The organism is Geodermatophilus poikilotrophus (assembly GCF_900111455.1).
Taxonomy (GTDB): Bacteria; Actinomycetota; Actinomycetes; order Mycobacteriales; family Geodermatophilaceae; genus Geodermatophilus; species Geodermatophilus poikilotrophus.
The window spans coordinates 287,715-401,941 of the sequence record NZ_FOIE01000001.1 but is presented as its reverse complement, the minus strand read 5'-3'; the positions used below and the strand labels follow the sequence as shown (position 1 = coordinate 401,941).

At 74.2% G+C, this 114,227-nt stretch carries 108 protein-coding genes and 1 tRNA gene (2 of these 109 cut by a window edge); 70 read left to right on the top strand and 39 right to left on the bottom strand.

The genetic code is table 11. The features are described 5' to 3' along the window. Positions 1–1,088, top strand: the 3' portion of a protein-coding gene (locus BMW27_RS01810; protein ID WP_091438177.1) for a hypothetical protein. 1,237 nt of this gene lie to the left of the window's left edge; 1,088 of the gene's 2,325 nt are visible here — the last part of the coding sequence; its start codon lies off the left edge, out of view; it ends in the stop codon at positions 1,086–1,088. A gap of 46 nt (positions 1,089–1,134) precedes the next feature. On the opposite strand, the gene BMW27_RS01805 is transcribed toward BMW27_RS01810, so the two are convergent. After that, the gene (locus tag BMW27_RS01805) at positions 1,135–2,991 is read right to left on the bottom strand and encodes an eCIS core domain-containing protein (protein WP_175486283.1); all 1,857 of its coding nucleotides are present in this window, start codon (positions 2,989–2,991) and stop codon (positions 1,135–1,137) included. Between the two features lie 645 nt (positions 2,992–3,636). Between BMW27_RS01805 and serA the strand changes: the two genes are divergently transcribed. Next, positions 3,637–4,872: a phosphoglycerate dehydrogenase gene (serA, locus tag BMW27_RS01800; RefSeq protein ID WP_091438170.1), complete on the top strand. Its 1,236-nt coding sequence runs from the start codon at positions 3,637–3,639 to the stop codon at positions 4,870–4,872. Between the two features lie 46 nt (positions 4,873–4,918). Here serA and BMW27_RS23610 read toward each other — a convergent pair whose 3' ends face one another. Further along, on the bottom strand, positions 4,919–5,074 hold the full coding sequence (locus BMW27_RS23610) for a hypothetical protein (RefSeq protein WP_217638009.1): 156 nt from the start codon (positions 5,072–5,074) through the stop codon (positions 4,919–4,921). A 24-nt stretch (positions 5,075–5,098) separates the two neighbouring features. Further along, positions 5,099–5,743, bottom strand: a complete 645-nt coding sequence (locus BMW27_RS01795) for a zinc-binding dehydrogenase (RefSeq protein WP_217638008.1) — start codon at positions 5,741–5,743, stop codon at positions 5,099–5,101. A 523-nt stretch (positions 5,744–6,266) separates the two neighbouring features. Here BMW27_RS01795 and BMW27_RS01790 point away from each other — a divergent pair. Next, a complete protein-coding gene (locus tag BMW27_RS01790; protein WP_245743252.1) occupies positions 6,267–7,991 on the top strand; it encodes a flavin-containing monooxygenase in 1,725 nt (574 codons plus the stop codon). Here BMW27_RS01790 and BMW27_RS01785 read toward each other — a convergent pair. Next, complete coding sequence (locus BMW27_RS01785; protein WP_091438163.1) at positions 7,958–9,442, bottom strand: amidase; 1,485 nt, start codon at positions 9,440–9,442, stop codon at positions 7,958–7,960. The genes BMW27_RS01790 and BMW27_RS01785 overlap by 34 nt on opposite strands. 261 nt (positions 9,443–9,703) lie before the next feature. On the opposite strand from BMW27_RS01785, the gene BMW27_RS01780 reads away from it, so the two are divergent. From BMW27_RS01780 to BMW27_RS01765, 4 genes are all read left to right on the top strand, one after another. Then, positions 9,704–10,555 carry a mycofactocin-coupled SDR family oxidoreductase gene (locus BMW27_RS01780; protein ID WP_091439720.1) on the top strand — a complete coding sequence of 284 codons (852 nt, stop codon included), beginning with the start codon at positions 9,704–9,706 and terminating at the stop codon, positions 10,553–10,555. Positions 10,556–10,565: 10 nt separating this feature from the next. Then, positions 10,566–11,663, top strand: a complete 1,098-nt coding sequence (locus BMW27_RS01775) for an AAA family ATPase (protein WP_342707419.1) — start codon at positions 10,566–10,568, stop codon at positions 11,661–11,663. A 108-nt stretch (positions 11,664–11,771) separates the two neighbouring features. Continuing rightward, positions 11,772–12,659: a vWA domain-containing protein gene (locus tag BMW27_RS01770; protein ID WP_245743251.1), complete on the top strand. Its 888-nt coding sequence runs from the start codon at positions 11,772–11,774 to the stop codon at positions 12,657–12,659. A 212-nt stretch (positions 12,660–12,871) separates the two neighbouring features. Next, positions 12,872–13,714, top strand: a complete 843-nt coding sequence (locus tag BMW27_RS01765) for an SDR family NAD(P)-dependent oxidoreductase (protein ID WP_091438155.1) — start codon at positions 12,872–12,874, stop codon at positions 13,712–13,714. Positions 13,715–13,789: 75 nt separating this feature from the next. On the opposite strand, the gene BMW27_RS01760 is transcribed toward BMW27_RS01765, so the two are convergent. Further along, on the bottom strand, positions 13,790–14,695 hold the full coding sequence (locus BMW27_RS01760; protein WP_091438151.1) for an SCO6745 family protein: 906 nt from the start codon (positions 14,693–14,695) through the stop codon (positions 13,790–13,792). Between the two features lie 154 nt (positions 14,696–14,849). Then, a complete protein-coding gene (locus BMW27_RS01755; protein ID WP_091438148.1) occupies positions 14,850–15,170 on the bottom strand; it encodes a putative quinol monooxygenase in 321 nt (106 codons plus the stop codon). Between the two features lie 142 nt (positions 15,171–15,312). Here BMW27_RS01755 and BMW27_RS01750 point away from each other — a divergent pair, with 142 nt between their 5' ends. Together BMW27_RS01750 and BMW27_RS01745 are read left to right on the top strand one after the other, a co-directional pair. Continuing rightward, on the top strand, positions 15,313–16,479 hold the full coding sequence (locus tag BMW27_RS01750; RefSeq protein ID WP_217638006.1) for a DUF3500 domain-containing protein: 1,167 nt from the start codon (positions 15,313–15,315) through the stop codon (positions 16,477–16,479). A 373-nt stretch (positions 16,480–16,852) separates the two neighbouring features. Then, entirely contained in the window at positions 16,853–17,557 is a 705-nt protein-coding gene (locus tag BMW27_RS01745; RefSeq protein ID WP_091438145.1) for an RraA family protein, read from the top strand. A 229-nt stretch (positions 17,558–17,786) separates the two neighbouring features. Here the strand turns inward: BMW27_RS01745 and BMW27_RS01740 are convergent, their stop codons facing one another. The 4 genes from BMW27_RS01740 to BMW27_RS01725 all read right to left on the bottom strand — a co-directional run bounded on the left by BMW27_RS01740 (position 17,787) and on the right by BMW27_RS01725 (position 22,194). Further along, entirely contained in the window at positions 17,787–19,139 is a 1,353-nt protein-coding gene (locus BMW27_RS01740; protein ID WP_091438142.1) for a Dyp-type peroxidase, read from the bottom strand. 53 nt (positions 19,140–19,192) lie between these two features. Then, a complete protein-coding gene (locus BMW27_RS01735) occupies positions 19,193–19,681 on the bottom strand; it encodes a hypothetical protein (protein WP_175486281.1) in 489 nt (162 codons plus the stop codon). A gap of 663 nt (positions 19,682–20,344) precedes the next feature. Further along, positions 20,345–21,268 (bottom strand): RNA polymerase sigma-70 factor, encoded by a 924-nt coding sequence (locus tag BMW27_RS01730; protein ID WP_091438135.1) that lies wholly within the window; start codon positions 21,266–21,268, stop codon positions 20,345–20,347. After that, positions 21,265–22,194, bottom strand: coding sequence for an NAD-dependent epimerase/dehydratase family protein (locus BMW27_RS01725; protein WP_091439715.1), 930 nt, complete (start codon positions 22,192–22,194; stop codon positions 21,265–21,267). Before BMW27_RS01725 ends, BMW27_RS01730 begins: the two co-directional genes overlap by 4 nt. 297 nt (positions 22,195–22,491) lie before the next feature. On the opposite strand from BMW27_RS01725, the gene BMW27_RS01720 reads away from it, so the two are divergent. Both BMW27_RS01720 and BMW27_RS01715 read left to right on the top strand, forming a co-directional pair. Beyond that, entirely contained in the window at positions 22,492–23,715 is a 1,224-nt protein-coding gene (locus tag BMW27_RS01720; RefSeq protein WP_091438131.1) for a PucR family transcriptional regulator, read from the top strand. 135 nt (positions 23,716–23,850) lie between these two features. Then, complete coding sequence (locus BMW27_RS01715; protein WP_091438127.1) at positions 23,851–24,219, top strand: hypothetical protein; 369 nt, start codon at positions 23,851–23,853, stop codon at positions 24,217–24,219. Positions 24,220–24,316: 97 nt separating this feature from the next. Here BMW27_RS01715 and BMW27_RS01710 read toward each other — a convergent pair whose 3' ends face one another. Next, the gene (locus BMW27_RS01710) at positions 24,317–24,571 is read right to left on the bottom strand and encodes a hypothetical protein (protein ID WP_091438123.1); all 255 of its coding nucleotides are present in this window, start codon (positions 24,569–24,571) and stop codon (positions 24,317–24,319) included. Between the two features lie 291 nt (positions 24,572–24,862). Between BMW27_RS01710 and BMW27_RS01705 the strand changes: the two genes are divergently transcribed. The 3 genes from BMW27_RS01705 to BMW27_RS01695 all read left to right on the top strand — a co-directional run bounded on the left by BMW27_RS01705 (position 24,863) and on the right by BMW27_RS01695 (position 29,048). Beyond that, positions 24,863–27,163 carry a winged helix-turn-helix domain-containing protein gene (locus BMW27_RS01705; RefSeq protein WP_139206806.1) on the top strand — a complete coding sequence of 767 codons (2,301 nt, stop codon included), beginning with the start codon at positions 24,863–24,865 and terminating at the stop codon, positions 27,161–27,163. Between the two features lie 92 nt (positions 27,164–27,255). After that, positions 27,256–28,200 (top strand): alpha/beta fold hydrolase, encoded by a 945-nt coding sequence (locus BMW27_RS01700; protein ID WP_091438118.1) that lies wholly within the window; start codon positions 27,256–27,258, stop codon positions 28,198–28,200. Then, entirely contained in the window at positions 28,197–29,048 is an 852-nt protein-coding gene (locus tag BMW27_RS01695) for a CPBP family intramembrane glutamic endopeptidase (protein ID WP_175486279.1), read from the top strand. The genes BMW27_RS01700 and BMW27_RS01695 overlap by 4 nt, the downstream gene beginning before the upstream one ends. Here the strand turns inward: BMW27_RS01695 and BMW27_RS01690 are convergent. Then, a complete protein-coding gene (locus tag BMW27_RS01690) occupies positions 28,940–29,407 on the bottom strand; it encodes an STAS domain-containing protein (protein WP_245743250.1) in 468 nt (155 codons plus the stop codon). The genes BMW27_RS01695 and BMW27_RS01690 overlap by 109 nt on opposite strands. A gap of 122 nt (positions 29,408–29,529) precedes the next feature. Continuing rightward, entirely contained in the window at positions 29,530–29,850 is a 321-nt protein-coding gene (locus tag BMW27_RS01685; protein WP_091438113.1) for a TraR/DksA family transcriptional regulator, read from the bottom strand. 552 nt (positions 29,851–30,402) lie between these two features. Here BMW27_RS01685 and BMW27_RS01680 point away from each other — a divergent pair. Next, the gene (locus BMW27_RS01680) at positions 30,403–31,056 is read left to right on the top strand and encodes a trimeric intracellular cation channel family protein (RefSeq protein ID WP_091438110.1); all 654 of its coding nucleotides are present in this window, start codon (positions 30,403–30,405) and stop codon (positions 31,054–31,056) included. A 179-nt stretch (positions 31,057–31,235) separates the two neighbouring features. Here BMW27_RS01680 and BMW27_RS01675 read toward each other — a convergent pair whose 3' ends face one another. After that, positions 31,236–31,940, bottom strand: coding sequence for a MerR family transcriptional regulator (locus BMW27_RS01675; protein WP_245743249.1), 705 nt, complete (start codon positions 31,938–31,940; stop codon positions 31,236–31,238). A 170-nt stretch (positions 31,941–32,110) separates the two neighbouring features. On the opposite strand from BMW27_RS01675, the gene BMW27_RS01670 reads away from it, so the two are divergent. Continuing rightward, positions 32,111–32,464, top strand: coding sequence for a nuclear transport factor 2 family protein (locus BMW27_RS01670; RefSeq protein ID WP_091438107.1), 354 nt, complete (start codon positions 32,111–32,113; stop codon positions 32,462–32,464). 17 nt (positions 32,465–32,481) lie between these two features. On the opposite strand, the gene BMW27_RS01665 is transcribed toward BMW27_RS01670, so the two are convergent. Then, positions 32,482–33,132 carry a GntR family transcriptional regulator gene (locus BMW27_RS01665; RefSeq protein ID WP_091438105.1) on the bottom strand — a complete coding sequence of 217 codons (651 nt, stop codon included), beginning with the start codon at positions 33,130–33,132 and terminating at the stop codon, positions 32,482–32,484. 181 nt (positions 33,133–33,313) lie between these two features. Between BMW27_RS01665 and BMW27_RS01660 the strand changes: the two genes are divergently transcribed. Then, the gene (locus BMW27_RS01660; protein WP_091438102.1) at positions 33,314–34,063 is read left to right on the top strand and encodes an alpha/beta fold hydrolase; all 750 of its coding nucleotides are present in this window, start codon (positions 33,314–33,316) and stop codon (positions 34,061–34,063) included. A gap of 305 nt (positions 34,064–34,368) precedes the next feature. On the opposite strand, the gene BMW27_RS01655 is transcribed toward BMW27_RS01660, so the two are convergent. The 3 genes from BMW27_RS01655 to dacB form a co-directional block, all read right to left on the bottom strand. Then, the gene (locus BMW27_RS01655; RefSeq protein WP_091438099.1) at positions 34,369–35,550 is read right to left on the bottom strand and encodes a serine hydrolase domain-containing protein; all 1,182 of its coding nucleotides are present in this window, start codon (positions 35,548–35,550) and stop codon (positions 34,369–34,371) included. A 91-nt stretch (positions 35,551–35,641) separates the two neighbouring features. Continuing rightward, positions 35,642–36,892, bottom strand: coding sequence for a serine hydrolase domain-containing protein (locus BMW27_RS01650; RefSeq protein ID WP_091438096.1), 1,251 nt, complete (start codon positions 36,890–36,892; stop codon positions 35,642–35,644). A 100-nt stretch (positions 36,893–36,992) separates the two neighbouring features. Beyond that, the gene (gene dacB / locus BMW27_RS01645) at positions 36,993–38,597 is read right to left on the bottom strand and encodes a D-alanyl-D-alanine carboxypeptidase/D-alanyl-D-alanine endopeptidase (RefSeq protein ID WP_245743248.1); all 1,605 of its coding nucleotides are present in this window, start codon (positions 38,595–38,597) and stop codon (positions 36,993–36,995) included. 160 nt (positions 38,598–38,757) lie between these two features. Between dacB and BMW27_RS01640 the strand changes: the two genes are divergently transcribed. Together BMW27_RS01640 and BMW27_RS01635 are read left to right on the top strand one after the other, a co-directional pair. Beyond that, positions 38,758–40,497 carry a sensor histidine kinase gene (locus BMW27_RS01640; RefSeq protein ID WP_245743247.1) on the top strand — a complete coding sequence of 580 codons (1,740 nt, stop codon included), beginning with the start codon at positions 38,758–38,760 and terminating at the stop codon, positions 40,495–40,497. Further along, positions 40,485–41,132: a response regulator transcription factor gene (locus tag BMW27_RS01635; protein WP_091438091.1), complete on the top strand. Its 648-nt coding sequence runs from the start codon at positions 40,485–40,487 to the stop codon at positions 41,130–41,132. The genes BMW27_RS01640 and BMW27_RS01635 overlap by 13 nt, the downstream gene beginning before the upstream one ends. 347 nt (positions 41,133–41,479) lie before the next feature. On the opposite strand, the gene BMW27_RS01625 is transcribed toward BMW27_RS01635, so the two are convergent. Continuing rightward, the gene (locus BMW27_RS01625; RefSeq protein ID WP_139206805.1) at positions 41,480–42,247 is read right to left on the bottom strand and encodes a ParA family protein; all 768 of its coding nucleotides are present in this window, start codon (positions 42,245–42,247) and stop codon (positions 41,480–41,482) included. A gap of 350 nt (positions 42,248–42,597) precedes the next feature. Between BMW27_RS01625 and BMW27_RS01620 the strand changes: the two genes are divergently transcribed. Next, complete coding sequence (locus BMW27_RS01620; RefSeq protein ID WP_175486277.1) at positions 42,598–43,374, top strand: glycerophosphodiester phosphodiesterase; 777 nt, start codon at positions 42,598–42,600, stop codon at positions 43,372–43,374. Between the two features lie 235 nt (positions 43,375–43,609). Here the strand turns inward: BMW27_RS01620 and BMW27_RS01615 are convergent, their stop codons facing one another. Then, complete coding sequence (locus BMW27_RS01615) at positions 43,610–46,321, bottom strand: helix-turn-helix transcriptional regulator (RefSeq protein ID WP_091438082.1); 2,712 nt, start codon at positions 46,319–46,321, stop codon at positions 43,610–43,612. A 172-nt stretch (positions 46,322–46,493) separates the two neighbouring features. Here BMW27_RS01615 and BMW27_RS01610 point away from each other — a divergent pair, with 172 nt between their 5' ends. From BMW27_RS01610 to BMW27_RS01580, 7 genes are all read left to right on the top strand, one after another. Beyond that, positions 46,494–46,676 (top strand): hypothetical protein, encoded by a 183-nt coding sequence (locus BMW27_RS01610; RefSeq protein WP_091438080.1) that lies wholly within the window; start codon positions 46,494–46,496, stop codon positions 46,674–46,676. A 1-nt stretch (position 46,677) separates the two neighbouring features. Beyond that, a complete protein-coding gene (locus tag BMW27_RS01605; protein WP_139206804.1) occupies positions 46,678–47,091 on the top strand; it encodes a DUF3291 domain-containing protein in 414 nt (137 codons plus the stop codon). Continuing rightward, positions 47,088–47,597 carry a hypothetical protein gene (locus BMW27_RS01600; RefSeq protein WP_175486275.1) on the top strand — a complete coding sequence of 170 codons (510 nt, stop codon included), beginning with the start codon at positions 47,088–47,090 and terminating at the stop codon, positions 47,595–47,597. Before BMW27_RS01605 ends, BMW27_RS01600 begins: the two co-directional genes overlap by 4 nt. Before the next feature lie 12 nt (positions 47,598–47,609). Then, positions 47,610–48,143, top strand: coding sequence for a DoxX family protein (locus BMW27_RS01595; protein WP_091438071.1), 534 nt, complete (start codon positions 47,610–47,612; stop codon positions 48,141–48,143). Positions 48,144–48,561: 418 nt separating this feature from the next. Further along, positions 48,562–49,362, top strand: coding sequence for an alpha/beta fold hydrolase (locus tag BMW27_RS01590; protein WP_091438069.1), 801 nt, complete (start codon positions 48,562–48,564; stop codon positions 49,360–49,362). 438 nt (positions 49,363–49,800) lie between these two features. Beyond that, complete coding sequence (locus tag BMW27_RS01585; RefSeq protein WP_091439707.1) at positions 49,801–50,709, top strand: NAD-dependent epimerase/dehydratase family protein; 909 nt, start codon at positions 49,801–49,803, stop codon at positions 50,707–50,709. Between the two features lie 691 nt (positions 50,710–51,400). Beyond that, positions 51,401–53,458, top strand: coding sequence for a DEAD/DEAH box helicase (locus BMW27_RS01580; protein ID WP_245743246.1), 2,058 nt, complete (start codon positions 51,401–51,403; stop codon positions 53,456–53,458). Positions 53,459–54,024: 566 nt separating this feature from the next. Here BMW27_RS01580 and BMW27_RS01575 read toward each other — a convergent pair. After that, a complete protein-coding gene (locus BMW27_RS01575) occupies positions 54,025–55,983 on the bottom strand; it encodes a primary-amine oxidase (RefSeq protein WP_217638004.1) in 1,959 nt (652 codons plus the stop codon). Positions 55,984–56,088: 105 nt separating this feature from the next. On the opposite strand from BMW27_RS01575, the gene BMW27_RS01570 reads away from it, so the two are divergent. The 6 genes from BMW27_RS01570 to BMW27_RS01545 all read left to right on the top strand — a co-directional run bounded on the left by BMW27_RS01570 (position 56,089) and on the right by BMW27_RS01545 (position 61,874). Next, positions 56,089–56,736: a TetR/AcrR family transcriptional regulator gene (locus BMW27_RS01570; protein WP_217638003.1), complete on the top strand. Its 648-nt coding sequence runs from the start codon at positions 56,089–56,091 to the stop codon at positions 56,734–56,736. Between the two features lie 120 nt (positions 56,737–56,856). Beyond that, on the top strand, positions 56,857–58,167 hold the full coding sequence (locus BMW27_RS01565; protein ID WP_245743295.1) for a flavin-containing monooxygenase: 1,311 nt from the start codon (positions 56,857–56,859) through the stop codon (positions 58,165–58,167). Next, positions 58,164–58,604 carry a RidA family protein gene (locus BMW27_RS01560; RefSeq protein WP_091438059.1) on the top strand — a complete coding sequence of 147 codons (441 nt, stop codon included), beginning with the start codon at positions 58,164–58,166 and terminating at the stop codon, positions 58,602–58,604. Before BMW27_RS01565 ends, BMW27_RS01560 begins: the two co-directional genes overlap by 4 nt. Continuing rightward, positions 58,601–59,269 carry a DUF1028 domain-containing protein gene (locus tag BMW27_RS01555; RefSeq protein ID WP_091438056.1) on the top strand — a complete coding sequence of 223 codons (669 nt, stop codon included), beginning with the start codon at positions 58,601–58,603 and terminating at the stop codon, positions 59,267–59,269. The genes BMW27_RS01560 and BMW27_RS01555 overlap by 4 nt, the downstream gene beginning before the upstream one ends. A 14-nt stretch (positions 59,270–59,283) precedes the next feature. Then, a complete protein-coding gene (locus tag BMW27_RS01550; protein ID WP_091439703.1) occupies positions 59,284–60,414 on the top strand; it encodes a M20 family metallopeptidase in 1,131 nt (376 codons plus the stop codon). Next, positions 60,411–61,874, top strand: a complete 1,464-nt coding sequence (locus BMW27_RS01545; protein WP_091438053.1) for an aspartate ammonia-lyase — start codon at positions 60,411–60,413, stop codon at positions 61,872–61,874. The genes BMW27_RS01550 and BMW27_RS01545 overlap by 4 nt, the downstream gene beginning before the upstream one ends. A 28-nt stretch (positions 61,875–61,902) precedes the next feature. Here BMW27_RS01545 and BMW27_RS01540 read toward each other — a convergent pair whose 3' ends face one another. Then, positions 61,903–62,820, bottom strand: a complete 918-nt coding sequence (locus BMW27_RS01540; RefSeq protein ID WP_091438051.1) for a LysR substrate-binding domain-containing protein — start codon at positions 62,818–62,820, stop codon at positions 61,903–61,905. A 199-nt stretch (positions 62,821–63,019) separates the two neighbouring features. On the opposite strand from BMW27_RS01540, the gene BMW27_RS01535 reads away from it, so the two are divergent. The 3 genes from BMW27_RS01535 (at position 63,020) to BMW27_RS01525 (ending at position 66,731) form a co-directional block, all read left to right on the top strand. Beyond that, positions 63,020–64,552: an APC family permease gene (locus BMW27_RS01535; protein ID WP_091438048.1), complete on the top strand. Its 1,533-nt coding sequence runs from the start codon at positions 63,020–63,022 to the stop codon at positions 64,550–64,552. Positions 64,553–64,723: 171 nt separating this feature from the next. After that, positions 64,724–66,235 carry an aldehyde dehydrogenase gene (locus BMW27_RS01530; protein ID WP_091438046.1) on the top strand — a complete coding sequence of 504 codons (1,512 nt, stop codon included), beginning with the start codon at positions 64,724–64,726 and terminating at the stop codon, positions 66,233–66,235. A gap of 70 nt (positions 66,236–66,305) precedes the next feature. Then, positions 66,306–66,731, top strand: coding sequence for a hypothetical protein (locus tag BMW27_RS01525; protein ID WP_091438044.1), 426 nt, complete (start codon positions 66,306–66,308; stop codon positions 66,729–66,731). A 45-nt stretch (positions 66,732–66,776) separates the two neighbouring features. Here BMW27_RS01525 and BMW27_RS23145 read toward each other — a convergent pair whose 3' ends face one another. Then, positions 66,777–66,923 carry a hypothetical protein gene (locus BMW27_RS23145; RefSeq protein WP_175486274.1) on the bottom strand — a complete coding sequence of 49 codons (147 nt, stop codon included), beginning with the start codon at positions 66,921–66,923 and terminating at the stop codon, positions 66,777–66,779. Between the two features lie 229 nt (positions 66,924–67,152). Then, a complete protein-coding gene (locus BMW27_RS01520) occupies positions 67,153–68,433 on the bottom strand; it encodes a hypothetical protein (RefSeq protein WP_091438041.1) in 1,281 nt (426 codons plus the stop codon). A gap of 168 nt (positions 68,434–68,601) precedes the next feature. Here BMW27_RS01520 and BMW27_RS01515 point away from each other — a divergent pair, with 168 nt between their 5' ends. Further along, positions 68,602–68,904 (top strand): site-specific integrase, encoded by a 303-nt coding sequence (locus BMW27_RS01515; protein ID WP_091438039.1) that lies wholly within the window; start codon positions 68,602–68,604, stop codon positions 68,902–68,904. Positions 68,905–69,079: 175 nt separating this feature from the next. On the opposite strand, the gene BMW27_RS01510 is transcribed toward BMW27_RS01515, so the two are convergent. Then, a complete protein-coding gene (locus BMW27_RS01510; RefSeq protein WP_091438036.1) occupies positions 69,080–69,523 on the bottom strand; it encodes a winged helix-turn-helix transcriptional regulator in 444 nt (147 codons plus the stop codon). Positions 69,524–69,693: 170 nt separating this feature from the next. Between BMW27_RS01510 and BMW27_RS01505 the strand changes: the two genes are divergently transcribed. From BMW27_RS01505 to BMW27_RS24235, 4 genes are all read left to right on the top strand, one after another. Beyond that, the gene (locus BMW27_RS01505; protein WP_175486272.1) at positions 69,694–71,088 is read left to right on the top strand and encodes an MFS transporter; all 1,395 of its coding nucleotides are present in this window, start codon (positions 69,694–69,696) and stop codon (positions 71,086–71,088) included. Beyond that, complete coding sequence (locus BMW27_RS01500; protein ID WP_091438032.1) at positions 71,085–71,618, top strand: PaaI family thioesterase; 534 nt, start codon at positions 71,085–71,087, stop codon at positions 71,616–71,618. Before BMW27_RS01505 ends, BMW27_RS01500 begins: the two co-directional genes overlap by 4 nt. 187 nt (positions 71,619–71,805) lie before the next feature. Next, the gene (locus BMW27_RS01495) at positions 71,806–72,060 is read left to right on the top strand and encodes a hypothetical protein (protein ID WP_139206803.1); all 255 of its coding nucleotides are present in this window, start codon (positions 71,806–71,808) and stop codon (positions 72,058–72,060) included. Beyond that, positions 72,057–72,182 (top strand): integrase, encoded by a 126-nt coding sequence (locus BMW27_RS24235; RefSeq protein ID WP_139206802.1) that lies wholly within the window; start codon positions 72,057–72,059, stop codon positions 72,180–72,182. Before BMW27_RS01495 ends, BMW27_RS24235 begins: the two co-directional genes overlap by 4 nt. Positions 72,183–72,282: 100 nt before the next feature. On the opposite strand, the gene BMW27_RS01490 is transcribed toward BMW27_RS24235, so the two are convergent. Continuing rightward, positions 72,283–72,367, bottom strand: a tRNA-Leu gene (locus BMW27_RS01490). An 85-nt stretch (positions 72,368–72,452) separates the two neighbouring features. On the opposite strand from BMW27_RS01490, the gene BMW27_RS01485 reads away from it, so the two are divergent. Further along, entirely contained in the window at positions 72,453–73,781 is a 1,329-nt protein-coding gene (locus tag BMW27_RS01485) for a M20/M25/M40 family metallo-hydrolase (protein WP_091438027.1), read from the top strand. 6 nt (positions 73,782–73,787) lie between these two features. Here the strand turns inward: BMW27_RS01485 and BMW27_RS01480 are convergent, their stop codons facing one another. Further along, the gene (locus BMW27_RS01480) at positions 73,788–74,660 is read right to left on the bottom strand and encodes a LysR family transcriptional regulator (protein ID WP_091438025.1); all 873 of its coding nucleotides are present in this window, start codon (positions 74,658–74,660) and stop codon (positions 73,788–73,790) included. Between the two features lie 83 nt (positions 74,661–74,743). Between BMW27_RS01480 and BMW27_RS01475 the strand changes: the two genes are divergently transcribed. Together BMW27_RS01475 and BMW27_RS01470 are read left to right on the top strand one after the other, a co-directional pair. Then, positions 74,744–75,442: an aspartate/glutamate racemase family protein gene (locus BMW27_RS01475; RefSeq protein WP_091438022.1), complete on the top strand. Its 699-nt coding sequence runs from the start codon at positions 74,744–74,746 to the stop codon at positions 75,440–75,442. A 7-nt stretch (positions 75,443–75,449) separates the two neighbouring features. Then, positions 75,450–76,253 (top strand): SDR family oxidoreductase, encoded by an 804-nt coding sequence (locus tag BMW27_RS01470; RefSeq protein ID WP_091438021.1) that lies wholly within the window; start codon positions 75,450–75,452, stop codon positions 76,251–76,253. 4 nt (positions 76,254–76,257) lie between these two features. On the opposite strand, the gene BMW27_RS01465 is transcribed toward BMW27_RS01470, so the two are convergent. Together BMW27_RS01465 and BMW27_RS01460 are read right to left on the bottom strand one after the other, a co-directional pair. Further along, a complete protein-coding gene (locus tag BMW27_RS01465) occupies positions 76,258–76,827 on the bottom strand; it encodes a class I SAM-dependent methyltransferase (RefSeq protein ID WP_091438019.1) in 570 nt (189 codons plus the stop codon). A 93-nt stretch (positions 76,828–76,920) separates the two neighbouring features. Continuing rightward, on the bottom strand, positions 76,921–77,163 hold the full coding sequence (locus BMW27_RS01460) for a DUF5703 family protein (RefSeq protein ID WP_091438016.1): 243 nt from the start codon (positions 77,161–77,163) through the stop codon (positions 76,921–76,923). Between the two features lie 83 nt (positions 77,164–77,246). On the opposite strand from BMW27_RS01460, the gene BMW27_RS01455 reads away from it, so the two are divergent. After that, entirely contained in the window at positions 77,247–77,513 is a 267-nt protein-coding gene (locus BMW27_RS01455; protein WP_091438014.1) for a hypothetical protein, read from the top strand. A gap of 17 nt (positions 77,514–77,530) precedes the next feature. On the opposite strand, the gene BMW27_RS01450 is transcribed toward BMW27_RS01455, so the two are convergent. Continuing rightward, positions 77,531–79,099, bottom strand: coding sequence for an alpha/beta hydrolase (locus BMW27_RS01450; RefSeq protein WP_175486270.1), 1,569 nt, complete (start codon positions 79,097–79,099; stop codon positions 77,531–77,533). Between the two features lie 245 nt (positions 79,100–79,344). On the opposite strand from BMW27_RS01450, the gene BMW27_RS01445 reads away from it, so the two are divergent. Then, a complete protein-coding gene (locus BMW27_RS01445) occupies positions 79,345–80,100 on the top strand; it encodes a DUF2470 domain-containing protein (RefSeq protein WP_091438009.1) in 756 nt (251 codons plus the stop codon). A gap of 63 nt (positions 80,101–80,163) precedes the next feature. On the opposite strand, the gene BMW27_RS01440 is transcribed toward BMW27_RS01445, so the two are convergent. Beyond that, entirely contained in the window at positions 80,164–82,116 is a 1,953-nt protein-coding gene (locus tag BMW27_RS01440; protein ID WP_091438006.1) for an AAA family ATPase, read from the bottom strand. Beyond that, positions 82,113–83,093: an aldo/keto reductase gene (locus BMW27_RS01435; protein WP_091438003.1), complete on the bottom strand. Its 981-nt coding sequence runs from the start codon at positions 83,091–83,093 to the stop codon at positions 82,113–82,115. Before BMW27_RS01435 ends, BMW27_RS01440 begins: the two co-directional genes overlap by 4 nt. 167 nt (positions 83,094–83,260) lie before the next feature. Here BMW27_RS01435 and BMW27_RS01430 point away from each other — a divergent pair, with 167 nt between their 5' ends. Beyond that, the gene (locus tag BMW27_RS01430) at positions 83,261–84,094 is read left to right on the top strand and encodes an undecaprenyl-diphosphate phosphatase (protein WP_091438001.1); all 834 of its coding nucleotides are present in this window, start codon (positions 83,261–83,263) and stop codon (positions 84,092–84,094) included. A 110-nt stretch (positions 84,095–84,204) separates the two neighbouring features. On the opposite strand, the gene BMW27_RS01425 is transcribed toward BMW27_RS01430, so the two are convergent. Then, positions 84,205–85,053 (bottom strand): alpha/beta fold hydrolase, encoded by an 849-nt coding sequence (locus BMW27_RS01425; RefSeq protein WP_091437998.1) that lies wholly within the window; start codon positions 85,051–85,053, stop codon positions 84,205–84,207. Positions 85,054–85,103: 50 nt separating this feature from the next. Here BMW27_RS01425 and BMW27_RS01420 point away from each other — a divergent pair, with 50 nt between their 5' ends. The 5 genes from BMW27_RS01420 (at position 85,104) to BMW27_RS01400 (ending at position 88,221) form a co-directional block, all read left to right on the top strand. Next, entirely contained in the window at positions 85,104–85,562 is a 459-nt protein-coding gene (locus BMW27_RS01420) for a MarR family transcriptional regulator (protein ID WP_091437996.1), read from the top strand. A gap of 130 nt (positions 85,563–85,692) precedes the next feature. Then, on the top strand, positions 85,693–86,394 hold the full coding sequence (locus BMW27_RS01415; RefSeq protein WP_091437993.1) for a histidine phosphatase family protein: 702 nt from the start codon (positions 85,693–85,695) through the stop codon (positions 86,392–86,394). A gap of 46 nt (positions 86,395–86,440) precedes the next feature. After that, a complete protein-coding gene (locus BMW27_RS01410; RefSeq protein ID WP_091437991.1) occupies positions 86,441–86,992 on the top strand; it encodes a DUF3090 family protein in 552 nt (183 codons plus the stop codon). A 19-nt stretch (positions 86,993–87,011) separates the two neighbouring features. Further along, complete coding sequence (locus BMW27_RS01405; protein WP_091437990.1) at positions 87,012–87,767, top strand: SCO1664 family protein; 756 nt, start codon at positions 87,012–87,014, stop codon at positions 87,765–87,767. A 67-nt stretch (positions 87,768–87,834) separates the two neighbouring features. Continuing rightward, on the top strand, positions 87,835–88,221 hold the full coding sequence (locus tag BMW27_RS01400) for a VOC family protein (protein WP_091437987.1): 387 nt from the start codon (positions 87,835–87,837) through the stop codon (positions 88,219–88,221). 62 nt (positions 88,222–88,283) lie between these two features. On the opposite strand, the gene BMW27_RS01395 is transcribed toward BMW27_RS01400, so the two are convergent. After that, positions 88,284–89,000 (bottom strand): maleylpyruvate isomerase family mycothiol-dependent enzyme, encoded by a 717-nt coding sequence (locus tag BMW27_RS01395; RefSeq protein ID WP_091437984.1) that lies wholly within the window; start codon positions 88,998–89,000, stop codon positions 88,284–88,286. A gap of 152 nt (positions 89,001–89,152) precedes the next feature. Between BMW27_RS01395 and mshC the strand changes: the two genes are divergently transcribed. Then, positions 89,153–90,421 (top strand): cysteine--1-D-myo-inosityl 2-amino-2-deoxy-alpha-D-glucopyranoside ligase, encoded by a 1,269-nt coding sequence (mshC, locus tag BMW27_RS01390; RefSeq protein WP_091437981.1) that lies wholly within the window; start codon positions 89,153–89,155, stop codon positions 90,419–90,421. Continuing rightward, positions 90,421–91,449, top strand: a complete 1,029-nt coding sequence (locus BMW27_RS01385) for an HD domain-containing protein (RefSeq protein WP_091437978.1) — start codon at positions 90,421–90,423, stop codon at positions 91,447–91,449. Before mshC ends, BMW27_RS01385 begins: the two co-directional genes overlap by 1 nt. Before the next feature lie 245 nt (positions 91,450–91,694). Here BMW27_RS01385 and BMW27_RS01380 read toward each other — a convergent pair whose 3' ends face one another. Continuing rightward, positions 91,695–92,558, bottom strand: coding sequence for a PAC2 family protein (locus BMW27_RS01380; protein WP_091437975.1), 864 nt, complete (start codon positions 92,556–92,558; stop codon positions 91,695–91,697). Positions 92,559–92,672: 114 nt separating this feature from the next. On the opposite strand from BMW27_RS01380, the gene metH reads away from it, so the two are divergent. Together metH and BMW27_RS01370 are read left to right on the top strand one after the other, a co-directional pair. After that, positions 92,673–96,482: a methionine synthase gene (metH, locus tag BMW27_RS01375; protein WP_091437972.1), complete on the top strand. Its 3,810-nt coding sequence runs from the start codon at positions 92,673–92,675 to the stop codon at positions 96,480–96,482. A 148-nt stretch (positions 96,483–96,630) separates the two neighbouring features. Then, the gene (locus BMW27_RS01370) at positions 96,631–97,362 is read left to right on the top strand and encodes an HAD family hydrolase (RefSeq protein ID WP_091437969.1); all 732 of its coding nucleotides are present in this window, start codon (positions 96,631–96,633) and stop codon (positions 97,360–97,362) included. Here BMW27_RS01370 and BMW27_RS01365 read toward each other — a convergent pair. The 3 genes from BMW27_RS01365 to BMW27_RS01355 are packed head-to-tail and all read right to left on the bottom strand — an operon-like array spanning position 97,359 to position 100,015. After that, positions 97,359–98,543, bottom strand: a complete 1,185-nt coding sequence (locus BMW27_RS01365) for an amidohydrolase family protein (RefSeq protein WP_091437965.1) — start codon at positions 98,541–98,543, stop codon at positions 97,359–97,361. The genes BMW27_RS01370 and BMW27_RS01365 overlap by 4 nt on opposite strands. Before the next feature lie 40 nt (positions 98,544–98,583). Continuing rightward, positions 98,584–99,012 (bottom strand): GNAT family N-acetyltransferase, encoded by a 429-nt coding sequence (locus BMW27_RS01360; protein WP_175486269.1) that lies wholly within the window; start codon positions 99,010–99,012, stop codon positions 98,584–98,586. A gap of 58 nt (positions 99,013–99,070) precedes the next feature. Further along, on the bottom strand, positions 99,071–100,015 hold the full coding sequence (locus BMW27_RS01355; RefSeq protein ID WP_091439700.1) for a RecB family exonuclease: 945 nt from the start codon (positions 100,013–100,015) through the stop codon (positions 99,071–99,073). Between the two features lie 81 nt (positions 100,016–100,096). Here BMW27_RS01355 and BMW27_RS01350 point away from each other — a divergent pair, with 81 nt between their 5' ends. The 8 genes from BMW27_RS01350 (at position 100,097) to pafA (ending at position 109,093) form a co-directional block, all read left to right on the top strand. Further along, positions 100,097–100,984, top strand: a complete 888-nt coding sequence (locus tag BMW27_RS01350; protein WP_091437958.1) for a tRNA (adenine-N1)-methyltransferase — start codon at positions 100,097–100,099, stop codon at positions 100,982–100,984. A gap of 249 nt (positions 100,985–101,233) precedes the next feature. Further along, positions 101,234–102,958 (top strand): proteasome ATPase, encoded by a 1,725-nt coding sequence (gene arc / locus BMW27_RS01345; RefSeq protein ID WP_245743245.1) that lies wholly within the window; start codon positions 101,234–101,236, stop codon positions 102,956–102,958. 302 nt (positions 102,959–103,260) lie between these two features. Next, positions 103,261–104,766 carry a depupylase/deamidase Dop gene (dop, locus tag BMW27_RS01340; RefSeq protein WP_091437951.1) on the top strand — a complete coding sequence of 502 codons (1,506 nt, stop codon included), beginning with the start codon at positions 103,261–103,263 and terminating at the stop codon, positions 104,764–104,766. Between the two features lie 85 nt (positions 104,767–104,851). Further along, a complete protein-coding gene (locus BMW27_RS01335) occupies positions 104,852–105,061 on the top strand; it encodes a ubiquitin-like protein Pup (protein WP_012948748.1) in 210 nt (69 codons plus the stop codon). 275 nt (positions 105,062–105,336) lie between these two features. After that, complete coding sequence (locus BMW27_RS24530; RefSeq protein WP_425431641.1) at positions 105,337–105,756, top strand: endonuclease domain-containing protein; 420 nt, start codon at positions 105,337–105,339, stop codon at positions 105,754–105,756. A 141-nt stretch (positions 105,757–105,897) separates the two neighbouring features. After that, entirely contained in the window at positions 105,898–106,740 is an 843-nt protein-coding gene (gene prcB / locus BMW27_RS01330) for a proteasome subunit beta (RefSeq protein WP_091437948.1), read from the top strand. Positions 106,741–106,744: 4 nt separating this feature from the next. Further along, complete coding sequence (gene prcA / locus BMW27_RS01325) at positions 106,745–107,608, top strand: proteasome subunit alpha (protein WP_091437945.1); 864 nt, start codon at positions 106,745–106,747, stop codon at positions 107,606–107,608. Positions 107,609–107,734: 126 nt separating this feature from the next. Beyond that, complete coding sequence (gene pafA / locus BMW27_RS01320; RefSeq protein WP_012948751.1) at positions 107,735–109,093, top strand: Pup--protein ligase; 1,359 nt, start codon at positions 107,735–107,737, stop codon at positions 109,091–109,093. Between the two features lie 82 nt (positions 109,094–109,175). Here pafA and BMW27_RS01315 read toward each other — a convergent pair whose 3' ends face one another. Then, positions 109,176–110,288 carry a DUF3866 family protein gene (locus BMW27_RS01315; RefSeq protein WP_091437941.1) on the bottom strand — a complete coding sequence of 371 codons (1,113 nt, stop codon included), beginning with the start codon at positions 110,286–110,288 and terminating at the stop codon, positions 109,176–109,178. Between the two features lie 136 nt (positions 110,289–110,424). Here BMW27_RS01315 and BMW27_RS01310 point away from each other — a divergent pair, with 136 nt between their 5' ends. From BMW27_RS01310 to BMW27_RS01285, 6 genes are all read left to right on the top strand, one after another. Continuing rightward, positions 110,425–111,408 (top strand): helix-turn-helix transcriptional regulator, encoded by a 984-nt coding sequence (locus BMW27_RS01310; RefSeq protein WP_091437939.1) that lies wholly within the window; start codon positions 110,425–110,427, stop codon positions 111,406–111,408. Further along, positions 111,408–112,403: a helix-turn-helix transcriptional regulator gene (locus BMW27_RS01305; protein ID WP_091437933.1), complete on the top strand. Its 996-nt coding sequence runs from the start codon at positions 111,408–111,410 to the stop codon at positions 112,401–112,403. Before BMW27_RS01310 ends, BMW27_RS01305 begins: the two co-directional genes overlap by 1 nt. Positions 112,404–112,413: 10 nt before the next feature. Beyond that, the gene (locus BMW27_RS01300; RefSeq protein ID WP_091437930.1) at positions 112,414–112,608 is read left to right on the top strand and encodes a hypothetical protein; all 195 of its coding nucleotides are present in this window, start codon (positions 112,414–112,416) and stop codon (positions 112,606–112,608) included. 90 nt (positions 112,609–112,698) lie between these two features. Then, on the top strand, positions 112,699–113,025 hold the full coding sequence (gene tatA, locus BMW27_RS01295; protein ID WP_091437928.1) for a Sec-independent protein translocase subunit TatA: 327 nt from the start codon (positions 112,699–112,701) through the stop codon (positions 113,023–113,025). Positions 113,026–113,045: 20 nt separating this feature from the next. Next, on the top strand, positions 113,046–114,017 hold the full coding sequence (gene tatC / locus BMW27_RS01290) for a twin-arginine translocase subunit TatC (protein WP_245743244.1): 972 nt from the start codon (positions 113,046–113,048) through the stop codon (positions 114,015–114,017). Between the two features lie 147 nt (positions 114,018–114,164). Then, a protein-coding gene (locus BMW27_RS01285; protein ID WP_091437925.1) for a DEAD/DEAH box helicase crosses the window boundary here: on the top strand, positions 114,165–114,227 show its beginning. 2,784 nt of this gene lie beyond the right edge of the window; only the first 63 of its 2,847 coding nucleotides appear in the window; it begins with the start codon at positions 114,165–114,167; its stop codon lies off the right edge, out of view.

The window sequence follows — 114,227 nt, the reverse complement described above, 5'->3', positions numbered from 1 at the left end:
CGCGCGTCCGGTCCGGGGCGGGGCCGACCATCGCGGGTGCGGTGCGGGCGCTGCAGCAGTCCGACCGTCCGCCCCTCCACCTCGTCGTCGAGCTCATCGACAGCGGCCTCTACGTGCAACCGGTCAAGATCGAGGTGCCCGAGGGCCACACCCTCGAACTGCGCGCCGCCGAGGGGTGCCGGCCCACCGTGCTCCTCCCCGAACTACGGGAGGACATCGACGACATGACCATCCGCTGCGGACGGGGGAGCCGCGTCGTCCTCGACGGCCTCATGGTGGCCGCGCACCCGGTCCGCTTCTCGGGTGATCCCGCCGAGGTCGTGGTGCGGCACTGCACCCTCGTGCCCGGATGGGAGCTCAACACGCGCTGCGAGCCGCGCCACGGGACCGAGCCGAGCCTGATCGTCACGGACCTGCCGCGCAGGAGGCGCGGCCCGGAAGGTCTCCCTGCCGACCGCCCCCCGGAGGCACTGCGGCCCCCCTGCGTCGAGGTCGACAGGAGCATCGTCGGGTCCATCCTGGTCCAGCGCGACGAGGTGGGGCCCGAGCCGATCCGCCTGCACGTCCTGACCAGCGTCGTCGACGCCACGACCACCGGCAGGGACGCCATCGCCGCGCCGAACGGACGGCGGGCGCACGCCGTGGCCACCGTCGTCGACAGCACGGTCATCGGCCGCACCCACCTGCACGCCGTCGAACTCGGCGAGAACTCGATCTTCACCTCGAGGATGGACGTCGCCCGCCGGCAGGTCGGGTGCCTGCGGTACTGCTACGTCCCCTGGGCCTCGCGCACACCGCGGCGGTACGCCTGCCAGCCGGACCTGGCCATGCTGGCGGCGGGCGAGGAGAAGCCCGGCGCGGAGGCCGCGAGGGTCGAGCCGCGGTTCACCACGCTGCGCTACGGCCGGCCGGACTACTGCCGCCTCGCCGACGGCGGCCCCGGGGAGATCCGCACCGGTGCCGACGACGACTCGGAGATGGGCGTCTACCACGACCTCTTCGAGGCTCGGCGGACCGCGAACCTCCGGGCAGCCCTCGAGGAGCACCTGCCCCTCGGCTGGCAGCTCGACATCCAGTTCCGGTCATGAAGCGGGTCACGCCCGACTCAACTCGGGCGTTCGGGACGCTACCCGCTCAGGCCTTGGGAAGCACCCGTACGTGTTCGGGGCGCACCCATCGTGCCCTTGAGAAGTTCGGGTAGATGCCGAGCTGGTTCAGGTTGTCCTTGGTGGCGCGTGCGGTACCGAACAGGTCCTGGGTGGCGTCGTCGGCCGGAAAGACGCAGGCGGCCCGCACGTTCGCGAACGGGACCCACGGGTCTAGATCGACGACGGGGATCGAGCCCCCTGCGGCAGCGGGCACCGTCCGGATCGGGATGTCCACCTTCACAGGGACGGACCCGTTGAAGAAGGTCAGGGTTCGGGGGACCTGCAGGACCAGGAACCGCGGCCGCAGTCCCTCCGGCACGTCCAACGGGGAGCTGCCCTCGTCGTCGAAACCGGTCACCCCGCCCCACTCGACGTCCTGCAGCTGCGCTGTGCCCTCGCGGAAGGTGGCGAGCGCAGCCCTGGGCCACGGTGCCCGGATGGACCGGACGCTCGGGGTCACCGAGGGGGGGAGCCAGACCTCCTGCTTGAACTCACGGACGTTGAGGGGCAGCGCTTCCCGGATCGCCGGCGTGGACCGCCAGTCCTCAAACGCCTCGTCCCGGGTACGGCCAGTGCCGGTGTCGATGAAACGGAACTCCGGACCCGGTTGGATGGCGCTCTCCGGCGGTCCCTGAACCTGCCGAAAGTGGATGATGACGAGGATCCCGAGTTCCGGGTTGCGCTGCCGTCTCCGACGAATATCGGGCTCCAGCTGGCCGAGGGCCTGCTGTACTCGCTCCCGTTGGATGTCGTCGTTGATCACGTTCAGGACGAAGTTCACCCCGGAGAGCGCCAGAGCCGCTCCCTGCAGAGCGGCCGTACCCCGCGGGGACGGTCCGCTCACCGTGGTGCCGCGCATGTCCGGCGTCCCGACCTCGGCGCGGACCCCGGCGCCTGACTGGGGCGGACTCGTCCTGGCGGGTGCCGGTGGACCAGGACGCGACTGGGTGCGGCCGGGTGCCGGTGGTGCCTGACCGGTGCCGGGCGCTGTAGAGGACGGGCGGAGATCGGCCGAGCCGGTCGGGTGTACTGCCGCGTAAGAGGCAACCTCGACGCCTCGGAACGTGCCTGCCACCTGGAAGGTGGCGTTGGTGCAGCTGGAGCACGCCGGGATCGGCTCCAGGACGGTGCCGTTCAGCCGACTGCGCATGGTGAGAAAGCTGATTCGGCCACGGGCGTTCGGCGGCATGTGACGGGAGATCTCCTCGAAGAGCTTGATCTCTGCGTCGTTGATGTGCGAGAAGGGGAACTCGCGCCGGACGGACGCGCCACCGATGCTGCGCGCGGCAGACAGTGTGCGGTCGGTGGGCGTCTGCGCATGGGGGACGGCGGCCCCGTGGCCCAGGTCGTCCGTCTGGGAGGAACTGACCGCGCGCAACTCCCGCGGACCGGCGTACCCCTCCACCTCCACGATGGCGGCACCGATGACGCGAGTGCCCCCCGGGAGAGGGCCTCCAGTTCGGATGATCTGCTCGAGCCTCGAACGGGTCGCTTCGCTCGCTCCCAACGGGGAGGGAGGTCCAGTAGCCGACCCCGGCGAACCGGCCTGCCTGTCGTCAGGGTGGCGCATGACCATGGGGACGCCACCGGCGCGCTGCTGCACGACGTGCGCCAGCTCGTGTCCCAGCACGCGGCTGCCACCGGACGTGCCAAGGGATAGATCACCGGTGACGACGTCCTCTCCGACAGAGAAGGCAAGCGCCCGCACCGCATCCAGGGATCGGCGGGCCGATTCGCCGACATGCAGTCGGACGGTGGAGAAATCCGCACCGAACCGTGTCTCCCAGGCTTCCCGGTGCTGCGGGTCCAGCTGTTGCGACGATGAGCGGAGGGCTTCCTCCACGACAGGGGGAGCCTCCGCGGACGGGATGGGCGCCGGGATCGAACTCCATGTGCCACCCGAGGCCAAGAGCGTGGCCTGAGCGTCTTGCGGGCCGTCCGCAGCGATGTGCAAGCTGCTGGTCGGCACATCCTGCACTGCAACGCAGCGGTGGGGCGGCGCGGGGGCCTGCATGGGTCCGGCGCCTGCTGCTGGGCGCCCAGATCCCTGGACCGGACCGGATGGAGCTGGAGCCCGAGCACCGGACAGCGGTGATGGCTCGGCTCTACAGGAACCCATCCTCGACCACCTCGAACGCAGCCCTATGTGAGCAGTATCGCACCTCAGCCGCCCGCTGCGACGGCGAGCGGTGACCGTGTCCGCGGAGTGGCAGGTGCATGCGTTGGTCCCCCGCCGGACCGCGGGGTCGCCTCCGGTCGGTGCAGGACCACCGGACGGGGCGCGAGACGTGACGGCGATGTGCTCCGCATGAGCCTCGTACCGGAGCGGCTGACCGGGCCGGGATCGCGCACGCCCTCGGGCACGGCCACGGCCGGCGGTGAGTTCCTCGTGCCTGTATCTCGGCGCGGGTCAATGCGTCTGAACGGGTGGAGGTGCCGGCCGAGGCGTACCCGGCCGCAGTCGCACCGAGGCAAGGAGGCCTCTCGCATGCCCATCCCGGTGTCCTCGCGTCCGTCACGGGCCCTGTTGGTCGAGGGTGTCCACCCGATCGCGGCCGGCCTGCTCGCCTCGTGCGGCATCGCCGTCGAACAGGTCGATCGGGCCCTGGGCCCCGAGGAGCTGGTGCGACGGCTGCACGGTGTGCAGGTGCTGGGACTGCGCTCGGGCACGCAGGTGACCGCCGACGTCCTCGCGCAGGCCCCGGACTTGCTGGCTGTGGGGGCGTTCTGCATCGGGACCAACCAGATCGACCTGCAGGCGGCCACGGCGCACGGGGTGGCGGTGTTCAACGCCCCGTTCTCGAACACCCGCAGCGTGGTCGAGCTCGCGGTGGCCGAGATCATCGCGCTCACCCGCCGGCTGACCGTGCACGACGACGCCATGCACACCGGGATCTGGCGCAAGTCGGCGAAGGGCAGCCACGAGGTGCGCGGACGGCGGCTGGGCATCGTCGGGTACGGCAAGATCGGCAGCCAGCTCTCGGTGCTCGCCGAGGCGCTCGGCATGCGGGTGTTGTTCTTCGACACCGCAGACCGGCTCGCGCTCGGCAACGCCCGCCGGTGCGCGACGCTCGAGGAGCTGCTCGCCGACTCCGACGTGGTGTCGCTCCACGTCGACGGCCGGCCGGGCAACAGCGGCATGTTCGGCGAGGAGCAGTTCGCGGCCATGGTGCCCGGTGCGCTGTTCCTCAACCTATCCCGGGGATTCGTCGTCGACCACGCCGCCCTGCGCCGGCACATCGACAGCGGCCACCTGGCCGGCGCGGCGGTCGACGTGTTCCCGGACGAGCCTGCCGCGGCGGGCGACCCGTTCGAGTCCGACCTGCGCGGGCTGCCCAACGTCATCCTCACGCCGCACGTCGGCGGCTCCACCGAGGAGGCGCAGCAGGACATCGGCGAGTTCGTCGCCACCAAGCTGACCGGGTACCTGGAGCACGGCGCCACCGGGCTGAGCGTCAACCTGCCGGAGGTCCAGCCGGCCCGTCCGGCCGGGACCACGCGTCTGGCGCTCCTGCACCGCAACCAGCCGGGCACGCTGGCCCACGTGAACGACCTGCTCGCCGACGGCGACCTAGACGTCGGGCAGCAGGTCTTCGCCACCTCCGGCTCGGTCGGCTACGTGGTCACCGACGTGCGCGGCCCCCTCGCGCCAGCCGTGCTCGACCGGGTGCGCGGCATGCCCGGGACCATCCGGGTCCGCGTGTTGTCCGCCTGGGTGTCGTGAGCCGCCGGGACCACCGTGCCCGGCAGCAGCGGCGGCCGAACCGCCGTCAGGTCATGTCGACCGCGATCTTCAACTGCCCCGGCCGGGGGGCGAGCGCGGCGCTGAAGGCGGCCTCCACGTCGACGACGGGGTGGACGTCGGTGACGTAGGCGTCCCGCAGGGCGGGGTGCTCCGCGAGGTACGTGCCGGCGTCGGCCAGCACTCGGCGCCGCTCGAGGGTGATGCCTCAGCGCAAGGTCAGGTTCTTGCGCAGGAAGGTCATCATGTCGAACGGGTAGACCGGGTCGTCCGGGACGCCGAAGTAGAGGACCTGACCGCAGGGCGCCACGGCGTCCAGTGCCGGCTGCAGCGTCGAGACCTGGTGGCCCACCGCCTCCACAACCACCGACGGCCGGTCGGGATCGGACAGCGAGCCCGCCCACCGCTCGGCCCGGGCGGTGACGACCTCGTCGACGCCGAAGACGGACGCGACGTCGCTGCGGTCCACCGGGTCCACGCCGGTGACCCGGGCCGCGCCGCGGGCCTTGAGGACGGAGCTGAACAGCAGGCCGATCGGGCCCTGCCCGATCACCCCGACCGCCTGCCCCGAGACGTCGCCGAGCTGTTCGGCGGCGTAGAGGACGCAGGCCAGGGGCTGCAGCATGACCGCGGTGGTGGCCGGCAGGCCGGTGTCGTAGGGCGCGAGGCCGTCGCCGTCGGTGACCACGAGTTCGGCGATGCCGTCGAACCTGGACGCCCAGCCGACGACGAGGTCGCCGGGGGAGTGGTCGGGGTGCTGGCTGGCGACGACCTCCCCGACGATCTCGTGCATCGGGAAGCCCGGCGCCCGCGTGGCCCCCCAGCCGTCCTCGGCGGCCGGGTGCGGCCACACGTCACCACGGAAGTTGGCAGGTCGCTGCCGCAGATGGCGCCGGCGCAGGTGGCCAGCAGCACGTGCCGGGGCGGGAGGGTGGCGAGGTCCGGGGCCGCAACCTCCACCTGCTCGAAGCGGAAGGGACCGCGCAGCGTCTGTGCCCACATGGGTGTCCTCCGTCCCGCGCGGCGGGCCGGCCCCTCGGGTCCCGCACCGCCGGACTGTCCGCTCAGCCTGCAGGATGGCCGCGGTCGAGCACCCCGGCCAGCGCGGTGGTCCGTCCGTGCCTCCGTCGCTGGTCGCCGTCTCCGACGGTGCGCGGTCCGCGACCCAGAGCGGAAGCAGGTGGCCGCCCCCGGGTCACTCCAGGCCGGAGCGGGGGGCTGGGGTCGACGGTCACCGGGCCCCAGAGCAGTAGGGCTCTGGATCGGCCCGGGTCCCGCTTGGCAGCATGGTGCCCCCTCACACAGGCGTTCAGGGACCCGCCGTCCTCGCCCGGCCGGTGGCCGCTGAGCTGCGCCGCTCCCAACGAGGAGCCCCCGTGTCACGGTCGCTCGCTTCCCCCGCCCGTACCGAGCCGCGCGAGGTCGACGTCGTGGTCGTCGGCGCCGGCTTCGCAGGCATGTACGCGCTCCACCGACTCCGCCAGCAGGGCTGCACGGTCCAGGTCTTCGAGACGGCGGAGGACGTCGGCGGCACCTGGTACTGGAACCGCTACCCCGGTGCCCGCTGCGACTTCCCGAGCATGGACTACTCGTACTCCTTCGACCCGGACCTCGAGCAGGAGTGGGAGTGGACGGAGAAGTACCCGACCCAACCGGAGATCCTCCGCTACGCCCAGCACGTGGCCGACCGCTTCGACCTGCGCCGGGACATCCGGTTCCGGACCACGGTGAACGCCACGGTCTGGAACGAAGACCGGGCGCGGTGGTCGGTGCGCACCGACCAGGGCGACGAGGTCTCCGCCAGGTTCGTGGTCCACGCCTCGGGCCCGCTGTCGACCTGGAAGACCCCAGAGGTCCCGGGTCTGGAGAGCTTCCGCGGCGCCTGGTACCACACTGCGCGCTGGCCGCACGAGGGCGTCGACTTCAGCGGGCGACGGGTCGGCGTCATCGGGACCGGCTCCTCGGCCATCCAGGCCATCCCGATCATCGCCCAGCAGGCCGCCGACCTCACCGTCTTCCAGCGGACGCCGAACTTCGCCATCCCGGCACACAACCACCCCTTCGCGGCAGGGTTCCAGGACGGCGTCAAGGCGCGCTACCGCGAGCTGCGCGAGCAGGCGCGGGTCTCGATGTTCGGCATCGCGGTCCCCGTGCCCGAGCGGTCCGCTCTCGAGGTGGACCCGGAGGAGCGGCGCCGCGTGTACGACCGCGCGTGGAACGACCCCGACAACGGACTCGGCGACGTGTACGCGGCCTTCACCGACGTCCTGGTGGACCAGGCCGCAAACGACACCGCCGCCGAGTACGTCCGGGACCGGATCAGGGAGATCGTCGAGGACCCCGACACCGCCGAGACGCTCTGCCCGAAGGACTATCCGATCCTCACCAAGCGGTTGTGCGTCGCCACGGACTACTACGAGACCTACAACCGGGACGACGTCCATCTGGTCGACCTGCGCAGGAGTCCGCTGGTCGAGATCACCCCGGCCGGCGTCCGCACCACCGAGCGTGAGTACCACCTCGACGACCTCGTCCTCGCGACCGGGTTCGATGCGCTCACCGGCGCGCTGACCTCGATTGACATCCGCGGCCGCGGCGGGCAGCGGCTGAAGGACAAGTGGGCGGCGGGCCCGCGTAGCTATCTCGGGCTCGCTGTCGCGGGCTTCCCGAACACGTTCATCATCGGCGGCCCGCAGACGCCCACCGTGCTGTCGAACGTCATCGTGTCGATCGAACAACACGTCGAATGGATCTCCGATGCGATCCGCCACGTGGCGGAGCACGACCTGAGCACCATCGAGGCGCATCCGGGATCAGAGGACGCGTGGGTCGCGCACACCCGTGAGGTGGCCGGCACGACGCTCTTCCCGAGGTCCAACTCCTGGTACCTGGGCTCCAACGTCGAAGGGAAGGCGCGCGAGTTCATGGTCTACCTCGGTGGGGTCGGCCCCTACCGGGCGAAGTGCGAGGAAGTCGCCGCGAAGGGCTACGAGGGCTTCGTCCTCGGCCGCTCACCGGCAACCGCCGGCGCCGCGCGGCAGCATGCCGGAGTGCCGAGGCCTGCAGATCACACGAGCGGACGGTCGGCGCACCGGGCGTAGGCGTCGTGCCAGGGGCGGAGCCGTTCGAACGCCGCGCTGGCGGCCAGCACGTCCGCGTCGGCGTAGCGGCGGCCGATCAGCTGCATGCCGACCGGCAACCCGTCGACGTCCCCGGCCGGGACCGAGGCGGCCGGGTGCCCGGAGAAGTTGACGACGTAGGTGAGGCACCACCCGATGAGCGGGTCGACGTCGACGCCCTCGATGGTGCTCGGGCCGACGGTGTTGCCGTCGTCGGCGTTGTCGACGGGCAACGCCGCGAGGGTCGGGGTGACCAGCAGGTCGTGGGAGCGCAGCACCTGCTGGATCCGGTCGTAGACGTGGGTGCGCATGCGCTGGTCGCGGAGCACGTCCTGGGCGCTGAGCCGGTAGCCCTCGTCGATCCAGCGCAGGTACTCCGGGGGGAAGTCGTCCCGGTGCTCGCCGAGCAGGTCGAGGCTCTGCGTGCTGAGTCCCTCGAGGCCCTCGATGTTGAGCGGCATGATCAGCCGGCACCACAGGTCGCTCAGCTCGCGCTGGTCGTGGTCGAACGCGAGGTCGACCTCCTCGACGGTGGCGCCCGCCTCCTCGAACGCCCGCACCGCTCGTTCCACGACGGCGGCGACGCGGCGGTCGACCGGGATGTTCCCGACGGTGGCGCTGAAGGCGATGCGCCAGCCGCTGATCGACCGGCGCGTGGCTCCCGCGAAGGAGACGGGGTCGTCGAGGGCGAAGGGATCCCGGTCGTCGTAACCGGCGAGCACGTCGAGGGCGAGGGCCGCGTCGTCCACGGTGCGGGTCAACGCCCCCTCGAACAGGAACGGGTTGACCGAGCCGAAGGCGTTCGGCCGCGCCGTGTAGGGCACCCGCCCGAACGAGGCCTTGTAGCCGTACAGACCGCACCACGAGGCGGGGATGCGGATGGAGCCACCGCCGTCGGTGCCCTCGGCCAGGGGCAGCAACCCGTCCGCGACGGCGGCGGCGCTGCCGCCGGAGGAGCCGCCGGTGTTCTTCGTCGTGTCGAAGGGGTTGCGGGAGGGGCCGAACAGGTAGTTGTCGCACGTGCCACGGAAGCCCATGACGGGGCTGTTGGTCTTGCCGACCAGAACGGCGCCGGCGGCCTCCATCCGCTCCGCGTACGTGCAGTAGGTGGGGACGCTGAAGTCCTTCAACGCACGGATCCCCCCGAACGTCGCCGGCCATCCGGGCTTGAAGTCGAACAGGTCCTTGATCGCGGTCGGCACCCCGTGCAGCGGGCCGAGCGCCTCGCCGGACGTCACCGCCCGCTCGGCCTCCCGCGCCTGCTCGCGAGCCTCGTCGAACGCGGTGAAGACGAGCGCGTTCAGGCTGGGGTTCCGTGCCTCGATGCGGGCGATGACGGCGTCGACGACCTCGACCGGGGAGAGATCGCGGCGTCGGATGCGGGCGGCCAGCTCGGTCGCGGTGGCGTAGGCCTGGTCGTCGGACATCGTCATCCGCCTCTCGACTGGGCACGTTGAGGGGCCGGAGTCTGCCGAGCCTCGCCGGCCGCGACAAGGTCGGGGAGCCGCCTGCTCGACACGACAGGAGCGGTGGGCCCACGACGAGGGCCGGAAACGGCTGCCAGGCGTTCTCTCGTGGGTCGTGACGCGCCCGCGTCGGGAGCGGCACGGCGCAGGCACGCCACGAGGTGTGATCCACGCCATACATTGGCGCGACCGGATCCCCGGTGCCTCGACCGAGCGGAGGAGATGGCCGTGGGGCGTGTCCAGGGAAAGGTCGCCTTCATCACCGGAGCAGCGCGGGGGCAGGGTCGCTCCCACGCCGTCCGCCTGGCGCAGGAGGGCGCCGAGATCATCGCCGTGGACGTGTGCCGAGGCTTCGACACCGTGCCCTACGACGGCGCCACCGAGGCCGATCTGGAGCAGACGGTGAAGGAGGTCGAGGCGCTCGACCGGCGCATCGTGGCCCGGCAGGCGGATGTGCGCGACCTGCCTTCCCTGCAGTCGGCGGTCGACGAGGGGTTGTCCCAGTTCGGGCACATCGACATCGTCTGCGCCAACGCCGGGATCGCCAGCTTCGCCCCGGCCCTCGAGCTGACCGAGGAGACGTGGCAGGACGTCGTCGACATCAACCTGACCGGGGTCTGGAAGACGGTGAAGGCGACGGCGCCGTCGATGGTCGAGCGCGGCCAGGGCGGCTCCATCATCCTGACCAGCTCCATCGCCGGCCTGATCGCGTTCCCCCACCTCGCGCACTACACCGCGGCCAAGCACGGCGTCACCGGCCTGATGCGCACGCTGGCCGTCGAACTGGCCCCGCACCACATCCGGGTGAACTCAATCCACCCCACGACCGTGGACACCCCGATGGTCGCCAACGAGGCGATCTGGGGCCTGTTCCTGGGCGGGGCCCAGGGAGCCACCCGCGAGCAGGCGGCCGAGGGCATGAAGGCGCTCAACGCCATGCCGGTCCCCTGGGTGGAGTCGGTGGACATCAGCAACGCCGTCCTCCACCTGGCCTCCGACGAGTCCCGCTACGTCACCGGGACGACGACGGTCATCGACGCCGGCGCCATGCAACCGTTCAAGGTCCCGCACTCGGCGTGACGCTCGGGGAATCCTCCGGCGGCCTCCGTCGACCGGGTCGACGGGCGGCCCCCGGGCGGGGGAGTGGTCGACGTCCCGGACCCGTCGGGTCTCCGGGGAGGAGACGCTGAACACCGACTCTGCACGCAGCGAGGACACGTCCGACCCCGTCCTCACCAGTGGCCGCGTCACCCGGGACGACGGTGCTGCGGTCCAGGAAGCACGGCGTCGGATCGCCGGCCACCTGGTCGGCCGGGACCGGGAGCTGGACCTCCTGCTGGCGGCGGTCGCTGCCGGGCGCGACGTGCTGCTGGAGGGACCGCCGGGGACGTCGAAGTCCACGCTGCTGCGCGCGATCACGGCCGAGTGGGGGATCCCGCTGCTCTTCGTCGAGGGCAACGCCGACCTCACGCCCTCCCGCCTGGTGGGCCACCACAACCCGGCGCGGGTGCTGCGCGAGGACTACTCGGAGGAGAACTTCGTGCCGGGACCGCTCGTGGAGGCGATGCGCACCGGGGGGTTCCTCTACGTGGAGGAGTTCAACCGGGCCCCGGAGGACACCCTGAACACGATGCTGACCGCGATGGCCGAGCGGCGGATCGCCGTGCCGCGGGTGGGGACGGTCGACGCCGCGCCCACGTTCCGGGTGATCGCGTCGATGAACCCGTACGACAACATCGGCACGACCCGGCTGTCGACGTCGGTGCACGACCGGCTGTGCCGGCTGGCCGTCACCTACCAGGACGCGGCCGCCGAACGCGGGATCGTCGTCCGGCGCACCGGCATCGACTCGCCGCGGCTGGTCGCCGACGCCGTCGGGCTCGCTCGCGCCACGCGCGACCGGGAGGACGTGCAGCAGGGCAGCAGTGTGCGAGGCGCCATCGACCTGGTCCTGGTCGCCGCCCAGCTGGCCGCCATCCGCGGGGTCGGTGTGCCGGACGAGCCCGCCGTCGAGCCCCCGCGCGGGCTGCCGGAGGCCTACACGGCCCTGGTGCTGGACGCCGCGCTGATGGCGCTGTCCGGCCGGATCCACCTCGACGAGACGATCGAGGAGTCCCCCGAGGACGTGGTCCGGCAGGTGTGGGAGGACCACTTCCTGCTCGGCCCTGCGACCGCGGAGCCCGGTTGAAGGGCGGTCGCGGCCGCGTCGCCGCTGCAGCGACGGGGGTCCGGACGGCGCCCGGGAGGCCTCCGGCCGTTGCGGCGCAAGCCCAAGCAGCTCAGCACGGACCCCTCCGTGTTCGCGCCGGCGCCCGGGGGCGGCGGCGCCCTGGTGCTCACCGCCGGTGACCGGAGCCGGCGCGGGCCGGGGCCGCGGCCCGGCGGGAGCACGGCGGCGGGGGAGTCCGGTGAGCCCGCCGCGGTGATCCCGCTGGCCGACCTGGACCCGGCCTCGGCGGACGAGCGGTCGGTGCGGCAGCGGGCCAGGGAGATCGCCGCCCGTCTGGCCGTGCCGCGGCCCCGACGGGACACCCGGGCCCGCCGTGGGCTCGGCGAGCTGGAGAGCGTGCCCTACCGGGCGGGCTCCGACGACATCGACCTGGACCGGACGCTCGACGTGCTGGCCGGCACGCCGCTGCCGGCCGACGAGGACGTCGTCGTCCGGGAGCGGGAGCGGACCCGGCGCTCGGTGGTCTTGGTCGTCGACGTGTCCGGGTCGATGAGGGGGGAGCGGGTGCGGACGGCGGCGGCGGCGGTGGGCGCGCTCGCCGGCGAGCTGCACCGCGACCGGCTCGCCGTCGTCGCCTTCTGGTCCGACGCCGCGGTGCTCGTCCGCCTGGGCGAACCGGTGCCGCCGCAGCGGGTGCTGGACCTGCTGCTGCGCCTCCCGGCCCGGGGGCTGACGAACGTGGCGTTCGCCCTGCAGGTCGCCGGCCGGCAACTGGCCGGGGTCCACCCGCGGGACGCCCGGGTGCTCCTGCTGTCGGACTGCGTGCACAACGCCGGCCCGGATCCCCGCCTCACGGCTGCCGGGTTGCCGCGGCTCGACGTCCTGCTCGACGTCTCCGGCGAGGACGACGTCGAGCTCGGTCGCGACCTCGCACGCCTCGGGCGCGGTCGGTTCCGGCTGGTGCGCGACCACCGGGACGTGGCACCGGCCCTGACCTCGGTCTTCTCCGTATGATCCCGTGCCGACGCCGACCTGCTTCGCGCCCCGGAGCCGCGCGGTGCAAGTCGGTGTCGGAGGGGCGACGCGACACCTGCGCACGCTGATGCCGATGACCTGACCAGCACGTCGGTACGGTGTCCGCCCGGTGACACAGGCGTCGGCTGCAGGAGGAACCTCGTGCCCATCGGCTGCCCCGACCGACCGCGACCAGAGCGGATCGGGCACCGGTGACCGCGGCGGCTCGAGCAGCGCTGGTCACCGGCGGCGCCAGCGGGATCGGCCGCGCGACCGTCGCCCGGCTGGTCGCCGAGGGGTGGCAGGTGGTCCTGGCCGATCTCAACGCGGAGAACGGCGAGCGGACGGCGGCAGAGCTCGGCGCGGACGTGCGGTTCGTCCGGGCCGACGTGTCCGAGGAGGCCGACGTGGCCGGAGCGGTGGGGGCCTGCGTGGCGGAGTTCGGCCGCATCGACTGCGTGGTGAACAACGCCGGCGTGGGCGGTGCCTTCGGCGCGCTCACCGACATCGCCGTGGCGGACTGGGACTACACGTTCGCCGTGCTGGTGCGCAGCGTGTTCCTCGGCATCAAGCACGGAGCCCGGGCCATGCAGGCCGCCGGTCGGGGCGGGTCGATCGTGAACACGGCCTCGGTGGCGGCGTTCAGCGGTGGCGCCGGCCCGCAGGCGTACTCGGCTGCCAAGGCTGCGGTGCTCAACCTCGGTCGGGTCGCTGCCGCCGAGCTGGCCGGCGACCGGATCCGGGTGAACACCGTGTGCCCGGGGCTGATCGTCACGCCGTTGATCGGTCCGGACCTGGAGACGGCGCGGGCGGTGATGCGGCAGGCGCAGCCGTGGCCGGACCTGGGGACCCCCGAGGACGTCGCCGAGGTCATCGCCTTCCTGGCCGGCGACGCGGCCCGGTTCGTGACCGGCGAGGAGATCACCGTCGATGGTGGGCTGCGCGCCGCCGGGCCGCGCATGCACGCCGCCTACGGCGGTGAGCCGCGGGCACGGGGGCTGGCGGGCGTGAACCGGGGCAGCACCGGCCAACCACCGACGGTCCGCCGCGCGTGAGTCCTCGGCGCGCATCCGGGCGTGGTCACCGCCGTGGGCGACGTGGTACCGGTGGCACGCCGGGTGCCACGCGGATCAGCCGCTGATCCGCTTGTAGACGTCGGGCGGGGCCGCGCCGCCGGTGACGATCGCCGCCGACCACTCGTCGAGCTGCCGGGTGAGCGCGGGCAGCTCGGGGCCGATCGCGTCCAGCACCGGCGCGAGGGCGGCCTCGGTCTGCTCCTCGATGCCGTCGCGCAGCCGCCGGCCCTGCTCGGTGAGCGCCCCGTCGGCGACCAGCCCGCGCCGCACCAGGTCGGCGTCCGCCTCGGCCATCGCCTCCGCCGACCAACCGCGGGTGCCGGCGTACTCGGTGTGCGGCCAGCCGACCCAGTACTCGGTCACCAGGTTCATCTGCACGCCGGTGAGGTCCGCGGCGACGTTGGCGGCCAGGTGGACGTCGCCCCGGTACTCGCGCAGCATCACCGCGGCGTGCCAGAGCTGGCCGAGGGGGTCGTGGGGCCAGGGCAGCGACACGAGGCCGGCGAAGAGCGGGCGGCCGACCAGGTGCTGCGCGGCGACGTCGGTGCCGCGGCGCAGCGCGGCGACCGCGTCGGTCACGTCGGCGTCCGGGAGCAGTGCGCGCAGCGACTCCACCGCCCCCTGTTCCCGTGCGGCGAGCACGTCGTCGCGGGTGGCCGTGCTGCGCGCCTGCTCGTAGAGCCCGGTGATGAGCCCCGGCTCGAAGACCCCGGAGGCCGCGACGACCACCGGAGCGGCCGGCTCGCCCATCGGCGCCGCTCGCGCCCAGACGTAGCCGGTGAGGAAGTCCAGCCCCAGGGCGGACAGCCGCTCGTTGAGCTGCCGGCCCCAGATGCTGATGGTGGCGATCGGCTCCGCGGCGTCGCGCAGCCTGCGGGCAGGGGTGTCGGGCACCCCGGCAGCAGGGCGGTCGGCGTCGGGGAGAGTGAGGAAGACCTGCTGCGCCTGGGCGAAGTCCACGCCCGGATGGTGCCCCGTCGAGCCGGGCGCGACCATCCGTGCAGCGCCGCGCTCGCCGCCTGGCTGGAGGACGCGGCGCCGACCACGGCGGTGGCCCGACCGACCTCCGCGGACCAGCCCTCGGAGGTCGGCTCGTCGTGAGCCCGGGCGCCCCTCAGGCGATGCGGCGCACGCGGTTGACCGACAGCCCGCTGTCGTCGAGCAGTTCGGGGATCCGGGCGGCGAAGTCGCGCAGGTGCGGCGCGTCGAGGTGGGCGTCCAGGTCGGCGTCGGACTCCCAGTTCTCGTAGAAGAAGAACTGGTCGGGGTCCCCGATGCCCTGGTGCAGGTCGTAGTTGACGTACCCCTTCTCCCCGCTGGTGGGCTCGACCAGCGCCTCGAGCGCCGCGCGCAGCTCGTCCCGCTTGCCGGGGGCCGCACGCATGTAGGCGATGACGGTGAGCAGGTCGCGCCGATCGTCGGTGGGAGTGGGCACGGGACACCTCCGGAGGGAGCCGGCAGCCGCCGGCGGGGCGGGAGGTGGACGACGCTAGGGCCGGGACGCCGACGCCGCAGGCCGGGACGGAGCGGCACTGCTCTCGCGGCGGGCCGGCGGACTGCGGGGCTACATTCCGGCCGTGACCGCTGCCGGGACCGGAACCGACGACGTCCCCGCTCGCGACGTGGCCGCCCGGATGGCCGAGGCGGCGGGCGCCTGGGTGGACGGCCTGGACGCCGAGCAGCGACGGATCGCCGTCGGAGCGGCCCCGGGGGACGACCCCTCCGACGCCGAGCGCCGGCGCTGGTTCTACACCCCCACCGACCACGGCGGCCTGACCTTCCACGCGCAACGGCCGGCCCAGCAGCGGGCGGCGATGCGGCTCGTCGCCACCGGGCTGTCCACGCCCGGCTACGTCACGGTGGCGACGGTCGTCGGCCTGGAGAACGTGCTCGACCAGGTCGAGGGCTTCGTCACCCGGTTCGACCGGGAGCGCGGCCGCGATCCCGGCCTGTACTACCTGCGCGTCTTCGGCGAGCCGGGTGCCGGCGGCATGTGGGGGTGGCGGTTCGGCGGGCACCACGTGTCGCTGAACAACCTGGTCGTGGACGGCGCGCTCGTGTCGACGACGCCGTGCTTCCTCGGGGCCGACCCCGCCACGTCGCCGTTGCTCGGCGGTGCGGTCAACCGGCCGCTGGCCCGCGTCGAGGACCTAGCGCGGGACCTGGTCCGCTCGTTGCCACCGGAGCTCGCGGCCCGTGCCGTGCTGCTGCCCAAGGCGCCGTCGGACCTGGTCACCGCCAACCGCACCGTCGTGTCCCCGGGGGACCGGGTGATCCCGCTCGCCGGCATCTGGCGGGACGAGCGGTTCCCGGACGCCGGCGAGCAGGCCAGGCTGCAGGCCCTGAGCGATGCGATCGACGATGCCGCCGGCTACGAGGACGACGACCACGCGGCCGTCGAGTACACCGCCGAGCCGCGGGGCGTGCCGGCGTCCGAGCTGGACGCCGAGCAGCGCGGGATGCTGCGGGCGCTCCTGGGGACCTACCTCGACCGCGTGCCGCCCGAGGTGTCCCCGGTGCGTCGCTACGACGACGAGGCCGCGCTCGACGCCGTCCACGTCGCCTGGGCCGGCCCGACGACCCCCGGGGAACCGCACTACTACCGCCTGCAGGGTCCACGCCTGCTGGCCGAGTGGGACAACACGCAGCGCGGCGCCAACCACGCGCACTCCGTGTGGCGCGATCCCGGCTCCGACTTCGGCCTCGACGTGCTCGCCCGGCACCGCGCGGCGCACCACGGCTGACCCGACCTGCGCGTGGCGCGCCCCGGCTCGGCGGCGCTCCGCTGCCGTCGGCGCGGACCCGTCGGTGAGCCCGGGCCGGTGTCTCTGGTGGACCCCGGCCGGGGGTGGTAGTCCTGCGCGACGGCGGACCGGTGGCGCGTCAGCCGAGCGCAGGACCCGACGAGGGGGGTGCACCGACGATGACGACCACCGCCACGGGGCCGACCGTCCCGGGGAGTCCGCCGACACCGGGAACCACGTGCGCACCCCTGGTGGCGCGGCGACAGCCGCGCGGAGCGGTGAGCGTCGCCGGTCCCAGTGGCGCGGAGGTCCCCGGTGCTCCCGTCCTCCGGTCGCCCCCCGACCGCGACACCGCGCAGCCGGAGGTCGAGGCATGAGCAAGTCGCACGCCCAGCAGTGGGTGGTCGTCGAGTCGATCGAGCGCCCCCCGGCTGCGGCGGTCACGGCCCTGGCGGGGTTCGCCACCACCCAGATCGCCGACTGCGGCGGGCCGGTGGGGGTGGTCGGACCCGGGCTCGGCCGGATCGCCGGGGGAGCGGAGTTCTGCGGCCCCGCGGTCACGGTCTGGACCAAGCCGGGAGACATCCTCTTCGTGCTCAAGATGCCGGACGTGACCCAGTCCGGGGACGTGGTCGCCGTCGACGGCGGTGGCAGGGCGGACGCCGCCGTCCTCGGCGACATCATCGCGGGTGCCCTCGTCAGGCGGGGCGTCGTGGGCGTCGTCGTCGACGGGGCGGTGCGCGACGTCGCGGGGATCGACGAGGTCGGCCTCCCGACGTTCGCCCGCGGCACCCATCCCGCCACCGGGTCCAACGAGGGGCCGGGGGCCATCAACGTCCCGGTGCAGGTCGGTGGGGTCGTGGTCCATCCCGGTGACGTGGTCCGCGGGGACGCCAGCGGCGTCGTCGTCGTCCCGCGGGAACACCTCGACGCCGTGATCGCCATGACCCGAGAGGTCGACGAGCGGGAGGGCACGTGGCGGCAGGCCGTGGCGGACGGCGTCAGCATCGCAGCGGCGACCGGCGCGGACGCCGTCATCGATCAGCGTGGCGACGCAGCCGCGGCTCCACTTCCCTGAGCACGGACCGCGTCCACGCCCACCGTCCACCAGCACGTGCACCCCGCGTGGGGGGCTGCGGCGCCGCTCCACGAGGGCTGTCAGGACTACGTACGACACGGGTGCACGAGGGCCCCAGAGCAGACGGCCGGATGGGCCGCCACCTCGTCCCCTTCGGCGCGCAGCTGCCGCGTGCTCCAGGGTCGGGGGCGGTGGCGCCTTGCGCGCATCGCCCCATCCCGCCCTTTGGTCAGGGCTGGACTGCGACCTCGTGCAGGGTCCTCTTGCTGGGGTAGAGCAGGAGAGCCGTGCCTTTGGTGTGCACGAAGTCGGGCAGCTCCCTGATGGTCGTGGTGCCGCTCTCGCCGGGGAGGATGAAGGTCGGCTCGGTGCCGGGTGCGGCCCGGTTGCCCATGAGCGGGTCCTGGACGCGGCGGTTGCTGTCGTAGACCGGGCTGAAGTCGTTCTGCTTCATCCAGTCGGTCAGCGTGTAGACCTGGCGGCGCAGATCGCTGCACAGGAACAACCCGATGATGCCCCGGTCCGCGCCGTCGTCCTGGGCGGATTCCAGCGGGGGACCGTAGGGCATCCCGCGGCGGATGACGCTGGGCACCCCCTCGACGACGACGGAGTCGAGTTGCTGGTCGCGTGGGTTGACCACCCTGATGTGGGCAGAGAACGGGCAGCGGTAGCCGTGGGGGTCCTGCTGCCCGTAGCCGAAGTCGTTCGCGGCGGCCAGGGTCGGGTCCGGGCGGTCGGGGGAGAGCACGAGCGGGGTTCCGTCGCGCCAGCGACCCATCAGCTTGGCCGCCAGCAGTTCTTCGGCGTCGACCTGCGGGAGCTGCGGGAAGAGTTCGGGGCCGTGGGTGTGCAGGAACTCGTTGAAGGTGGCGACGTCCTGGTGGACCCAGCGGAATGCGCCGTAGCTGCTGTCGCGCACCAGATCGGCAGCGGGTCCCGGCGGCGGTGCGGAGCTGATGGGGGTCGTGGGGTAACCGAGCAGGAAGTGCCGGAAGTCCTGCTGCCCGGGCGTGGCCGAGGCGTCGTCCCAGCTGATGTCGGGGTGGGAGATGCCATCGGTGTAGCCGAAGTGCAGCTTGCGTCCACCCAGCGAGTGGGCGTCCAGCACCGTGCCGTCCTCCCTGGGGATCAGCTCGGTGACACCGGCGCTCCGGGCCAGGTCGCGGATCTCGGTCGAGGGCAGCTGCAGCGCGTCCTTCGAGCGGGTGTGGAGGTGGACGATGCAGTGCACGTCCTGGGTGGTGAACTGCCCCTCCCACCAGTGGGCGGGGTCGCTGCGACTGCCGGGCACGTCTCCCAGCGGACCTGGGTCCGGGCCCTTCCGGTAGACCGCGTCGAGTGTGGCCAGCACGGACTCCGGCACCCCCAGAGCGCGCAACCCCGCAGCGGTGATCCCGAGATTGAGCAACGGGTCCGGCGCAGAGTCGGGGGAACGGTCGGCCATGGTGATCCGGGGGAGGAGCCGGCGCACGAACGTGCGTGCGCCGGCTTCGCCACCGAAACGGAGGAGCAGGTGCCGGGCGGCCGGGCGCCGGTAGAGGTGGACGACCACGCCCTGGACGTTGTCGAACTGGATCCTCATCGCGACTGCACCATCCTCCGCTCTGGTTCCGGCACGGCTCGAGCCGGGACCGGTCAGGTCGAGGGGGCCAGCGAGCTGTCCGGGGCCGGGCTGCTCTCGCGCAGCGCCGCCTGGAGCTCGCGGACCGTCCGGTCGCCCACGGCCGAGAACAGGTATCCGCGCCCGTCGTTGCCGACGGTCGAGGAGCCGAGCGAGTGGAGGTTCAGGTTGGCGGTGTACTCGTAGAAGGAGTTCGGGTTGTTCAGGTCCTCCCAGGCAGGAGCCCCCTCGGCCAGAGCGAAGATCGCCTGGAACACCGGTCCCAGCTCCTCGCGGAAGAATTCGGTGTAGTCCATGCCATCGCCGTCGAACTCGGTGATGACCTGCAGGTACTTGTGGTCGATCACCAGGACGCGGGCGAAGTGGACGATCTGGGAGCGGGAGAGGGCAGCGTCGACTGCCGGCTGGATGCTCTCGGCGAAGGAGTCGATCAGGTGCGCGAGGCGCTCCTGCGACTGCGGGTCCTGCTTGAGCGGAACGGTGAAGTTGAGGGCGGTGGCCACGATGTGTCTCCTGAGGGGTAGGGGTTCCTGCGGAAGCGTCGACTGCGGGAGCCGGACCGGGAGGGAGGACCGACGCGGTACTGGGAGACGCGAGGGGCCCGTCGAGATACACCGTCCGGCGCGTCGGCACCGGTGCACGGACCTGTCGCTGTGTGGTCACGGTGCCCGATCGGCCGCTGGCCTTCGGCTGGGCATGGACACCGGTCGGAGCCTCCGAGGTCCAAGGACCACCACGGCAGCGCCGGTCGGCCCGGACCGGTCACGTGGGGCCGTCTGTCGGATCGCGGGCTGCGCCGCGTCCTCAGCGACGGAGACGAGGGACTCGGACAGGAACGGCCAGGCACCTCGGACGAGCGCTGCCCACAGGAGGCCCGGGCAGGTGTCACGGAGATGGCGGTGAACCGCTCGCCGTCTCGGCCGCGCCAGGTGAGGCCGAGCCGCAGCTCTCCGGCGCGGTAGGGATCGGCAGGATCGCGCACGGGTGCCACGCGGCGAGTCGGACCAGGACTGCGTGGGCCATCACGCGGGTCGCGCCGGCGCGACCCCGTGCGTTCGGCCGCCCGTCCTGTCCGTACGTCCGAAGCGATACAGCGGCCGCCACGGCGAGGGATGTGCAGAGGGGGATGAGAGGACGTCGCGACGCGCGGGCTGTTCGGGCTCGAGTCAATCGGCGCGCCGGCGAGCCTGGTTCACCTCGCGGGTGACGGCCCAGGCGTCCGCCACCGGACCCAGGTGCCCGAGCTTGTCGGGGTTGATCAGCGAGTGGATCGTCTGGATCCGCCCGTCGAGGACCTCGAGCGTCCACGTGAAGAGGACCTTGTCGTCCCGATCGCGGAAGATCGCGCCCGGCTGGCCGTTCATCTCGTGCGGCTCGAACGTCACGTCGATCCGGACCATCGGAGGCGCGATCGCGGCGAGCAGCCGGGCCACCTTCGCGGCGCCGACGACGGCCCTGGCCAGCTGCGGGGCCTTCCCGCCGCCGTCCCCGACCAGCTGGACGTCGGCGGCGAGCAGCTCCCGCAGACCGTCGACGTCCCCTTCGGTGAAGGCGTCGAAGAACCGCTTGGCGAGTTCCTCGCGCTCCCTCCGGTCGGCCTCGAACCGGGGGCGCCCGGCGTCCATGTGGCGGCGCGCCCGCACCGCGAGCTGCCGGCACGCCGCCTCCGACCTCCCCACCGCCGACGCGACCTCGGGGAAGCCGAACCCGAACACCTCCCGCAGCACGAAGACCGCGCGCTCCAGGGGGCTGAGCCGCTCGAGCAGCAGCAGGGCCGCCATCGACACCGAGTCGGCCAACTCCGCCGAGCGCGCCGGATCCCCATAGGGGTCGTCGAGCAGCGGCTCGGGGAGCCACTGCCCGACGTACTCCTCCCGCCGCGCGCGTGCCGAGCGCAGCACGTCGATGGAGATCCGGGTCACGACGGCCGAGAGGAAGGCCTTGGTCGACGTGGGTCGTGTCGGGGAGGACTCGAAGCGCAGCCAGGTCTCCTGGACCGCGTCCTCGGCCTCGCTCACACTGCCGAGGATCCGGTAGGCGATCGCGAACAGCAGCGACCGGAGCTCCTCGAACTCCTCGGCACGGGTCACGCCAACCCTTCCCTGAAGCCCTGCCGCCACGACGGATAGCGCAGCTCCCAGCCGAGCTCCCGCTTGGCCTTGGCGTTGGAGAAGCCGCGCCCCTCGGTCATCATCGTCACCGCCACGTCCCCGGCCAACAGCCTGGCGAGCCACGTGGGGACCCGCATCGGCCGCCTCGCGCCCGTGCACGCAGCCAGGTGGGGCAGCCACTCGCTGGCCGGCGCCGGTTCGTCGTCGACGATGTTGAACACGCCGGTCGCCTTCTGCTCCACGGCCAGGACGGTCGCGCTCGCCGCGTCGTCGAGGTGCACCCACGAGCTGTAGCCGGTGCCGCCCCCGACGAGCGGGAACTGCCGCCGGCGCACGAGCTCGACCACGTCGTCGGTGGCGCCCGGCCCGTAGAAGCCGCCGTATCGCAGGACTGCACCGCCGGCCCCGACGACGACGTCCTCGACGTGGCGCATCGCCGCCATCCCCCTGCGCATGCTCGGCGGGCCCGGGTCCAGCGGGTCCTCCTCGGTCTTGACCCATCCGCCCTCGCGGATCCCGTTCCAACTGGCGTGGCCCTGGGCGACGACGTGAGAGACGCCGGTCGCCTCGGCCGCGGCCAGCAGGTGGTCGGTCCCCTCGGTGCGCAGCCGGTTCGTGGTGGCGAAGAACCGATCCATGTGCTTCATGTCGGGCTTGCCGGCGTGAGCCGGGCTGATCGCGGTCATCTGGTGCACCACCACGTCCGGCCGGGCGGCCGCCACCGCTTCACCGACCGACACCGCTCGCAGCCCGTCCATCACGACACCGGCGGCGCCGAGCTGTTCCAGCAGACCCACCTTGCCCGGGTCCGTCGTCGTCGCCGTCACCTGGTGGCCCCGGGCCACCAGCTGCGGCACCAGCCGCCGTCCCATCACCCCGGTGCCACCGGCCACGAACACCCGCATGACCATCACCTCCCTGATCCCAGGACTGGCTCTCGGTCCGGTGACGAGACAGCCCCGCCATCTGTGACATCGAGGGCCAGGCGCACGGCGCCGAGCAGGATCAGCAGGATCGCGCTCCACGTGCCCGCCACCACCGCGACCGGCGGGTCGTCCCCGCGGCAGCCGTCGCTGCTGGTCCTCACCGTGCCCGGCGCGACGTGCGCCCACCAGGGACGGCACCAGTCATCGGGTGCATGCTGGACCTGCCGGCCGTCGGCAACGGCGGTGCGGACGAGACGGGCAGGGAGGGGGAGGGCGATGACCGGCAACCGGCAACTCGAGGAACCCGGGGGCTCCGGCAGGCCGGTGCCGCGGGACGACTGGCTGGGAACGGTCGCGACGTCGGCGGCGTCCGCCGGTCAGGCGCCGGTCGAGCTGCTCGGCGGGTACCTGCCGATGCTGGCCGACGCCGCCATCAACGGGCGACGTCCCGACTCGTGGGAACTCGACGCGGTCCGCGAGCTGGGGCGCCGGGCGGCCGCGCAGGGAGTCGGCGCCCGCGGCGCGGTCGACCTCTACCTGTCCGCGTCGTGGCGGCTGTGGCGGCAGCTGCCGGTCGTGGCGCGCTCCAGTGATCCGGAGAAGGTGCGCCGTGCCGCCGAGGCGGTGCTGCGGGTGCTCGACGACGCCATCGGCGTGCTCGTCGACGGCCACCAGTCCGAGCGGCGGGAGATGATCCGCCACGAGGAGGCGCTGCGGGCGGAGTTCGTCGACGACCTGCTCCGTGGGGACGCCGATGTCGCCCGGATGGTCGAGCGCGCCGAGCCGTTCGGCCTCGACCTCGGCAAGTCCCACCACGTGGCCCTCGCCGCCCCCCGTGACGCCGACGCCAACGTCGAACGGGCCGCCACCGCGCTGGAGCGGGTCGTCGTCGACCGGTTCGGCGACCGCGACGTGCTGGTCGCCACGAAGGACGGCCGCGTGGTCGTCGTCGTGCCCGCCGCGACGGCGGCCCCGACCGCGCGCACCGAGGACCTCGGCTCGGTCATCCACGCCGAGCTCGGCCGGATCGACGGCGGCCGGCGCTGGCGGGTGGCGCCGGGGCGCGCCTTCCCCGGCGCCTACGGCGTCGCCCGCTCCTACGAGGAGGCGCGCGAGGCGCTGGTCTTCGCCGACCGGCTCGACCTCGGCGCCGACGTGGTGCACGCTCGCGACCTGCTGGTGCACCGGGTGCTGGGCCGGGACCAGGCAGCCATCGCCGACCTGGTGCACGACGTGCTGGGCCCGCTGCAGCACAGCCGCAGTGGCGCCGAGGTGCTGCTGGAGACCCTGCTGGCGTACTTCGCCGTCGGTGACGTCGCGACCGAGGCCGCCCGGCGCCTGCACGTCTCCGTCCGCACCGTGACCTACCGGCTGGCCCGGGTCTCCCAGCTGACCGGGTACAGCGTCGCCCGGCCCGACCAGCGGTTCTCGCTGCACGCGGCCGTGCTCGGCGCCCGACTCCTTGACTGGCCGGCGCGGCCACTGCCCGTCGACCCCTGACCGCCGGCCGCGGTTGCCGACGCCCGGCAACGACGGAGCGCCGAGCCTGGCCGGTGGAGCCCCTCGTGCACCTGCCCGGTCCCGGGCAGGCTGGAGCCGGCAGCAGGTGGACGGTGCTCCCGCAGGAGGTGGACGGTGCTCGGTCCTGACGAACAGCGAACCTGGGACGAGATCCGGCTTCGCTTCGCGGAGGAGGTCGAGGAGCCCGCTCGGCCGGTCCTCGACCCGAGGGCCCGGCGGCCACGCTCGCCGGCGCCGGCGAGCCTCCTCGCCACGGTGGTCGCCGGCGGCTGTCTCGCCGTCCTGCTGGTCTTCTGCGGAGCTCCGCTCGCCGGCCTCGCCGTCGCCGTCGCCACGGCGCCCCGGTGGCTGCTGTGGCGCTACTGGCCGCTGCTGGACGGGCTCGTTCCGCAGCCGCCACCGACGGCGTCCCGGGACGCCCACCTCGGCGGTGCGGGGCACCCGTCGTCGGGGTCGGGCCAGCGGACTCCGCGGACGGTGTGACGGGGCTCCGGCGGCGCGCCGACGTCGGCGACCCACCGGGACGCCGACGGCTCCGGTCGAGCAGATCCCGCGAGCCCGCGTACCACTCGCGGATCGGCTACCGGGCCAGGCGCAGCGCCGGTGGGGCCGGGACGGGGCCGTCGGCCGGTGCGGAGCCTCCGGGGAGGATGACGAGCGCCGGACGGGCACCGGCCGCGCGCGGTCCACCGAGCCCGGCGTGGAGCAACGTGTTCGCGTAACCGGCGGGCAGCCGGTGGCACTCGTCGTGGGCGGGCGTCGACGCCACGGGAGTGGCGGGGTGCTGCGCCAGGTGGACGTAGACGACGTGGTCCGCGGGGTCGTACGTCCTCATCTCGTCCTCGCCTCCTCCCTGACCCGCCGGTGCGGTGGCCACGTCTGCGATGGCGACACCGGCGGTGCGATCCGGACAGGCACAGCATGGTCGGGGGGTACGACAGGAAGCGGACCCGGACGTGCAGTGGTGCAGCCCGGGTGCGGGTGCTCGCAGGCCCGTTCCGGTGGGGACCGGGCCGGCCGCGGTGGGGCTCGTCCGGACGACGAGGTGCACAGCATGGACGGCGGGGGCCCGCGCCGGTACACCTCCTGCGGAGGGCGGCACACGCCGGCCCGGGGAGGAGCGGTCGTGTCGGGGCCGAGAGGCGCAGGCGGTCCGCTGCTGGCCGGGAAGCTCACCGTGCCGCCGGTACCCCCGGCGCTCGTTCCCCGCCCCCGCCTGCAGCACCGGCTCGACGCCGTCCGCACCACCCCGGTGACCGTGGTCGCGGCGGGTGCCGGGTACGGCAAGTCGACGTTGCTCGCCGCCTGGGCCCGGCACGCCGGGATGCCGGTCGCGTGGGTCACCCTCGAGAGCGGCGAGGACGATCCGGCGCGGTTCTGGACGTACGTGGCCACCGCCCTGGCCGGCTCCGTCCCGGACGTGGCCGGCCCGGTTCTCCGCGCGCTGACCGTGCCCTCGGTCGACCCACTCGACGTCGCCGTCCCCGAGCTCCTCAACGGCTTCGCAGCCCGTGACGAACTCACCGTGCTGGTCCTCGACGACCTGCACGAGGTCACGGAGGCCCGGGTCACCGAGGGGCTGGAGTTCTTCCTGGACCACCTGCCCCCCGCCCTGCGCGTGGTCCTCGCCAGCCGCACGGAGCCCCCGGTCGGCCTCGCCCGGCTGCGGGCCCGCGGCCGGCTGACCGAGCTGGTCGCCGACGACCTGCGCTTCACCGCGCAGGAAGCCCGCGCCCTGCTGACCTCGGTGGTCCACGGCGGTCCCGAGGACCCCGGGTCCGAGCCGGCAGCGCTGGCCGGGCTCCTCGCCCGCACCGAGGGCTGGGCGGCCGGGCTCGTCCTCGGCGCCCTCACGCTGCGCGACCGTGCCCGCGGCCGGGCGGTGCCGCACGGTCCACCCGGTCTGCGTCACGCCGTGGACTACCTGCTCGCCGAGGTGCTCGCGGGCCAGACGGCGGACCGGCGCGAGCTGCTGCTGCGCAGCGCCCCGCTCGACCGGCTGTCCGGCCCGCTCTGCGATGCGGTGCTCGACCGTGCCGACTCCGGCGCGATCCTGGCCGGTCTGGAGCGGGACGGCGTCTTCGTCACGGCGGTGGACGGCGACGGGCGCTGGTACCGCGTGCACCCGCTGTTCCGGGCGGCGCTGCGACGTGAGCTGGACGACCCCACGGGCGCCGCCGGAGTACGGCACCGGGCTGCGGCGTGGTTCTGGCAGCAGGGCCTGGTCGAGGAGGCGATCCGCGCCCGGATCGACGCCGGCGACTCCGCCGGGGCCGCCGACTGGCTGGTGCAGAGCGCCGGGACGTTCATCGACACGGCGCGCGTCGGCGTCTTCGCCGAGCTCGGCAACCGGCTCGACCCGGCCGTGGTCGCGGACTCGGTCCCGCTGCTGCTGTCGCTCGCCTGGGCCGCCGGCGTCACCGGCCGGCTGGACCGGGTGCCCGAGCTGCTCGACCGGGCCGCCGAGCGGGTCCGGACAGACCGGCCCGGCCCCGGCTTCCCCGGCTTCGCCGACCCCGCCGGGGCGATCGCTGCGCTGCGCGCGGTCTACGGGACGGCGGCCGAGGACTCCCCGGAGGTCGCGCTGGCCGCCGCGCGCGAGGCGGTGGCGGCCGAGACCGATCCCGGGCTCCCCGGCTGGGTCGTCGCCCGGGTGGCCCTCGGCGGCGCGCTGCTCGCCGCAGGCCGGGAGGCGGAGGCGCTGACGCAGCTCGACGCCGCGTGGCGGGCCCCGGCGGCGCCGGCGCTGCCGGTCTTCTCCCGCCTGGAGGTGGCCGGGCTCCTGGCCTGGTGCCTGGTGCAGCCCGGCGACGACGACCCCGATGCCGAGCGGGACGCCCGCGCCGAGCGGCTGCTCCGGTCGACCCGGGACGACGCCGCCGCTCTGGAGGGACAGCTGGGGGACGCCGCCGCGGCCGCGCTGGTACTGCTGCACGCCGCCTCCGGTGTGCTCGACCGGCGCGCCGGCCGGCTCGGGTCCGCACGCGCGCACTCGGACCGTGCCGCCGTCCTGGTCGAGGTCCAGGCGCACCCCGCGGTCGCCGTGCTCGTGCTGGTGAGCGCGGCGGAGACCGCCCTGGCAGCCGGCGATCCGACGGCTGCGCTGGGGTTCCTCGACCGGGCCCGCGAGGCCCAGCTGAGCGCGCCGCCCTCCCCGGTCCTCGACCGGCAGATCGCCGCCGTGGAGGCGCGGGCCGGCCGGCGCGCCGCCACGCGGGTGCGGCCGGCGCTGATGGAACCGCTGACCGAACGGGAGGTCTCGGTGCTCCGGGCGCTGCGCGGCCCGCTCAGCCAGCGGGAGGTGGGCGCGGCGCTGCACCTGTCGATCAACACGGTGAAGAGCTACACCCGGAGCCTGTACCGCAAGCTGGACGTCGGATCCCGGCGCGAGGCCGTCGAGCGAGGACGCGCCCTGGGGCTCTGCTGAGCCCCCACCCGGGGTGGTCCGGCGAGCGGAGTGGTGCGTGACCACCCCGGGGACGGGGAGCGTTCCGGGCCCCCGATCCCGAGGAGCCTCCCGTGTCCCAGCCGCCCGCCCTCACCAGCCCCGGGACCCCGGTGGCGTGGCCACCCGGCGCCGTCTCCGCGACCACCGACCTCGACGGTCCCGTCCGTCACCTCGACCTGGGCGGTCCGGCCGGCGCGCCGGTCGTGCTCTGCGTGCACGGCCTGGGCGGCTCGGCCCTCAACTGGTGGCTGCTCGCCCCGTTCCTCTCGGGCAGCCACCGGGTCCTCGCCGTCGACCTGTTCGGCCACGGCGGCAGCGGGGTGCCCACCGGCTCCCGCCCCGATGCGGTGACCGCGGACCGCCGGCTCCTCGACCGGTTCGTCCGCGAGGTCGTCCGGGAGCCGGTGGTCCTGCTCGGGCACTCCATGGGCGGCGTCCTGGCGGTCCTGCAGGCGGCCGCAGCACCGGAGACGATCCGCCGGCTGGTGCTGCTCAGCCCACCGGTGCCGGGCACGGCCGGCCGGCTGGACCCGGCCATCGCGGCGAAGCTGGCATTCCTCCGGTTGCCCGGCGTGGCCGGCGCGGTCGCCCGGCAGCTGGCCGCGCTGCCGCCGGAGCAGGTGGTCGACCGGCAGCTGCGCCAGGCGACCCCGCACCTGCACCGGATCCCCGCCGACGGCATCGCGGCCGCCGTCGCCGAGACCCGCGACCGGGCCGCCCGCCCCGACGCCGCCGCCGGTCGGGCCGAGCAGTGGGCGGCGCTGCTGGGCACCATGGCCCTCCTCGCCCGGCCGCGGGCCTGGCGGCGCACGCTCGCCGCCGTTCCCGTCCCGACGCTGTGGCTGCACGGAGCCGACGACCCGCTGGCGGCGGCCGACCGGGCCCGCGAGCTCGCCGCGACCCGACCGGACTGGAGCTTCGAGGTGCGGCCGGGCGTCGGGCACCTGCTCGCCGTCGAGGACCCGGCCTGGACCGCCGATCGGATCCTCGCCGGCGACGGGCCGGGCTCCCGGTGACCGGGACCCGCACCCCGGTCGCCCGGTCCGCACGCGAACGGGCAGCGCTCACCGGCTTCCTGCTGCTGGCCTTCGCGATCACCTGGGCGGTGTGGGTGCCGCGTGCGCTGGAGTCGACGGGGGTGCTGGACACCCGGTGGGCATCCGGGCTGGGCGCGGGGTGGACGTACGGCCCGGCGATCGCCGCCGTCCTGACCGCGGCGTGGACCGGTCGTCCGGCGCTCCTGGAGCTGGGCGCCCGGCTGACCCGGTGGCGGGTCGGCGTCCGCTGGTGGGCCGTGGTGCTCGCCGGACCCGCCGTCCTGTGGGCGGCCACCGCGTGGCTGCACGTGCTCCTCGGGGGCGACGCCGCCGCGGTCCGGCCGCAGGCGGTCGAGGCCGGGCCGGCGGGGCTGGTCCTCCTGTTCCTCGGGCTGGCCCTGACCGACGGTCTCGGCGAGGAGCTGGGCTGGCGCGGGTTCGCGCTGCCCCGCCTGCTGCGGCGCAGAGGGCCGGTCGTGGCCAGCCTGCTGCTGGGTGTCGTGTGGGCGGTCTGGCACGCCCCGCTGTACTGGACCAGCGGGGCGGTGCTCCAGGGGACGCCGGTGTGGCTGCTGCTGGTCCAGCTGCCGGCGTGCGCCGTCAGCTACACCTGGGTGTTCCTGCACACCGGCGGCTCGGTGCTGCCCGCGGTCGCCCTGCACAGCGCGCTCGGTCTGTTCGGCATCTCCCTGCCCCAGACGGACGGCGACTGGCGCCCCTACCTGCTGTTCGTCGGACTCCAGGTCGCCGTCGCGGCCGGACTGGTGGTCACCGGCGGACTCCGGTTGCCGCCGTCGGACGGCGGTACCGGCTCTCCGCCGGACTGAGGGTGTGCGGACGACCCCGGCGCCCCGGTGAGCTGCAGCGCGCGGAGCAACCGGCGCCGCCCGCCCGTGTGGACCACCAGCCGCGCGCCGCGCACCCCGCACCGGCGGTGCGCCCGGGCCAGCACGGTGACGCCGGCGGCACCGAGGGAGGTCACCCGGCTCAGGTCGACGACGACCTCGCGCACGCCGCGCTGTCTCGCCTGCGAGTCCAGGCAGACGTCCAGCAGCGGAGCGGTGTAGGCATCGACCTCGCCGATGACCTCGACGACCACGGAACCGGGGCGGGGGCCGGGCAGTGCGCTGACCGACAGCAGCCGGTCGGGGTCGGGAGCGGCTGGGGAGGCGGGCGGGTGCAGCACGGGGGGCTCCGAGCGGGGAGGAGAGCGGAGGGGGTCAGCGCAACGGGTCGAACGGGGCCAGCTCCGGTGGCTGCTCGGGGGGTGGACGGCCGGGTGGGACGCGCGGCCGCGGCGTGGTCCGCTCAGCGGGTCTGCTGGCAGGAGACGCAGGCGGCCGCGAAGGGCCGGAACTCCAGCCGCTCGGCGGGGACGGCGCTCCCGCAGTGCACGCACGTGCCGTAGGTGCCGGCGGCGATGCGCTCCAGCGCCGCGTCGATCTCCCCGATGGTGCGCAGCAGGCTCGCCGCGCGGTTGACCGTGACCGGGTCCGGCATCGACGTGGCGGTCTCGGCCAGGGCGAGCTCGCGCTGCCGGGCGCAGTCGGCCCGCTGGGTCTCCAGCAGCACCCGGGACGGGGCCCGGTCCGGGGACGCGGTGGTGGGAGCAGGGCTGAGGGTGGTCATGGCGTTCTCCTGGGTGGAACGAGGACGCGTCCCACCGGAGCGGAACGCGCGGAGCGAGGGCGGAGGACCCGGGAGGGTCAGGCGCTCGCCGGTGGTGCGCGGTCCTGGCTGCGTCGCAGCACGTCCAGGCCGCGCAGGCCCCGGCCCGCAGGCCCAGCGCCAGGGCCAGCAGCCCGCCACCGGTCACCGGCGACGGACGGTGCGCGGGGGACCCGGCGGGCACGGCAAGACCGGAGGTCGGCACCGTGTGTGCGTCCACCCGGGTCACCCCTCCTCCTCGTGCGTCCGGCCGGCCGGCGACGCTGGCGGCCGGCCGGATCGGGCGGCACCACGGCAGCCGGTCGCATCGGGCACCCGGTTCACGGGCACGTCGCGGCCGACTGCCTGGGTCCCGGGGAGCGGGGGTGTGCTCCGCCCTCCGCGGACCTGAGCCCACCATGCCCGCCGGTCATCGGTCCCGGACACGGCAGTGGCCGGTCAACTCAGGCCGCCCGAGTCTGCCGGCGACCGGCAAGGGACGGCCCCGGTCACCGCCGCTGGTAGAACCGCCGGATGACGACGGAGTCCCCGGTGGTGCTCGCCCTGGACCTCCTGGGCACGTTCGCCTTCGCCCTCAACGGCGCGCTGACCGCGTTGCGCGTGGCTCGGCTCGACATCGTCGGCGTCGTCACCCTGGGCATGATCACCGCGCTCGGCGGCGGCATCATCCGCGACGTCCTGCTCGACGTCCCGCCGGCCACCTTCAACGACTGGCGCTATCTGGCCGTCGCGGCCGGTGGCGGCCTGATCGCCTTCGTCTCCGGCCGCCACCTCGAGCGGCTGAACACACCCATCACCGTGCTGGACGCCGCGGGCCTGAGCCTGTTCGCCGTCACCGGGGCCGGCAAGGCGCTCCAGTTGGGCCTGGGCCCGGTCCAGGCGGTCCTCCTCGGCGCGCTCACCGGGGTGGGCGGCGGGACGTTGCGAGACGTCATGGTCCGGCAGGTCCCGTCGGTGCTGAGCAGCGGGCTCTACGCCATCCCCGCCCTGATCGGCGCCACGGCCACCGTCGTCCTGACCCTGCTCGACGTCCACGGCCCGGCCACCGCGGTCGGTGCGGCGGTGCTGTGCTTCGGCATCCGCATGGTCGGTGTCCACTACGACCTGGACGCACCGATGCCCCCGCGGGCCTTCGACCCGCGGTCCGATGACGACGGACCGCGCTGACCGGCGTCGCCACGCGGCCGGCCAGGCCGGCGCGGGAGGGCGACACGGTGCACGGGCAGACGGCTCCGGCCCGTCGACCGACTGCCTCCTGATGCCCGAGCCCTGGGAGTCCACTCGGCCGGCAGCCGGTGGTCAGGTGTCGGGGGACACCTGGTACCGGCTACGGCCGTCCGCCTCGCTCAACGCGGGGCCACCCGGAAGACGGGCCAGCCGATCTCGGTGCGCCACGCACGTGGTTCGGCCGTGTCCCTCGGGCCCACGAGGTAGTGCTCCCGCACCGGCCCGGCAACGGCCAGCGCGTTCGCCACGACCCAGGCGCCGAGCTCGCCGTAGGTGACGTCGATGTCGTCGTGCTCGCCGACGTGGGTGGTGACGGCCAGCTCGACCGCCGGCAGGGTCACCGGGTGCACGCGGCCGCTGCGCGGCGGATCGGCCGTCGGCCGGTACACGAGCAGGTGGCCGCGGCCGTCCTCGAACAGCGCGTTGTCGTACAGCCCTCCGGGGACGCCGGTCGTTCCGCCGACGACCGCGTCCAGCTCGGCCATGGCTCCGGCGTACCAGGGGAGGACCTGGTCGTGCGACACGTCGTCCTCGACCGCGGCCACCGTCGTCGCCGGGACCGCGCGCAGCTCGACGTCCAGCCGGGTCGGCTCCGGTCGCAGCAGCCGGCGCAGCGAGGCCACCGCGGCGCGGGTGCGGTCCAGCTCCGACTCGAGCCGGTGCAGGTGGTCGGCGACCAGGCCGGCACGAGCACGCGGGTCCGGGGAGCGGAGGATGCGCTGGACGTCGGGCAGCGGCACGTCGAGCTGGCGCAGGCGGTGGATGACCTGGGCGGTCGGGATCTGGTCTGCGCTGTAGTAGCGGTAGCCGGTCGCGTCGTCCACGGTCGCCGGCTCGAGCAGCCCGCGTCGTGGTAGCGGCGGAGGGTGCGCACGCTCAGGTGGGTCAGCCGGGAGAACTCACCGATCGCCAGCACGCCGCCACGGTGGACCCTCCCCCCGGGGGAGGGTCCAGCGCTCGACCCTCCCGCTCGGAGAGGCAGCACGGTGGGGGCATGACCTCTCCGACCAGCACCCGGCCCGACCAGCTCCCCGCTCCGGTCCTCGGGTACCTCACCGCGCACGTCGCCCACGACGCGGACGCCGCGCTGCGTGGCTTCGCCCCCACCGCCGTGGTCGTCGACGACGGCACGACCTACCGCGGGACCGATGAGATCCGCCGCTTCCTGTCCAGGGCCGGCGCCGAGTTCAGCTACACCACCGACCTCGTCGGTGCGCAGCGCATCGACGGCGCGCACTGGGTCGTCACCAACCGCCTGGAGGGCGACTTCCCCGGAGGCGTCGTCGACCTCCGCTACCGCTTCGCGGTGGACGGGGACCTCATCGCGGAGCTCGTCATCGCGCCGTGACGGCCGGTTCCCGGTGCTCATCCCTCGGCGCTCGGCAGGCTGTGCCAGGTGTCGTAGGCGACGGCGGCCGCACCCTCGGCGTCCCCGCCGGCGCAGAGCCGGATCAGCTCGTCGTGCTGGCGGACCGAGTCCCGGCCTCGCAGGGAGGCGAACCGCAGCCGCTCGGCACGGCGCACCGTGGGCGTGAACTGCTCGAGCACCGTGGCGAGCGCGCGGTTGCCGGCGATGCGCACGAGCACGCCGTGCAGCTCGTCGTCGGCCCGCAGGGCCGCCTCGACGTCCCCGGACCCGAGGGCGGCGGTGAACCGGTGGTTGGCCTCGCGCATGGCCTCCAGGTCGCCGTCGAGGAGGGCGGGGACCGCCTCGCGGACCGCCAGCTCGTGCATGGCCGCGACGACGTCGCGGGCGTCGCGGATGTCGCGCGCGTCGAGCGTGCTCACGACCGTCGACCGGCCCGGCCGGGCGAGGACGAGCCCGCCCTGTGCGAGGCGCAGCAGCGCCTCGCGGACCGGGGTCCGGCTCACCCCGAGCCACGCCGCGAGCTCCAGGTCCTTGAGCTGCTCCCCGGGGGCGAACGTGCCGTCCACGATCGCGTCCCGCAGGCGGCGGTAGACGTCGTCGCGCAGCAGGCCGCGGTCCAGGCCGGGGTCCGTCGGGGGGATCGGCACGGGTGGACCTCCTGACCTGTCGGGCGCTGGCAACGCGGAACGGGGAAGCGCGAAGAGGACCCTTCCCCGTCCGCCCATTGGTATGCAATATATCGCATGCCGGACACGTTGGCGGGGGCGTGCACCCGGGTGCACAACCGGAGGGGCGGCACCGGTCGCCCGAAGACCGAGAGGGGGAGCGATGACCAGCAGCACGATCGAGACCCGCACCGGCACGACCAAGCCCACGGTGGTGCTCGTGCACGGGGCCTTCGCCGACTCGTCCAGCTGGAACGGCGTGATCACCCGGCTCCGGCGGGACGGCTGTCCGGTGATCGGGGTGGCCAACCCGCTCCGGGCACTGCACAGCGACGCGGAGTTCCTGCGCGACGTCCTGGACAGCGTGGACGGGCCGATCGTCCTCGCCGGCCACTCCTACGGCGGCAGCGTCATGAGCGAGGCCGCCGACGGGCACCCGCAGGTGAAGGCGCTGGTGTACGTCGCCAGCTTCCTGCTGGACGAGGGGGAGAGCACCGGCGAGCTGGCCGGCAGGTTCCCGGGCAACGAACTGGGGGCCGCCCTGCGCCCGGTGCCCGTCCGCGGACCCGACGAGCGGACCGTCGACGACCTCTACATCGAGCAGGAGGCGTTCCAGCCGGTCTTCGCCGGCGACGTGCCGTCGGACGTCGCCGAGCTGATGGCCGTGACGCAGCGGCCCATCACCGGTGACGCCCTGGGGGAGAAGGCGACGAAGGCGGCCTGGAAGACCATCCCGTCCTGGACCCTCGTCACGCGCCAGGACCTGGCCGTCCCGGCCGAGGCGCAGCGGTTCATGGCCGAGCGCGCGACGTCGCACGCGGTCGAGGTGGACGCCTCCCATGCCGTCACCGTCTCCCGGCCCGACGTCGTCGCGCAGTTGATCGACGAGGCCGCCCGCGCGACGGCCGCCTGATCCCGGGGGCCCGGGCGTAGGAGGGAGCCCCGCGGTCGGCGATCACGGGCCCTCCCCGGGGTGCAGGATCCGGCCGGCGACGTATAGGAGATCTCGGCCGACCCGCTCGTCCCCAGGGGTCGCCCGCGACCCGGGGGAGTGCAGGGCCCGGTACCGGCTGCGGGACGACCGCGACGGCGGCGTGTCCGAGGTGATCGGCCGGGTGGCCCTCCGCGTCGGATGCGCTGGCGGGTGCGCCGCGGCGCTCGTGCCGGGCCGGGCCCGCGGGTGCCGCGTGCCCGGGGTGGACCGCAGTGACCTGACGGTCACCAGGTCGGCAGGCTGTCGGGGTACAGCAGCCTGACGATCCCACCCCAGAGGTCCATCGCGGGGACGGCCTCGCCGTCGGCGGCATTGACCATCACCACGACGCTCGCCTCCTCCTCCGGCAGGTGGGAGACCACGTCGCTGTAGCCGAAGATCGACCCGTTGTGGCCGACCCAGTTCCCGATCTGGAGGACGCCGAGGCCGTATTGCACCCGGACGCCGGTCGAGGTGAACGGCGTCCACCCCTGGCGCAGCCGGGCCGTCTCCGGGGCGAGGCCCACCCCGGTCGCCAGCTGCTCGGCGTAGCGGGTCATGTCCGGCACGGTGGAGATGACCGCACCGGCGGTGTACGGGACCTCGGGATTGCTGAGCGTGACGTCCCGTGGCTCCTCCGCAGCGGGGTCGGCCGGTGCCAGCTCGCTGTCGGTGTTCCTGTAGCCGTGGGAGAACGGCTCCGGCAGGGCCGCGGTCGTGGGGTACGACGTCTCCGGGAGGCCGAGGTCCTCGATCACCGAGGTGGTGTACTGCTGTGCCGAGCGGCCGGTGACCCGCTCGATGACCAGCCCGAGCAGTACGTACTCGGAGTTGGAGTACACGGTCGCCTGGTCGGGCGGGCGGGCCTCGGGGGCGTGCGCGCGGATGATCTCGAGGACGTCGTAGGGGGACCACCCCGGCAGGAGCGGATCGGCGACGTACCGCGCCATGAACTCCTCGTCCGCGACGAAGTCGTACACGCCGCCGCGCATGCCCAGGAGGTGGTGGACGGTGATCTCGTCCCCGTGAGGGATGTCGGGGACGTACTCGTCCAGGGAGTCGTCGAGGGACAGCCTCCCCTGGTCGGCGAGGCGCAGCACCGCCTGGGCGGTGAAGGTCTTCGTCACGCTGGCGATGCGGTAGTGCACGTCGGTGGTCATCGGGGTCCCTGCGGTGTCCGCGGTCCCGTAGGCCTGGAGGTGGCTCCCCCGGACCGGGTCGCAGATGCCGACCACCGCGCCGGTGACGCCGTTGGTCAGTGCGGCCCGGGCCAGATCGTCGACCTGTGCGGCGAGGTCCGGGTCGAGGGTCGCGGCCGGGGGAGGAGCGGACCCGGCCGGGTGAGCGCTGGTGGCCGTGAAGCCGGTCGTCCCGGCCCCGGCGAGCACGGCGAGGGCGAGGGCGGCGGGGCGCATCCATCGGCGCATGGGGAACAGCTCCTCCCGTGGAGGGAACGGTGTGGTGTCCGCGCGGCCCGGGCCCCCCGTCGTGCCGACCCGGTCTGCCAGGGGGTGCTGGTCAGCCGGCGTAGAGCTCGGCGATCACCGCCTTGGCGAGCTCGACGGCCGGGCCCTCGCCGCTGGGTGCGGGCGCGGTGGAGGCCCAGGTGACGACGGTGATGTCCCGGACCGGGTCGTGGCCCATGAAGGAGTTGGTCCCGGGCAGCTCACCGCTGTGTCCGTACACGGGCCCGAATTTGGCCAGGCCGAGCCCGTAGCCGGGGCTGGCCGGGTCGTCCGGGTCCACCGGCTGGACGCTGGCGATCCGCTCCTGCTGCAGCTGCGGGCTGAGCAGGCACCCGTCGACCAGTTCCTCCACGTAGTCGGCGAGGTCCTGCGCGGTGGAGATCCCGGCGCCCGCGGTCCAGCCCCAGGAGGGGTTGGCGTCGGTGACGTCCATCGGCTCCAGGGTGCCGGCGCGGGCAGCGGCCTGGACCTCCGGTGGCAGCACGAGGCTGTCGATGGTCTCCACGTTCGTGCCGAAGGTGTACATCCGCGGGTGCGGTTGCGGGATCGAGGCGTCGGTCCGCGCCGGGAAGGAGGACTCGCCCAGCTCCAGCGGGTCGAAGACCCGGTCCTGGAAGGCCTGCTCCACCGGGACCCCGGTGAGCTGTTCGATGACCACGCCCAGCAGCACGTAGTTGGTGTTGGAGTACAGGAACCCCTCGCCCGGGGGGAAGGCGGGCGGCTCGGCGAGGCCGATCGCGAGCAGCTCCTCCGGGTTCCACACCCGGCCGGGGTTGCTGTCCATCTGCTCGTTCAGTTCGAGGTCTTCGGTGTAGTTGGCCAGCCCGCTGGTCATGTCGAGCAACTGCGCGATGGTGATGTTCTGCCCGTTGGGCACGTCCGGGCGGTACCGCGACACCGGGTCGTCCAGGCCGATCCTGCCCTCGTCGACCAGCTGCAGGACCACCGTGGCCGTCATGGTCTTGGTGTTGCTGCCGATCCGGACGTGGTCGGCCAGCGTGACCGGCTCGGTGCCGTGCCAGGTCCGGGTGCCCATGGTGGTGGCCCAGTCGCCGAGCTCGGGGGACCGCACCAGGACGGCGGCGCCGGTGACCGCCAGGTCCTCCACGATCCGGTCGAGTTCGGGCTTGACCGTCGCGGCGTACGCCGGATCCTCCGACGGTGCCGTCGCGCCCCCCGGCGACGCGTCCGCCGGGGCGGCAGCCACGACCAGCAGCGCGACCGCCGTCGTCGCGATCGAGGCGGCCAGCGGACCGGGTGGCCGGGCACGACGCGACCCGCACGAGCGCTCTGCAGCTGTCATGGTCGACCTCCCGAGGGGTAACCGGTCAGGGGGGTTGCCGGGCGTCCGGGTGTCCGGGTGTCCGCGCCACGTCGCGCACCGGCCGGGTGCTCCGCCGGCGTCACAGCGCCTGCTGGAAGGCCGCGGCGACGGCCGCCACGTCCTCGTTGGCGTCGTGCAGACCGGTGGGCACGTCGGGGTACGTCGCCCCGCTCATGGACAGGGAGAACACGAACCGCTCGCCCCGCTCGGTGGTGAGGTAGCCGGCGAGGCTCTGCACCTTGTACAGCACGCGGCCCGTGGTGGGGTCGACGTCGACGCTCGTCCCGGTCTTGGCCGCGACCTCGCCCGCGGCGGGACCGTCCTGACCCGTGCTCGCCAGCGTCCCGCTCACCCCGAGGACGGGCTGGTCGGCCGCGAGCTCCTCGCCCCAGGGTTGCGTCTGCGCCCACCTCATCCAGGCGACCATCTGGTCCGGGGTCGTCGAGGCCGGGTCGGCGCCCTGCCCGTCGAACAGCACCACGTCCTCGGCGACGAGACCGGCCCGGTCGAGCTGGGAGTGCACCGCCGCCAGCCCGTCGAGGCAGTCCGGCGAGCCGCCGTGCACCGCGAGCAGGCACATCAGGGCGTTCGCACCGGTGTTGTAGCTGGTCTCCAGGATCATCCGACCGAAGGCCCTCATCGGTGGGGAGGTCAGGGCGGCCACCCGGTCCTCGGCCGCGTAGGAACCCGTGGGCGGCAACCCCGCCTCGTCATTGGGTCCGACGGCGGAGGAGGTGACCGCGACCCCGGCGCGGCCGAGTGCCTCGACGAACAGGGTGCGCGCCCAGGACGCGGCGTCGAGGACGCGGTGGATGGTGAGCTGCGACGTGCCGGCCGCGATGGTGCCGCTGACCGTGACCGATGTGGGGTCGTCGGGATCGGCGGTGACTGCGAGCGACGTCGGCGTGCCCGCGTCCGTGGTGGTCACCGTCGACTCCACGGTGACGGCCTGGGTCCGCGGGCGGAGGTCGAGGACGGCGGGCTGCCCGATCCCGGCCGCCGCCACCGTGATGTCCAGGATGTTGTCGTTGACGTAGATCGACGGTGCGGGTCCCTCCTGGCCGTCGAACGTGTCCCACAGCCGGGTGTCGACGACCACGTCGCCGGCGATCTCGGTGACGCCTGAGGCGGCCACCTGCCGGGCGAGGTCGTCCAGGCCGGCCAACGGGTCGTCCGGGACGAACGCCGCGTTCGGCGCGATGTCGCCGTAGACGTGGTCGATCGTGTCGGCGGTGAACGCGTGGTCCACGCGGCCGCTCATGGCGCCGCGGCCGCCCATGGCGAGGTCTCCCGACGCCACCAGCACCAGGTCGCCGGCGAGGACGCCACCGGCCGGCTCGGCCGTCGCGTACACCGGCGTGGTGAGCGTGGCGTCGGTGCCCAGCGTCGCGTACGTGGTGCCGACGGTGAAGTTCTTCGCGGTCGACGCGGTGAAGACGGACTCCCCGGCACGGCCGGCCAGGACGACCCGGCCCGTCTCCGCCTCGGCGACGGAGTAGAGCCACCGGGCCGTCTCGAACTCCGGCTTCGACATGATCGCGGCGGCGGCAGCCGGGAGGTCGCCGACCTGCGGCTGGGGGCCGGGCCCCTCGCCCGGCGAGGCGGACGACCCGGTCGACGAGGTGACCGCGGTGAGCACGACGGTCGACACGAGCAACGGGAGGGCAGCCGCTCGACGGTTCACGCAGGCGACCCTGGCGACGCCGTGACCGCCGGGCAATGGACCGGAGTGGCCCGCCGACCTGGACCTGGGTACAGGGTCTCGCGCGAGTCGTCGCCGGTGCGATGCTGCACCGAGCGCCCGTCGCCGGTGCCATGCTGCGCCGATGGCGCATCGGGGAGGTGTGCGATCGTCCCTGGCGCGGGCGCTGGTGGTCAGCCTCGCGCTGATCGGCGTGTTCGGTGCCGTCGTCGCCGGCGTCGAGATCGCCCTGCTCGCCGACCAGGACGTCGCTCCGTGGTGGCTGCTCGCCCTGTTCCCGGCCGGGGGACTCGTCCATCTGACTGCGGGGCTCGAGGCGTGGCGGCGCCGGCCGAGCAACCGGACCGGCCCGATCATGGTCGTCGGGGCCCTGTCGTGGTTCGTGGTCGCCCTCGCCAACACCGCGACGCCCGTCCTGGTGGCGGTCGGTGTCGTGCTCGCCACCACCCCGCTGGCCGTGGTGGTGTGGCTCCTGCACGCCTTCCCGTCCGGCCGTCTCCGCTCGCGCACCTCTCGCCTGACGGTGGCCGGGGGCTTCGTGGTGTCGCTCGTCCTGCAGGTCCCGGGTTACCTCTTCGATCCGGGTGCCAGCCCGGGCGGCATGCTCTCCGTCGGTCACCGGGCGGATCTCCTCTCCGCCGGCACCTGGCTCCAGCGAGGTGCGGGGATGGTCGTGATGCTGGTGACCGCAGGTGTGCTCGTCGACCGGCTGCGCACCGCGACGCCCGGCCAACGTGGGGTCCTGCTGCCGCTGTACGCCTACGGGATCCTGGCCGTCCTGGCGACGCCGCTCGGTCCTCTCCTGGGTCCGTCCGCCGGTCTCTCGGTCGCGCAGGTGGTCGGGTTCCAGATCGTCGTGCTGGCCGGGGTGCCCGTCGCCTTCGCGGCGGCGATGCTGCGCGGTGGGTTCGCGAGGACCGCCGAGATCCAGGAGCTCAGCGCCTGGCTGGCGTCGTCCGCCGCCACCCCGGAGCTGCTCGCCGATGCCCTCGGTCGCGCCCTCGGGGACACGTCGTTGCAGGTCGTCTACGCGTCGCGGGACGGGCGCTCCTCCGTGGACGGCGACGGCGCCACGGTCGACACGGAGGCGCTGGGCGAGCACCGGGACCTGGTCGACATCGAGCTCGGGTCGAGACGGATCGGCGCCATCGTCTACGACGCGACGGTCATCGACGACGCCGAGTTGGTCCGCGGGGCGGGTCAGGTGGCCGCCCTCGCGATCGACCACGACCGGTTGACGGCCGAGCTGCGGGCCAGCCATGCCGACCTGCGGCAGTCGCGCGCCCGCCTCGTCGAGGCAGGGGACCGGGCGCGGCAGCACATCGCCCAGGACCTGCACGACGGTCTGCAGGGGGAGCTCGTCCTGCTGGCGTTAGAGGCGCAGCAACTGGCTCGCACCGGCGGGGCGGCCGGTCTCCCCGACGCGGCGACGCGCCTCCGCGTCGGCATCGACGGTGCCGCCCGCCACCTCCGGGAGATCGTCCACGCCCTGATGCCGGCCGCCCTCGTCGAGCGGGGCCTGACCGCGGCGATCGAGGACCTGGTCGACCGCATGCCGCTGCCCACCCGGCTGGCGGTGGTCGAGGTCGACGGGCGCCTGCCGGCGACGGTCGAGAGGACGGCCTACTTCGTGGTCGCGGAGGCGCTGACCAACGCGGTCAAGCACGCCGCGGCCGACACGTTGACCGTGACGCTCGAGCACGCGTCGACGCGGCTCGTCATCGGCGTGACCGACGACGGCGTCGGTGGGGCGACCCAGGCGGGTGGTGTGGGGCTGCGCGGCCTCGCCGACCGTGTCGACGCCCTCGGCGGCCGGTTCCACATCGAGAGTCCGGCCGGCGGCGGCACACGCCTGCTCGTGGAGCTGCCGTGCGGGTCGTGATCGGCGAGGACGAGGCGCTGCTGCGAACCGGGCTCACGCACGTGATGGAGGCGGCCGGGTTCGACGTCGTCGCTGCGGTCGGGGACGCACGCGAGCTGGTCCGCAGCGCGGAGGAACACGGTCCCGACATCGTCGTCACCGACATCCGGATGCCGCCCGATCACAAGGACGCGGGCCTGCGGGCGGCGGTGCAGATCCGCCGGGACCTCCCCGAGATCGCCGTCCTCGTGCTGTCGCAGCACCTCCAGCGCGCCTACGCCGTCGAACTCCTGGGGGATCGCTCGTCGGGCGTCGGGTACCTCCTCAAGCAGCGGATCGCCGACGTCGACGCGTTCACGGACGACCTCCGCCGCATCGCCGCCGGGGGCACCGTCCTCGACCCCGAGGTCGTGGGTCTCATGGTCGCCCGCGCCAGGGGGCACCACGGTGCGCTCGACCGGCTGACCCCTCGCCAGCAGCAGGTGCTGGCCCTGATGTCCGAGGGCCGGACCAACGCGTCGATCGCCCGGACCCTGTCGATCACCGAGCGGGCGGTCGTGCAGCACACGTCCCACATCTACGACGAGCTCGACCTGGCGCCCAGCGACGACGACCACCGCCGGGTACTGGCGGTGATCCGCTACCTCTCGTCGTGAGCGGCTCCCCGGGTCCACCAGCACGGGTCTCCCGCTGACTCCTGGCCCGGATCAGCGTCCGCCCAGTGTCCAGGACACGCGTACCGGTCCGATGCCCACGGACAGTCCCCGTGCACCAGGCAGGACGCGGGCGCGGGGCCACGACCAGCGCTGCACGGTCACCTGGACCTGCAGCAGGGGGGCCTGCCGCTCCCGGGGTCCCGGGCCCTGCAGCGGCTGCGACGCGGCCTGCTCCCCGGCTGTCGGGACGATCGGCACGGGGGTGGCCTGGCGCAGGTCGTGGAGCAGCTCGTCCTGCATCGTCCGCCCCCGACCCGCGCTGGGGGTGGGAGGTCGGTTGCCGGTGGTCATGTGTGGAGCCTCTCTGCGCTGGCGAGCACCTCGTCGGCCAGCGCCAGGTAGGCACGGGCGACCGGACTGGAGGGAGCGGACAGGACGACAGGGCGCTTGGCCAGTGCGCTCGTCGGTACCCGGCGCGACGTCGGCACGCGGGTCTCGAGCAGCGGCAGTCCGGTCCCCGCCAAGGCGCCGAACACCTCCTTGGCGGCTCGCCCGTCCTTGTCCCAGTCGACGCACGCCACGCCGACGAGGACGGCGGAGGTGTTCTCGTACGTCCGGTGCTGTTCGAGGAACGCGGCGACCCGGACGACGCCCAGCGCCGAGCCCGGGTCGCTGGTGAAGACGGTCAGCACGGTGTCGGCGGCGCAGACCGCCGCCAGGGTCAGCCCACCCAGGTCCCCCCGGGTGTCGAGCACGATGTGGTCGTACTCGGCGAGCAGCGGTCGCAGTCCGCGCCGGATGCTGGTGACCAGACCACCGGTGCCGGCCAGCTGGACCGACACCGCTTCGAGGGCCGGGTGGGCGGGGAGCAGGTCCAGCCCGGGCACGACGTCGTGCCGGATGGCGGCCCGAGCCTCCGTGACCGGGTCCTCCAGGAGCGCCGCCAAGCTGTCGTCCCGGCCCTTGGCGACGACGCCGAACGCGCGCCCGAGACTGTCCTGCGGATCGGTGTCGACCGCGAGAACTCGACCTCGACGGGCGAGGGCGACGCACAGGTTGGCGGCGGTCGCCGTCTTGCCGACGCCTCCCTTGGAGGAGCACACGGCCAAGCGCATGCACGGGAGTGTGACGACCGTCGCTGCCCGGGTGGTGGAGGTCAGCCGGTGCGGCGCACGGGCGCGCCCCACTCGGCCCACGGTGCCCACCGTCCCCACCCGGCGACGCGGAGCCGCCCGGTCGCGCCGCGCCGCGCCGTGCCCCGGACCGGGAGCCGTCCATGCCGTGGTGGCGAGCCCGGCCTCCAGGGTCGAGCGACGGTGCGAGGGGCGGATGGCCGACGGCCTCGATCCGAGCGGGAGCCGCGACGGGTCAACGGTTGGTGCCTGGTGCAGGGCTTCACGCACGAGCCACCCGGGGCTCGTGTCGCGGCCATCGGGACGCCGTCCGGCGCCGACAGCGTGCGGCCATGCGCGTCATCGGCCACCGCGGCACGCCCCTCCACCCCACCTACCCCGAGAACACGCTCGCCGCCGTCCGCACCGCCCTGCAGGCGGGCGTCGACGGCGTCGAGGTCGACGTCCGGGCCACCGAGGACGGCGTCCTCGTCCTCTCGCACGACGGCGACCTCGGGCGCGTCCTCGGCACCGGCCCCGGCACCGGCCCCGTGGTAGCGGGGACGCCGCTGGCAGAGCTCCGCTCCGTCGCCCTGCCCGGCGGCACCGGCGTCCCGACCCTGACCGAGGTGCTCGACCTCGCCGCCGTCCACGGGGCGTACGTGGCGACCGAGGTCAAGCCGGAAGCCGGCGGCCCCGACGCGCGGCGCACCGCCCGGTTGCTCGCCGCGCTGCTCGAGGACCGGCGTCGACGACGGCCCGACGCCGACCGGGTCACGACCACGTCGTTCGACCTGGCCACCGCGGCATCGCTGGCCGGGTGCGGCACCGTCTCCGGAGCGCTGATCGTGGCACCCGGTGCCGACCCGGACCGGGCCGCACTGCGGGCCCGGGCGCACGGGCTCACCGACGTCCACCTGCACGTCACCCACGTGCGGGACGACCCCGCCGTGGTCCACCGGGTGCTCGCCCGCGGCCTCCTGGTCGCCGTGGGGATCGTCGACGACCCGGACGAGGCCGAGCGGATGGCCGGTCTCGGCGTCGACCTGCTGTGCACCGACGACCCGGTCGGCCTGGGGCTCGCCCGGGCGGGCGCCACCTCCGCCGACGCCGCAGGCGTCGCCGGCTGACCCGGACACGGCTCAGGCCGCTCGGCCGCAGTGCGGTGTCGGTCGCCCTCTCGACGGGTGAGCACCAGGCCGGCCACCTCGGTCGCGCCGGCCGCCCCGGGCTCCTCACCTGGAGGAACACCGCGGTGGGGGAGCGTCCGAGGAGCGACACGCGCGGTGCTGGTCCTCCCTGCGAGGCAGGAGCCCCAGGGCACGGAGTCGACCGACCCGGGAACGGTCCAGTGGCCCACGGAGGTCACTCCAGGGGTAGGCGGGCCAGTTCGGTGCGGGAAGTGATGCCGGTCTTGGTGAAGATGTTGTGCAGGTGGAAGTCGATCGTGCGGGGGCTGAGGAACAGCTGAGCGGCGACGTCGCGGGTCGGGAGGCCGTCGGCCACCAGGCGGGCGACCTGCACCTCTTGAGGAGTGAGTCGACGCATCTGTGAGGGATCCCTGCACCGCGGGAACTCACCGGTCGCGCGGAGTTCGACGCGGGCCCGTTCCTCCCACGGCGTGGCACCGAGCGAGTCGAAGATCGTCAGAGCGCTCCGGAGGTGCTCGCGGGCGTCGACCCGTCGTCTCCGCCGGCGGAGGAAGCTCCCGTAGGCCAGCTCCATGCGGGCGTGTTCGTATGGGCGCTCGGCCGCGGAGGCATGGGCGAGCGCCTCCCGGAACAGTGGTCCGGCCGAGTCCGGGTCGGCGAGCAGCGCGCGGCAGTAGGCGGCCCGCGCCGCCGCCCAGGCCAGGTCGGTGCTGGCGGCGAACTGTTCGAGAGGGCGCAGCCAGTCGCGGGCGAGGCGGGGGGACTCGGCCAGCGTCGCGGCCTCGATGCGATCCAGGGCCGAGAGGAACGCCACCGTCGGGTCGGTGATGCGGCAGAAGTGGGCCAGCGCCGCCGCCGGCCGGCCGGCGCCGAGCTCGAAGCTGCCGCGGGCCCAGTGGAGCGTGTCGGCTGCGAGGACGACCGGGTGGGTGGCAGTCACCTGTTCCGCGGCTTCGGTCGATGCCCGGAGGTCTGCCGCGTGTCCCTTGATCCCGGCGAGGAGGGCGAGCCAGGCGAGCGGGAAGGCAGACAGTTCCCGGTGGCCGGTCGCCCGCGACAGTTCCAGCGCCTCGTGTGCGGTGGTGTCCGCCGATCTCCAGCGTCCGGTGAGGATCTCGGCCAGGGCCAGTCGGGTGAGCGGCGGCAGCAGTTCGCTGATGGCACCCCGTGCCCGCTGCCGTGAGACCACCGTGGACAGCAGGCGGTGCGCCGCGGTGTCCTCGATCCCGAGCGCCGCCCGGCCGGCCAGCACGAGCATCTCCTCATCCCCCATGGACTCGGCCAGGCTCACGGTCGTGCGCAGCCGTCGAACGAGGTCGGACAAGTCCCCGGCGGCGAAGGCCCCGCACGCAGCCAGGAGGGCGGACAGCGCCTGCTCGCGTGCTCCCTCCCCGGGGGAGAGGCTGTTGCCGAGAGCGACCAGCTCGGCCATCCCAGCGGGATCGGAGGCCTGACCGGCCGCGTCCGCTGCCAGGACCAGCATCCGCAGCGCGCGCCCCACGTCGACGGAGGCGACCTCACGCGCGGCCGGCACCAGGATGCTCACGGCGGTCTGTGCCGACCCCGCGCCGAGCTCGATGGCGCCCCGCAGGTGCTCGATGTCGGCCCGCAACAGCCGTTGATCGGTCAAGGAGCCGGCGGTCGCCAGCAGACCGGCGGCCCGGCCGAGCCACCCGGCCCGCCAGGCCGACTCCCCGGCGGCGGCCAGCCGCTGAGCCCGGACCTCACGATCGGCGGTCAGGTCGGCGGCTCGCTCCAGCGCCGCTGCGGCCGCCGCGTGGCCACCGCGGGCGAGAACGCGCTCGGCGGCTTGCTCGAGCTCGGCCGCCGCGGCCGCATCCGGACCGGACACAGCCCACGCCCGGTGCCAGGCCAGCCGGTCGGCGTCGCCTCCGCCCTCGAGGGCGTACGCCAGGGCCCGGTGGGCGGCCTGTCGCTCGTCCGTCGTCGCGGCCTGGTAGACCGCGGAGCGTACGAGGGGGTGACGGAAGCCCAGCTCACCTCCACGCACCCGCACCAGGCCCGACCGCTCCGCGGGGCCGAGTGCCGCCGGGTCGATCCCTGCCTCCTCGGCGGCCGCCAGGATCACGGAGGTGCGCTGGGTGTCGTCCGCCGCCGCTACCAGCAGCAGTCGGCGAGCCGGTTCGGGCAGCAGCCGCACCTGGTCGAGGAAGGCCTGCTGCAGGTGCTCGCTCATCGGTAGCGCATGGGGCAGCGAGTCCCTGCCGGACAGTGCGGCCGGGCTCAGGACGCCGGGCAGCTCGAGGAGAGCCAGTGGATTGCCGTCGGTCCGCGTCACCAGCTCGGCAGCGACCCCCGGGTCCACGTCCGTGCCGACCGCGTGACGGAGCAGCCGGTGAGCCGAGTCCTCGTCCAGACCGCCCAGACGCAACTCCGGTAACTCGGGTGCCGGGAACCGCTGGTCAGGGCCGTCCCGGGCAGCGAGGAGCAGGGCGATCCGGTCGGTGCCGAGTCGGTGCGCCACGAAGGCCAGCGCTGCGGCCGAGGTCGCGTCGAGCCAGTGCGCATCGTCGACGAGGCAGCACACGGGCGTGCTGGCCGCCTCCTCGGCCAGCAGGCTCAGCGCAGCGGCCGACGTCAGGAAGCGGTCCTGGTGGCAGCCGGCCTCCAGGCCGAACGCTGAACGGAGGGCGTGCGCCTGCGGTGGAGGCAGGGCGGCCAGGTGACGGAGCAGCGGGCGCAGCAACTGGTGCAGCCCGGCAAAGGGCAGTTCGCACTCCGACTCCAGGCCCTGTGCGCGGAGGAACCGCACGTCCGGCCACCGGGAGGCCACGTCCTCGAGCAGCGCGGTCTTGCCCACACCTGGCGGGCCGCGGAGCACCAGCACGGCCGGCTTGCCTCCGGTCCCTGCCGTGGCCAGCACCGCGTCGATGACCCCGCGCTCCCTGTCCCGCCCGAAGAGCACAGCGGCTCAGCGTAGCCCGCGATCGCCCGGTGACGGCCGTCCCGTGACGGGCGCCCGGCCTGCGGCAGGAGGCGGGCTGCACCGTCAGAACGGACCGGTGATTTCACCGGTACGAGCCGGTCCCTGCCCTCCTAGCGTCGGTCGCGTCATCCCGCGAGGAGAGGAGACCCCGATGAACCGCTTCTCGGCGCCGAACCTGCGGAACAGCCGCTCGGGAGGTCGCGCAGCGACGGCGCGCCCACGGGACGCCGCCCGGCTGCAGACGCTCGCGCGCAGGTACGGCGGCTGCCCGAACGCGGCACACGGCCACCACCGGGCCGGGACGGACGTGCCCCACGGGCAGGTGGAGGTGTGACGTGCCGGCTTCTCCTTGGCGCGCCAAGGCGCCCGTCTCCCCGGGCCAGGAGTACCTGGCCATGGCCACCTTCCTGCCGCTGCGGTCCTACCGGACGATCCCCCGGTTCCTGGGCCTGACCTCGTCGGTGGTCAGGCAACTGGAGCGCACCGGCGGGTTGGTCGGCTACAGCCTGCTCGCGCAGCCGGCCCGGAAGCGGTTCTGGACCTTGTCGGCGTGGACCGACCGCCGCGCGCTGGACGCATTCGTCCGCCAGATGCCGCATCTCGGCGTGATGGGGGACCTGCGCCCACACATGGGTCCGACCCGGTTCACCGCCTGGACCGTGCTCGGATCCGCACTCCCGGTCAGCTGGAACGAGGCCACGGAGCGGCTGGTGGGTCCCGCCGCCTCCTCCGCGGGAGGTGCGGCATGAGCCCGCAGTCCCGCCGGGTCGCCGGCGTCGTCCTCATCGTCCTCCCCACGGTCGTCCTCGGTGGGGTGAGCGTGCTCAGCCTGCTGATCGGTGACCCGGGCTACCGCGACAACCCGCTCCGGCAGGACCTGTGGCGCGCCGGTCACGCACACGCGGGTGTGTTGCTGCTCCTGTCCCTGGTCGCGCTCCGCTACGTCGACGAGGCCAGGCTGTCCGAGCGTGCCCGCTGGTTCGTGCGCCTGGCCTTCCCCGCCGCGGCTGTCCTGCTGCCCGTGGCGTTCTTCCTGTCCGTCCTCGTGCCGCAGGCTCGCGAGCCCGGTCCGGTGGTCCACCTGGCGTACGCCGGGGCGGTCGTCCTCGTGTCCGGACTGCTGACCCTCGGCGTCGGGCTGCTCCGCAGCGAGACGCCGCGGTCGGCCCCCAGCGGGTCGCCGTCCCACGACGCCCTGTCGCCGCCGGCCCCGCGTGGACCACATCCCCGTCCGTCCGCACCGACCTCACCGTGAGGAGTGATTCCCGTGATCTTCCTCGTCGTCCTCGCGCTCGCCACCGTGGTGGCTGCACTGGTCCTGTGGCCCTCGTCCGGTCGGCGCTCCGCGCGTCGTGCGGCGCGCATCGGCATGGCCACCGCGATGATCGTCGCCGGGGTGGCGCACTGGCTGATGCCCGCACCGTTCGTCCAGCACCTCCCGCCGTGGGTGCCCGGCGCACAGGCCCTCGTGCTGGCGACCGGTGTGGTCGAGATCGGCCTCGGCGTCGCTCTCCTCCTCCGGCAGCCGTGGCGGCGCCGCGCCGGCCTCGCGCTCGCCGTCTACCTCGTAGCGGTCTTCCCGGCGAACGTGTACGTCGCCGTGGCCGGCATCGAGGTCGACGGGCAGCCCGGCGGCTGGTACCCCTGGCTCCGCCTGCCGTTCCAGGTCCTGTTCGTCGCCTGGGCGTTGTGGTGCACCCAGTGGGACCTCCGGCAGGTGCGCGCGGCCGCCGCCGGGCTCGTCGGCAGGGGTCCTCGAGCCGACGAGGACGCGCCGGGACTCTCCCGGACGCAGGGGTAGCGGTCCGGCGACGCCGGCGCCACTGCACTCGCGCTGCAGGGGTGCGGCCGTGAGCTGCCTGGGCGGCCCACGGCCGCAGTTCCGTGCGAGCGTCTCCGCGCCGGTAGCAGGGCGCGGCCACGGGGCGGAGCTGGGCAGTGCCGCGACGCTCGACCGGACGGGCCCGACCGACGCGGGCCGGCCGGGATGGGGGAGTCCCCGGTGTGCAGGGCAGCCATCCCGGTACGGGTGTCCGAGGGGCGACACGCCACATGCGCACGCGGCTGCACACGGCGCCGAGGTCCTGCTACAGAATGGTCCCGGTCCCCGAGAGCGGGTGCCGTTTCGGGGCTCGGACCTGACCGTTCGAGGTGCGGTGCACGTGAGGAACCACGACTCCGATCCAGGCAGCGAGACCTCATGACGAGGGGAGCGACCCGTGCCGGTCATCGAGCGTCCTGACACGGCCCGCATCTCGTGGGAGTCCGACGGGCCGGAGGACGCTCCCGCCGTCCTGCTGCTGATGGGGCTCGCCTACCCGGCCGCGATGTGGTTCCGGCTGGTGCCCGCTCTGGCCGAGAGCTACCGGGTCATCCGGATCGACAACCGGGGTGCCGGCCGCACCGGTGACGTCCCTGGGGAGCCGTACACGGTCGAGACCATGGCGGCGGACTCCCTGGCCGTGTTGGACGCCGCGGAGGTGGACACCGCCCACGTCGTCGGCATCTCGATGGGCGGCCTGATCGCCCAGGAGATCGGGCTCACCGCTCCGGGACGGGTCCGCTCGCTGTGCCTGATCGCCACCCACCCGGGCATCGCGCACGCCGTCACGAACCCCCAGGCGATGGCGATGCTGATGCAGCGCGGCCAGATGACGCCGCAGGAGGCGGCCGAGGCCTCCATCCCCTACAACTACGCGCCCGGGACACCTCGCGAGCGCATCGAGGAGGACTGGGCGGTGCGGTTCCCGCTCGCCGCCTCGAACGAGGGTTACCTGGCGCAGGTGGTCGGGACGTCGCGATGGGACGGCTACGACCGCATGGAGGCCATCAGCGCGCCGACGCTGGTCGTACACGGGGAGCTGGATGCGCTCGTCCCGCCGGAGAACGGCCGCATCATCGCCGGCCGGATCCCCGGCGCCGAGCTCGTGGTGATCCCGAACGCGAACCACGTGCTGATGACCGACCAGCCCGAGCACGTGTCGAAGGTGCTCCTCGACTGGCTGGATCGGAACCGCTGACCGGTCCGACCAGCCGTGCCCGGCTCCGATGACGGACGACCGCCGTACGGTCCGGGGAGACCGCGCTCCACTCCCGGCTCCCGCACCGGCCGGCGTTCCGCCGACCGGTGCGGGACGCTCCGCCGACCTCGAGGAGCCGCCCGGTCGGCACGGGGAGCGGTGACGGACCGGTGCCGGTGGCGCCGCAGCACGGTCCCGGAGGACGCCTGCCCGCTGCGCCGGCGCCAGGTGCGGGGTCGCCGAGGACCTCTTCATGCGGACGCCCCGGGCCACTGACCTGCAGGGACACCGAGGCGGAGGAGTGCCCGAGGGGGACTCGCCACGTACGCACGCGGCTCCGGCCTGTCGGGAGGCCGGCCGTCGGGCCACGGGGCACCCCCGCTCCGCGACGTGCCGCGCAGCGGGCGTCGTCGTGCGGTCGCTGGCAGTGTGGACCGCATGGCCGAGTCCTCCCCCGTGGTCGTGGTGACCGGTGCGAACGGGTTGGTGGGCGCCGCGGTATGCCGGGCGCTCGTCGAGCGGTCGGCGCGGGTGCGCGCCGTCGTCCGCCGCGTCGGCAGCGCGCCTGCGCTCGACGGAGTCACCGAGCACGTCGGCGACTTCGCCGACGAGGGCCTCGCCCGCGCGGTGACCCAGGGCGCCGACGCGGTCGTCACGACGGTCCACCCGATGGGCTCGTCCCGAGACGAGCAGCACCGGGTGGGGGTCGAGGGCACGCCGGTCCTCACTCGGGCTGCCCGGGACGCCGGCGTCGCCCGGTTCGTGCACGTGTCCACGGCCGGGGTCTACGACCGCTCGGCCGGTGTCGGGGACGTGGCCGAGGACGGTGCCCTCCTGCCCGAGGAGAGCGGCGACTACCCCGACACCAAGAACGCCACCGACGCCGCGCTGGCGCAGGTGGGCGGGCTCACGACCGTGCTGGTCCGACCGCCGGCGATCACGGGCGCCGGCGACACGTCGGTCTGGAACACCCTGCGACCGCAGGGAATCCGGAACGGTGAGCGCCGGGCGAACCCGGCCAAGACCTGGGCCTGGGTGCACGTCGACGACCTGGCGGCCTTGATCGCGGACGTCGCCACGGGCGCCGTCGCGACCGCCGACGACCCGGAGCGAGGCCCCGTGGCCGGTGGCACGACCCCGGTCATCGTCGCGGGCGAGGCTGCGACCTGGCGGGACTACCTCGGCACGGTGACCGACGCGCTGGGCGTCGTGCCCGAGTGGACCGACGAGCCGGTCTGGACCGGGCAGCTGCTCACCGACCGCGCGCGCCGGTGGGGCTGGGTGCCGCGGGTGAGCCTCGCGCGAGCCATGGACGAGCTGCGGCAGGGCCTGACGACGCGTTCGTGACAGCGACCGGGTCGCCCGACGAGGACCGCCGCAGCCAGTGCCTCGACCAGACACGGGGTGGTTCGAGGTGCCCGAGACTCCGGGCCGGCTGGCCGATGTGGCCCTCCAGACATCGAGCGGACGTGCCAGCACAGGAGGAGTGACCTCGCACCGGCGCAGAAGCCGTGGGGGGCAACTCGGCGTCCGGGGGGCGACTCGCTGCATGCGCACACGGCTGCGGGGTCGCTGCGCGGCCGATCTGCTCGCCCCTCCTCGAGCGCCCTCTCCGTCGCTGCCCTCACCGGTTCCGGCCGTCTTCGGTCCAGCGGATGACCGGCCGGGAATCTGACGCCCTCGCACGCGTTGACACGAGCGAGCTACCGACGACGAGACAACAGCCGGTCGTCCGGCGTCGATTCCCTCGGTCCGTGGTCACCAGCCCAACCCCGGCGGCTCCGGGTCCCCCTGAGAGCCGTTGGAGCCCGCGGCGTCGATCGCCGGAGATCCGCAGGTCGGCTGGGCGTCGGCGGACCAGGCCCCGCCCCGGGGCGCGGTGCGCCCCGTCCGCGGGACTGTGCGGCATGCTGCCGCGGTCACCGAGGCCGGCATTCCAGAGGAGGAGTCTGTGGCACGACCAGGCCAGCGCAAGGCGGGTGCTCGCCGGAGCGCGGCGCGGGACCAGCGACGGGTCCGCCATCGTGGCGACATCGTCGTGGTGCTCGCTCGAGCCGTCCGTGAGGTCGAGGCGGCCACCCAGCGCGGCCGTGTCACGCCGGCCGTACGCACGCAGTTCCAGGCCGTCGCCCTGCTGCTGCGCGAGGAGCGCGCCCGCGTCCAGGCTGAGCCGTCCGGCAGCGACAGTCATCGGGCCGAGCAGCTCAAGCGCCTGGACGGCATCGCGACCATCCTCGCGACGACCGCTGTGCAAGACGCTGGGTTGCTGGCGCTGCTCGCCGAGGACGCCATCGCCTCCGATGCGGCCCAGGCGCTCAAGCGAGACATGCTGCGGACCGTCGGCGTCGAGCCGGCGCCCGAGGAGGTCCCGCCGACCGAGACCCCGGCTGCGCCCGCGACTCCTGAGCGCCGCGTCGTGCCGCAGTCGGTGATCTCCCGACAGATGGCCAACCCCTTCCTCGCACCCGACTTCTCCGCTGCTCGGGAGCGGACCGCCCGTCCGCGCCGCCTGGCCGGCTGGGAGCTGATCGGCCCGCTCCTCAGCTCCTTCGAGCGCGCCGGTGGCGGGGACTCGGCGTGCATGCCCCTCCCCGCGCCGTCGTCGCGGGGCGCGGTGGAGGGTCTGGCGCTGATGCCGCACCAGGCCCAGCTCGTTGCCGCGGCCGCGGCCGGTCACCGGAGCTTCCTCCTCGCTGACGAGCCGGGTCTGGGCAAGACGGCCCAGGCACTGGTCGCCGCGGACGCGGTGAACGCCTACCCGCTGCTCGTGGTCGTGCCGAACGTCGTCAAGACCAACTGGGCCCGGGAGGCCGGCCGCTGGACCCCCCACCGCGCGGCAACCGTGGTCCAGGGCGACGGTGACACGATCGACGGCTTCGCCGACATCATCGTCGTCAACTACGAGGTGCTCGACCGCCACGTGGGTTGGCTCGGCGACCTGGGCTTCCGCGGGATGGTCCTCGACGAGGCCCACTTCATCAAGAACAAGACATCCCAGCGCTCGCAGCACGTGCTGGAGCTCTCGAACCGCATCCGGTCCCGCACCCCGCGGCCTCTGCTGATGGCCCTCACCGGCACCCCGCTGATCAACGACATCGAGGACTTCCGCGCCATCTGGCAGTTCCTCGGTTGGATCGACGACGCCAAGCCGCTCGGCGAGCTGATGGACGCGCTCGAGGACACCGGCCTGACGCCCGCCGACCCCGGCTTCTACGCCGTCGCCCGCCGGCGCGTGATCGACCTCGGGATCGTCCGCCGGCGCAAGGTCGACGTGGCCGCGGACATCCCCGCCCGCCGCATCGCCGATCTCCCCGTCGAGCTGGACGGGCCGGCCGGCCGGTCGATCCGCGCGGCCGAGCGGGAGCTCGCCCGCCGGATGGTGGCGCGGTACGAGACCGCGCTCGCGAACCGCTCGGCCGCTGCCGTCGTCGGGGGCATCGACCACGACCTCGTGCGTCGGGTGGCCCGGTGGGAGCTCAAGGACGCGACCACCGCGCAGGCCGGCGGGAACGTGTTCAGCATGATGCGGCGCATCGGCCAGGCGAAGGCCGGCCTCGCCGCGGACTACGCGGCCCAGCTGGCCCGCAGCGCCGGCAAGGTCGTCTTCTTCGCCAAGCACGTCGACGTGATGGATGCGGCCGAGGACACCTTCGCCCGGCAGGGGGTCCGGTTCTCGTCGATCCGTGGGGACCAGTCGCCCGCGTCGCGGCAGAGGAACATCGACGCCTTCGTCAACGACCCGGATGTCGCCGTCGCGGTCTGCTCGTTGACCGCAGCCGGCGTGGGCCTGAACCTGCAGGTCGCCTCGAACATCGTGCTCGCCGAGCTGTCCTGGACCGATGCGGAGCAGACCCAGGCCATCGACCGCAGCCATCGCATCGGTCAGACCGAGCCCGTCACCGCGTGGCGCATCATCGCTGCGCAGACCATCGACGCCCGGATCGCGGAGCTGATCGACAGCAAGGCGGGGCTCGCCGCCCGTGCGCTCGACGGGTCGGATGAGGAGGTCTCGTCGTCGGCCGACGTGCAGCTCGAGGCGCTGGTCACGCTGTTGACCGAGGCGCTGTCGGCCGTGCCGCAGTCGGGCGCGGCCTGACCGACGGGCACCGAGCAGGGACGGGTCGAGCAGCGCCGGAGCCCCCACGGTCGCCCGACCCGCGAGGGCTCCGGTCCGGGTGCCCGAGGGGGACGTGGGCACCGCGCCGTGGAAGCCGCTCACCGCTGGGTCCCGGGAGGGGGAGCGCGGTGGTCAGCCGCGCATGACGATCGTCCTGGCGGTCCCGTCGGCGGCTCGCACCTCGTCGACCAGGTGGCGAACCGCCGGCATCACGAGGACCTGAGAGGCCCGGACACGGGTACGCCCCGGCGTCCTGATCTCGAGGACCGTGGGGCGGGGCTGTGTCCGAGGGGCGACTCGCTGCACACGCACCCGGCTGCCTCTGCCGCGGTGACCCGGAGTTGGCTTCGAGCCCTGACTCGAGGGCCACCAGCCGCCCGCGCAGCGGCCGCTGTCGCTGCCGGTGCGTGCCGGCCACTCATCGCACCGGGTCCGCGCAGGCAGGTCCGGCCCGCAGCCTGGAGGCCCCTGACGGGTGCCCGAGCGGTGGGTCGACGATGCCTGTCGGTAGGGCGCGGTCGCGATGGGCCACGTCCGTCGAGGTGTCAGTGGCAGGCCGGACGGCCGTCACCCACCTCGCCGGAGCTGCAGTGGCGGGATGCCGGCTCAGGCGCGTCCAGAGCGGGGTTCCGGTCGAAGAAGCCGACCGGCTTGAGGACGAAACCGGCGTGGTCGACGGGCATGATCGGCCAGTCCTCCGGCCGCGGGAAGTGCGTGAGCCCGAAGGTGTGCCACAGGACCACGTCGGCACCGTCGATGTCCCGGTCGGCGCGCACCCAGGTGTCGATACCGGTGTTGCCGGGGTTCTGGTTGACGTACTGGCCGGAGGGATACCGCTCGGCCTCGTCGTACGCCGTGACCCAGAGGTGCCGGGTCGTGAAGGCGGCCCGCCGGGCGATGGACGAGCTCGGGTCGGCGAGGAGGGTCGGCTGGCCTTCGGGGAGGAGGGCGTAGGCGGTCGGCTGACCGAGCTGGTTGGTCGCTCCGCCGTTGACCACGTGCCAGGCGCGCCCGACCGAGCCGTCGGCCAGCCGCGCGGCCTCCGACTCGCGCCGCAGCCGCGTGACCGACCGGGTGAAGCCGTTGCCGTAGGGGTTGTCCGGTCCCACCGGCACCCGGCGGGCCTCCACCTCGTCGACGGCGTTGAGGGGACCGTCGACCATCATGTCCAGCCGGGCGGAGAACAGGTGCTGGTGGTACGGGGCTCCCACGCCGGGGGCGATCTCCGAGGCCCACGGGTACTCCGAGCCGTCGGGCCGCGGGCCGGGGTAGGCAGAGGCGAAGACGACGCCGGTCGCCTTGCACTCCAGCTCGATGGTTCCGTCGAGGTAGAGGTACCAGTAGAAGCCGTAGTCGTAGTTGCCCACGGTGATGAAGAAGGAGATGACCAGCCGGCGCTGCCGGCGCACCGAACTCGTGCCGTTGTAGCTGTCGGTGTGCTTCCAGAGGACGCCGTGGTCCTCCTCGTGCATGCAGATCGCGTTGGCGAGGGAGCGGGGTCGTCCGTCGTCGTCGGCGATCACTGCGGCGAAGTACCGGATCTCGCCCAGGCAGTCGCAGCCCAGCGTGAGGGAGTTCGCCTCCTTGCCGAGCGAGTACTCACCGGCGTCGAAGTAGTTCTGCCAGAACCGGACGGGGGACGGGTCGCCGTAGGGCACGACCATCTCCGCGACGGACGCGCGGTAGATCACCGGTCGCAGGCGCTCCCCGTCCTCGAACCCGATCTGGTGCAGCGTCAGTCCCTCCACCTGGTCGAACCCGATGCGGAACCGCCACTTCTCCCACGTGACGACGTCCCCGTCGACCGTGAAGCTCGGACCGTCCGGCTGGGTGATCTCGATGGGCCGCTGGCTCTCCCGCTGCGTGACCGGACTCGGCTGGAAGTCGGCGCGCTCGCGGTTCAACGGGAAGACACCGTCATCGATGAGCTCGACGACCTCGGCGGTGATCAGGTCGACGTAGGCCACCACGCCGTCGATGGGGTGCGCCCAGATGTTGTCCGAGTCGTCGAGCTGGAGGAAGGACAGGCAGCGCACGAGGCGGCGTCCCTCCTCGCCGGCGATGTCGAAGGCGCCGGCGCTCAGTGCCGAGACCCGGATCCTGCGGGGGTCGTCCAGCCCACGGGCCGCCATCGCGGCGCACCAGCCCTCGTCGGCCCAGAGGATCTCCTCGACGAGTGCGAACTCCTCCGCCATGATCGGCGGTTGGCCCTCGGTACGGACGTCCACGGTCCTGCGGCCGACCACGGCGCCGTCGGTCAGGGAGGTGACGGCCTCGGTCACCTCGCCGGAGGACCGGTCGAGCAGGGTGGTGCGGACCCGCCGCTCGACCGGGTCACCGGGAGACCACGAGAGAACCGTCGCCTTGGCCGGCTCGTCGAGGAGGACGAGGGGGAACCGGGTCGTGCTGCCGACCAGCCCCGCCTGCTCCAGCAGCTTGCGGTTGTGCTCGATCTCGGCCGCGGAGAGCCGGTCGAGCGGGTGGGCGGCTGCTGCTGTCTGCACGGTTGCTCCTCGGTGCGCCGGGCGAGCGAGTTCTTTGCGACACTCTGCAAAGAATCCCCGCCGGATGCCAGCCCCCTCCTAGCAGGAGTGCCATGCCGATTCCCGATGCCCCTCATCTCGGCGGCTGATGTGGCCCGCCCCAGGGAGCAGACGGCTCGGCGGCGCAACATCATCGCCGCCGCGCGCCGGGCGATCGTGGCGCGAGGAGTTCGTGGCCTCCGGGTCAAGGACGTCGCCGCGCAGGCAGGGATCTCGGCCGGCCTGGTCTCCTACTACTTCCCAGAGCTCGACCGGCTGCTCGTGGACGTCCACCAGGACTCGGTCGACCGCTTCTACTGGGGCCGGTTGCGCACCATCGAGGGCCTGGCCGACGGCGCCGCCCGCCTCCGTGCCCTGGTCGCCGGCGGGCTCCCCGTCGGAGCGGACGACGAGATCTGCCACTGCCTGTACGAACTGCACCTGCACGCCGCTCGGGACGAGACGCACGCCGGGCTGATGACCGACCTCTTCGACCGCGAGGTGGCGCTCTACGCGTCCGTCCTCCGCCGCGGCGAGCAGGAGGGAGAGTTCGTCCTGTCCGCACCTGCGGAGGACGTGGCGGCGACCGCGGTCGTCCTGGAGGACGCCTACGGACTCCACATCGTCGCCCGCAACCGCTCGATCGACCGCCGGCGCGCGGCCACGCTGCTGCTCAGCTGTCTCGGCACGATGACGGGGACGGTGCTCCTCGACCCGGGGTGCAGCATCGGATAATGCGATCCTGCGGAACAACAACATCTGTTGGACAGGAGTCCGCCGCGACCCGAGAGTGGCCCTCGGCAGCAGCCACGCGCACGTCCGTGCCGTGGCGCGATGTGGAGGGGTGTCGTGTCGATGGAAGAGTGCGAGGTCGTCGTGGTCGGCGGCGGACAGGCCGGCGTGGCCATGAGCGAGCACCTGACCGCAGCCGGGGTGCCCCACGTGGTCCTGGAGAAGGGCCGTGTCGCGGAGAAGTGGCGCTCCGGGCGGTGGGACTCCCTGGTGGCCAACGGGCCGGCCTGGCACGACCGCTTCCCGGGCATGGAGTTCGCCGACGTCGACGCCGATGCCTTCGCGCCGAAGGAGCAGGTCGCGGACTACTTCGTCACCTATGCGGAGAAGTTCGGCGCGCCCATCCGGTGCGGCGTCGAGGTGACGTCGGTGACCAGGAACGTCGGTCGGCCCGGTTTCCGCGTCGAGACGTCGGACGGCGCGCTCGAGGCCCATTTCGTCGTCGCGGCCACGGGGCCGTTCCAGCGGCCCGTCGTCCCTCCGATCGTGCCGGAGGGCGCCGTGCCGCTGCAGCTGCACTCGAACTCCTACCGCAACCCGGAGCAGCTGCCCGAGGGTGGCGTCCTGGTCGTCGGGGCCGGGTCGTCCGGGGTGCAGATCGCCGACGAGCTCAACCGGTCGGGCCGGCGCGTCTTCCTCTCCGTCGGACCGCACGAGCGGCCACCCCGCAGCTACCGGGGCCGCGACTTCTGCTGGTGGCTCGGTGTCCTCGGCAAGTGGGACGCCGACACGCCGGCCCAGGGCGCGGAGCACGTCACCATTGCGGTCAGCGGTGCGCGCGGTGGCCGGACCGTCGACTTCCGGGCACTGGCTGCCGGTGGCATCCACCTCGTCGGCATGACGGCCTCGTTCGACGCGGGGGTGCTGAGGTTCCGGCCCGACCTCGGTGCGCACATCGCCGCGGGCGATGCCAGCTACCTGGCGCTGCTCGACGAGGCCGACGCCTACGTCGAGCGCAACGGTCTGGACCTGCCCGAGGAGCGCTCGGCGCACGTCCTCGGCCCCGACCCGGCGTGCGTCACCGATCCGCTCCTCGAGCTCGACCTCGCCGCGGCCGGGGTGACGTCCATCATCTGGGCGACCGGGTACGCCGCGGACTACGGCTGGCTGCAGGTGGGCGCGCTCGACGAGCGCGGCCGACCGCAGCACCGGCGTGGTGTCTCGACCGAGCCGGGCATCTACTTCCTCGGGCTGCCGTGGCTCTCGCGGCGTGGCTCCAGCTTCATCTGGGGCGTGTGGCACGACGCGAAGTACCTGGCCGACCACATCCAGACCCAGCGCGGCTACCTCGCCCACGCGGCTCACACCCGGGACGGCTCGTCCGGGGTGCCGGCCGGGGACGCCGCCTTCGAGATCCTCGGAGCAGGCCGATGAACGCGCCCATCGTGGCGGGTGGCCACACCCGCATCCGCCCCTTCAACACCCGTGACACCTATCCCGAGCAGGCGCTGGACAACGACCTCTGCCAGGCCGTCGTCGCCGGGAACACGGTCTACGTCCGCGGTCAGATCGGTCAGGACCTCGCCACCAGCGAGTCGGTCGGCGTCGGGGACGTCGAGGCCCAGACGGAGCGCGCCATGGCGAACATCGACATGCTCCTCCGCGAGGCCGGCGCCCGGATGGAGCACCTGGTCAAGCTGACGATCTACCTGGTCGACCCGCGGTACCGCGAGAGCGTCTACCGCACGATCGGACGGTGGACCCGGGGCGTGCACCCCGTCTCCACCGGGCTCGTGGTCTCCGCGCTCGCCCGCCCCGAGTGGCTGGTCGAGGTGGATGCGATCGCCGTCATCCCGGACGGCGCACGGTGACCTTCTCCGTCCTGGGCACCGACGGCAGGGGTGCCGTCGGCATGGCCGTCACCTCGTCGAGTCCCGCCGTGGCGGCACGCTGCATCCACCTGCGCGCCGGGGTGGGTGGAGCCGCGTCGCAGAACGTCACCGATCCCCGGCTCGGCAGGGAGGTCCTCGACGCACTGAGCACCGGCCTGAGCGCACCCGAGGCGCTGGACCGGGTGGTGGAGGCGCACGACCTGACCGAGTACCGGCAGCTCACGGCGCTCCGTCTGGACGGGGGAGGAGCGGCGTTCACCGGCGCCGAGGCCCTCGGGGTGCACCACCACCGCATCGGCTCCGGCGTCGTCGCCGCCGGCAACATGCTCGCCGGTACCGAGGTCGTCGACGCGGTGGTCGAGGCCTTCGAGGCCGCCCCGGGTGACCTGGAGGTGCGCCTCGTCGCCGCGCTCGCGGCCGGCCTCCGAGCCGGGGGAGAGGCCGGGCCGCTGCACTCCGCAGGCCTCGCCGTGGTGCGGGAGGTCGCCTGGCGCGAGACCGACCTGCGGGTCGACTGGAGCGAGGAGCCCGTCGAGCAGCTCCGCGGCCTGCTCGACCTGTGGCTCCCGCAGCGCGACGACTACGTGACCCGGGGTCTCGACCCGACCGCCGCGCCGTCCTACGGCGTCCCCGGGAACGAGTAGCGGTGGCGCAGGGGATGAGCGACAGGGCCGCGGAGCAGGTCGGCTCGGACGCGCGGCGGCTGATCCGGCTGTCCGAGCAACTGCACGCGCACCCGGAGACGGCCTGGGAGGAGCACCGCTCCGCCGGCTGGGTGGCCGAGTCGCTCGACGAGGCCGGGTTCACCGTCACCCCGGCCTACCTCGGACTCGAGACGGCTTTCCTCGCGACCCGTGGCAGCGGACCCTTCCGGCTCGGCCTGTGCGCGGAGTACGACGCCCTCCCCGGCTTGGGGCACGCCTGCGGGCACAACCTCATAGCGGCGATCACCGTCGGTGCCGCACGTGCGCTCGCGCCGCTCGCCGACGACGCAGGACTGACCATCGAGGTCTACGGCACGCCGGCGGAGGAGGGCGGCGGAGGGAAGATCGAGCTCCTGGAGCGTGGCGCGTTCGCCGGGCTCGACCTCGCCATGATGGCCCACCCGGCGCCCGTCGACGTGGCCGAGGCAGAGCCCTTCGCCGTCTCTCACTCCCACATCGCCTACACGGGCAGGGGCGCCCATGCCGCCGCCTACCCCGAGCAGGGCGTGAACGCAGCCGATGCCTTCACGATCGCCCAGGTGGCGGTCGGGCTGCTGCGCCAGCAGCTGCCCTCCTCGGTGCGCGTCCACGGGGTGATGACCAACGGAGGCGAGGCGCCCAACGCCATCCCCGCCCGCACCGAGGGCCGGTGGTACGTCCGCGCGGAGAGCCTCGCGCAGCTCGCCGAGACCGAGGCCAAGGTCTGGCGGTGCTTCGAGGCGGGCGCCGTGGCGACCGGCTGCACGCTCGACGTGACCCCGGAGAGCAAGCCGTACGCCGAGTTCCGCACCGACGAGCAGGCACTGCGCGCCTACACCCGGAACGCCGAGGCGCTGGGGCGCAGCTTCGACCAGGACTCGCCGGCGCGGCGGATGAATCGCGCCTCCACCGACATGGGCAACGTGTCCCAGGTGGTGCCGGCCATCCACCCCTACGTCGGCATCGGCTCGCTCCCCGCGCTCAACCACCAACCGGAGTTCGCCGCCCGCTGCGTCGGCGGGGATGCCGAGCGTGCCCTCATCGACGCCGCGACCGCACTGGCGTGGACCGCGCTCGACGTCGCCGCGGAGGGATCGACACCATGACGGACGAGACTCCTGGAGCGAGCGGGGCGCACCCGGCCGGCACCCGGCTCGAGCGGGACTTCCTGGGGGAGCGGGCGCTGCCCGCTGCCGCGCTGTACGGCGTGCACACCGCTCGGGCGTTGGAGAACTTCCCGATCAGCGGCACGCCGATCCGCCGGCACCGGGAGCTCGTCGGCGCCCTGGGCGCGGTGAAGCTCGCCGCGGCGCGGGCGAACGCCGAGCTGGGACTGCTCGACGAGCGCCGCTCCGCCGCGATCGAAGCGGCGGCGCGGGAGGTGGTGGACGGATCGCTCGACGACCACTTCGTCGTGGACGTCGTGCAGGGTGGCGCCGGCACCTCGACGAACATGAACGCCAACGAGGTCATCGCCAACCGGGCGCTGCAGATCCTCGGCCTCGCACCGGGGGACCACGCCGAGCTCCACCCGAACGACCACGTCAACGCCGGTCAGAGCACCAACGACGTCTACCCGACCGCGGTCAAGATCGCGCTCCTGCGCGCGCTCCCCGGCCTGGCCCGCGCCGTGCACGAGCTCTCCGCCGGGTTCGCCGCGAAGGGCGACCGGTTCCGGTCGGTGCCCAAGGTCGGCCGCACCCAGCTGCAGGACGCCGTCCCGATGACCGTCGGGCAGGAGTTCTCGGCGTGGGGCGCCACCCTCGCCGAGGAGCAGGCGCGGATCCTGGACTCCTGCGGTCTGCTGTGCGAGATCAACCTCGGGGCCACGGCGATCGGTACGGGGATCACCGCGGACCCCCGGTACGCCTCGGTCGTCCTCCGCCACCTGCGTCAGGTCACCGGGTTGCCGTTGCAGACCGCCGGCGACCTCGTCGAGGCGACCGCGGACACCGGCGTCTTCGTGCAGCTGTCCGGCGTGCTCAAGCGGACGGCTGTGAAGGTGTCCAAGATCTGCAACGACCTCCGGCTGCTCGCCTCCGGCCCGCAGGCCGGGTTCGGCGAGCTCCGGCTCCCAGCACGGCAGGCGGGGTCGAGCATCATGCCGGGGAAGGTCAACCCGGTCATCCCCGAGATGGTCAACCAGGTGGCCTTCTGGGTCGTCGGCAACGACGTCACGATCACGATGGCCGCCGAGGCGGGCCAGCTGCAGCTCAACGCGTTCGAGCCGATCATGGGCCACGGCCTGCTGCAGAGCATCGACTGGATGACCCGCGCCTTCGACACCCTGACGCGGCTGTGCGTGCGGGACATCGAGGTGGACGAGGAGCACCTCGCCGCGCTGAGCGCGCGCAGCGTCGGCGTGGCGACCGCCCTCATCCCGCACCTCGGCTACGCCGCGGCCAGCGCTCTCGCCAAGGCGGCCCTGGCCGGGGAGGGCGACGTCCGGTCCCTCGTGCTGCGCACCGGGGCGCTGGACCGCGCGCTGCTCGACGAGCTGCTGGACCCGCGGCGGCTCGCCGGGGTCCGCACGGTCTCCGGGGAGGACGACGCGGCCGGGAGCTGACGCCTCCACCCGTGCTCGGGCCAGGGGCCTACCGGGTGGCCCGCTGGAGCACTGCACGCGCGCGGGTGGCGACGGCGCGGGCACGCGCTGTCGGGCGCACGGTGGACAGCCGTGCGATGACCGTGGACAGCGGTGGCAGCTCGTCGGCGATGGCGCACGGGACCACCGTGCCGCCGCCGTAGGTGACGTCGGCGACGGGTCGCTGGTTGAGGATCGAGTACCCGTGCCCGCGGGCGACCAGCCCGCGCACCGTCTCGTAGCTCGCCGACCGGTACCGGACCGTGGGGGTCACCCCGGCCGAGGACAGGATGCGCTGGAAGTAGTCCCTGCTGTGCGGGAGGTCGAGCAGCACCATCGGCTCCTGCGCGAGCTGCTCGAGGTGCACCCGGCGGCGGCCGGCGAGCCGGTGCTCCGGCGGCAGGATCACATAGGGCTCGACCTCGGCCACCACCTGACGCTCGATCTCCGGTCCGAGCCCGAGGTCGTAGCTGAGGGCGAGCTCCACCGCGCCGGTCCGCAGAGCGGTCCCCAGCGACTCCGCCTCGGTCTCGAGGATCTCCACCTCGATGCCGGGGTGGTGCTCGGCGAGGTCGGCCAGCAGCTCCGGGACGACGAACGGCGCCAAGGTGACGAAGCACGCCACGCGGATCGTGCCACGCAGGTCCTCCCCGCGTCCGCGCGCGGAGTCCAGCACCTCGTCCACGTGGGCCAGGACCGCCCGGGCATCGCTCAGCAGCTCCTCGCCCGCCGCGGTCAGCACCAGGCCCCGGGCGCGCTGGCGGATGAACAGCTGCGTGCCCACCTGTCGCTCGAGCTGGGCGACCGCGGCCGACACCGCCGACTGGGCGACCCGGAGCTCGTTCGCCGCGTGGGTCATGCCCCCGTGCGTCGCGGCCTGCACGAAGTACCGCAGCTGGGTGAGGGTCACGTCGGGCCGTCGGCTCACCGGGCCTCCTCTCGCGACACCGCGAGCGCGGCGACGTGCACAACATCTCACAAAGAGATGCGCTACATCTACATCTGCTGCTTTTGAGATGACTCACAGGTCAGTAGCGTCCTGCGCGCGCCGACGGCTCATGCCGGCGTCGCCCCTCTGACCGGCGGGGCGCGGCGTCCCGAACCGCCGTCTTCACGGGAGGCAGCAGATGTCCCAGTTCGCAACCGGCAGCGAGCGCGACCAGACCGCGCTCGCGGCCCTCCAGAAGACCCGGCTGCGCCGCACCCTCGGCCGCGCCGACATCGTGCTCTTCATCGTCGCGGCCGTCATCAGCATCGACACCATCGGGCTGATGGCCTCCGGCGGAGGAGAGGGCGTCGTGTGGGCCACCTTCCTCGCCCTCGCGTTCCTCGTGCCCTACGCCCTGGTCTTCTCCGAGACCTCGGCGGCCTTCCCGGCCGAGGGTGGCCCCTACCACTGGGTCAAGCTCGCCTTCGGGCGCGCGTGGGGTGCGGTGGCCGTCGTCCTCTACTGGATCACCAATCCGATCTGGCTGGGCGGGTCGCTGGCCTTCATCGCCGCCGAGGCCTGGTCGGAGTACGTCGTGCCGACGGGAGAAGGGGGTGTCGGCGACTACCTGTTCAAGCTGGTCTTCGTCTGGCTCGCCATCCTGCTCGCGATCGTGAGCCTCAAGCGGGGCAAGCGGGTCATCAACGCCGGTGCGCTGGCGAAGCTCCTCGTGCTGCTCAGCATGTGCCTGACGGCGGTGGTCTACGCCGTCCAGGAGGGCGGGGGTGGCGGCGGCCTGTCGTTCGCGCCGACCGCGGCCGGCTTCCTCGCGATCGTGCCGATCGCGCTGTTCGCCTACGTCGGTTTCGAGGCTCCGAGCGCGGCCTCCGACGAGATGCACGACGCCCAGCGCGACACCCCCGCCGCGATCGCCCGGGGCACGGTCATCACCCTGCTGGCCTACATCGTCCCGGTGCTCACCATCGTCCTGGTGACGCCCGCCGACGAGATGGCCGAGGCCGGCGTCATGTCGACGATCGAGACCGCCTACGGCGTCTGGGGTGCCGCCGCCGGGCCGCTGGTCACCCTCACGGCCCTGGGCTTCGTGTTCGCCCTGCTCACGCAGGGCAGCGCCTGGATGATCGCGACCGACCGGATGCAGGCCGTCGCCGCGGCCGACGGCGCCTTCTTCGGTGGCTACCTCGGCGTCTTCAGCGAGCGGCTGGGCACGCCGGTGCGGATGAACGTGCTCTCCGGCGTGGTGTCCACCGTCTTCCTGCTCGCCGCGATGACGCTGGTCGAGGGTCCGGCGGCGTCCGTCTTCGCCGTGGTGCTGACCGTCGCCATCTCGACGCTGCTGATCAGCTACGTGATCATCGTGCCGGCCGCCATCCGGCTGCGGCTCGCGCGCCCGGACGTGCACCGGCCCTACCGGGTGCCGGGCCACCGAGGGGTCTTCGTCGGCCTCGCCGCGCTGGTGATGGCCTTCGTGACCTTCGGGTCCTGGGTGGCCGTCTTCCCCGGCACCATCGAGCCGCTGCTCGGGATCGACTACCCGTTCGAGGAGATCTGGGGCGTGTCCCGGCTCAACTTCGAGCTGTTCACCCTCGGCACCCTGGCGGTCGTGATCGCCCTCGGGGTGGCCGGCTACGTGGGTGGCGCACGGCTGCGCCGGACCGTGCCGGACCGGTCGGCCGTCCCCGACGACCGCGTCGAGGTCCCCCAGCACTGAGCCGCCCGCGGAGGGCCCGTCCGGCCATCGGGCGGGCCCTCCCCTGCACGCGCGCTGATGTCGCACCGCCTCACCCGGGGCGAAGCGCGGCCCGATGTCCCGAGCCGGTCGATCCCACCGAGCCCCGCACGGTGCTCCCGACCGGCGAACCACCCACGAGAGGCGAGAGCGATGTCCGGATCAGCGCAGCAGACGCACCGCGGTGCAGCCCACTGGCGCGCGGCGGCGCGCACCGTCCAGCCACGGTGCGACGCGTTCGTGGACGGGGCGTTCGTCCCGAGTGCCCTCGGGGACCGCTTCGCCACCGTCAACCCGGCGACCGGCGAGGTCCTGGCGAAGGTGGCTGCTGGTGCCGCGGAGGACGTCGACCGGGCGGTGGCAGCCGCTCGGCGAGCGTTCGCCGACGGGCGCTGGTCCGAGCGCGCACCTGCGGATCGCAAGGCGGTCCTGCTGCGGCTGGCCGACCTGGTGCGCGAGCGCGCCGAAGAGCTGGCCCTGCTCGACAGCCTGGACGCCGGCAAGCTGATCGCGGACACCACCGCGATCGACGTCCCCGGCTCCGCCGCGATCCTGCAGTGGTACGCCGAGGGGGTCGACAAGGTCTACGGCGAGATCGCCCCCACCGGACCCGACGACCTCGCCCTGGTCTCGCGCGAGCCGCTGGGCGTCATCGGTGCCGTCGTGCCGTGGAACTATCCGCTGGAGACCGCGGTCTGGAAGCTCGCGCCCGCCCTCGCCGCGGGCAACTCCGTCGTCCTCAAGCCGGCCGAGGAGTCGCCGCTGTCCGCGCTGCGCCTGGCCGAACTCGCCGCGGAGGCCGGCCTGCCCGACGGCGTCCTGAACGTCGTACCCGGCACCGGCCCGGTCGCCGGTCAGGCACTGGGCCGGCACCCCGACGTCGACGTCCTGGCGTTCACCGGGTCGACCGCCGTGGGCAAGCTGTTCCAGCGCTACGCCGGCGAGTCGAACATGAAACAGGTCTGGCTCGAGTGCGGCGGCAAGAGCGCCAACGTCGTCTTCCCGGACGCGGCGGACCTCGACGCGGTGGCCGACGGCGTCGTCGCGGGCATCTTCAACAACCAGGGTCAGGTGTGCTCGGCCAACTCGCGGCTCCTGGTGCACCGGTCGGTAAAGGACGACCTGCTCGCCCGGGTCGTCGACCGGGCCGCTGCGCTGCGCCCCGGTGACCCGCTGGACCCCGCGACGCGGCTCGGCCCGCTGGTCAGCGAGGAGCACGCGGCCCGGGTGCAGGAGTACGTGGAGCTGGGCCGGCGGGAGGGTCGCGCCGTCCTGGACGGCGGGCTGGTCGCGGGCGCACCGACGGGCGCCTACCTGGCCCCGGCCGTCTTCGACGAGGTGGCGCCGGACAGCCGGCTGGCGCGTGAGGAGGTCTTCGGACCGGTGCTCGCCGTGTTCCCGTTCGAGACCGAGGACGAGGCGGTGGCGCTGGCGAACGACTCGGTCTACGGCTTGGCCGCCTCGGTCTGGACGGACAGCCTGCGGCGCGCCCACCGCACGGCCCGGCGCCTGCGGGCCGGCACGGTGTCGGTCAACACGGTCGACGCGCTCGACGTCACCACTCCCTTCGGCGGCTTCGGCCAGTCGGGCAACGGCCGGGACCTGTCCCTGCACGCGCTGCAGAACTACACGGCCCTCAAGACCACCTGGGTGAACCACCGGTGACCCGGGAGCCCGATGGGGGAGTGGTGACCCTGTCGTCGACGGACCCGTCGGGCGACCTCTGCCCTCGCCCGTGACAGCGGCCTCCGTCCCGCCGCAACGGCTGCTGGGAGCCGGCCGCGTCGCCGCTGCGCTGGCGGTGGTGTCGGCGGCGATCCACCTCGCGCTGCTCGACGCGGCCGCGCTCGGCTCGCTGGCCATGGTCGCCATGGCGGGTGCCTGCCTGCCCTGCGCCTGGCACCTGTGGCGGTCACCCTCCGCCACGACCTGGGGGACGACGGCGGCTCTCGACGTGACGATGCTGATCCTGCACGCTCCGGTGCTCGCCGGCGCGTCCGGACACCACCACGCGTCAGCGGCCGCCGGCGCGCTCGGCTGGTTCGGTGTGGCGGTGGTGGTGGGCCAGCTGGGGCTGTCAGTGGTGGCGGCGCTGCAGCTGCGGAGCTCTGTCGCTCGGCCGCGCCGCGACCTCGGCACAGGGAGCAGCGTCCAGGTGTGACCGCCGGCTCGACCCCCAGTGCAGCCAGCAGGGGCAGTCGGGGGATCAGCACTCGTCGACCGAGACGGACAGCCTGCAGCTCGCCGCTTCGATGGCGCGGGTCACCGTACGCAGGTCGACACCGAAGACCGGAGCCGCCTCCGAGACGGTCACAACGGCGGAGCGACTGGTCCCGAGGTCGTCGAGGTTCACCGCACGTCCTGCGCACGAGCGGGGACGTCGGGCTGCGCGGGCGCTGCCCGTCCCATCACTCCGCCGCCCCGGCTGACGGGTGATGAGTTGTGGGGGCTTGTTCGAGCTGCTGCTTGCCGGGACGTCGCTGGGAGAACGCTGGTGGCAGCGCTCGCGGCGCCGACGACGCGGAGGTCCCCGCCGTGTGGATCCGGGAGGTCCTCCGCGCCGTCCGGGACGGGCGCCGGGATCAGCCCGGTTCGGTCAGCTGCTCGAGTTGGCGCTCGAGCTCCCGCACGCGGGCCCAGAGGGGTTCGCCGTTCCCGGGTGCGGCGGAGGCGGCCTGAGGCGACGGCATCTCGGCCGGGTGACCGTCCCCGGCACCCTCGGCGGCAGCCTCGGTCGCATAGCCCTCTGCCGGTCCCTCGTCCTCGGGCCGGTCCGAGAAGTGCTGGATGGACGGGCTCACCTCACTGGCGACCGTGAAGACGTCGCCGTCGGGGGTGCAGGCGCGCGGCCGGGCTGCGCTGATGGTGTCCTGGCCCAGCGCGAGCGTGCGGTCGCTCTGGAACCCGGCGATGCAGAACTCGGACCGCAGCGGCGGGGTGCCGTAGTACGGCCCGTTGTCGCCGGGGACGTCGGGGGTGGGGTTCGGCGGGTCCCGCCGGACCGGGTGCGAGTACCCGGCGCAGTGCATCATCTCGTGGATCAGGGTCTGGGCGACCTCGTTGTCGTTCTGCGGGAACAGGTTGGTGAAGTTCACCCAGATCTTGGAGCCGCCGACCTGCGCCGACGCGTTGGCGCTGGGGTCGGTGTTGATGCCGTGCCAGATCTCGCGCCCGTAGGCCGACAGGAGGTTGGCCCGCTCCGACGGCGTGAGGTTCCCGCAGCTCGCGTGCCGGGTCAGCGCGAAGCTGTGCCGCTCGAACAACCGCTGCCGCTGCGCCGCCGTTATGGCCGGGTCGAAGCGGAAGCGGCTGTAGATGTCGGTGATGTAGGCGAAGACGTCACGCCACTGGACGCTCCCCGGCCGGAAGAGGATGGTGCCGTAGACGGTGCCCGCCCCGTAGTTCGCCTGGTGGAAGTTCGGGAAGCCCGCGGCGAAGCCGTTGCGCACCGCCCAGTCGTTGGTGGCACGGAAGCGCGCCGGGACGTCCCCGGCCGGCGGGTTACCCAGCTGGGCGGCCGGCACGTCGCGCCACTCGGCGCCGCCCCGGCGGATGAGGATGCTCCCGTAGACCGTGCCCGCTCCGTAGTCGGCCTGGTGGAAGTTCGGGAACCCGCTGACGTAGCCGTTGCGTGCTGCCCAGTCGTTGGTGGCGCGGAACCGGGCGCCGACGTCGTCCGGAGGCGGGTTGCCCAGGTCGGCCGCCCGGATGTCGCGCCACTCCGCCACGTCGCCGCCGAGCAGGAAGGTGCCGCGCACGACGCCCAGGCCGTAGTTCGCCTCGTGGAAGTTGGGGAAGCCGGACAGGAAACGGTGGGCCCACGCGTAGTCGTTGACCTGGCGGAAGCGGAGGGGGACGGTCACGGCGTGGTCCCTTCTGGCGGAGGCCGACCCGGCGACCGGAGGTCGAGCAGGGCGGGTTCGGCCCGGCCAGGGTCCCGGGCGCTACATCACCGGGCCGTCACAGCGGCGTCACCGCGCCGCGGCGGACCACCAGGAACCCCGAGCTCGTCGGAGGCCCGCCCGCCGGAGGTGCAGGCCTGGACCGCGCCGGAGCTCGGCCGGTTCCTCGGCTGGGCCGACGTCCAGGATCCGGACCTCGCCATGGGCTGGCGGCTGCCGGCGGTCACCGGGATGCGCCGCGGTCAGGCGCTGGCCCTGCGCTGGCGGGACGTCGACCTGGACGCCGGCCGCCTCTCGGTTCGCCGCAGCGTCGGCGTGGTGAAGGCCGAGGGCGCCGGCGAGCGCCTCGTCGAGGGGCCGACCAAGACCGGCCGGTCCCAGGTCGTCGACCTCGACGCGGGTATCGCGAGGGCCTCAAAGGCCCTGCAATGAAACACCCCGGGCCCCTGACCTGCAGGGACACCGGGGTGAGACTGTGTCCGAGGGGCCACACGCACACGCACACGACTACGGCCGCGGAACGTGAGCCGACACCGTGCCCCCCGCCCGGGGACCGGCCGGTGGAGCGGCGCAGGTGGGGAAGACGAGAGCGGCGAGCGCCTGCGGGTCAGGTGCTGGTGGGGGACCGCCTGGCCGTCTCTGCCGGATCGACGACCTCCCCGCAGGCCTGACAGGTGACCTCCGGGATCAGGCGGTGCCCGCAGTTGTGCTCGAGGACCAGCGGGGGGCCCTCCAGGCCGGCGAGGTGCTCATCGCCCCATCGCAGCAAGGTCAGGATGACCGGGTAGAGGTCCCGGCCGGCAGTTGTGAGGTGGTACTCGAAGCGCTGCGGGTGGTCGCTGTACCGGTGACGCTGCAAGATGCCGGCGTCGACCAGTGTGCGGAGCCGGGCTGTCAGCGTGTCTCGCGGTGCTCCGGTGCGCCGGATCATCTCGTCGAAGCGGCGGTTGCCCAGGAAGACCTCGCGCACGGCCAGCAGTGCCCACTTCTCTCCCACCACGTCGAGTGCGCGCGCAACGGAGCAGACGCGGGGTTCGGCCGGTGCCGCCATGTCGCGAGCCTAACGCGCTGAGTCCGATATCTGGACGGGCTCACCCAAGCGGGGATACCGTGCGTCCAGAATCCGGACTGACCCCTGGGGGGCCACCCATGGCGCTTGGCAAGAGGTCGCCCTCATCGGCCGGCACCGAACCCGAGCCGAACCGTGGGACGGCGGCGGTCGTGGCTGTACTGGCCATCGCGGTGTTCATGTCCAGCCTCGACCTGTTCATCGTCAACCTGGCGTTCCCCTCGATCGGACAGGAGTACGCGGGGGAAGATCTGGGCTCGCTGTCGTGGGTCCTCAACGCGTACACGATCGTGTTCGCGGCGGTGCTCGTCCCCGCCGGACGGTGGGCCGATCGGGTCGGGCGCCGGCGCGCCCTGGTCGCGGGACTGGCCGTGTTCACCGGCGGGTCGTTGCTCTGCGGCCTGGCCCCGGGGGTGGGCTGGCTGGTGGCGGCCAGGACGGTGCAGGCGATCGGGGCCGGCGTGATGGTGCCCGCATCGCTGTCGCTGCTGCTGGCCGTCATCCCGCAGGAACAGCGCGCCCGCGCGCTCGGGTCCTGGTCGGCGCTCGGCGCCCTGGGCGCGGCCCTGGGGCCGGTGATCGGTGGTGGTCTGGTCGAGATCGGCTGGCGCTGGGTCTTCTGGGTGAACCTGCCGGTGGGGGTCGTGGCGATCCTGCTCGCCCTCCGCCTGGTGCCCGAGAGCCGGGACGAGGCGCGGGGGAGTCGCCCCGACCTGCTCGGCGCGGTGTTCCTCGCGCTGGCGGTCGGCCTGGTCGCCGGGGCGCTGGTCGAGGCGGCGGACCGGGGCTGGGCATCGGCCGGCGTCCTGGGCCTGCTGCTGGCCGCGGCCCTGTGCGCGGGAGCGGTCGTGGCGCGCTCGTTCCGTCATCCGGCGCCGGTGCTGGAGCCGGGCCTGTTCCGGTCCCGGATGTTCTCCGGGGCCGGAGCGGCGTCGGTGCTGTACTACGCGGCCTTCGGCGCCTTCCTCCTCAACACCGTCGAGTTCCTCACCACGGTCTGGCGCTTCACGCCGCTGGAGGCGGGGCTGGCCATCGCCCCGGGGCCGCTGATGGTGCTGCCGTTCGCGCGGCTCGTCGCGCCCCGGTTGATCCCCTTGCTGGGTGGGGTCGGGCGGGTCGCCGCCCTGGGCTGCGGGGTCGGCGCCGTCGCGCAGGGGCTGTGGCTGGTGCTCATCCACGTGGAGCCGGCCTATGTGACGCACCTGCTGCCGGCGCAGTTGCTCGGCGGGGCCGGGGTGGGGTTGGCCATCCCCTCGCTGCTGGGGGCCGGAAGCGCCGGCTTGCCCGTGGCGAACCTGGGCACCGGCAGCGGGATCCTGAACATGGCCCGGCAGGTCGGCACCGTGCTGGGCGTGGCTGCGCTCGTCGCGGCACTCGCGGTCCCCGGCCCCGATCCGCTCACCGCGTTCCGGAACGGCATCGCCCTGACCATCGCCTTCCTCGTCGCGGCCGGGGTGGTGTGCGTCGCCGTCCTGACCCGGCGCATCAGACCGGCAGCCGCGGTTGCCGTGACGCTTCCGCACCCCCGACCGCAGGAGACGGCATGAGACCGGACGAAGGCTCACCCCCCGACGGCTGGGGCGAACCCCGGTCGAGGACCGTCACCTGGTGGGACCCGATGATCGGCGCCCGTGCGATGCACCGCCTCAGTGGTCGCGAGTACCTGCAGGCGATGATCGACGGCCGGCTTCCCCCAGCGCCCATCGGCGGGCTCGTGGCCATGACCGCGGTCTCCGTGGGCGAGGGGACGGTGGAGTTCCGGTGCCGGCCGGACGAGTCGGCGTACAACCCCATCGGCGTGGTGCACGGCGGCCTCGTCTGCACGCTCCTCGACTCAGTCGCCGGTTGTGCGGTGCACAGCACGCTGCCGGCGGGCGTGGGCTACACGAGTCTGGAGATCAAGGTCAGTTATCTGCGCCCGGTCCGGCATGGTGGAGGCGAGCTGACCGCGACCGGCCGGGTCACCAAACCAGGACGTCGAGCCGCCTTCGCCGACGGCGGGGTTCGTGATGGGGACGGCAGGTTGGTCGCCACCGCGTCCAGCACCTGCCTGGTCTTCCCACTCGGGGATGGCTGAGCGGCGGCAGTCGCTGACCTGCGCGAGTCGGCGGGAGCCGGCCGCGGCGAGGCGCTCGCCCTGCGCTGGCGGGACGTGGACCTCGACGCCGGCCGGCTGCAGGTCCGGCGCAGCCTCGGTGTGGTCAAGGCCAAGGGCGCCGGCCAGCAGCTCTTCGAGGGACCGACGGACCGGCCAGGCACGCGTGGTGGACATCGACGCCGACACGGTCGCCGCCCTGCGGGTCCACCGCGCGACTCGCGGTTCCCTCATGCACGAGCTCGTGCGGGACGCCGCGCTCGTGCTGGGCAATCTCGGCGGCACGCACCGCCACCCCGAGCGGTTCTCCCGCCGCTTCGCCGGCCAGGTCGCCCAGGCCCGCACGGCGCTGGGGGGAGAGACTCCCGGCGATCCGGCTGCACCGCCCGCGCCACCCTGCTGCTCGCCGACGGCGTGCCGGTGAAGGTCGTCTCGAAGCGCCTCGGTCACGCCAGCGCCACCATCACCCTCACCGTCTACCAGCACGTGCACCGCGGCATGGGTCGCGAGGCGGCCGACCGCTTCGCCGCGCTGCTCGAGGGCTGATCGGAGGCGCGAAGTACCACGCGGGTGTCACGAGGGCCTCAGCGGCCTCTACAGCAAGACACCCCGTGCTCCTGAGCTGCAGGAACACCGGGGCGAGGAGTGTCCGAGGGGGGACTTGAACCCCCACGCCCGATAAAGGGCACTAGCACCTCAAGCTAGCGCGTCTGCCATTCCGCCACCCGGACAGGTGAGCTGCTCCCGCGAGCACCGGAGTCAGCATAACCGAGCCTCGGCCGGGCTCTGCAGACCCCCGGTGGCACGATCGTCGGCATGTCCGAGACCTCTCCCGCCCCCCTCGCCCGAGCCCAGGACGAGGTCGCCGAGCTGCTGTCCGACCTCATCCGCATCGACACGACCAACACCGGGGACACCGCCACCGGCAGGGGCGAGCGGACGGCGGCGGAGTGGGTCGCCGGCAAGCTCGGCGAGGTCGGCATCCCGTCGGTCATCCACGAGTCGGAGCGGGGGAGGGCCAGCCTCGTCGCCCGCATCGAGGGCCAGGACAGCAGCCGCCCGGGGCTGCTGGTCCACGGCCACCTCGACGTCGTCCCCGCCGACCCGGCCGAGTGGAGCGTGCACCCGTTCTCCGGCGAGGAGCGCGACGGCTACGTCTGGGGCCGCGGCGCGGTCGACATGAAGGACATGGACGCGATGACCCTCGCGCTGGTGCGCGACTGGGCGCGCACCGGCACGAAGCCGCCGCGGGACGTCGTCCTGGCCTTCGTCGCCGACGAGGAGGCCGGCGGGAAGCTCGGCGCCCGCTACCTCGTCGAGGAGCACCCCGACCTGTTCGAGGGCTGCACCGAGGCGATCAGCGAGGTCGGCGGGTTCAGCATCACCGTCCGCGACGACCTGCGCCTCTACCTCGTCCAGACGGCGGAGAAGGGGCTGGCCTGGATGCGGCTCACCGCCGGCGGGAAGCCCGGCCACGGCTCCTTCGTCCACGACGACAACGCCGTCACCCGGCTCTGCCAGGCCGTCGCCCGCCTCGGCTCGGCCCGGCTCCCCACGACCCTCACCCCGCCGATGCGCCACTTCCTCGCCGCCGTCGAGGAGGCCTACGGCGTCGAGATCGACCCCGACGAGCCCGAGCAGGCCCTCGCCCGGCTCGGCAGCATCAGCCGGATGATCGGCGCGGCCCTGCGCAACACGGTCAACCCGACGATGCTCGACGCCGGCTACAAGGCCAACGTCATCCCCGGCACGGCCAGCGCCACCGTCGACGGGCGCTTCCTCTACGGGCAGGAGGAGGAGTTCGAGCGGCAGCTGGCCGGCCTGATCGGCGAGGGCGTGCAGCGCGAGTGGCTGGTGCACGACCAGGCCGTGGAGACGACGTTCGACGGTCCGCTGGTCGACGCGATGGTCGCCGCGCTGAAGGCCGAGGACGACGGCGCCCGCCCGGTGCCGTTCACCATGAGCGGCGGCACCGACGCCAAGAGCTTCGAGCGGCTGGGCATGCGCTGCTTCGGCTTCTCCCCGCTGCGGCTGCCGCCGGACCTGGACTTCGCCTCGCTGTTCCACGGCATCGACGAGCGCGTGCCGGTCGAGTCGCTGCGCTTCGGCATCCGGGTCCTCGACCGGTTCCTGCGCGCCTGCTGACGCCGCTCAGGCCGCGGCGCGCAGCGCGGCCAGCAGCGCGGCGACGCCGGGCACCCGCCGGGCGTCCGGGCGCGCCAGCGTCTCGACCACCCGGCCGTCGACGTCGGGCAGGTCCACGGCGACCACCCCGGGCTGCGTGCTCGCCGCCAGGGCCCAGCCGGGCAGCAGCGCCACGCCGAGCCCCGAGGCCACCAGGCGCTGAACGACGACGTGGTCGTCGGTGGCGAACCGGACGTCGGGGGTGAAGCCGGCCCGCCGCGCGCACCGCAGCAGGTGACCGCGGCAGCGCACGCACCCGGCGATCCACGGCTGGTCGCGCAGGTCGGCCAGCGTCGTGGGCAGCGGCCCGCCCGCCCGCACGACGGCCCGCACCGGGTGGCGCGCCAGCGGCTCGCGCAGCAGGTCGCCGGGGACGGCGTCCTCGTCGTCCTCGTGGCGGAACACCAGCGCCAGGTCCGCCGCGCCGCTGCGCACCGCCGCCTCGGCCTCCGGCGGCTCCTGCTCGGTGAAGTGCACCTGCAGCGCCGGCGCCCGCTCGCGCAGGGCGACCAGCGCGGGCGGCAGCAGGACCGCCGCGGCCGTCGGGAAGGCGGCCAGCCGCACCGTGCCCGCGGCCAGCCCGGTCAGCGCCGCGACCTCCTGCTCGGCCGCGGCCAGCCGGTCGGCGACCCCCTCGGCGTGCCGCAGCAGGACCCGGCCCGCCTCGGTCAGCGCCACGCCCCGGCCCTGCCGCAGCACCAGGGCCGTGCCGACCTCCCGCTCCAGCTGCCGTACCTGCTGGCTCACCGCCGGCTGCGTCCAGCCCAGCGCGCGGGCCGCCCCGGCCAGCGACCCGGCGCGGGCGACCTCGCGGAAGACGAGCACGCGACGGGGGTCCACGGTGCGACATCCAAGCACCGCTTGGGTCAGGACGTCGACATCCCGGCCTGGACGATCCCTCCGTCGGCGGCGAGCCTGGGTGCATGAGGACGATCGGGTTGCTGGGCGGGATGAGCTGGGAGTCGACGGCGCTGTACTACCGCACCGCCAACGAGCTGGTGCGGGAGCGGCTGGGCGGACTGGCCAGCGCGTCGCTGCTGGTGCGCAGCCTGGACTTCCGCGTCATCAGGGAGTGCCAGCTGGAGGACCGCTGGGACGACGCGGCCGCGCTGCTGGCCGCCGAGGCGCGGGCGCTGGAGGCCGCCGGTGCCGAGCTGGTGCTGCTGTGCACCAACTACATGCACCGGACGGCGCCGGCGATCGAGGCGGCGTTGAGCGTGCCGTTCCTGCACATCGCCGACCCGGTGGCGGCCGCCGCGCCCGGTCCCACCATCGGTCTGCTCGGCACGGCGGGCACCGTGCGGGCGTCGTTCCTCCGCGACCGGCTGGCGGCTGCCGGCCGCACCGTGCTGGTGCCGCCCGAGGACGACGTCGACCGCGTGGACGCGGCCATCTTCGACGAGCTGTGCCGGGGCGTCCTCTCCGACGCCACCCGCGCCGACCTGCGCGCCGTCGTCCGCCGGCTCGCCGAGCGGGGCGCCGACTCCGTGGCGTTGTGCTGCACCGAGCTGGAGCTGCTGCTCGGCCCCGGCGACAGCCCGGTGCCGCTGCTGCCCTCGGCCCGGCTGCACGTGACCGCGGCGGTCGACGCCGCGCTCGCGCCGTGGCCTGCCGTGGTCTGATGGCCGGGTGACCGCGCCCACACCCCGTCCCGGTTCCGTCGCACTCGTCACCGGGGGGACCGGCGGCTTCGGCCGGGCCCTCGCCGCGAAGCTGGGGGAGCGGGGCGTCACCGTCGTCCTCGCCGACCTCGACGGCGAGCGGGCTCGCGCCACCGCCGCGGACCTGGGCGCGCAGTTCGAGGTCCTCGACGTCACCGACCGGGCGGCCAACGTCGCGCTCGTCGAGCGCATCGAGGCACAGCACGGCCGGCTCGACGCCGCGTACCTCAACGCCGGCATCTCCGCGGCCAAGTCCGACGACGAGCTCGACCTCGACGAGTTCACGCGGGTCGTCGACGTCGACCTCTTCGGCGTCGTCTACGGGGCGCTCGCGGCCCGCCCGGCGATCCGGCGGGCCGGGGGCGGCGCGATCGTCGTCACGGCGTCCCTGGCCGGGCTCTCGCCGATGGCCACCGACCCCGGCTACAGCGTCGCCAAGGGCGGCGCGATCGCCTTCGTCCGGTCGATGGCGCCGCGCCTGGCCCGCGAGGGGACGACGATCACCGCGATCTGCCCCGGGTTCGCCGACACCGCGATCATCGACCGGATCCGCGACCAGTTCACGCAGGCCGGCTTCCCGGTGCTCTCGGCCGGCGAGGTCGCCGACGCGATGCTCATGGCCTGGACGTCGGGGGAGCCGGGCGCGGCCTACGTCGTCCAGCCCGGCGTCGGCACGGTGCCCTACCGGTTCAAGGGCGTGCCCAGCGCGAAGACGGAGAGCGGCGAGACCGCCGTCGTCCCGGAGGCGCTGCGGCCGCCGTCGATGCGCTGAGCCGTCAGGAGGCGTCGGCGCGGCAGGCGTAGAGGAAGGCCGGTGGCACGTTCCAGGGCGTGATCTTCTGCTGCACCGACGGGAAGCGGCGGCGCAGGTCGCGCAGGAGCAGCGGGGAGTACTGGATCACCAGCAGCACCCCCTGAGGTGCCAGCGCGACCGGCAGCAGGTCCAGCACCCGGCGGCGCAGGCCGGCGTCGAACGAGGTGTACGGCAGCGCGGAGACCAGCACGTCGGCCCGCTTGCCGCCCAGGTGCGCGTCGAGGTTCTCCGCCGAGTCGCACACGACCTGCAGCCGCGGGTCGTCGTAGCGCTCGTCGAGCAGCTTGGCCAGGTCCGGGTCGATCTCCAGCGCCACCAGCCGGGCGTTCGGGCCCAGGCGGGCGAGGATCTCGCCGGTCTGCACCCCGGTGCCGGCGCCGAGCTCCACGACCAGATCGGCGCGCGGCACGTCGGCCAGGTCCAGCATGTCGCGCACCGCCCAGCGCGAGGTCGGCAGGATGGCCCCCACCTGGCGCGGGTTGGCCACGAACGCGCGCAGGAAGTGGACGCGGTCGGTCAGGGTCTCTCTCATGCCGTCCTCCCGGACCGCCTGGGAGCGGCGGACGCTGTAGACCCTGACACGGCTGCGGCGGGTCAGCGACCGCAGGCCGCCGCGCCCGGCAGCTCAGATGTGCGGCTTGGGCAGGTAGGACAGCCGGGCCCGGCGGCGCAGGATGACCTTGCGCGTGCCGTCGGCGTGCAGCTGCAGCCGGGCCAGTTCCCAGCCGCCGGTGTCCGCCTGCAGGCTCAGCATGGTCGCCGCCGCGGACCGGGACGTGCCCGGTGGGATCCGCAGCGGCGCGAACTCGTACTCCCCGGCGACCGCCTCCATCCCGCCGATTGTGCCCGCCGGACGGCCGCTGGTCATGTGGCCGTCACCTCCCGGACTGCCCGGCGTTCCCGCGGACGGCAGGATGGGACCGGCCCATCCCCGACGACACGGAGGACGACGTGACCGCTCCCGGCAACGACGTGCCCGACGCCGACCGCGCCGAGCAGGAGGCCCCGCTCGACCCGCCGGCCGTCGCCCTCGCCGGTGACGCCACCCCGCCGGGGGAGGACGTCCCCGAGGCCGACGCCCTCGAGCAGCAGCTGGCCGCCCGCCCGGGAGAGGCCGGCAGCCCGCTGCGGCCGGTCGGTGACCGCGAGGCCGACCCCGCCGACGTCCTCGAGCAGGAGGCCGACGTCCCCGTCGACGACGACGACGTCCCGCTGTAGCCCCCGGTCCCGGGCTCTCAGGGCAGCAGGCCGCTGAGTGCCTGCGCGGTGACAGCTGCGGTGGTGGGCGCCGGCACGGGTGCCACGAAGGGCGTCTCCTGCCGGCAGACCGTGCCTGCGGCCGGCAGCGCGCCGTCGACCAGGTACGCCTCGGTGCTGGCGTCGATGCAGGCGGACCTGCCGCCGTAGGCGGCGTGCCCGTCGCCCTCCATGGTGAGCAGCCGCGCCGTCCCCAGGTCGGCGGCCAGGCGCTCGGACCAGGCGTAGGGGGTCGCCGGGTCGTAGGTCGTGCCGATCACCAGCGGCGCCGGCGCGGAGGCGGACGCCTCGAAGGGTCCGGCGAAGGCGTCCTCGTCGCGCACCGGCCACAGCGCGTAGTGGATCTCGGTGTACCCGCTGTTGCCCCCGAAGTGCGGGAAGGACGCCCAGGACTCCGCGCCGCGGTCGAGGTAGACCTGCAGGTCGTCCCGCGGGTAGCGCTGCTCGGACGCGCTGATGGCGAACTGCCGGTCAGCCGGTGCGCTGTCGGCCAGGAACACCGAGTCGACCAGCGCCCGGATGAAGGAGGCGTCCCCGTCGGCGGCCTCGGACAGCACCAGGCCCAGCAGGCCCCACAGCTGCTTGGCGTAGAGCAGCCGGAGCGTCACCAGCCGGATGTCGTCCGCGGTGACCGGCCGCGGGTCGGCCGGGTAGGCGTCGGCCGGGATCGGCGCCGCCTCGGCCGCGGCGAGCAACTGGTCGTAGGCCAGGTAGGGGTCGGCGCCGCCGAAGCCCGAGCAGGCCACCTGGTCCACGGCGCAGGCCTCGGCGAAGCGGGCCAGCGCCACCTCGAAGCCGCCGGCCTGTTCCGCGGTGAAGCCCAACGGGTCGTGGATGTACCCGTCGACGTCCATGGCTGCGTCCAGCACCAGCGCGCGGTACCCCTCGGGGAAGAGGGAGGCGTAGGTGGCGCCGATGGCGGTCCCGTAGGAGAAACCCAGGTAGGACAGCTGCTCGTCGCCGACAGCCGCGCGCAGCAGGTCCAGGTCGCGGGCGACGTTCGCGGTGGAGAGGTGCTCGAGGATCGTGCCGTTGGTCGCCAGGCAGGCGTCGACGTAGCCCTGCGCCCGGGCGACGAGGGCGTCCAGGTCCACGTCGAGCGGGGTCGGCGTCGGCGTCACGGTGGGGCCCTGGGTCTCCGGGTCGACCTGGCAGTCGACCGCCGGCGTGCTCGGCGCGACCCCGCGCGGGGCGAAGGCGACGATGTCGAAGCGCGCGTTGAGGTCCGCGAACAGGCCTGGGCCGGCCTCCTGCAGGTACGTCACGAACTCGCCGCCGGGGCCGCCGGGGTTGACGAACAGCGAGCCGATCCGGTTCGCGGGATCGGTGGCCGGCACCCGGGACAGGGCGATCCGGATGCTCTCGCCGTCCGGCTCGTCGTGGTCCATCGGCACGCCGGCGGTTGCGCACTCCACGCCGGCCGCCGTTGCCACCTCCGTGAGCCCGCAGGCGGACCAGGTCAGCTGGGGAACCCCGGCCGGCGGCTCGGCCGCGGGGGTGGACGCGGCGGCGACCGCGGTCCCGGCGCCGGAGACGAGCGTGGCCACGGCCACCACGACGAGCGTTCGACGACACCTGGCCACGGACCCCGCCCTCCGGTGGATGCCGGGGCGCCCCGCGACGGGCGCCCCGCGAACGCCGGTCATGGAACACCCGCCGCGGTGGCACGGGCAACGGTCCCGGGGGCGGCCCGTTCCGGTCCCGGCGCGTCGGGGGCGGCGCGCCGGTGTTGTTCCGCCGACCGGCCGGTCAAGTTAGGCTTTCCTAACTCGCCGCCGATCGAGGGAGCCCCGTGACGACGAGCCCCGCAGCGCCCACCCTCCGCGCCGACGCCGCCGAGCGCGCCCGGACCGTCGCCGGCCGCAGCGCCGCCGCGCTGTGCGTGCGCGGGCTCGACGCCGGCCGGCCGCTGGCGCACGCGACCACCACCACGGGCACGACCCTCGCGCTGGTGCCCACCGGCGGGGAGGTCGACGCCGCGCTCGCCGGCCGGGACGACCTCACCGCGGTCCTGATGGTCAGCGACCGGGCGCCGGTACCGCTGCGGGACCCGCAGCGCGCCCAGCTGTGGCTCTCCGGCTGGCTCACCCCGGTGCACCCCGCCGCCCGGCGCGCCGCGGTGCTGGCCTTCGCCGAGACCCGGCCGGTGGCGGCGCTGCTCGACGTCGGGCAGGACGTCGCGCTGCTGCGGCTGGACGTGGCCGAGGTCGTGCTGCGGGAGGGTGAGCGCCGCACCGAGGTGGGCCCGCAGGCCTACGCCGCGGCCCGGCCCGACCCGCTGGCCGCCGTCGAGACGCGGGTGCTGCAGCACCTGGACCGCGACCACCCCGAGGTCCTCGAGCTGCTGCGCAGCCGCATCCCGGCCGGCGACCTCGGCCCGCGCGACGTCGTCCGTCCCCTGGGGCTGGACCGCTTCGGCTTCCGGCTGCGCATCGAGCGCCCGGCCGGCCGGTGCGACCTGCGGGTGCCGTTCCCGCGGCCGCTGACCTGCCCGGGCCAGCTGCAGGCCGCCACCCGTCAGCTGATCCGCGCCGCCCGCCGGGACTAGCCGGGGTGGCCCCCTCCAGGGCACCGCCCCGAGCCTGCGCGGGGTGGGGAGGAGGGGGTCCGCTCACTCGGCCAGCAGCCGGGCCAGCCGGGTGCGCCGCGGCCGGACGTCGACCTGGCTCACCGCCCGGGCCAGCGCCGCACCGGAGGCGTGCACGATCGACAGGTGCCGCTGGGCACGGGTCAGCGCGGTGTAGACCAGCGGCCGGGACAGCATCCCGCCGGCCTCCGGCGGCAGGACGACGACCACGCCGGGCCACTCCGAGCCCTGGGCGCGGTGCACGGTGATCGCCCAGCCGTGCCGCAGGTCGCTCATCGCCGACCCGCTCACCGTCACCGGCCCGGAGGCGAAGTCGACGTCGAGGGTGCCGTCGCCGGTGCCGGTGACCACGCCGGTCTCGCCGTTGGCGAACCCGGTGGGCTCCAGGTCCAGGTGGTTGGCCGTGGCCACCACCCGGTCGCCGACGTCGAAGCCCCACACCGTGCCGTCGCCCGGGTTGAGCCTCGCCTTGAGCGCCTTGTTCAGCTCGATCGTCCCGGCCGGTCCGCGGTGCACCGGCGTGACGACCTGCACCGTCGCCGGGTCGATCCCCAGCGCCCGCGGGATGGAGTCGGTGACCAGCTGCACCACCCGCTTGGCCGCCTCCGCGCTGCCGCCGGCGGGGACGACGACCACCTCGCGGTCGGGGGAGTCCACCGGCGGCAGCTCCCCGGCCCGGACGGCGTTGGCCAGCCGGGCGATCGCCCCGCCCTCGGCCTGCCGGTAGAGGGTGGTCAGCTCGGTCTCCGGGACGGCGCCCGAGTCGATCAGGTCGCCGAGCACGTGGCCCGGCCCGATCGAGGGCAGCTGGGCGGGGTCGCCCACGAGCAGCAGGTGGGTGCCGTCCTGGCAGGCCTCCAGCAGCGCCGCGGTGAGCTCGACGTCGAGCATCGAGGCCTCGTCGACCACGACGACGTCGGCGTCCAGCGGCCACTCCTCGTTGCGGGCGAACCCGCCGGAGGTGCCCTGCGCGCCGAGCAGCCGGTGCACGGTGACCGCCGGGTGGTCGGTCAGCTCCTCCAGCCGCTTGGCCGCCCGGCCGGTGGGCGCGGCGAGCGCGACCTCGGTGCCCTTGGACTGCAGCAGCTTGACGACCGCGGCGACCGTGCGGCTCTTGCCGGTGCCCGGCCCGCCGGTCAGCAGCGAGACGCCGGCGCCGAGGACCTGCGCGACGGCCTGCTTCTGCGCGTCGTCCAGGCCCTTGGCCACCGAGCGGACGGCGGCCGGGTCGGCGATCCGCTCGGCGGTGGCGACCAGCCGGGCGACGTTCTCCGCGAGCGCCTCCTCGGCCATCCCGTAGCGGGCCAGCGACAGCGTGCGCAGCGCCGGGTCCGGCTCCGGCAGCTCGTCGTCCGGTCCCAGGGCGTCCTCGTCGTACTCCGGCTCCGGCGGCTCGTGGTCGAGCACCTCGCCGGACTCGACCGCCGCTCCGATCGCCGCGACCGGGTCGGCGACGCCCTCGGCGCGCAGCGCGGCGACGACCAGGTCGGCGGGGAGCACCGTGTGCCCGTCACGGGTCGCCGTCCGCAGGGTGTGGGCGACGACCGCCCGCCCGCGCCGGGTGTCCTGCTTGTCGGCGCCGGGCAGGACGGCGATGGCCAGCCGGTCGGCGTCGCCCAGGGTGACCCCGGTCAGGCCGAGCAGCGCCCACGGGTCGTCGCGCAGCCGGCGGGCGGCGTCGTTGCCCAGGGCGTCGGCGGCGGTCGAGGCGAGCTTCGCGTCCAGACCGGCGCCGACCAGCAGCTCCACGACCTCGTAGGTGGGTGCGGCGGCCAGGAAGCTGGAGAAGAGGCGCTCGGCGCGCTGCCGGCCGACGCGCGGCAGCTTCAGCAGCCGGTCGGCGGTGACGTCGTCGGAGGAGGTGATGCCGGCGGCCGGCAGCTCCGCGGCGGCCCGCTTGCCCAGGCCCGGCCACAGCCCGGCGGCGCAGAAGGCGGCGAAGACCGGGTCGGTCGTCGTGGTCGGGACCGCGCTCACCGGTCGAACCTCCGCTCGGGGTAGCCGAAGTAGGGCGCCGAGACGTCCTCGAGCGCGGTGCGGATCGCCGCGGGCAGCCGCACGGCTTCCGCGTCCAGCGAGGCCTGCAGCTGCTGCGCGGTCCGCGCCCCGACCACCGGCGCGGTCACGCCGGGGCGGTCGCGCACCCACGCCAGGGCCACGGCCAGTGGCGTGGTGCCCAGCCCCTGGGCGGCGGTGACCACCGCCTCGACGATCCGGTCGGCGGTCGCCGAGCGCAGCCCGTCGATGAAGCCCTGCCACTGCGGGGACGCGCCGCGGGACTCCGCCGGCGGGCCCTGCCGGTACTTGCCGGTGAGCAGCCCGCGGCCCAGCGGGGACCAGGCCAGCACACCTAGCCCCAGCGCCTCCGCGGCGGGCACCACCTCGCGCTCGACGCCGCGCTGCAGCAGCGAGTACTCCACCTGGGTGCTCACGACGGGCACCCGGCCGGGCCAGGCGCGCTGCCAGGTGACGGCGTGCGCGGTCTGCCAGCCGGTGAAGTTGCTGATCCCGACGTAGCGCACCCGGCCGGAGGAGACCGCGGCGTCGCAGGCGGCGAGGGTCTCCTCCAGCGGGGTCGTGTCGTCCCAGGAGTGCAGCTGCCACAGGTCGACGTGGTCGGTGCCCAGGCGCTCCAGCGAGGCGTCAAGCGCGGCCAGCAGGTGCCCGCGGGAGGCACCGCGGCCCATCGGCCCCGGCGCGGTGCGCCCGACGGCCTTGGTGGCGACCAGCACGTCGGAGCGGGGGACGACGTCGGACAGCAGCCGGCCCAGGGTGCGCTCGCTGTCCCCGTCGCAGTAGACGTCGGCGGTGTCCACCAGCGTGCCGCCGGCGTCGACGAACGCCGTCAGCTGCATCGCGGCCTCGTCCTCGTCGGTGTCGCGGCCCCAGGTCATGGTGCCCAGGGCCAGGCGCGAGACCACCAGGCCGCTGCGCCCCAGCGCGCGTTGTTCCACGGGAGGCCAACCTACCGCCGGGGCACGACGGCGGCCGGGGACCGCGGCCGTTCCTGCGTGCCGCGCGAGGGCCCGGCCGGCCGCGCCCTAGGGTGGCCTCCCGTGCTCCTGCGAACCACCCCTCCGGCCCGACCGACCGCACCCGGCCGACGGGGGTACCGCGGGCGATGAGCTGGATCGAGGCCGTCGTCCTGGGGCTGGTGCAGGGGCTGACGGAGTTCCTGCCCATCTCCTCCAGCGCGCACCTGCGGGTGGTGGGGGAGGCCTTCGGCTGGGGTGACCCGGGCGCGGCGTTCACCGCGATCACCCAGATCGGCACCGAGGCCGCGGTGCTGCTCTACTTCCGCCGCGACATCGGGCGGATCGTCAGCGCCTGGGTGCGCTCCCTGGGCGACCGCGCGGTGCGCCGCGACCCCGACGCCCGGATGGGCTGGCTGATCATCGCCGGCACGCTGCCGATCGGGGTCCTCGGGCTGCTGTTCCAGGACCGCATCGAGACCACCTTCCGCGACCTGCGCATCGTCGCGATCGCGCTGGTCGCGTTCTCGCTGGTCCTCTACTGGGCCGACCGGGTGGGCCGCAAGAAGCGCGAGCTGGACCAGCTGACCGTCGGGCACGGCATCGCCTTCGGCTTCGCCCAGGCGATGGCGCTGGTGCCCGGGGTCTCGCGCTCCGGCGGCACGATCACCATGGGCCTGTTCCTGGGCTACTCGCGGGCCGCCGCGGCGCGGTACTCCTTCCTGCTCGCCGTCCCGGCCGTGCTGGCCTCGGGCTTCTTCCAGGTCTACGAGGCGCTCACCGGCGGGGTCGCGGGGGAGACGGTCGCGTGGGGGCCGACGATCCTGGCCACGGTGCTGGCCTTCGGCGTCGGGCTGGTCGTCATCGCCTGGCTGCTGCGCTACCTCGACCGCGGCAGCTTCACGCCGTTCGTGGTCTACCGGGTGGTGCTGGGCCTGCTGATCCTCGCCCTCGTCGGCGCCGGGGTCCTCGCCCCGCAGTGACGCGGGGGTTCAGACACCCCGGCGTCCCACCTCCCCTGTCCGCGTCGATCACGAGGTCGTCGCCCGCGGACGCGCCCGAGACGGCGTGCCCCCCGGCCGCAACCCCGTGGTCAACGCGGGGGCGCCGTGCTGCGGACGACGTGGTCGCCGACGGCCGCGGCGATCTCCCCGGCGTCGAGGACGGGGATCGTGTGGTGGCTGGCCACCGGCAGCCCGACGACGGTGGCCGCCGGCAGCAGCGACCGCGCGCTCCGCGCCACCCGGGACGGGTCGTGTGCCCGGCTGCGGCCGGCGACGAGCACCAGCGTCGGCACGGTCAGCCGGGCCAGCCGTGCCCGGGCAGGGCGGCGCGTCGGGACGATCGGCGTGGCGTCGAACTCGGTCAAACCCCGGACGGCGACCTCCAGCCAGGCCGGGTCGAGCGCGCGTCCCCGGGTCTCCCAGGCGAAGAACCGCCGCACGCGGGCCGGCGTGGGGCGCACCAGGTGCGGCACGGCGTGCAGCAGGTAGCGCGGGCTGAAGCCGGTGAAGCACGCCGTGGGGTCGAGGAGCGCGAGGGAGGAGACGGTCCCGGGACGCTCGAGCGCGCCGGTGAGCGCGAGGTGCCCGCCGGCCGAGTGGCCCACCAGGTGCACGGGCCCGACGTCGAGCGCCTCGATCAGCTCGCCCAGCCACGCGGCCTGGTCGGCCGTCGTCCGGAAGGGGCGGCTGCTGGTGCTGCGGCCCGGGCTCCCGGGCTGGTCCGGCGCGAGCACCCGGAACCGTCCGGACAGCTCCCGGGCCACGCCCGCCCAGACCGTCGCCGTCGCACCACCGCCGTGCAGCAGCACCGTGGGGGTCGCCCCGGCCGGCCCCGCGGCGAGCAGGTGCGTGCGTCCCCACGACGTCGGGACGTCGAGCGCGCCGGTGCCGGCCGGCCAGCGGGCGGCCGCGGCGCTGTAGGCCTCGCCGAAGTCCATGGCGACAGGTAACTAGAGCGGCTAGCTACTTGGCAAGCTAGGCTCCTGCCGTGGCGGAGGAGAGCAGGCAGGCGCCGGCCACCGTGCACCGGCTGCGCGCGCTCACCCTGCTGCTCGACGCCGCTGGTGCCGCCTTCGCCGCCCGCAACGGGCTCAGCGCCTCCGACGTCCGCGCCCTGGTCTGCCTGCTCGACCGGGAACGGGCCGGCGTCCCGGCCAGCCCCACCTGGCTGGCCGGTCAGCTGCGGGTCACCACTGCCTCGGTCACCGCGCTGCTCGACCGGTTGGAGCGGGCGGGGCACGTGCGCCGCGTCCCGCGCCGCGACGACCGCCGGCGGGTCGACGTCCTCGTGCAGGACTCGGCCAAGGAGCTGGGGTGGGCCTTCTTCGGGCCGCTCATCGACGCCACGGCGGCCGTCCTCGACCGCCGCAGCCCGGCGGAGCGGGCGGTGATCGACGCCTTCCTGGACGACATGGTCGCCGCCGTGGACGCCGCGGGCACGGGCTGAGGCCCGGCCCTCCTGCAGGGTCCCGCCGCGAGCTGGCGAGCGGTGGGGGGCAGCGGAAGGACCCCGTCCTCCCCGCCCGTCGCACGCTCAGGGCGGGGCCCGGGACGGGGCCGCTCTACGCTCGGCTGCCGTGACCACCGTTCTCCTCCTGCGGCACGGCCGGACGACGGCCAACGCCGGCGGCGTCCTGGCCGGCTGGACCCCGGGCGTGCAGCTCGACGAGACCGGCGCCGGCCAGGTGCGGGCGGTGGGGGAGCGGCTCGCGCCGGTGCCGCTGGCCGCCGTCGTGAGCAGCCCGCTGGAGCGCTGCCGGCAGACCGCCGCCGCCGTGCTGCCCGGGCGCGACCTGGAGCTGGCCACCGACGACCGGCTCGGCGAGGCCCGCTACGGCGACTGGACCGGCCGCCCGCTCAAGGAGCTGGTCAAGGAGCCGCTGTGGAAGGTCGTGCAGCAGCACCCCTCCGCCGCGGTCTTCCCCGGCCCGGAGGGGGAGGGGCTGGCGCAGACGCAGGCGCGCGCGGTGGCCGCCGTCCGGGAGTGGAACGCGCGCCTGGGGCCGGACGCCGTCTGGCTGGCCTGCAGCCACGGCGACGTCATCAAGGCCGTGCTGGCCGACGCCCTCGGCCTGCACCTGGACCAGTTCCAGCGGATCGTCGTCGACCCCGCCTCGGTCTCGGTGGTCACCTACACCGACACCCGCCCGTTCGTGGTCCGCATGAACGACACCGGCGGGGACGTCGCCGCGCTCGTCCCGCCGAAGAAGAAGGGCCGGCGCCGCCGGAAGGCCGACTCGGACGCCGTCGTCGGGGGCGGTGCGGGCGCGACCGCCTGAGGCCGCCTCCAGGCTCGCCCGGGCGGCGCCCGCGTAACCTGGGCCCGTGCCGCGCCAGCTCCACCTCTTCGACCGCCCGTCCCGGTTCGTCGCCGGCACGGTGGGCCAGCCCGGCGACCGCACCTTCTACCTGCAGGCCGCCGACGCCGCGGGCCGCGTGGTCAGCGTGGCGCTGGAGAAGGCGCAGGTCCAGGTGCTCGCCGACCGGATGAACGAGCTGCTCGACGAGGTCGCCACCCGTCCGGGCACGGTGGTCCCGCCGGATGCCGAGGTCGACGACCTGGAGCCGCTCACCGCACCGGTCGACGAGGAGTTCCGGGTCGCGGCGATGGGTCTGGCGTGGGACGGCGAGGAGCAGGCCGTCGTCGTCGAGGCCGTGGCGGCCGGCGACGAGCCCGTCGAGGAGGACGTCATCCTCTCCGACAGCGAGGAGGGCCCGGACGCGTTGCGGGTGACCATCACCCCGGCCGCCGCCCGCGCCTTCGTCGTCCGGGCCCGCCGCGTGGTGGCCGCCGGCCGCCCGGCCTGCCCGCTGTGCTCGCTGCCGCTGGACCCTGCCGGGCACGTGTGCCCGCGGCAGAACGGCTACCGCCGCTGAGCCCCGACCGAGCGCTCCGATGACCGAGCGCCCCGCCGACCCCACCGCGGCCCTGCGCCCCCCGGCCGATGACGCCGAGGCACGCGCGCTGCTGCTCGAGGGCGAGATGGACCTCGAGGGCCGCATGCTCGACGCCAGCAACGTCACCCTCGTCGGGTACGTGCGCACCGGCGAGCTCGTGGCCGAGTGCGTCTACAAGCCCGTCGCCGGCGAGCGGCCGCTGTGGGACTTCCCCGACGGCACCCTCGCCGGGCGCGAGGTGTCCGCGGCGCTGGTGTCGGAGGCGACGGGCTGGCGGGTGGTGCCGCCGACCGTGCTGCGCGACGGCCCGTTCGGCCCGGGCATGGTGCAGCTGTGGGTGGACGGCGACCCCGACGTCGACCTGGCCGCCTTCGTCCGCTCCGACCACCCCGGCCTGCGCCGCATGGCGGTGTTCGACGCCGTCGTCAACAACGCCGACCGCAAGGGCGGGCACATCATCCCGACCTCCGACGGGCACGTGTTCGGCGTCGACCACGGCATCTGCTTCTCCGTCGACCCCAAGCTGCGCACCCTGCTGTGGCGCTGGGCCGGGCAGCCGCTGCCGGTGGAGGCGGTGGAGGTGCTGGAGCGGCTCACCGGCGACCTGCTCGGTGACCTCGGCGAGCAGCTGCACGAGCACCTGACCCGGCGCGAGGTGCGGCGCACCCAGCAGCGGGTCGCCGAGCTGCTGCGCACCGGCCGGCACCCGCAGCCCAGCGGCGACTGGCCCGCGCTGCCCTGGCCGCCCTTCTGAACGGGGCCCCCTGCCCCCACCGCTCGCACGCTCGCGGCGGGACCCCGCAGGGGGCCAGGATCGCTGCATGCCGCACCGTTCGCGCCTGGCCGTCCTGATGCTCGACCTGCCCCCCGACCTGCACGACGCCGGGCGGGCCTTCTGGTCCGGCGCCACCGGTCACGCGGTGTCCCCGGACCCCTCGGACGCGAACTGGTCGTCGCTGGGTGCCTTCGCCGGCGGCTTCCACCTGGAGGTCCAGCGCACCGGGCACGGGACGCCGCCGCGCTGGCACGTCGACGTGGAGACCGACGACGTCGACGCGGAGGTGGCCCGGCTTGAGGCCCTGGGGGCGCGGCGGATCGCGGACATGGGCGGCTTCTGGCAGATGAAGGACCCCGCCGGCATGGTCTTCGACGTCGTCGGCGTGCAGACCGGGGAGGACTTCGAGCGGAACGCCAGCACCTGGCCCTGAGCACGCGGCCCCGTCCCGGGTCCCGCCCCGAGCCTCCGCGGGGTGCGGAGGACGGGGTCCTCCTACTCCAGCCGGACCAGGTCGATCATCGCGGCGGCCTGCAGCCCGTCGCCGTCCACGGTGAGCACCTCCAGCGGCACCCGCCGCCAGACAGCGAGCAGCAGGTCGCCCGCGGTGCCCGTGAGCCGGGCGATCGGCACCGGCCGGGAGCCCGGGAACAGCACCCGGTCCACCCCGGCGTCCACGGCGTGCAGGACGACGGGGTGCGCGCCCTCTGGCGGCCCCTCCGGCAGCGCGCCGGGGACCATCACCTCCAGCCACTCGTCCAGCCCGTCCAGGCCGACACCGGTCGGGACCGGGCGGACGTCGCCGAGCACCTGCTCGGCGTCGACGGTGTGCACCACGGCCTCCATGGCCTGCCGGCGCAGCACGAAGCCGACGTCCTGCCGGGGCGCCCAGGTCCACACCCGCTCGGCCGGGTCGGCGCCGTCCAGCACCGTCTCCAGCTCCGCCGACTGGGCCAGGCCGAAGCCGAGCAGCTCGTCGTCCGGGTGCCGGACCGGCTCGGCGTACGCGCCGGGATCGCTCGCGCGGGTGCGCACCACCCAGGTCCAGAAGTGCTGTACCTCGGCCAGGTGCCAGACCAGGTCGGACAGCGTCCACCCGGGGCAGCCGGGCACCGGTGTCTCCCAGCCGCGGGCGAGCACCGCCTCAGCGGCGACGTCGGCGAAGCGCGCGTTCGCCTTCTGCAGGACCGGCAGGTACTCGTCGAGCTCCATCGCGTCCCCCCTCGGCGGCAGTGCCCCACTGTGCCGCACCCGTGCGCTCTCCGGGACCGCCGCGGCCTGCCGGTCCCGGGCAGGTGCCGGCAGCGGCGGCCGGGGCCCCGGGCCGAGCCGGGCGCGTCGGCCGGCCGAACTAGGCTCCGTACGTGCTCGCCTGGCCCGCTCCGCTCCTCCCGACCCTCCCGGGCTCAGCTCCGGTCCTCGCGCTGCACGACACCGCGCGCGGCGAGGTGGTCCCCACCGCCCCGGACACGACGGCGCGGATGTACGTCTGCGGCATCACGCCCTACGACGCCACGCACCTCGGCCACGCCGCCACCTACCTGGCCTTCGACTTGGTCAACCGGGTGTGGCGGGACGCCGGTCACGCCGTCCACTACGTGCAGAACGTCACCGACATCGACGACCCGTTGCTGGAGCGGGCCGAGCGGGACGGCGAGGACTGGGTCGTGCTCGGGATGCGCGAGACCGCGCTGTTCCGGGAGGACATGACCGCGCTGCGGGTGCTGCCGCCCGACGACTACGTCGGCGCGGTGGAGTCGGTACCGCGGATCGTCGCGCACGTCGAGACGCTCCTGGACGAGGGGCTGGCCTACCTGCTCGACGACGGCACCGGCGACGTCTACCACGACATCGCGCAGGCCCCCGGCTTCGGCAGCGAGTCCGGCTACGACGAGGCCACCATGCTGCGGTTCTCGGCCGAGCGCGGCGGCGACCCCGACCGTCCCGGCAAGCGCAACCGGCTGGACCCGATGCTGTGGCGCGGCCGGCGGCCGGGGGAGCCGTCCTGGCCGGGCCCGCGGGGCATCGCCGGGCGCCCCGGCTGGCACATCGAGTGCGCCACGATCGCGCTGGAGACGATCGGGATGGGCTTCGACGTCCAGGGCGGCGGCAGCGACCTGGTGTTCCCGCACCACGAGTTCTCCGCCGTCCACGCCGAGGCGCTGACCGCGACGGTGACGGGGGAGAAGCTGCCCTTCGCCCGGGCCTACGTGCACGCCGCGATGATCGGCCTGGACGGGGAGAAGATGAGCAAGAGTCGGGGCAACCTGGTCTTCGTCTCCAAGCTGCGCGGCGAGGGCGTCGACCCGATGGCCATCCGCCTGGCGCTGCTGGCCGGCCACTACCGCACCGACCGCGCCTGGACGCCGGACCTGCTGGCCGGCGCCGGGCAGCGGCTGGCCACCTGGCGCCGCGCCGTGGCCCGCGACGCCGGCGCCCCGGCCGCCGAGGTGCTGCAGGGCGTGCGCGGGCGGCTCGCCGACGACCTGGACAGCCCCGGCGCCATCGCCCTGGTCGACGCGTGGGCCGAGCGGACGCTCGCGGCCACGGCGGACGAGCAGGAGGAGGGCGCCCCGGCGGTCGTGCGCGACGCCGTCGACGCCCTGCTGGGCGTGGCGCTCCAGGAGCGCTGATGGACCGGGGGTCCTTCCGCCTGGTCGACCGGGCGGCCCGGGAGCGCGCGGAGGAGGCCCTCGCGCCGGCGGCCACGCGGTCGACGGCGATCCGCGGCCGCGCCGTCCCCGAGGCCGAGGACGCCCTGCGCACCGCCTTCGAGCGGGACCGCGACCGGATCCTGCACGCCAAGGCCTTCCGCCGGCTCAAGCACAAGACGCAGGTCTTCCTCAACCCCGACGGCGACCACTTCGTCACCCGGCTGACCCACACGCTGCAGGTCACCCAGGTCGCCCGGTCGCTGGCCCGGGCGCTCGGCCTCAACGAGACCCTCGCCGAGGCCATCGCGCTGGGTCACGACCTCGGGCACTCGCCGTTCGGCCACATCGGCGAGGACGCCCTGGAGCCCTACGTCCCCGGCGGGTGGCACCACGCCGCGCAGGGGGTGCGGATCGTCGAGGTGCTCGAGCACCTCAACCTCACCTGGGAGGTCCGCGACGGCATCCGGGCGCACAGCTGGAAGATCAGCCCGCCGCCGACCACCCGCGAGGCGGAGTGCGTGCGCTACGCCGACCGAATCGGCTACCTGTCCCACGACGCCCTGGACGCCGTCCGCGCCGGGGTGCTGCAGGTGCGCGACCTCCCGGCCCGCGCCCGCGCCGTCTTTGGCGACCCGGGCAGCCGGATGGTGGGCGCGATGATCGACGCCGTCGTCGAGGGGTCGCTCGCCGACGGGGGAGTGGTGGTCATGGCGCCCGGGCCGCTGGAGGCCATGCACGAGCTGCGGGCGTTCATGTTCCAGCGGGTCTACGCCTCGGAGACCGCCGCGGGGCAGAAGCAGCTGGCCATCGACGTGACCCGCCGGCTGGTCGACCACCACCTGGCCCACCCCGGGCTCATCCCGGCGACCTACCGCGACACCTCGGCCGACCCGGTCACCCAGGTCGTGGACTACGTGTCGGGGATGACCGACCGGTACGCGCTGTCGACGCACGACCGCCTCTTCGACGCCGACGCGACCGCTCGCATGCGCCCGCTGCTGCGCTGAGCCGTCGCGACGCTCCGCGTCGCACCGCGGCCGGGCGCCGTCCCCTGTCGGGCCGAGCCGCTGCGTCGTTCCTCGCGGCGCCCCCGGGTGCACCCGTCACGCCGGCACTGGCGGCGTTCCCCACGCCCTACCGGGGCTGCGCCACCGGCGGAGCGAGGAACCCGAGCCAGGCTGCCCGCACTACCGTTATCCCCAACTACTGCCATCCCGGGCCAGTGCCCCACGAGCGACGGCCGAGCGGGGTGTCAGTTGGGGGAGGAGCCCCGGCGGCGCAGGTACCTCTCGAACTCGCGGGCGATCTGGTCGCCGTTGGCCTCGGACAGGTCGCTCTCGGTGGCGCGCTCCTCGAGCGAACGCACGTACTCGACGACCTCGGCGTCCTCGTTGGCCATCTCGTCGACGGTCTTCACCCAGTCGTCGGCCTGCTGCGGCAGCGCGCCCAGCGGCACCGTGAGCTCGAGGACCTCCTCCACCCGCCGCAGCAGGGCGACGGTGGCCCGCGGGGACGGCGGCTGGGAGACGTAGTGCGGAACGGAGGCCCAGAAGCTGATCGCCGGCAGCCCGGCCTGCACGCAGGCGTCCTGGAAGACCCCGAGGATGCCGGTGGGCCCCTCGTAGCGGGAGGTGTCCAGACCCCACTTCTCGGCCGACTCCGCGTCGTAGGCCGAGCCGAAGACCGGGGTCGGGCGGGTGTGCGGCGTGTCGGCCAGCAGGGCGCCGAGGCCGACCACGGTGCGCGCGTCGAGCTCCTGGCACAGCTCGATCAGCTCCTCGCAGAAGGTGCGCCAGCGCATGTTGGGCTCGATCCCGCGGATCAGGACGACGTCCCGCTCCGAGCCCGGCGGGCGGGCCACGGAGATGCGCGTGGTGGGCCACTCGACCCGGCGGCTGACCCCGCCGATCAGCGAGACCGTCGGCCGGTTGACCTGGAAGTCGTAGTAGTCCTCGGGGTCCAGCGCGGCCAGCGGCGTGGCGTCCCAGATGAGCTCCAGGTGCTCCAGCGCCCCGGTGGCGGCGTCCCCGGCGTCGTTCCAGCCCTCGAAGGCGACGACCACCACCGGGTCGTCGAGCCGGGGCAGGTCCTCAGGGGTGGACTTCGGGTCGATCACCCCTGCGAGCCTACGTCGGTCGGGCCCCTCCGCCGCGGTGTTCGGCCCGGACGGCGGCCTCGGCGTATCCCGCGCGGGCGACCCGGGGCCCCCGGCGGCGGCTACCCTGGCTCGGTGCCGTCCCGCATCGTGTCGCCCGACCTCCGCCCGGACGCGACGGCGGAGCTCACGGCCGTGCTGCGGGAGCGGATCCTGGTGCTCGACGGCGCGATGGGGACGGCGATCCAGCGCGACCGGCCCGACGAGGCCGGCTACCGCGGCGAGCGGTTCGCCGACTGGCCCACCGACGTGCAGGGCAACAACGACCTGCTGAGCATCACCCGCCCGGAGCTCGTCGCGGGCATCCACCGCGAGTACCTCGAGGCCGGCGCGGACCTGATCGAGACCAACACCTTCAACGCCACCGCGATCTCGCTGAGCGACTACGGCATGTCCGACCTGGCCTACGAGATCAACGTGGCCTCGGCGCGGCTGGCCCGCGCCGAGGCCGACGCGGTGACCGCCCGCACCCCGGACCGGCCGCGCTACGTCGCCGGCGCGCTCGGCCCGACCAGCCGGACGGCGTCCATCTCCCCGGACGTCAACGACCCCGGCGCCCGCAACGTCACCTTCGACGAACTGGTCGAGGCATACCTGGAGCAGGCCGACGGCCTGGTCGACGGCGGGGTCGACGTCCTGCTGGTCGAGACCGTCTTCGACACGCTTAACGCCAAGGCCGCCATCTACGCGCTCGAGACGCTGTTTGAGCAGCGCGAGCGGCGCTGGCCGGTGATGGTGTCCGGCACGATCACCGACGCTTCCGGGCGGACCCTGTCGGGCCAGGTGACCGAGGCCTTCTGGCACTCGATCCGGCACGTGCGCCCGCTGCTGGTCGGCCTCAACTGCGCACTGGGGGCCGCGGAGATGCGGCCCTACCTGGCCGAGCTGTCCCGGGTCGCCGACACCTACGTCTCCTGCTATCCGAACGCCGGCCTGCCCAACGCGTTCGGCGAGTACGACGAGTCGCCGGAGGAGACCGCCGCCGTCCTCGCCGAGTTCGCCGACGCCGGCTTCGTCAACACGGTCGGCGGCTGCTGCGGGACGACGCCGGCGCACATCGCCGCGATCGCCGCGACGGTCGAGGGCCGGGCGCCGCGGACGCCGCCGCAGGTGCGGCCGGCGCTGCGCCTGTCGGGCCTGGAGCCGCTCGTCGTCGACGAGGACTCGCTGTTCGTCAACGTCGGCGAGCGGACGAACATCACCGGCTCGGCCCGCTTCCGCAACCTGATCCGCGCCGGTGACTACCCGACGGCGCTGGCCGTCGCCCGCCAGCAGGTCGAGGCCGGCGCGCAGGTCATCGACGTCAACATGGACGAGGGGATGATCGACGGCGTCGAGGCGATGGACCGCTTCCTCAAGCTGGTCGCCGCCGAGCCCGACATCTGCCGCGTCCCGGTGATGGTCGACTCCTCCAAGTGGGAGGTCATCGAGGCCGGCCTCAAGTGCGTGCAGGGCAAGTCGATCGTCAACTCCATCTCCCTCAAGGCAGGGGAGGAGGAGTTCGTCCAGCAGGCGCGGCTGTGCCGCAAGCACGGCGCCGCCGTCGTCGTCATGGCCTTCGACGAGCAGGGCCAGGCCGATTCCCTGCAGCGCCGGCAGGAGATCTGCCGCCGGGCGTACGACATCCTCGTCGAGCGGGTCGGCTTCCCGGCCGAGGACGTCATCTTCGACCCGAACGTCTTCGCCGTCGCCACCGGCATCGAGGAGCACGCCCGGTACGGGCTGGACTTCATCGAGGCCACCCGCTGGATCAAGCAGGCACTCCCCGGCGCGCTGGTCAGCGGCGGTGTGTCGAACGTGTCGTTCTCCTTCCGCGGCAACAACCGCGTGCGGGAGGCCATCCACGCGGTGTTCCTGTTCCACGCCGTCGCCGCCGGCATGGACATGGGCATCGTCAACGCCGGGGCCCTCGAGGTCTACGACGAGGTGCCCGAGCGGCTGCGCGAGCGGATCGAGGACGTGCTCCTGGCCCGCCGCCCCGACGCCACCGAGCGGCTGCTGGAGATCGCCTCCGAGTACGCCGGGGACGGCGCCCAGAAGGAGGTCGCCTCCGAGGAGTGGCGCTCCCTGCCGGTCGAGGAGCGCATCGCGCACGCCCTGGTGAAGGGCATCGACGGGTTCGTCGAGGCCGACACCGAGGAGCTGCGGGCGCAGATCGCCGCGCGCGGCGGCCGGCCGATCGAGGTGATCGAGGGCCCGCTGATGGGCGGGATGCACGTCGTCGGCGACCTGTTCGGCGCCGGCAAGATGTTCCTGCCGCAGGTGGTCAAGTCCGCCCGCGTGATGAAGAAGGCCGTCGCCTACCTGGTGCCCTTCATCGAGGCCGAGAAGCAGCCCGGGGACGCCGAGCGCAGCAACGGCAAGGTCGTCATGGCCACCGTGAAGGGCGACGTCCACGACATCGGCAAGAACATCGTCGGCGTCGTCCTGCAGTGCAACAACTACGACGTCGTGGACCTCGGCGTCATGGTGCCGGCCCAGAAGGTGCTCGACACCGCCAAGCAGGAGGGTGCCGACGTCATCGGCCTGTCCGGGCTGATCACCCCGTCGCTGGACGAGATGAGCAACCTGGCCGCGGAGATGGAGCGGCAGGGCTTCGCCATCCCGCTGCTCATCGGCGGGGCGACGACCTCGCGCGCGCACACCGCCGTCAAGGTGGCCCCGCGCTACCACGGGCCGGTCATCTGGGTGAAGGACGCCTCCCGGTCGGTGCCGGTCGTGGCCGCGCTGCTGTCCAACGACCAGCGGCCCAGGCTGCTGGCCGACGTCGAGACCGAGTACGCCGGCCTGCGCGAGCGGCACGCCGCCCGCCAGGACACCCGCGCGCTGCTGCCGCTGGAGGCCGCGCGCGCCGCCGCGCCGCCGGTCGACTGGTCGTCCTACGCCCCGCCGCGGCCGCGGATGCTGCTGCAGCAGGCCAGGGACGTCTGCTCGGGGGCGGACTGCGACCACCGGCACGGGCGGGCTCAGCAGTTCACCAGGGTGTTCGACGACTACCCGCTCGAGGAGCTGCGCCGGTACGTCGACTGGCAGCCGTTCTTCAACGCCTGGGAGATGCGCGGCCGGTTCCCCGACATCCTGCACAACCCGGCGACCGGCGAGGCCGCGCGGCGGCTGTACGAGGACGCCCAGGAGATGCTCGACCGCATCGTCGCCGAGCGCTGGCTGCGGGCCCGGGGCGTGTTCGGCCTGTTCCCGGCCAACCGGGTGGACGGCGAGGACATCGAGGTCTACACCGACGAGTCGCGCAGCGCCGTCCGGACGACGCTGCACCAGCTGCGCCAGCAGACCCAGGGCCGGGACGGCTCGCCCCGCACGTCGCTGGCCGACTTCGTCGCCCCGAAGGAGACCGGGCTGCGCGACTACGTCGGCGCGTTCGCCGTCACCGCCGGCGTGGGCTCGGCCGAGCGGGTCGCGGCGTTCAAGGCGGCCAACGACGACTACAGCGCGATCATGCTCGAGGCGCTGGCCGACCGGCTCGCCGAGGCCTTCGCCGAGCGGCTGCACGAACGGGTGCGACGGGAGTTCTGGGGCTACGCCGCCGACGAGCACCTCGACAACGACGCGCTGATCGCCGAGCGGTACCGCGGCATCCGCCCGGCACCGGGCTACCCGGCCTGCCCGGAGCACACCGAGAAGCGCACCATCTGGGAGCTGCTCGACGTCGAGGCCACCACCGGCATCACGCTCACCGAGAGCATGGCCATGTGGCCCGGCGCCGCGGTCAGCGGCCTCTACTTCGCCCACCCGCAGTCGCGCTACTTCGTGCTGGGCCGGCTCGGCCGCGACCAGGTCGAGGACTACGCGCGCCGCAAGGGCTGGACGCTCGCCGAGGCCGAGCGCTGGCTGTCACCGAATCTGGGGTACCGCACCGACGACGAGTAGGAGGACCTCCCTCCCCCCACCACTCGCAGGCTCGCGGTGGGACCCTGCAGGGAGGCCGTTCCAGCGTGTCGCCGGGTGCGGTGACCGTCACGTCGGGACCCCGCCCGGGGACCGGCCCGGCCCGCCGCCGCGCCGTACCGTGGGTGCAATGGGCATCCCGGGGACCAGCGGACCGAGCGGCGAGGGGCTGCAGGCGCTGCTGTTCGACATGGACGGCACGCTCGTGGAGACCGAGCAGCACTGGGGCGCCGCGATGTTCGCCCTCGCCCGCCGGCTCGGCGGGGAGATGTCTGCGCAGGCGCGGGAGCGGACCGTCGGCACGAGCATGGCCACGGCGCTGGGCATCCTGTACGCCGACATCGGAGCGACCCGCAGCGAGGCGGAGGCGCGCGCCGACGCCCGCTGGATCGAGGACACCGTCGCCGAGCTGCTGACCGGCCCGCTGACCTGGCGGCCCGGTGCCCGGGAGCTGCTCACCGAGGCCCGCGCCGCTGCGCTGCCGACGGCGCTGGTGACCACCACGCCGCGGCGGCTCGCCGACGTGGTGCTCGCGAAGGTCGACCGCGACCTCGACGGGCTGCCGGCCTTCGACGTCACCGTCTGCGGCGACGAGGTGCCCGCCCGCAAGCCCGACCCGGCGCCCTACCACCAGGCGATGGCCGCGCTGGCAGTGGACGCCGACGGCTGCGTGGTGGTCGAGGACTCGGTGTCCGGGGCGACGGCCGGACTCGCCGCCGGCGCCGCGGTGCTCGGCGTGCCCTCCCTGCAGCCGCTGCCCGCCCTGCCGGGGCTCGTCCTGCGCGACACCCTGGCCGGGGTCCGGGTGGCCGACCTCGCCGAGGTGCTGGCCGCCCGCGACGCGGTGCACGCCGGGGCCTAGGCCAGCGCCACCTCCCGGCCGCGGGCGACGACGACGCGGGGCCGCTGCAGGGCGGTCACGTCGGTCGTGACGTCGCCTTCCGCCCCGAGCAGGTCGGCGTCGTAGCCGGCCGCCAGCCGACCCGTGCGCCCCCCGAGCCCGCAGGCACGGGCCGCCCGGGAGGTCGCCGCGGTCAGCGCGTCGGCGAGCGGGACGCCGCAGGGGCCGGCCAGGTCGGCCACCGCGTGGGCCACACCCCCGTGCAGCTTGGCCGGGCCGATCCCCGCGTCGGTGCCGGCGAGCAGCGTCACGCCCGCCCGGTGCAGGGCCGCCACGTGCGGCAGGTGGTCCTCGATCGTCGCGCCCACCGCGGCCATGCGGGCCTGCACGTGCGGCGGCGGGTCCACGCCCGGCAGGAACCCCACCGTCGGGCAGACGTCGATGCGGGCGGCGGCCAGCGCGGCGCCCAGCCCGGCGGGCAGGTGGACGCCGGAGCCGGTCAGGCAGCTGCAGTGCTCGATGCCGTCGACGCCGGCCGCGACGCCGCGCTCGACCGCGGCCAGGCCGTGCGCGTGCGCGGTCACCGGCAGGCCGAGCCGGTGGGCCTCCTCGACCACGGCGCGCAGCTCCCGGAGCGTGAACTGGCACGCGGTGAGGTCGGTGCCCGGGGTGAGCACGCCGCCGCTGGCCATCACCTTGACGACGCCCGCGCCCCGCTCCGCCCGCTCGCGCACCGCGCGGCGCAGCGCGTCCACCCCCGACGTCTCGCCGCCCATCGACCAGCAGTGCCCACCGGGTGAGGTGATCGGCGGCCCGGCCGCGACGACGGTCGGCCGCTCCCCGTCGCGCCGGGCGCGCTGCAGGACGGTCCACCGGTGGTCGCCGAGGTCGCGGACGGCAGTGACGCCCGCGCGCAGGGAGGCCCGCTCCGCGGCGGTGACGACGGCGTCGAGCTCGGCGGGGTCCAGCTCGGGGACCTGGTCCAGCGCGCGCGGGCCGGCGTCCGCGCAGAGGTGGACGTGGGTGTCGACCAGCCCGGGCAGCAGCGTGCCCTCGGGGAGGTCGGTGACCGGGCAGCCCCCCGGAGCCGGCGCGGTGCCGGGCTCGACGCCCACGATGGTGGGGCCCTCCACCAGCACCAGCGCCCCGCCGGCGAGGAAGCGCTCACCGTCGAAGGCCCGCGGTGCCCGGTAGCCGCGCATGGGTGATGCTCCCGCGGCCCGGTGCGGCCGGTCCAGCGGGTCAGGAGCGCTCGTCGTCGTCCAGGTGCTGCTCGGAGGTGCGTGCCGCCGCGGCCAGCCCGGCGGCCTCGTAGAAGGCGAACGCCGCCGGGTCGTCGGCGGAGAGCTGCAGCTCGTAGCAGCCGGCGGCCCCGCCGTGCGCCCGGGCCGCGGCCAGGAGCGCTCGGCCGACCCCGGCCCGGCGCACGCCCGCGTCGACGACGACGTTCTCGACCAGCAGGTACGGCCGGCCGGCGCGGGCCGCGTCGGCGAGCACCGTCAGGTCGGCGGTCCCCACGACCACTCCGCCGACCTCGGCGAGGAGCACGGTCCGGCCCGGCGTGGCCGGCGTGGCGGCCCAGGCGGCCGCGACCGCCCCGTCGACCCGCAGGTCGAGCTCCGGGTACAGCTGCCGGTACAGCCGCACCGCGTCGGACAGGTCGTCGCGCACCGCCGCCCGGACGGCGACCGCCGCGGGCTCGCGAGTGGCGTGGGGCAGGGGTCCTCCCTCAGTCGCGCTCGACGACCGGCAGCGTCGGCCACCCCGCGGCGGCCGCGGCCGCGGCGGGGAAGGGCGGAGGCGTGCCGCCGAACGCGGGGCACAGCGCCTGGTGGTCGCACCAGCCGCACAGCCGGGTGCGGTTGGGCCGGAAGTCCCCGGTGGCGACCGCCCGCTCGATGGCCGCCCAGATGGCCTGCAGCGTGCGCTCGAAGCGGACCAGCTCGGCCTCGTCGGGGGCGTAGGTCAGCGCGTCGCCGTTGCCGAGGTACAGCAGCTTGAGCTGGCTGGCCACCACGCCGCGGGTGCGCCACAGCACCAGCGCGTAGAACTTCATCTGGAACAGGGCCTTGCCCTCGAACGCCTCGCGGGGCACCGAGCCGGTCTTGTAGTCGACCACCCGCAGTGCGCCGTTGGGGGCGACGTCGAGCCGGTCGACGTAGCCGCGCAGCAGCAGCCCGTCGGGCAGCGTGACCTCGACCAGCTCCTCGCGGCCGTGCGGCTCGATCCGCGACGGGTCCTCGAGGGAGAAGTAGGTGTCCACGAGCTCGCCGGCCGATGCCAGCCACGCCTCCAGCGACGGCGGCTGCTCGGCCGCGGCGTCGTCGGCCGTGCCGCCCTCGGCGAACAGGGCGGCGACCTCCGGGTCGGTCCGCAGCTCCTCCCACGCCGGGGCGACCAGCTCGCGGGCGGCCTCGGCCGTGCGCCGCCGGGCGGGCAGGTCGTAGAGGCGCTCGAGCACCGAGTGCACCAGCGTGCCGCGGACCGCGGCCAGGCTCTTGCGCTCGGGCAGCCGGTCGATGGTGCGGAACCGGTACAGCAGAGGACAGGTCTTGAAGTCGGCCGCCCGGCTCGGGGAGAGCGAGGGGCGGCGGGGGGTCGCCGTCGGGTCGACGGGCGAGTCCGGGGAAGCGGCAGCCGCGTCGGCGGGCTGCCCGGTGACCATCGCCGTCATGCCCCCGAGGCTAGGCCGGGGTGCCGACAGAACCGAGCGCGCGCGCCGGGCGCTGCGCGCACCGCCGTAGGCTGGCCGCCCGTGGACGCGCAGCAGCACACCGCCGAGACGACCGACGACACGCTCGAGGCCCGGCGCGGGGAGCCGGTCGCGGGGGCCTTCGTCGCCGGCGACCGGGTGCAGCTCACCGACCCCAAGGGCCGGCTGCACACCGTCGTCCTCGAGCCCGGCAAGCAGTTCCACACCCACCGGGGCGCGATCGCGCACGACGACCTCATCGGCGCCCCCGAGGGCTCCGTCGTGCACTCGACGGCGAACACCGGCTACCTGGCGTTCCGGCCGCTGCTGGCCGACTTCGTGCTCTCCATGCCCCGGGGCGCGCAGGTCATCTACCCGAAGGACGCCGCCCAGATCGTCGGCTTCGGCGACGTCGGCCCCGGCATGCGGGTGCTCGAGGCCGGCGCCGGGTCCGGGGCGCTGAGCTGCTCCCTGCTGCGCGCGGTGGGCGAGCACGGCAGCGTCACCAGCTACGAGCGCCGGGAGGACTTCGCCGACGTCGCCCGCGCCAACGTGGGCGCCTTCTTCGGCGAGGTGCCGGCGACCTGGTCGCTGCGGCTGGGCGACCTGGACCAGCACCCGGCCGAGGAGGTCGTGGACCGGGTCGTGCTGGACATGCTGGAGCCGTGGGCGGTGCTGCCCACCGTGGCCGCCGCGCTGCGCCCCGGCGGCGTGCTGGTCGGCTACGTCGCCACCACGACCCAGCTGTCCACCTACGTCGAGGCGCTGCGGGCCCAGGGCGTGTGGACCGAGCCGCACGCCTGGGAGTCGCTGCTGCGGCCGTGGCACGCGGTCGGTCTCGCCGTCCGCCCGGAGCACCGGATGGTCGCCCACACCGCCTTCCTGGTGACCGCGCGGCGGCTGGCCGAGGGCGTCGTGGCCCCGCTGCGCCAGCGCCGGGCCCAGAAGTAGTAGAAGGACCCCGCTGCCCCCCACCGCTCGCACGCTCGCGGCGGGACCCTGCAGCGAGGCCACGGTGCCCCCACGCCTCGCACGCTCGGCGCGGGACCCCGTACCGGGGCCGCTACCGCGAGCCCCGGGCACGCTGTCGCCGGGCGTGTATAGATTTGCGTCCTGGCTCTCCCGATCTGTCGGAGGTGCGCGATGGGCCCCGGTCTTGGCAATGGTCCCGACGAGTTCAGGGCGCGGCGGGAGCGTGACGTGACGGCGCTGCTCAGCCAGATCTCCTACCTGGAGGAGGAGATCGGCCTGCTGCGCCGCAAGGTGGCGGAGAGCCCCCGCCAGCTGCGGCTGCTCGAGGAGCGGGTGGCGGAGGCCGAGGGCCGCGCGGCCTTCCTGTCCGAGCGCAACGACAAGCTCGCCGGCACGCTGCGGGACGCCCGCGACCAGCTGGTCACGCTCAAGGAGGAGGTCGACCGGCTCGGCCAGCCGCCGTCGGGCTACGGCGTCTTCCTCACCCGTCACGACGACGGCACGGTCGACGTCTTCACCGGCGGCCGCAAGTTGCGCGTCTCGGTCTCCCCGGCCGTGGAGGTCGACGTCCTCCAGCACGGCCAGGAGGTCATGCTCAACGAGGCGATGAACGTCGTCGAGGCGTGCGGCTTCGAGCGCGCCGGCGACGTCGTCATGCTCAAGGAGCTGCTGGAGCCGGTCGAGGGCGAGGCGCCGCGCGCGCTGGTCATCGGGCACACCGACGAGGAGCGCGTCGTCCACCTCGCCGACTCCCTCACCGACCAGCCGCTGCGCAGCGGCGACTCGCTGCTGCTGGAGACCCGCTCGGGCTACGTCTACGAGCGGATCCCCAAGAGCGAGGTCGAGGAGCTGGTGCTCGAGGAGGTCCCCGACATCGACTACGGCGACATCGGCGGCCTGTCCCGGCAGATCGAGCAGATCCGCGACGCGGTCGAGCTGCCGTTCCTGCACGCCGACCTGTTCCGCGAGTTCGAGCTGCGCCCGCCCAAGGGCATCCTGCTCTACGGCCCGCCCGGCTGCGGCAAGACGCTGATCGCCAAGGCGGTGGCGAACTCGCTGGCCAAGAAGGTCGCCGCGGTGAAGGGGGAGGGGCAGGCGAGGTCCTACTTCCTCAACATCAAGGGCCCCGAGCTGCTCAACAAGTACGTCGGGGAGACCGAGCGGCACATCCGGCTGGTGTTCCAGCGGGCCCGCGAGAAGGCCGGCGAGGGGACGCCGGTGATCGTCTTCTTCGACGAGATGGACTCGATCTTCCGCACCCGCGGGTCGGGCGTCTCCTCCGACGTGGAGAGCACGATCGTCCCGCAGCTGCTCAGCGAGATCGACGGCGTGGAGGGGCTGGAGAACGTCATCGTCATCGGCGCGTCCAACCGCGAGGACATGATCGACCCGGCGATCCTGCGACCGGGCCGGCTGGACGTGAAGATCAAGATCGAGCGCCCGGACGCCGAGGCCGCGCGCGACATCTTCAGCAAGTACCTGACGACGTCCCTGCCGCTGCACCCCGACGACCTCGCCGAGCACGGCGGCAGCCGCGAGGCCACGATCGCCGGGATGATCCAGCGCACCGTCGAGCGGATGTACACCGAGAGCGAGGAGAACCGCTTCCTCGAGGTGACCTACGCCAACGGTGACAAGGAGGTCCTGTACTTCAAGGACTTCAACTCCGGGGCGATGCTGCAGAACATCGTCGACCGCGGCAAGAAGATGGCGATCAAGGAGCGGCTGGAGACAGGCGCCGGCGGCCTGCGGGTCGGCCACCTCATGCAGGCCTGCGTCGACGAGTTCAAGGAGAACGAGGACCTGCCCAACACCACCAACCCCGACGACTGGGCGCGGATCTCGGGCAAGAAGGGTGAGCGGATCGTCTACATCCGCACGCTCATCAGCGGCAAGGGCGCCGAGAGCGGTCGGGCGATCGACACCGCGACCAACACCGGCCAGTACCTGTAGCAGAAGGACCCCGTCCTCCCCACCCTTCGCAGGCTCAGGGCGGGACCCGGGACGGGGCCGGCGGCGGGCCCCCAGGCGGCCGCGACCCCGGACGAGCCCAGACGACGGCCCGGCTCCCGCACCGCGGGGGCCGGGCCGTCCGCCGTCCCGGGGTGGCCGGGGCGCGCCGGTCCCGGCGAGATCGGCGATCCCGCACCCTCCGCAGCCCGCGCGAGGTCGCCGATCCGGCCGCCGGTGGGGCCGCGGTGGCGGCTGTCCGCCCGTCCACGGACGGCGTCGTCCCGGACGCCTAGGGTGGCGGCATGAGCGTGCGGCGGGTCATGGGCACCGAGATCGAGTACGGCATCTCGGTGCCCGGGCAGCCGACGGCGAACCCGACGACGCTGTCAAGCCAGGTGGTGAACGCCTGGGCGGTGGCCGAGGCGCCGACGCCGCGCCGGCCGCGCTGGGACTTCGAGGAGGAGTCGCCGCTGCGCGACGCCCGCGGCTTCGACCTGTCCCCGGCCCAGGCGCTGGACCACAACGACCTGGAGGAGGACTCGGGGATGGCCAACGTCATCCTCACCAACGGAGCCCGCCTCTACGTCGACCACGCGCACCCGGAGTACTCGACGCCGGAGGTCACCAACCCGCGCGACGTCGTCCTGTGGGACAAGGCGGGGGAGCAGGTGATGGCCGAGGCGGCCCGGCGGGCCGCGCGCGTCCCGGGCACCCAGCCGATCCAGCTGTACAAGAACAACACCGACGGCAAGGGCGCGTCCTACGGCGCGCACGAGAACTACCTGATGGACCGGCGGACGCCGTTCCTCGACATCATCCGCGGGCTCATCCCGTTCTTCGTGACCCGCCAGGTGGTGGCCGGCTCGGGGCGCGTGGGCATCGGCACCGAGAGCCGCACGCAGGGCTTCCAGCTCTCCCAGCGCGCGGACTTCTTCGAGGTCGAGGTGGGCCTGGAGACGACGCTCAAGCGGCCGATCATCAACACCCGCGACGAGCCGCACGCCGACGCCGACAAGTACCGCCGGCTGCACGTGATCATCGGTGACGCCAACCTCGCCGAGCTGTCCACCTACCTGAAGGTGGGGACGACGGCGCTGGTGCTGGACATGATCGAGGCGCGCACCCTGACCCGGGACCTCTCCCTCGAGGAGCCGGTCGCGGAGCTGCAGGCGATCAGCCACGACCCCTCGCTGACCCACCGGGTGCGGCTGCGCGACGGGCGCCGGATGACGGCGCTGGAGGTGCAGCACTCCTACCTGGAGATGGCGCAGCGGCACGTCGACCGGCACGGGGAGGACGACGGGCAGTCCGCCGACGTGCTGCGCCGGTGGGCCGAGGTGCTCGAGGACCTGGCCGTCGACCCGATGCGCTGCGCCGACCGGCTGGACTGGCCGGCGAAGCTGCGGCTGCTGGAGGGCTACCGCTCCCGTGACGGCCTCGCGTGGGGCGACTCGCGACTGCACCTGGTGGACCTGCAGTACTCCGACGTGCGGCCGGAGAAGGGGCTGTACCACCGGCTGGTGTCGCGCGGGTCGATGCAGCGGATGCTGACCGACGACGAGGTGACGCACGCGATGGTGCACCCGCCGTCGGACACCCGGGCCTTCTTCCGCGGGGAGTGCCTGCGCCGCTACCCGGCCCAGGTGGCCGCGGCGTCGTGGGACTCGGTCGTCTTCGACCTCGGGCGGGAGAACCTGGTCCGCATCCCGACCATGGAGCCGCTGCGGGGCACCCGCGACCACGTCGGCGCGCTGTTCGAGTCGACGTCCTCGGCGCAGGAGCTGGTCGACACCATCACCGGCGGCTGACCCCGGTCGGTCGACCTCCGTTCGTCGCACCCCGCGGGTAACTTCAGCACCAGGCACCAGCCACCACCTGCACCTGGAGGGACCCATGGCCACGAGGGACAGCGGCGGTCAGCAGCGCTCGACGCGCAGCCGGGAGGAGACCGAGGAGGTCGAGGCGTCAGTCGACACCGAGGTCGCCGAGCGGCACAAGGAGGTCTCCGAGGACCTCGACTCCATCCTCGACGAGATCGACGAGGTCCTCGAGGAGAACTCGGAGGAGTTCGTGCGCTCGTACGTGCAGAAGGGGGGTCAGTGACCGAGATCATCTCGGTTCGTGGAGAGCGAGATCTGTCGCGATCGCGGGAAACCCATCTCGCAGATCACTCCGCAATCGCAACTCGCGTGACGGTCATGCCTTCTGCTGTCGTGAGCACGCACGTCTGCGACACCGAACGAGCCGGGACCGGCGGACTGATGGGCCGAAGCGGCGATACCCGCCTGGGCTGACCGTCCCTGACGGGCACCAGTGGTGCCCTGATCGCGACTCCGTGAAGCTGCGTCCACGTCAGGGGTCGCGTCGTCCTGCAAGCCGTGCCACGACGCACGGGGGCGGATGTCTTAGGACCGCGTGGGCGGTGCACGCACCTACCACCTCCACCGTCGCCACGGCACCACGGCGAACGACGCTGGCGTCGTGCTCGAGGGACAGCGTGGGTCCTGCGCCATCCGCCGGACCGAGCCCGCGGCGCACGTGGACCACGACCCGCCACCGGAGCGGTGCGAGCTCTGTCGTGCTCCAACTGCAACGGCGGGTCGGGCCAGTTCGAGGACGAGCCTGAGCTGCTCCGCGCGGCCGTCCGACACGTCGAGCGGCACCGGGCCTCGCTCCGCTCGATCAGCAGTCGTCGACCACCCGGTGACCCGCGCGGTCAGCGCCGGCCCGGCGTCTCCCGTGACCGGCGGTGCAGCCCTGGCTCCACACGCTGGAGGGCGGTGCAAGCGAGCAGCTGAGAGTCGAGCGACCGCCTCGGCCCGCTGCCGTGCCGGAGCGGCACGCTGTCCGCCCGGGCCGGACAGCCACCCGGCCGGGTCGCCGGTAGGGTCGCGAACAGGCGTACGGGAGAGACCGCGACGCGGGCGAGAGGCGGATGGGTGAGCGAGTATTCGGCTGGCCGGAGCGGGTTCTCACCCGCCTACCTGGACCGGGTGGGTTCCTCGTTCACCGACTTCCTGGCGGCGGCGGCACCGGACCTGCTGCCGGGCCGTCGTCCGGTGCCGCAGATCCCGGTCGGGAACGTCGCGCCGCACGGCACCACGATCGTCTCGGTCACCTACGACGGCGGCGTCCTCATGGGCGGCGACCGGCGGGCGACCATGGGCAACCTGATCTCCAGCCGGGACATCGAGAAGGTCTACCCGGCCGACGCCTGGTCGGTCATCGGCATCGCCGGCGCGGCCGGCATCGCCATCGAGATGGTCCGGCTGTACCAGGTGGAGCTCGAGCACTACGAGAAGATCGAGGGCCTCACGCTCTCCCTCGACGGCAAGGCCAACCGGCTGGCCCAGATGATCCGCGGCAACCTCGGCGCCGCGCTGCAGGGCCTCGCCGTCGTCCCGCTGTTCGCCGGCTTCGACCTCGACGCGGCCCCGGGTGCCACCCCCGGGCGGATCTTCAGCTACGACGTCACCGGTGGGAACTACGAGGAGCGCGGCTACTCCGCCGTCGGCTCCGGCTCGCTGTTCGCGCGCAACTCGCTGAAGAAGACCTGGCGGCCGGACCTGGACGGCGGGGCCGCCACCCGCAGCCTCGTCGAGGCGCTCTACGACGCCGCCGACGACGACTCCGCGACCGGCGGCCCGGACCCGGTGCGCCGGCTCTACCCGATCGTCTACCGGGTCGACGCCGAGGGCACCGTCCGGGTCCCCGACGACGAGATCGCCGCCGTCGCCTCCCGCATCACCGACGAGCGGTCCGCCGCGGACGGGCAGGGCTGACGCCATGACGATGCCGTACTACGCCTCGCCCGAGCAGTTGATGCGGGACAAGTCGGAGTACGCCCGCAAGGGCATCTCCCGCGGCCGCAGCGTCGCGGTCGTCACCTATGCCGACGGCGTGCTGTTCATCGCCGAGAACCCCAGCTCGACGCTGCACAAGGTCGGCGAGCTCTACGACCGGATCGGTTTCGCCGCCGTCGGCCGCTACAGCGAGTTCGAGAGCCTGCGGGTGGCCGGCGTGCGGCTGGCCGACGTCCGCGGCTACTCCTACAACCGCCGGGACGTCACCGGCCGGGTCATCGCCAACGCCTACGCGCAGACCCTGGGCGAGGTCTTCACCCAGCAGATGAAGCCCTTCGAGGTCGAGCTCTGCGTCGCCGAGGTGGGCGAGACCCCGGAGAGCGACCAGCTCTACCGGCTGACCTTCGACGGGTCGGTCGTCGACGAGCCGGACTTCGTCGTCATGGGTGGCCAGGCCGAGGCGGTCAGCGCGAACCTGCGCGAGCACTTCCTCCCCGGCATGGGGCTGGCGGAGGCGCTGCGGGTCGGCGTCCAGGCGCTGTCCGCGGTCAGCCCCGCCACCAGCGCCGGCAACGGCGGCCCCGCGCTGCTGACCGCGGAGCAGCTGGAGGTCGCGGTCCTCGACCGGCGGCGGCCCAAGCGGGCCTTCCGCCGGATCGCCGGCGCGGCGCTGCGCCCGCTGCTCGACCGGCAGGAGGAGGACGGGGCCGTCGCCGGCGAGGAGCCGCACACCGCCGCGCACGCGCCGAGCGTGCCCCAGCCGGGCGCCCCGGCCGGGCTCGGCGACCCCGGTGCACCGGACACCGGAGGGACGGCGGGCAGCGGGGGAGAGGCGCCCACCACCTGAGAGCGGGCCTCCCTGCCCGCCACCGCTCGCAGGCTCGCGGTGGGCCCCTGCGGGGAGGCCGGCTCCGGAGGGGCAGGGCGTGCGCGCCGACCGCCCTCTGTCGCCATCGGCGCCTAGGCTCGGTCCGTGGAACGACGGATCTTCGGCATCGAGACCGAGTACGGCGTGACGTGCACCTTCCGCGGCCAGCGGCGCTTGTCCCCGGACGAGGTGGCCCGTTACCTGTTCCGCCGCGTGGTGTCGTGGGGGCGCAGCTCCAACGTCTTCCTGCGCAACGGCTCCCGGCTGTACCTCGACGTGGGCAGCCACCCCGAGTACGCCACCGCCGAGTGCGACGACCTGTCCGAGCTGGTCGTCCACGACAAGGCCGGCGAGCGGATCCTCGAGGGGCTGCTGGTCGACGCCGAGCAGCGGCTGGCCGAGGAGGGCGTCACCGGCGACATCTACCTGTTCAAGAACAACACCGACTCCGCCGGCAACAGCTACGGCTGCCACGAGAACTACCTGGTGGGCCGGCACGGGGAGTTCAGCCGGCTGGCCGACGTGCTCATCCCGTTTCTGGTCAGCCGGCAGATCGTCGTCGGCGCGGGCAAGGTGCTGCAGACCCCGCGCGGGGCGATCTACTGCATCAGCCAGCGCGCCGAGCACATCTGGGAGGGCGTCTCCTCGGCGACCACCCGCTCCCGGCCGATCATCAACACCCGCGACGAGCCGCACGCCGACGCCGAGCGCTACCGGCGGCTGCACGTCATCGTCGGCGACTCGAACATGAACGAGACGACGACGCTGCTCAAGGTCGCCGTCACCGACCTGGTGCTGCGGATGATCGAGGCCGGCGTGCCGATCCGGGACATGACGCTGGAGAACCCGATCCGCGCCATCCGCGAGATCAGCCACGACATGACCGGGCGGCGCAAGGTGCGGCTGGCCAACGGCAAGGAGATGTCGGCGCTGGAGATCCAGTCGGAGTACCACTCCCGCGCCGCGGAGTTCGTCGACCGCGAGGGCTTCGGCCCGGTGCACCGGCAGATGCTCGAGCTGTGGGGGCGGGTGCTCAAGGCCGTCGACACCGGCGACCTGTCGCTGATCGACCGGGAGATCGACTGGGCCACCAAGTACCAGCTGATCGAGCGCTACCGGGCCAAGCGGGACCTGCCGATGAGCTCCCCGCGGATCGCGCAGATGGACCTGGCCTACCACGACATCAGCCGCACCCGCGGGCTGTACTACCTGCTCGAGCGCAACAACCAGGTCGACCGGGTGGCCCACGAGCCGCGGGTGTTCGAGGCCAAGAACGTGCCCCCGCAGACCACCCGGGCGCGGCTGCGCGGGGAGTTCATCCGCCGGGCGCAGGAGAAGCGCCGCGACTTCACCGTCGACTGGGTGCACCTCAAGCTCAACGACCAGGCGCAGCGCACCGTGCTGTGCAAGGACCCCTTCAAGGCCGTCGACGAGCGGGTGGACAAGCTCATCGCGTCGATGTGAGGAAGGACCCCCTCCTCCCCACCCCTCGCATGCTGGGGGCGGGACCCGGGAGGGGGCCGCACGTCGGCGGCGCGCCCACCCCTCAGCCCACGTCGTCGGGGAGCGGGACCTGCAGCGCGGCATAGCGGCCGGCGGCCGCCGCGGCCAGGAAGTAGGCGCGCTCCTCGGGGAAGCTGCGGCCCATCGTCGACAGCGGCACCGGGGACAGGCCCAGCGCCTCCTCGAGCCCGTCGACGTCCATCCACACCACCCGGTTGCGCTCCGGCTGGCCGGCGAGGTCCTCCTCGACCTGGCTGCCCAGCTCCGAGCCCAGCCCGCGCGGCGCGATCAGCGTCACCCCGCCCAGCGCGACCCGGCCGAACGCGGTGAGCGAGTGGTGGGAGACCCCGCGGTGCCGCGGCCGCAGGTCGGCGTCGGAGATGCGCAGCGCCCCGACCGGCTCCCCGCCGAGCACGGTCACCGCGTTGCAGGCCTCGCCGGCGGCCACCCCGGAGAACCCCCACGGCGTCCCGGTGCCGAGGTTGCCCGGCCCCTGGCTGACGATCGCCACGTCGGCGCCGAGCACGTGCTTCGCGGCCAGCAGCCCGGTGTGCAGGGTGACCGCCTCCAGGTCGCCGCCGAAGGCCTGACCCACGGTGACCACGCCGGCCAGGGACGACGCCAGCGACGACAGGGTGCGGGAGAAGCCGGCGACCAGCGCGCCGCCGTCGGTCATCACGTAGGCGACCCGGAGGTCCGGGTCGGTGGCCAGGACGCCGATGAGCGCGGCCGGCAGCGCCGAGTGCAGATCGGCGACGACGACCGGCATCCCGGCGAGGTCCTCGGCGTCGGCGATGGTGCGGTGGTGCTCGGTGTCCTGCTCGTCGACGCCCTGCACGCTCACCTGCAGCGGCGTGTACCGGGCCTTGACCAGGTGACCGGGTCCGGTCGGGTCCGGCGGCAGCCGGTCGGGGACGGCGACCACGAGCGCGTAGCCGCCGGTGCCCAGCCGCTGCGCCCAGGCGGTGGTGTTGAGCAGCACGGTGTCGCCGACCTCCGGGACGCCGACCAGCGAGGGGTGCGCCAGCGCCCGCACCTCGCCGTCGCCGTCGACCTCGGCGGTGAGCTCCTGCGCGTCGCGCCAGGCCCGCCCCAGGGCGGTCACCGTGCCCCGTCGCCACCGGATCCGCTGCTGCGTCGTTCCGCGTTCCCCCACCCGCGCAGGCTAGCCACCGCCCTCCCGGGCCGCCCGGCCCCCTGCGGGTGGGAGGACCCCCTGCCCCCACCGCTCGCAGGCTCGCGGCGGGCCCCTGCAGGGGGCCGCCCGGCGCCGGGCTGACTAGCCTGGGCGTGTGGCGGCGAAGCGGGCGGAGCGGCTGGTGAACCTGGTCATCGCCCTGCTCGGCACCCGGCAGTACGTGACCGCGGCGAAGATCCGGGCCACCGTGCCCGGCTACGAGCCCGACGACGGCACCGCCCGCGCCGACGAGGCGTTCAAGCGCATGTTCGAGCGCGACAAGGCCGAGCTGCGCGAGATGGGCGTACCGCTGGAGACCGGCCGCACCAGCGTCTTCGACACCGAGGACGGCTACCGCATCGCCCGGGCGCACTACGAGCTGCCCGAGATCACCCTGACCGGTGAGGAGGCCGCCGCGGTGGGCCTGGCGCTGCGGCTGTGGGAGTCCGCGCAGCTGGCCGGCGCCGCGCAGAGCGCGCTGGTGAAGCTCAAGGCCGCCGGTGTGGACGTCGACACCTCCCGGGCGATCCCGCTGCGCCCCCGGCTGGATTCCGACGAGCCGGCCTTCGAGCCCTGCTACGCCGCGGCCCGCGACCGGCGGGTGCTGACCTTCGACTACCGCCGTCCCGACGAGGACGCCCCCGCCCGCCGCCGCGTGCAGCCCTGGGGCGTCGTCGCCTGGCACGGGCGCTGGTACCTCGGCGGCCTCGACCTCGACCGGCAGGCGCCCCGTGTCTTCCGGCTCTCCCGCGTCGTCGGCACGCCGCGGGCCACCGGCCCGGCCGCGGCCTTCGAGCCGCCCGGGGACGTCGACCTGGCGGCCATGGTCGCCGGGCAGTTCCGGGGCGAGGAGCAGCTCGTGGTGGTCCGCGCCCGGCCCGGCACCGCGATCGGGCTGCGCCGGCACGCCGTTCCGCTGGGCCCGGCCGAGGACGGGGACGACCGGCTGGAGCTGCGCACCACCGAGCCGATGCGGCTGGCCGGCGAGATCGCCTCCTACGGCGCCGACGTCGTCGTCGAGGCCCCGGCCGCGGTGCGGGCGGCGGTCGTCGAGCGGCTGACCCGCCTGGCCGCGATGGCGCCGGGGGGGACGGCCTGATGAGCGCCCCCACCACGACCGAGCGGATGACCCGGCTGCTGTCGCTGGTCCCGTACCTCACCGCCCGCCCGCAGGGGGTGCCGCTGGCGGAGGTGGCCCGCGACTTCGGCGTCCCGGAGCGGCAGCTGCGCCGCGACATGGAGCTGCTGTGGATGTGCGGGCTGCCCGGCTACGGGCCCGGCGACCTGATCGACCTGGCCTTCGAGGGCGACCGGGTGCGGGTCACCTTCACCGCGGGGATGGTGCGGCCGCTGCGGCTGACCACCGACGAGGCCGTCGCCCTGGTCGTCGCGCTGCGCACCCTGCTCGAGCTGCCCGGCCTGGCCGAGCGGGAGGCGGTCAGCCGCGCGTTGGCCAAGGTCTCGGCCGCCGCCGGGCACGCCGCCGAGCGGGTGACGCCGGTGGCGCTGTCGGTCGACGCGAAGGAGCAGGCGCTGGCCGTCGTCCGGGAGGGCCTGGAGCGCGGGCGGGCGTTGCACCTGCACTACTACGTGCCCACCCGCGACGAGCGGACCGAGCGCACCGTCGACCCGCTGCGGCTGCTGCTGGTCGACGGCCGCTGGTACCTGGAGGCCTGGTCCCGGGAGGTCGGCGGCGTCCGGCTGTTCCGGCTGGACCGGATCGACGACGTCGAGGTCCTCGACGAGCCGTCCGCGCCACCGCCGGGGGTGCCGCTGCGCGACGTCGACAACGGGCTCTACCAGCCCGAGCCGGGCGCGCCGGTGGTGCGGCTGCGGCTGGCCCGGGCCGCCCGCTGGGTGGCCGAGTACTACCCGGTCGAGGACGTGCGCGAGGTCCAGGACCCGCCCGGCGGTCTCGCGATCGCCCTGCGCACCGCCGACATGGCGTGGGCGCGGCGGTTGGTGGCCTCCCTGGGCGGGGCCGCCATCGTCGACCAGCCGGCCGAGCTGGCCGCGGCCGTCGCCGCCGACGCCCGGGCCGCCCTCGGCCGCTATGCAGCCGACGGACAGCTGCCGTCCACCTCCGGCGACTAGGGTCGGGGCCGTGCTGCTGACCGTCGTGTGGATCGCCGTTGCCGTCCTGGCCGTCGTGGTGCTGGGCGCGCTGGCGTACGGGGTGCTCGGCGCGGCCGGTCGGCTGCGCCGGGAGGTCGCGGCGTTCGAGCGGGAGGTGCGGCCGCTGCTCACCGAGGCGCAGGCGACCGCCGCGCGCGCCGCGGAGGTCCAGCGCCCCTCCTGACCGGCCGGTCCCACCCCCTCGTTTCGGGGGCGGCAGGACGCCCGCCGGCACGTAGCATCGACGACGCCACCTGCTGACCTGGAGGACGACATGGCCGGACTCGGCCCGCTGGAGATCGGCCTGATCATCCTGGCCATCCTGCTGCTCTTCGGCTACAAGAAGCTGCCGGACGCCTCGCGCTCGCTGGGCCGCTCGCTGCGCATCTTCAAGGGCGAGATGAAGGGCATGAAGGACGACGACGTCCGCACCAAGGACGCCGCCAGGACCTCCCCGGTGCGCGGTGAGGTCCTCCCGCCCGCGACCGCCGCCGACCGCGAGCGCGAGGCCCTCGAGGCCGAGGCGCGTGCCGCCGAGGCCCGGGCCGCCGAGCTGCGGGCCCGCGCCACCCAGGCCGGCCCGGCCGACAGCACCCGCTGACCCCAGCTCCCGGCACCACCATGAGCGACAGCACCAAGGGGGGCGCGGCACGCCGGTCCGGCCTGCGCCGGCGCCGCCCGCCGCGGGACCCCGCGGCGACGATGACGCTGGTCGCCCACCTCACCGAGCTGCGCAACCGGATCGCCAAGGCGCTGCTGGCCCTGCTGGTGGCCACCGCGGTCGCCTTCTGGTGGTACGAGCACGGCCTCGGTGACTTCATCCGGGCGCCGTACTGCGACCTGCCGGCCGACCTGCGCTTCACCGAGGGCAGCGAGCAGGAGTGCGGCCTGCTCATCACCGACGTCCTGGGCGGGGTCTTCATCCGCCTCAAGGTCAGCTTCCTGTGCGGCGCGGTGCTCTCGGCGCCGTTCTGGCTCTACCAGCTGTGGGCCTTCATCACCCCGGGGTTGAAGCGGAACGAGAAGCGCTACGGCTTCGGCTTCGTCGCGGTCTCCTCGCTGCTGTTCGCCCTCGGCGCCGCCCTGGCCTACGTCTCCCTGTCGGCGGGCCTGCAACTGCTGCTGGGGCTGGCCGGCAGCGGCACGGTGATCGCGCTGACCGCGCAGGACTACATCGGCTTCGCGCTGTCCCTGCTGGTGGCGTTCGGGGTGAGCTTCGAGGTGCCGCTGGTGGCGGTGGCGCTCAACCTGGTCGGCGTCCTGTCCTACGAGGTGCTGCGCGGGGCCCGGCGGTGGATCTTCTTCCTGACCATCGTCTTCGCCGCCTTCGTCACCCCGACGCAGGACCCGTTCACCATGCTGCTCATGGCCGGGCCGATGATCGTGCTCTTCGAGCTCGCCATCCAGGTGGCCCGGTTCGTCGACCGGCGGCGGGCCAAGCGGGACGCCGTCGAGCACTTCCACGCCCTCTCCGACGACGAGGCCTCGCCGCTGGACGCCGCGCCGTCCGAGCTCGACGCGGCCCCGTACGACGACCTGCGCAGGGAGGACGACGCCGCGCCGCTGGACGACCCGGCGCGCTCCCGCCGCTGACGGACGATGCCCGGCGCCCTCCCGGTGCTGGGCGCCGGCAAGGAGTGGGGTGGTGGCCCCCGCGCCGGTGCATTTCCGTTATCCCCAACTCCCGCGCCCACGGGGTCGGCCGAGCCGAACGGGGGAGACGCGCCTAACGTGGGAGCCATGTCCAGCCCCGCTGAGCGGTACGCGGCTGCCCGTCGGCGCGGTGCCCACCCCGCACTGGCC

Excerpts from the sequence above, each read along its gene's own strand:
- serA (WP_091438170.1), top strand. The coding sequence starts at position 3,637 with ATGCCCATCCCGGTGTCCTCGCGTCCGTCACGGGCCCTGTTGGTCGAG.
- BMW27_RS01785 (WP_091438163.1), bottom strand. The coding sequence starts at position 9,442 with ATGACGATGTCCGACGACCAGGCCTACGCCACCGCGACCGAGCTGGCC.
- BMW27_RS01745 (WP_091438145.1), top strand. The coding sequence starts at position 16,853 with ATGAGCAAGTCGCACGCCCAGCAGTGGGTGGTCGTCGAGTCGATCGAG.
- BMW27_RS01740 (WP_091438142.1), bottom strand. The coding sequence starts at position 19,139 with ATGAGGATCCAGTTCGACAACGTCCAGGGCGTGGTCGTCCACCTCTAC.
- BMW27_RS01725 (WP_091439715.1), bottom strand. The coding sequence starts at position 22,194 with ATGCGGGTGTTCGTGGCCGGTGGCACCGGGGTGATGGGACGGCGGCTG.
- BMW27_RS01720 (WP_091438131.1), top strand. The coding sequence starts at position 22,492 with ATGACCGGCAACCGGCAACTCGAGGAACCCGGGGGCTCCGGCAGGCCG.
- BMW27_RS01710 (WP_091438123.1), bottom strand. The coding sequence starts at position 24,571 with ATGAGGACGTACGACCCCGCGGACCACGTCGTCTACGTCCACCTGGCG.
- BMW27_RS01685 (WP_091438113.1), bottom strand. The coding sequence starts at position 29,850 with ATGACCACCCTCAGCCCTGCTCCCACCACCGCGTCCCCGGACCGGGCC.
- BMW27_RS01680 (WP_091438110.1), top strand. The coding sequence starts at position 30,403 with ATGACGACGGAGTCCCCGGTGGTGCTCGCCCTGGACCTCCTGGGCACG.
- BMW27_RS01670 (WP_091438107.1), top strand. The coding sequence starts at position 32,111 with ATGACCTCTCCGACCAGCACCCGGCCCGACCAGCTCCCCGCTCCGGTC.
- BMW27_RS01660 (WP_091438102.1), top strand. The coding sequence starts at position 33,314 with ATGACCAGCAGCACGATCGAGACCCGCACCGGCACGACCAAGCCCACG.
- BMW27_RS01655 (WP_091438099.1), bottom strand. The coding sequence starts at position 35,550 with ATGCGCCGATGGATGCGCCCCGCCGCCCTCGCCCTCGCCGTGCTCGCC.
- BMW27_RS01650 (WP_091438096.1), bottom strand. The coding sequence starts at position 36,892 with ATGACAGCTGCAGAGCGCTCGTGCGGGTCGCGTCGTGCCCGGCCACCC.
- BMW27_RS01625 (WP_139206805.1), bottom strand. The coding sequence starts at position 42,247 with ATGCGCTTGGCCGTGTGCTCCTCCAAGGGAGGCGTCGGCAAGACGGCG.
- BMW27_RS01620 (WP_175486277.1), top strand. The coding sequence starts at position 42,598 with ATGCGCGTCATCGGCCACCGCGGCACGCCCCTCCACCCCACCTACCCC.
- BMW27_RS01610 (WP_091438080.1), top strand. The coding sequence starts at position 46,494 with ATGAACCGCTTCTCGGCGCCGAACCTGCGGAACAGCCGCTCGGGAGGT.
- BMW27_RS01600 (WP_175486275.1), top strand. The coding sequence starts at position 47,088 with ATGAGCCCGCAGTCCCGCCGGGTCGCCGGCGTCGTCCTCATCGTCCTC.
- BMW27_RS01585 (WP_091439707.1), top strand. The coding sequence starts at position 49,801 with ATGGCCGAGTCCTCCCCCGTGGTCGTGGTGACCGGTGCGAACGGGTTG.
- BMW27_RS01570 (WP_217638003.1), top strand. The coding sequence starts at position 56,089 with ATGCCCCTCATCTCGGCGGCTGATGTGGCCCGCCCCAGGGAGCAGACG.
- BMW27_RS01565 (WP_245743295.1), top strand. The coding sequence starts at position 56,857 with ATGGAAGAGTGCGAGGTCGTCGTGGTCGGCGGCGGACAGGCCGGCGTG.
- BMW27_RS01560 (WP_091438059.1), top strand. The coding sequence starts at position 58,164 with ATGAACGCGCCCATCGTGGCGGGTGGCCACACCCGCATCCGCCCCTTC.
- BMW27_RS01550 (WP_091439703.1), top strand. The coding sequence starts at position 59,284 with ATGAGCGACAGGGCCGCGGAGCAGGTCGGCTCGGACGCGCGGCGGCTG.
- BMW27_RS01545 (WP_091438053.1), top strand. The coding sequence starts at position 60,411 with ATGACGGACGAGACTCCTGGAGCGAGCGGGGCGCACCCGGCCGGCACC.
- BMW27_RS01535 (WP_091438048.1), top strand. The coding sequence starts at position 63,020 with ATGTCCCAGTTCGCAACCGGCAGCGAGCGCGACCAGACCGCGCTCGCG.
- BMW27_RS01530 (WP_091438046.1), top strand. The coding sequence starts at position 64,724 with ATGTCCGGATCAGCGCAGCAGACGCACCGCGGTGCAGCCCACTGGCGC.
- BMW27_RS01510 (WP_091438036.1), bottom strand. The coding sequence starts at position 69,523 with ATGGCGGCACCGGCCGAACCCCGCGTCTGCTCCGTTGCGCGCGCACTC.
- BMW27_RS01500 (WP_091438032.1), top strand. The coding sequence starts at position 71,085 with ATGAGACCGGACGAAGGCTCACCCCCCGACGGCTGGGGCGAACCCCGG.
- BMW27_RS01485 (WP_091438027.1), top strand. The coding sequence starts at position 72,453 with ATGTCCGAGACCTCTCCCGCCCCCCTCGCCCGAGCCCAGGACGAGGTC.
- BMW27_RS01475 (WP_091438022.1), top strand. The coding sequence starts at position 74,744 with ATGAGGACGATCGGGTTGCTGGGCGGGATGAGCTGGGAGTCGACGGCG.
- BMW27_RS01465 (WP_091438019.1), bottom strand. The coding sequence starts at position 76,827 with ATGAGAGAGACCCTGACCGACCGCGTCCACTTCCTGCGCGCGTTCGTG.
- BMW27_RS01460 (WP_091438016.1), bottom strand. The coding sequence starts at position 77,163 with ATGACCAGCGGCCGTCCGGCGGGCACAATCGGCGGGATGGAGGCGGTC.
- BMW27_RS01430 (WP_091438001.1), top strand. The coding sequence starts at position 83,261 with ATGAGCTGGATCGAGGCCGTCGTCCTGGGGCTGGTGCAGGGGCTGACG.
- BMW27_RS01425 (WP_091437998.1), bottom strand. The coding sequence starts at position 85,053 with ATGGACTTCGGCGAGGCCTACAGCGCCGCGGCCGCCCGCTGGCCGGCC.
- BMW27_RS01405 (WP_091437990.1), top strand. The coding sequence starts at position 87,012 with ATGACCGAGCGCCCCGCCGACCCCACCGCGGCCCTGCGCCCCCCGGCC.
- BMW27_RS01400 (WP_091437987.1), top strand. The coding sequence starts at position 87,835 with ATGCCGCACCGTTCGCGCCTGGCCGTCCTGATGCTCGACCTGCCCCCC.
- BMW27_RS01395 (WP_091437984.1), bottom strand. The coding sequence starts at position 89,000 with ATGGAGCTCGACGAGTACCTGCCGGTCCTGCAGAAGGCGAACGCGCGC.
- BMW27_RS01385 (WP_091437978.1), top strand. The coding sequence starts at position 90,421 with ATGGACCGGGGGTCCTTCCGCCTGGTCGACCGGGCGGCCCGGGAGCGC.
- BMW27_RS01370 (WP_091437969.1), top strand. The coding sequence starts at position 96,631 with ATGGGCATCCCGGGGACCAGCGGACCGAGCGGCGAGGGGCTGCAGGCG.
- BMW27_RS01365 (WP_091437965.1), bottom strand. The coding sequence starts at position 98,543 with ATGCGCGGCTACCGGGCACCGCGGGCCTTCGACGGTGAGCGCTTCCTC.
- BMW27_RS01355 (WP_091439700.1), bottom strand. The coding sequence starts at position 100,015 with ATGACGGCGATGGTCACCGGGCAGCCCGCCGACGCGGCTGCCGCTTCC.
- dop (WP_091437951.1), top strand. The coding sequence starts at position 103,261 with ATGAGCGTGCGGCGGGTCATGGGCACCGAGATCGAGTACGGCATCTCG.
- BMW27_RS01335 (WP_012948748.1), top strand. The coding sequence starts at position 104,852 with ATGGCCACGAGGGACAGCGGCGGTCAGCAGCGCTCGACGCGCAGCCGG.
- prcA (WP_091437945.1), top strand. The coding sequence starts at position 106,745 with ATGACGATGCCGTACTACGCCTCGCCCGAGCAGTTGATGCGGGACAAG.
- BMW27_RS01305 (WP_091437933.1), top strand. The coding sequence starts at position 111,408 with ATGAGCGCCCCCACCACGACCGAGCGGATGACCCGGCTGCTGTCGCTG.
- tatA (WP_091437928.1), top strand. The coding sequence starts at position 112,699 with ATGGCCGGACTCGGCCCGCTGGAGATCGGCCTGATCATCCTGGCCATC.
- tatC (WP_245743244.1), top strand. The coding sequence starts at position 113,046 with ATGAGCGACAGCACCAAGGGGGGCGCGGCACGCCGGTCCGGCCTGCGC.